Annotated in this window: 105 protein-coding genes, 1 tRNA gene and 1 other RNA gene (2 of these 107 running past the window's edge); 57 read left to right on the top strand and 50 right to left on the bottom strand. The window is 32.6% G+C overall.

Annotated elements, in window-relative coordinates; genetic code table 11:
- Window positions 1–2604, top strand: the 3' portion of a protein-coding gene (locus tag Anndu_RS16245) for a chloride channel protein (RefSeq protein ID WP_464102189.1). Its footprint begins 24 nt before the window's first position; 2604 of the gene's 2628 nt are visible here — the last part of the coding sequence; its start codon lies beyond the left edge, outside the window; the stop codon is at window positions 2602–2604.
- Window positions 2605–2716: 112 nt separating this feature from the next.
- Here Anndu_RS16245 and folB read toward each other — a convergent pair whose 3' ends face one another.
- Window positions 2717–3091: a dihydroneopterin aldolase gene (folB, locus tag Anndu_RS16240; RefSeq protein WP_464102188.1), complete on the bottom strand. Its 375-nt coding sequence runs from the start codon at window positions 3089–3091 to the stop codon at window positions 2717–2719.
- A 75-nt stretch (window positions 3092–3166) separates the two neighbouring features.
- Here folB and Anndu_RS16235 point away from each other — a divergent pair, with 75 nt between their 5' ends.
- From Anndu_RS16235 to Anndu_RS16220, 4 genes are all read left to right on the top strand, one after another.
- Window positions 3167–4165 carry an L-histidine N(alpha)-methyltransferase gene (locus Anndu_RS16235; protein ID WP_464102187.1) on the top strand — a complete coding sequence of 333 codons (999 nt, stop codon included), beginning with the start codon at window positions 3167–3169 and terminating at the stop codon, window positions 4163–4165.
- A 24-nt stretch (window positions 4166–4189) separates the two neighbouring features.
- Complete coding sequence (locus Anndu_RS16230; RefSeq protein WP_464102186.1) at window positions 4190–5152, top strand: NAD(P)/FAD-dependent oxidoreductase; 963 nt, start codon at window positions 4190–4192, stop codon at window positions 5150–5152.
- Between the two features lie 11 nt (window positions 5153–5163).
- Complete coding sequence (tmpR, locus tag Anndu_RS16225; protein ID WP_464102185.1) at window positions 5164–5883, top strand: bifunctional dihydropteridine reductase/dihydrofolate reductase TmpR; 720 nt, start codon at window positions 5164–5166, stop codon at window positions 5881–5883.
- A gap of 92 nt (window positions 5884–5975) precedes the next feature.
- Window positions 5976–6869: a dihydropteroate synthase gene (locus Anndu_RS16220; protein WP_464102184.1), complete on the top strand. Its 894-nt coding sequence runs from the start codon at window positions 5976–5978 to the stop codon at window positions 6867–6869.
- Between the two features lie 77 nt (window positions 6870–6946).
- Here the strand turns inward: Anndu_RS16220 and folK are convergent, their stop codons facing one another.
- Window positions 6947–7450, bottom strand: coding sequence for a 2-amino-4-hydroxy-6-hydroxymethyldihydropteridine diphosphokinase (gene folK / locus Anndu_RS16215; protein WP_464102183.1), 504 nt, complete (start codon window positions 7448–7450; stop codon window positions 6947–6949).
- A gap of 129 nt (window positions 7451–7579) precedes the next feature.
- On the opposite strand from folK, the gene ccmS reads away from it, so the two are divergent.
- The 3 genes from ccmS to ffs all read left to right on the top strand — a co-directional run bounded on the left by ccmS (window position 7580) and on the right by ffs (window position 10304).
- Window positions 7580–8017: a beta-carboxysome assembly chaperone CcmS gene (gene ccmS, locus Anndu_RS16210; RefSeq protein WP_464102182.1), complete on the top strand. Its 438-nt coding sequence runs from the start codon at window positions 7580–7582 to the stop codon at window positions 8015–8017.
- A 217-nt stretch (window positions 8018–8234) separates the two neighbouring features.
- Window positions 8235–10079, top strand: a complete 1845-nt coding sequence (ftsH3, locus tag Anndu_RS16205) for an ATP-dependent zinc metalloprotease FtsH3 (protein WP_464102181.1) — start codon at window positions 8235–8237, stop codon at window positions 10077–10079.
- Between the two features lie 128 nt (window positions 10080–10207).
- Window positions 10208–10304: signal recognition particle sRNA small type (gene ffs, locus Anndu_RS16200), an RNA gene on the top strand.
- A gap of 229 nt (window positions 10305–10533) precedes the next feature.
- On the opposite strand, the gene Anndu_RS16195 is transcribed toward ffs, so the two are convergent.
- Window positions 10534–10607, bottom strand: a tRNA-Arg gene (locus Anndu_RS16195).
- Between the two features lie 186 nt (window positions 10608–10793).
- On the opposite strand from Anndu_RS16195, the gene Anndu_RS16190 reads away from it, so the two are divergent.
- From Anndu_RS16190 to Anndu_RS16180, 3 genes are all read left to right on the top strand, one after another.
- Entirely contained in the window at window positions 10794–11045 is a 252-nt protein-coding gene (locus Anndu_RS16190) for a hypothetical protein (RefSeq protein ID WP_464102180.1), read from the top strand.
- The gene (locus Anndu_RS16185) at window positions 11038–11337 is read left to right on the top strand and encodes a DUF3181 family protein (protein ID WP_464102179.1); all 300 of its coding nucleotides are present in this window, start codon (window positions 11038–11040) and stop codon (window positions 11335–11337) included. The genes Anndu_RS16190 and Anndu_RS16185 overlap by 8 nt, the downstream gene beginning before the upstream one ends.
- Before the next feature lie 77 nt (window positions 11338–11414).
- Window positions 11415–11963 (top strand): peroxiredoxin, encoded by a 549-nt coding sequence (locus tag Anndu_RS16180; RefSeq protein WP_464102178.1) that lies wholly within the window; start codon window positions 11415–11417, stop codon window positions 11961–11963.
- 114 nt (window positions 11964–12077) lie between these two features.
- Here Anndu_RS16180 and Anndu_RS16175 read toward each other — a convergent pair whose 3' ends face one another.
- The 4 genes from Anndu_RS16175 to bioD form a co-directional block, all read right to left on the bottom strand.
- Window positions 12078–12368 (bottom strand): hypothetical protein, encoded by a 291-nt coding sequence (locus Anndu_RS16175; protein WP_464102177.1) that lies wholly within the window; start codon window positions 12366–12368, stop codon window positions 12078–12080.
- A 70-nt stretch (window positions 12369–12438) separates the two neighbouring features.
- Window positions 12439–14721, bottom strand: a complete 2283-nt coding sequence (locus Anndu_RS16170; RefSeq protein WP_464102176.1) for a hypothetical protein — start codon at window positions 14719–14721, stop codon at window positions 12439–12441.
- The gene (locus tag Anndu_RS16165) at window positions 14721–18152 is read right to left on the bottom strand and encodes a hypothetical protein (RefSeq protein ID WP_464102175.1); all 3432 of its coding nucleotides are present in this window, start codon (window positions 18150–18152) and stop codon (window positions 14721–14723) included. Before Anndu_RS16165 ends, Anndu_RS16170 begins: the two co-directional genes overlap by 1 nt.
- A gap of 176 nt (window positions 18153–18328) precedes the next feature.
- Window positions 18329–18997 carry a dethiobiotin synthase gene (bioD, locus tag Anndu_RS16160; RefSeq protein WP_464102174.1) on the bottom strand — a complete coding sequence of 223 codons (669 nt, stop codon included), beginning with the start codon at window positions 18995–18997 and terminating at the stop codon, window positions 18329–18331.
- A 177-nt stretch (window positions 18998–19174) separates the two neighbouring features.
- On the opposite strand from bioD, the gene Anndu_RS16155 reads away from it, so the two are divergent.
- From Anndu_RS16155 to Anndu_RS16145, 3 genes are all read left to right on the top strand, one after another.
- Window positions 19175–20173: a ribose-phosphate pyrophosphokinase gene (locus tag Anndu_RS16155; protein ID WP_464102173.1), complete on the top strand. Its 999-nt coding sequence runs from the start codon at window positions 19175–19177 to the stop codon at window positions 20171–20173.
- A gap of 145 nt (window positions 20174–20318) precedes the next feature.
- Window positions 20319–21197, top strand: a complete 879-nt coding sequence (locus Anndu_RS16150; protein WP_464102172.1) for a LysM peptidoglycan-binding domain-containing M23 family metallopeptidase — start codon at window positions 20319–20321, stop codon at window positions 21195–21197.
- 215 nt (window positions 21198–21412) lie between these two features.
- Window positions 21413–22414 (top strand): phosphoribulokinase, encoded by a 1002-nt coding sequence (locus Anndu_RS16145; protein ID WP_464102171.1) that lies wholly within the window; start codon window positions 21413–21415, stop codon window positions 22412–22414.
- A gap of 153 nt (window positions 22415–22567) precedes the next feature.
- On the opposite strand, the gene Anndu_RS16140 is transcribed toward Anndu_RS16145, so the two are convergent.
- Entirely contained in the window at window positions 22568–23389 is an 822-nt protein-coding gene (locus tag Anndu_RS16140; RefSeq protein WP_464102170.1) for an EI24 domain-containing protein, read from the bottom strand.
- Window positions 23390–23409: 20 nt separating this feature from the next.
- Between Anndu_RS16140 and Anndu_RS16135 the strand changes: the two genes are divergently transcribed.
- The gene (locus Anndu_RS16135) at window positions 23410–25221 is read left to right on the top strand and encodes a TolC family protein (RefSeq protein WP_464102169.1); all 1812 of its coding nucleotides are present in this window, start codon (window positions 23410–23412) and stop codon (window positions 25219–25221) included.
- Between the two features lie 27 nt (window positions 25222–25248).
- On the opposite strand, the gene Anndu_RS16130 is transcribed toward Anndu_RS16135, so the two are convergent.
- From Anndu_RS16130 to Anndu_RS16105, 6 genes are all read right to left on the bottom strand, one after another.
- Window positions 25249–26019, bottom strand: coding sequence for an ABC transporter permease (locus Anndu_RS16130; protein WP_464102168.1), 771 nt, complete (start codon window positions 26017–26019; stop codon window positions 25249–25251).
- Window positions 26020–26346: 327 nt separating this feature from the next.
- Entirely contained in the window at window positions 26347–27630 is a 1284-nt protein-coding gene (locus Anndu_RS16125) for a hypothetical protein (RefSeq protein ID WP_464102167.1), read from the bottom strand.
- Between the two features lie 68 nt (window positions 27631–27698).
- Complete coding sequence (locus tag Anndu_RS16120) at window positions 27699–28058, bottom strand: hypothetical protein (RefSeq protein WP_464102166.1); 360 nt, start codon at window positions 28056–28058, stop codon at window positions 27699–27701.
- A gap of 111 nt (window positions 28059–28169) precedes the next feature.
- On the bottom strand, window positions 28170–29576 hold the full coding sequence (locus tag Anndu_RS16115; protein WP_464102165.1) for a tetratricopeptide repeat protein: 1407 nt from the start codon (window positions 29574–29576) through the stop codon (window positions 28170–28172).
- A gap of 130 nt (window positions 29577–29706) precedes the next feature.
- The gene (locus Anndu_RS16110) at window positions 29707–30294 is read right to left on the bottom strand and encodes a hypothetical protein (protein WP_464102164.1); all 588 of its coding nucleotides are present in this window, start codon (window positions 30292–30294) and stop codon (window positions 29707–29709) included.
- Between the two features lie 20 nt (window positions 30295–30314).
- Window positions 30315–30857 carry a hypothetical protein gene (locus tag Anndu_RS16105; protein WP_464102163.1) on the bottom strand — a complete coding sequence of 181 codons (543 nt, stop codon included), beginning with the start codon at window positions 30855–30857 and terminating at the stop codon, window positions 30315–30317.
- A gap of 504 nt (window positions 30858–31361) precedes the next feature.
- Between Anndu_RS16105 and Anndu_RS16100 the strand changes: the two genes are divergently transcribed.
- Complete coding sequence (locus tag Anndu_RS16100) at window positions 31362–31598, top strand: hypothetical protein (RefSeq protein WP_464102162.1); 237 nt, start codon at window positions 31362–31364, stop codon at window positions 31596–31598.
- Window positions 31599–31636: 38 nt separating this feature from the next.
- On the top strand, window positions 31637–32056 hold the full coding sequence (locus tag Anndu_RS16095; protein ID WP_464102161.1) for a hypothetical protein: 420 nt from the start codon (window positions 31637–31639) through the stop codon (window positions 32054–32056).
- 116 nt (window positions 32057–32172) lie between these two features.
- Here Anndu_RS16095 and Anndu_RS16090 read toward each other — a convergent pair whose 3' ends face one another.
- Entirely contained in the window at window positions 32173–33402 is a 1230-nt protein-coding gene (locus Anndu_RS16090; protein ID WP_464102160.1) for a DUF3747 domain-containing protein, read from the bottom strand.
- Between the two features lie 254 nt (window positions 33403–33656).
- On the opposite strand from Anndu_RS16090, the gene Anndu_RS16085 reads away from it, so the two are divergent.
- Together Anndu_RS16085 and Anndu_RS16080 are read left to right on the top strand one after the other, a co-directional pair.
- Window positions 33657–34994, top strand: a complete 1338-nt coding sequence (locus tag Anndu_RS16085; RefSeq protein ID WP_464102159.1) for an acyltransferase — start codon at window positions 33657–33659, stop codon at window positions 34992–34994.
- A gap of 331 nt (window positions 34995–35325) precedes the next feature.
- Window positions 35326–36276, top strand: coding sequence for an isoaspartyl peptidase/L-asparaginase (locus Anndu_RS16080; RefSeq protein WP_464102158.1), 951 nt, complete (start codon window positions 35326–35328; stop codon window positions 36274–36276).
- A 70-nt stretch (window positions 36277–36346) separates the two neighbouring features.
- Here Anndu_RS16080 and Anndu_RS16075 read toward each other — a convergent pair whose 3' ends face one another.
- The 3 genes from Anndu_RS16075 to rpe form a co-directional block, all read right to left on the bottom strand.
- Entirely contained in the window at window positions 36347–37108 is a 762-nt protein-coding gene (locus Anndu_RS16075) for a hypothetical protein (protein ID WP_464102157.1), read from the bottom strand.
- Window positions 37095–37568 (bottom strand): pantetheine-phosphate adenylyltransferase, encoded by a 474-nt coding sequence (coaD, locus tag Anndu_RS16070; protein ID WP_464102156.1) that lies wholly within the window; start codon window positions 37566–37568, stop codon window positions 37095–37097. The genes Anndu_RS16075 and coaD overlap by 14 nt, the downstream gene beginning before the upstream one ends.
- A gap of 62 nt (window positions 37569–37630) precedes the next feature.
- Entirely contained in the window at window positions 37631–38311 is a 681-nt protein-coding gene (gene rpe, locus Anndu_RS16065; protein ID WP_464102155.1) for a ribulose-phosphate 3-epimerase, read from the bottom strand.
- A 214-nt stretch (window positions 38312–38525) separates the two neighbouring features.
- Between rpe and purL the strand changes: the two genes are divergently transcribed.
- Window positions 38526–42233: a phosphoribosylformylglycinamidine synthase subunit PurL gene (gene purL / locus Anndu_RS16060; protein WP_464102154.1), complete on the top strand. Its 3708-nt coding sequence runs from the start codon at window positions 38526–38528 to the stop codon at window positions 42231–42233.
- Window positions 42234–42257: 24 nt separating this feature from the next.
- On the opposite strand, the gene Anndu_RS16055 is transcribed toward purL, so the two are convergent.
- The 6 genes from Anndu_RS16055 to Anndu_RS16030 form a co-directional block, all read right to left on the bottom strand.
- Window positions 42258–42776: a TolB family protein gene (locus tag Anndu_RS16055; RefSeq protein WP_464102153.1), complete on the bottom strand. Its 519-nt coding sequence runs from the start codon at window positions 42774–42776 to the stop codon at window positions 42258–42260.
- Between the two features lie 23 nt (window positions 42777–42799).
- Entirely contained in the window at window positions 42800–43639 is an 840-nt protein-coding gene (locus Anndu_RS16050) for a Ycf66 family protein (protein ID WP_464102152.1), read from the bottom strand.
- A 119-nt stretch (window positions 43640–43758) separates the two neighbouring features.
- Complete coding sequence (locus Anndu_RS16045) at window positions 43759–43887, bottom strand: hypothetical protein (RefSeq protein WP_464102151.1); 129 nt, start codon at window positions 43885–43887, stop codon at window positions 43759–43761.
- A 250-nt stretch (window positions 43888–44137) separates the two neighbouring features.
- Window positions 44138–44839 carry a precorrin-2 C(20)-methyltransferase gene (gene cobI / locus Anndu_RS16040; protein WP_464102150.1) on the bottom strand — a complete coding sequence of 234 codons (702 nt, stop codon included), beginning with the start codon at window positions 44837–44839 and terminating at the stop codon, window positions 44138–44140.
- A complete protein-coding gene (locus Anndu_RS16035) occupies window positions 44836–45462 on the bottom strand; it encodes a precorrin-8X methylmutase (protein ID WP_464104132.1) in 627 nt (208 codons plus the stop codon). The genes cobI and Anndu_RS16035 overlap by 4 nt, the downstream gene beginning before the upstream one ends.
- 247 nt (window positions 45463–45709) lie before the next feature.
- Window positions 45710–47038, bottom strand: coding sequence for a tetratricopeptide repeat protein (locus tag Anndu_RS16030; RefSeq protein WP_464102149.1), 1329 nt, complete (start codon window positions 47036–47038; stop codon window positions 45710–45712).
- A 132-nt stretch (window positions 47039–47170) separates the two neighbouring features.
- Here Anndu_RS16030 and Anndu_RS16025 point away from each other — a divergent pair, with 132 nt between their 5' ends.
- Entirely contained in the window at window positions 47171–49252 is a 2082-nt protein-coding gene (locus tag Anndu_RS16025; RefSeq protein ID WP_464102148.1) for a DNA polymerase III subunit gamma/tau, read from the top strand.
- On the opposite strand, the gene Anndu_RS16020 is transcribed toward Anndu_RS16025, so the two are convergent.
- On the bottom strand, window positions 49249–49638 hold the full coding sequence (locus tag Anndu_RS16020) for a hypothetical protein (RefSeq protein ID WP_464102147.1): 390 nt from the start codon (window positions 49636–49638) through the stop codon (window positions 49249–49251). The two genes, Anndu_RS16025 and Anndu_RS16020, sit on opposite strands and share 4 nt — an antisense overlap.
- Window positions 49639–49770: 132 nt before the next feature.
- Between Anndu_RS16020 and Anndu_RS16015 the strand changes: the two genes are divergently transcribed.
- The 4 genes from Anndu_RS16015 to arsC all read left to right on the top strand — a co-directional run bounded on the left by Anndu_RS16015 (window position 49771) and on the right by arsC (window position 52445).
- The gene (locus tag Anndu_RS16015; RefSeq protein WP_464102146.1) at window positions 49771–50292 is read left to right on the top strand and encodes a tetratricopeptide repeat protein; all 522 of its coding nucleotides are present in this window, start codon (window positions 49771–49773) and stop codon (window positions 50290–50292) included.
- Between the two features lie 62 nt (window positions 50293–50354).
- Window positions 50355–50675 (top strand): ArsR/SmtB family transcription factor, encoded by a 321-nt coding sequence (locus tag Anndu_RS16010; protein ID WP_464102145.1) that lies wholly within the window; start codon window positions 50355–50357, stop codon window positions 50673–50675.
- 186 nt (window positions 50676–50861) lie between these two features.
- Window positions 50862–51998: an ACR3 family arsenite efflux transporter gene (gene arsB, locus Anndu_RS16005; protein ID WP_464102144.1), complete on the top strand. Its 1137-nt coding sequence runs from the start codon at window positions 50862–50864 to the stop codon at window positions 51996–51998.
- 42 nt (window positions 51999–52040) lie between these two features.
- The gene (arsC, locus tag Anndu_RS16000; protein WP_464102143.1) at window positions 52041–52445 is read left to right on the top strand and encodes an arsenate reductase, glutathione/glutaredoxin type; all 405 of its coding nucleotides are present in this window, start codon (window positions 52041–52043) and stop codon (window positions 52443–52445) included.
- A 124-nt stretch (window positions 52446–52569) separates the two neighbouring features.
- Here arsC and Anndu_RS15995 read toward each other — a convergent pair whose 3' ends face one another.
- Together Anndu_RS15995 and Anndu_RS15990 are read right to left on the bottom strand one after the other, a co-directional pair.
- Window positions 52570–53574: an ETX/MTX2 family pore-forming toxin gene (locus tag Anndu_RS15995; protein WP_464102142.1), complete on the bottom strand. Its 1005-nt coding sequence runs from the start codon at window positions 53572–53574 to the stop codon at window positions 52570–52572.
- Between the two features lie 167 nt (window positions 53575–53741).
- Window positions 53742–55289, bottom strand: coding sequence for a hydantoinase B/oxoprolinase family protein (locus Anndu_RS15990; RefSeq protein ID WP_464102141.1), 1548 nt, complete (start codon window positions 55287–55289; stop codon window positions 53742–53744).
- Window positions 55290–55418: 129 nt separating this feature from the next.
- Between Anndu_RS15990 and Anndu_RS15985 the strand changes: the two genes are divergently transcribed.
- The 4 genes from Anndu_RS15985 to Anndu_RS15970 all read left to right on the top strand — a co-directional run bounded on the left by Anndu_RS15985 (window position 55419) and on the right by Anndu_RS15970 (window position 60554).
- Window positions 55419–56117: a type IV pilin-like G/H family protein gene (locus Anndu_RS15985; RefSeq protein ID WP_464102140.1), complete on the top strand. Its 699-nt coding sequence runs from the start codon at window positions 55419–55421 to the stop codon at window positions 56115–56117.
- A 197-nt stretch (window positions 56118–56314) separates the two neighbouring features.
- Window positions 56315–57049, top strand: a complete 735-nt coding sequence (locus Anndu_RS15980) for a lipoate--protein ligase family protein (protein ID WP_464102139.1) — start codon at window positions 56315–56317, stop codon at window positions 57047–57049.
- Window positions 57050–57144: 95 nt separating this feature from the next.
- Entirely contained in the window at window positions 57145–58734 is a 1590-nt protein-coding gene (locus Anndu_RS15975; RefSeq protein ID WP_464102138.1) for a S8 family serine peptidase, read from the top strand.
- Window positions 58735–58943: 209 nt separating this feature from the next.
- Window positions 58944–60554, top strand: coding sequence for an AAA family ATPase (locus tag Anndu_RS15970; RefSeq protein WP_464102137.1), 1611 nt, complete (start codon window positions 58944–58946; stop codon window positions 60552–60554).
- A 100-nt stretch (window positions 60555–60654) separates the two neighbouring features.
- Here the strand turns inward: Anndu_RS15970 and Anndu_RS15965 are convergent, their stop codons facing one another.
- Both Anndu_RS15965 and Anndu_RS15960 read right to left on the bottom strand, forming a co-directional pair.
- A complete protein-coding gene (locus tag Anndu_RS15965; RefSeq protein WP_464102136.1) occupies window positions 60655–61104 on the bottom strand; it encodes a hypothetical protein in 450 nt (149 codons plus the stop codon).
- A gap of 59 nt (window positions 61105–61163) precedes the next feature.
- Entirely contained in the window at window positions 61164–61475 is a 312-nt protein-coding gene (locus tag Anndu_RS15960; protein ID WP_464102135.1) for a DUF2499 domain-containing protein, read from the bottom strand.
- Between the two features lie 236 nt (window positions 61476–61711).
- Between Anndu_RS15960 and cbiE the strand changes: the two genes are divergently transcribed.
- The gene (gene cbiE / locus Anndu_RS15955; RefSeq protein WP_464102134.1) at window positions 61712–62935 is read left to right on the top strand and encodes a precorrin-6y C5,15-methyltransferase (decarboxylating) subunit CbiE; all 1224 of its coding nucleotides are present in this window, start codon (window positions 61712–61714) and stop codon (window positions 62933–62935) included.
- Window positions 62936–63086: 151 nt separating this feature from the next.
- Here cbiE and Anndu_RS15950 read toward each other — a convergent pair whose 3' ends face one another.
- Window positions 63087–63881 carry an SDR family NAD(P)-dependent oxidoreductase gene (locus Anndu_RS15950; protein ID WP_464102133.1) on the bottom strand — a complete coding sequence of 265 codons (795 nt, stop codon included), beginning with the start codon at window positions 63879–63881 and terminating at the stop codon, window positions 63087–63089.
- Between the two features lie 551 nt (window positions 63882–64432).
- Here Anndu_RS15950 and Anndu_RS15945 point away from each other — a divergent pair.
- Window positions 64433–65914: a leucyl aminopeptidase gene (locus Anndu_RS15945; RefSeq protein ID WP_464102132.1), complete on the top strand. Its 1482-nt coding sequence runs from the start codon at window positions 64433–64435 to the stop codon at window positions 65912–65914.
- 97 nt (window positions 65915–66011) lie between these two features.
- On the opposite strand, the gene Anndu_RS15940 is transcribed toward Anndu_RS15945, so the two are convergent.
- A complete protein-coding gene (locus tag Anndu_RS15940) occupies window positions 66012–68141 on the bottom strand; it encodes a recombinase family protein (protein ID WP_464102131.1) in 2130 nt (709 codons plus the stop codon).
- Between the two features lie 356 nt (window positions 68142–68497).
- Here Anndu_RS15940 and Anndu_RS15935 point away from each other — a divergent pair, with 356 nt between their 5' ends.
- Window positions 68498–69241: a phytanoyl-CoA dioxygenase family protein gene (locus Anndu_RS15935; RefSeq protein WP_464102130.1), complete on the top strand. Its 744-nt coding sequence runs from the start codon at window positions 68498–68500 to the stop codon at window positions 69239–69241.
- Window positions 69242–69497: 256 nt separating this feature from the next.
- On the top strand, window positions 69498–70244 hold the full coding sequence (gene cysE, locus Anndu_RS15930) for a serine O-acetyltransferase (protein WP_464102129.1): 747 nt from the start codon (window positions 69498–69500) through the stop codon (window positions 70242–70244).
- 10 nt (window positions 70245–70254) lie between these two features.
- Here the strand turns inward: cysE and Anndu_RS15925 are convergent, their stop codons facing one another.
- A complete protein-coding gene (locus Anndu_RS15925; protein ID WP_464102128.1) occupies window positions 70255–70839 on the bottom strand; it encodes a hypothetical protein in 585 nt (194 codons plus the stop codon).
- 43 nt (window positions 70840–70882) lie between these two features.
- A complete protein-coding gene (rimI, locus tag Anndu_RS15920; protein WP_464102127.1) occupies window positions 70883–71446 on the bottom strand; it encodes a ribosomal protein S18-alanine N-acetyltransferase in 564 nt (187 codons plus the stop codon).
- 168 nt (window positions 71447–71614) lie between these two features.
- Between rimI and Anndu_RS15915 the strand changes: the two genes are divergently transcribed.
- The 4 genes from Anndu_RS15915 (at window position 71615) to Anndu_RS15900 (ending at window position 75203) form a co-directional block, all read left to right on the top strand.
- Entirely contained in the window at window positions 71615–72055 is a 441-nt protein-coding gene (locus Anndu_RS15915; RefSeq protein ID WP_464102126.1) for a hypothetical protein, read from the top strand.
- A 70-nt stretch (window positions 72056–72125) separates the two neighbouring features.
- Window positions 72126–73238 carry an ABC transporter ATP-binding protein gene (locus tag Anndu_RS15910; protein WP_464102125.1) on the top strand — a complete coding sequence of 371 codons (1113 nt, stop codon included), beginning with the start codon at window positions 72126–72128 and terminating at the stop codon, window positions 73236–73238.
- Window positions 73239–73362: 124 nt separating this feature from the next.
- A complete protein-coding gene (locus tag Anndu_RS15905; RefSeq protein WP_464104131.1) occupies window positions 73363–73572 on the top strand; it encodes a glycogen debranching protein in 210 nt (69 codons plus the stop codon).
- 35 nt (window positions 73573–73607) lie between these two features.
- Entirely contained in the window at window positions 73608–75203 is a 1596-nt protein-coding gene (locus Anndu_RS15900) for an alpha/beta hydrolase (protein WP_464102124.1), read from the top strand.
- Here Anndu_RS15900 and Anndu_RS15895 read toward each other — a convergent pair.
- Entirely contained in the window at window positions 75178–77079 is a 1902-nt protein-coding gene (locus tag Anndu_RS15895; protein WP_464102123.1) for a hypothetical protein, read from the bottom strand. The genes Anndu_RS15900 and Anndu_RS15895 overlap by 26 nt on opposite strands.
- 3 nt (window positions 77080–77082) lie before the next feature.
- A complete protein-coding gene (locus Anndu_RS15890) occupies window positions 77083–77502 on the bottom strand; it encodes a hypothetical protein (RefSeq protein WP_464102122.1) in 420 nt (139 codons plus the stop codon).
- 148 nt (window positions 77503–77650) lie between these two features.
- Here Anndu_RS15890 and Anndu_RS15885 point away from each other — a divergent pair, with 148 nt between their 5' ends.
- From Anndu_RS15885 to Anndu_RS15865, 5 genes are all read left to right on the top strand, one after another.
- Window positions 77651–78358: a pirin family protein gene (locus Anndu_RS15885; RefSeq protein ID WP_464102121.1), complete on the top strand. Its 708-nt coding sequence runs from the start codon at window positions 77651–77653 to the stop codon at window positions 78356–78358.
- A 275-nt stretch (window positions 78359–78633) separates the two neighbouring features.
- Window positions 78634–79455 carry a HEAT repeat domain-containing protein gene (locus Anndu_RS15880; RefSeq protein ID WP_464102120.1) on the top strand — a complete coding sequence of 274 codons (822 nt, stop codon included), beginning with the start codon at window positions 78634–78636 and terminating at the stop codon, window positions 79453–79455.
- Between the two features lie 49 nt (window positions 79456–79504).
- Window positions 79505–80149, top strand: a complete 645-nt coding sequence (locus Anndu_RS15875) for a HEAT repeat domain-containing protein (protein ID WP_464102119.1) — start codon at window positions 79505–79507, stop codon at window positions 80147–80149.
- Between the two features lie 72 nt (window positions 80150–80221).
- Complete coding sequence (locus tag Anndu_RS15870; RefSeq protein WP_464102118.1) at window positions 80222–80383, top strand: hypothetical protein; 162 nt, start codon at window positions 80222–80224, stop codon at window positions 80381–80383.
- A 114-nt stretch (window positions 80384–80497) separates the two neighbouring features.
- Window positions 80498–81097 carry a CpcT/CpeT family chromophore lyase gene (locus tag Anndu_RS15865; protein WP_464102117.1) on the top strand — a complete coding sequence of 200 codons (600 nt, stop codon included), beginning with the start codon at window positions 80498–80500 and terminating at the stop codon, window positions 81095–81097.
- Window positions 81098–81278: 181 nt separating this feature from the next.
- Here the strand turns inward: Anndu_RS15865 and argF are convergent, their stop codons facing one another.
- Window positions 81279–82199, bottom strand: a complete 921-nt coding sequence (gene argF / locus Anndu_RS15860) for an ornithine carbamoyltransferase (protein WP_464102116.1) — start codon at window positions 82197–82199, stop codon at window positions 81279–81281.
- A 135-nt stretch (window positions 82200–82334) separates the two neighbouring features.
- Between argF and Anndu_RS15855 the strand changes: the two genes are divergently transcribed.
- The 4 genes from Anndu_RS15855 to Anndu_RS15840 all read left to right on the top strand — a co-directional run bounded on the left by Anndu_RS15855 (window position 82335) and on the right by Anndu_RS15840 (window position 85541).
- The gene (locus Anndu_RS15855; RefSeq protein ID WP_464102115.1) at window positions 82335–83531 is read left to right on the top strand and encodes a histidine kinase; all 1197 of its coding nucleotides are present in this window, start codon (window positions 82335–82337) and stop codon (window positions 83529–83531) included.
- Window positions 83532–83686: 155 nt separating this feature from the next.
- Complete coding sequence (locus Anndu_RS15850; RefSeq protein ID WP_464104130.1) at window positions 83687–84313, top strand: flavin prenyltransferase UbiX; 627 nt, start codon at window positions 83687–83689, stop codon at window positions 84311–84313.
- A gap of 101 nt (window positions 84314–84414) precedes the next feature.
- Window positions 84415–85038 carry a LapA family protein gene (locus Anndu_RS15845; RefSeq protein ID WP_464102114.1) on the top strand — a complete coding sequence of 208 codons (624 nt, stop codon included), beginning with the start codon at window positions 84415–84417 and terminating at the stop codon, window positions 85036–85038.
- Between the two features lie 62 nt (window positions 85039–85100).
- Complete coding sequence (locus Anndu_RS15840; protein ID WP_464102113.1) at window positions 85101–85541, top strand: NADAR family protein; 441 nt, start codon at window positions 85101–85103, stop codon at window positions 85539–85541.
- Window positions 85542–85585: 44 nt separating this feature from the next.
- Here the strand turns inward: Anndu_RS15840 and Anndu_RS15835 are convergent, their stop codons facing one another.
- Complete coding sequence (locus Anndu_RS15835; protein WP_464102112.1) at window positions 85586–86134, bottom strand: hypothetical protein; 549 nt, start codon at window positions 86132–86134, stop codon at window positions 85586–85588.
- Window positions 86135–86192: 58 nt separating this feature from the next.
- The gene (locus tag Anndu_RS15830; RefSeq protein WP_464102111.1) at window positions 86193–86447 is read right to left on the bottom strand and encodes a hypothetical protein; all 255 of its coding nucleotides are present in this window, start codon (window positions 86445–86447) and stop codon (window positions 86193–86195) included.
- A gap of 168 nt (window positions 86448–86615) precedes the next feature.
- Between Anndu_RS15830 and Anndu_RS15825 the strand changes: the two genes are divergently transcribed.
- Window positions 86616–90689 (top strand): NACHT domain-containing protein, encoded by a 4074-nt coding sequence (locus Anndu_RS15825; RefSeq protein WP_464102110.1) that lies wholly within the window; start codon window positions 86616–86618, stop codon window positions 90687–90689.
- Window positions 90690–90805: 116 nt separating this feature from the next.
- On the opposite strand, the gene Anndu_RS15820 is transcribed toward Anndu_RS15825, so the two are convergent.
- From Anndu_RS15820 to msrA, 3 genes are all read right to left on the bottom strand, one after another.
- Window positions 90806–91915, bottom strand: a complete 1110-nt coding sequence (locus Anndu_RS15820; RefSeq protein WP_464102109.1) for a YfgM family protein — start codon at window positions 91913–91915, stop codon at window positions 90806–90808.
- A 19-nt stretch (window positions 91916–91934) separates the two neighbouring features.
- Window positions 91935–92414 (bottom strand): acyl-CoA thioesterase, encoded by a 480-nt coding sequence (locus Anndu_RS15815; RefSeq protein WP_464102108.1) that lies wholly within the window; start codon window positions 92412–92414, stop codon window positions 91935–91937.
- A 105-nt stretch (window positions 92415–92519) separates the two neighbouring features.
- Window positions 92520–93164, bottom strand: coding sequence for a peptide-methionine (S)-S-oxide reductase MsrA (gene msrA / locus Anndu_RS15810; RefSeq protein ID WP_464102107.1), 645 nt, complete (start codon window positions 93162–93164; stop codon window positions 92520–92522).
- Window positions 93165–93497: 333 nt separating this feature from the next.
- Between msrA and Anndu_RS15805 the strand changes: the two genes are divergently transcribed.
- From Anndu_RS15805 to Anndu_RS15785, 5 genes are all read left to right on the top strand, one after another.
- Window positions 93498–94463, top strand: a complete 966-nt coding sequence (locus tag Anndu_RS15805; RefSeq protein ID WP_464102106.1) for a glutathione S-transferase family protein — start codon at window positions 93498–93500, stop codon at window positions 94461–94463.
- A gap of 50 nt (window positions 94464–94513) precedes the next feature.
- Window positions 94514–95473 carry a hypothetical protein gene (locus Anndu_RS15800; protein WP_464102105.1) on the top strand — a complete coding sequence of 320 codons (960 nt, stop codon included), beginning with the start codon at window positions 94514–94516 and terminating at the stop codon, window positions 95471–95473.
- Window positions 95474–95587: 114 nt separating this feature from the next.
- On the top strand, window positions 95588–96142 hold the full coding sequence (locus Anndu_RS15795; protein WP_464102104.1) for a DUF4330 domain-containing protein: 555 nt from the start codon (window positions 95588–95590) through the stop codon (window positions 96140–96142).
- A gap of 62 nt (window positions 96143–96204) precedes the next feature.
- Window positions 96205–97329, top strand: a complete 1125-nt coding sequence (locus tag Anndu_RS15790) for a class I SAM-dependent methyltransferase (protein ID WP_464102103.1) — start codon at window positions 96205–96207, stop codon at window positions 97327–97329.
- 238 nt (window positions 97330–97567) lie between these two features.
- Complete coding sequence (locus Anndu_RS15785; RefSeq protein WP_464104129.1) at window positions 97568–99433, top strand: cation:proton antiporter; 1866 nt, start codon at window positions 97568–97570, stop codon at window positions 99431–99433.
- Window positions 99434–99493: 60 nt separating this feature from the next.
- Here the strand turns inward: Anndu_RS15785 and Anndu_RS15780 are convergent, their stop codons facing one another.
- From Anndu_RS15780 to dnaK, 3 genes are all read right to left on the bottom strand, one after another.
- Window positions 99494–99904 carry a hypothetical protein gene (locus Anndu_RS15780; RefSeq protein ID WP_464102102.1) on the bottom strand — a complete coding sequence of 137 codons (411 nt, stop codon included), beginning with the start codon at window positions 99902–99904 and terminating at the stop codon, window positions 99494–99496.
- Between the two features lie 84 nt (window positions 99905–99988).
- Window positions 99989–100951 carry a DnaJ C-terminal domain-containing protein gene (locus tag Anndu_RS15775; protein ID WP_464102101.1) on the bottom strand — a complete coding sequence of 321 codons (963 nt, stop codon included), beginning with the start codon at window positions 100949–100951 and terminating at the stop codon, window positions 99989–99991.
- Between the two features lie 113 nt (window positions 100952–101064).
- On the bottom strand, window positions 101065–103179 hold the full coding sequence (gene dnaK / locus Anndu_RS15770) for a molecular chaperone DnaK (RefSeq protein WP_464104128.1): 2115 nt from the start codon (window positions 103177–103179) through the stop codon (window positions 101065–101067).
- 535 nt (window positions 103180–103714) lie between these two features.
- Between dnaK and Anndu_RS15765 the strand changes: the two genes are divergently transcribed.
- The 3 genes from Anndu_RS15765 (at window position 103715) to Anndu_RS15755 (ending at window position 107376) form a co-directional block, all read left to right on the top strand.
- Window positions 103715–105463 (top strand): AAA family ATPase, encoded by a 1749-nt coding sequence (locus tag Anndu_RS15765; protein WP_464102100.1) that lies wholly within the window; start codon window positions 103715–103717, stop codon window positions 105461–105463.
- Between the two features lie 154 nt (window positions 105464–105617).
- Complete coding sequence (gene thrC / locus Anndu_RS15760) at window positions 105618–106925, top strand: threonine synthase (RefSeq protein ID WP_464102099.1); 1308 nt, start codon at window positions 105618–105620, stop codon at window positions 106923–106925.
- A 175-nt stretch (window positions 106926–107100) separates the two neighbouring features.
- Entirely contained in the window at window positions 107101–107376 is a 276-nt protein-coding gene (locus tag Anndu_RS15755) for a MoaD/ThiS family protein (protein ID WP_464102098.1), read from the top strand.
- A gap of 137 nt (window positions 107377–107513) precedes the next feature.
- Here the strand turns inward: Anndu_RS15755 and ndhN are convergent, their stop codons facing one another.
- From ndhN to Anndu_RS15730, 5 genes are all read right to left on the bottom strand, one after another.
- Complete coding sequence (ndhN, locus tag Anndu_RS15750) at window positions 107514–107990, bottom strand: NAD(P)H-quinone oxidoreductase subunit N (RefSeq protein WP_464102097.1); 477 nt, start codon at window positions 107988–107990, stop codon at window positions 107514–107516.
- A 130-nt stretch (window positions 107991–108120) separates the two neighbouring features.
- A complete protein-coding gene (locus Anndu_RS15745) occupies window positions 108121–108636 on the bottom strand; it encodes a L,D-transpeptidase (protein ID WP_464102096.1) in 516 nt (171 codons plus the stop codon).
- Between the two features lie 210 nt (window positions 108637–108846).
- The gene (locus Anndu_RS15740; RefSeq protein ID WP_464102095.1) at window positions 108847–109479 is read right to left on the bottom strand and encodes a bifunctional 4-hydroxy-2-oxoglutarate aldolase/2-dehydro-3-deoxy-phosphogluconate aldolase; all 633 of its coding nucleotides are present in this window, start codon (window positions 109477–109479) and stop codon (window positions 108847–108849) included.
- Between the two features lie 89 nt (window positions 109480–109568).
- On the bottom strand, window positions 109569–110930 hold the full coding sequence (locus Anndu_RS15735) for an FAD-dependent oxidoreductase (protein WP_464102094.1): 1362 nt from the start codon (window positions 110928–110930) through the stop codon (window positions 109569–109571).
- Window positions 110931–111037: 107 nt separating this feature from the next.
- A complete protein-coding gene (locus tag Anndu_RS15730) occupies window positions 111038–111334 on the bottom strand; it encodes a hypothetical protein (RefSeq protein WP_464102093.1) in 297 nt (98 codons plus the stop codon).
- A gap of 228 nt (window positions 111335–111562) precedes the next feature.
- Between Anndu_RS15730 and psbO the strand changes: the two genes are divergently transcribed.
- Together psbO and Anndu_RS15720 are read left to right on the top strand one after the other, a co-directional pair.
- Window positions 111563–112393 (top strand): photosystem II manganese-stabilizing polypeptide, encoded by an 831-nt coding sequence (gene psbO / locus Anndu_RS15725; protein WP_464102092.1) that lies wholly within the window; start codon window positions 111563–111565, stop codon window positions 112391–112393.
- 130 nt (window positions 112394–112523) lie between these two features.
- On the top strand, window positions 112524–114017 hold the full coding sequence (locus Anndu_RS15720) for a GAF domain-containing sensor histidine kinase (RefSeq protein ID WP_464102091.1): 1494 nt from the start codon (window positions 112524–112526) through the stop codon (window positions 114015–114017).
- 44 nt (window positions 114018–114061) lie between these two features.
- On the opposite strand, the gene Anndu_RS15715 is transcribed toward Anndu_RS15720, so the two are convergent.
- Window positions 114062–115343 carry the 3' portion of an NAD(P)H-hydrate dehydratase gene (locus tag Anndu_RS15715; RefSeq protein WP_464102090.1) on the bottom strand. The gene runs 263 nt beyond the window's last position, so 1282 of the gene's 1545 nt are visible here — the last part of the coding sequence; the start codon falls outside the window, past its right edge; its stop codon occupies window positions 114062–114064.

The raw sequence follows: 115343 nt of genomic DNA, 5'->3' as shown, positions 1-115343 counted from the left end.
TTTAATCACAAAAAAATAGGAAGTTCTGCCATTAATCCTCGTTATGCTCTGATTGAAGCCTGTGTGATCGGTTTGATCTCAGGCCTAGCCGCCCTTTTATTGAAAAATGGGATTAATTGGGTGGGAGGATTAAGAGTTCAATTAGCCTACCAATGGGGGGCAATTATAGCCCTACCTTTACTTGGTTTAACTTTAGGAGCTTTATCAGGGTGGATTACCGAAGAATTTGCCCCTCCGGCCGCAGGTAGCGGTATTCCCCAAGTTAAAGCCGCCTTAGCAAGATTTCCGATCCCTTTGTCCTTTAAAATCGCTCTAGTGAAGGCTATTTCCACAATTTTGGCCTTAGGGGCAGGTTTAACTTTAGGTCGTAGAGGACCCACCGTCCATATCGGAGCGGCCTTAGCGGCTCAACTGAGCGACATTTTACCCACTTCTCCCGCCCATCGCCGTCAAATGATTGCGGCCGGAGCGGCCGCAGGATTGGCGGCCGGCTTTAATACTCCGATCGCCGGAGTTTTGTTTGTGATAGAAGAATTGATGAGAGATGTTTCCGGCTTAACCCTTGAAACCGCCATTATCGCATCTTTTACCGGAGCAGTGGTCTCAAGGATTTTTGATCATAGTAATTTTTCAGTTTTTTCCGGTGTTTTGGAAACTTCTTTACCTTTAGTTGTTAATATTTCTAAAGAAATTAAAAGTAGTTTTTTAGCTATAGAAATCCCTTTTTATATTTTATTAGGAGGAATAGCAGGGGTTTTAGGTGGAATATTTAATGAAGGAATTTTAATCTGTTTAAAATTTAATAAGAGTTTAAGGCTATCTTTAAGTAGTAGAATCGGTTTAGGAGGATTAATTTCTGGAATTGTCATTGCCTGTTTACCTCCCCTATTCTGGGATAACACAGGCTTAAGACAGTTTTTAATGGAAGGAGAGGGTAACTGGCAGATCACCGCCCTGGCCTTAGTCGCTCATTTCAGCTTAACTTTAATCGCCTATAGTACGGGCGCTTCAGGGGGAATTTTTGCCCCAGCCTTAGTTTTAGGAGCTTCTTTAGGTTATTTAATTGGTAAAGGAGAAGGAGTTTTTTTAGATGTTTCATCTTTAAATACGTTTGTTTTTGCAGGAATGGGTGCATTTTTTACGGGAGTAATCAGAGTACCTATGACTGCAATTGTGATTATTGTAGAGATAACGGCCGATTTTAATTTGGTATTACCTCTGATGATTAGCTGTGCGATCGCCTATATTGTGGCAGAAAGTGTGTCAAAAGGCTCACTTTATCAACATTTATTAAAAGAAAGCGGTATTTTATTAACAGAAGATCAGGGTGATCGTAATTTTTTAACAGATTTAAAAGCCAAAGATGTTATGCAAAATCAAGTTGAAGTATTAGAAAGTAATTTAACTTTAGATCAAGTATTAAAAGCCATGTCAAATTCAAATCATCGTGGCTTTCCAGTGGTTGAAAATGGCATTTTAGTAGGCATAGTTACCCAAAAAGATTTAGAAAAAACTCACCAAAAAAAAGGAAATCAAATTTTAAAAGAATTTATGACAATTGAGCCAATTACTGTTTATCCAGAAGCATCTTTAAGTGATGTTTTATATATACTTAATCGTTATCAACTATCACGTTTACCAGTAATTGAAGGGGAAAAATTATTAGGAATTATTACCAGAACTGATATTATTAGAGTAGAAGTACAAGAATTAGCAGGTAAATCTTATCCCCAATCTTCTCTGACTATTCCATCCTATAGCACCTATCAAACACGCTCTCCAGCTATCGGAAAAGGCCGCATTTTATTATTAATATCACAAGGAGATGATTTAAAAGAAATTTTTAATATAGCCAGTATTATTACCGCCTATAATAGTTATGAATTAGACTGTTTATCAGTAATCGAAATCTCAAAACAAAAACGGCCAGAACATACAATAATTAATACTTTAAAAGTGAGAAAATTAATGGCACAATTAGAAAGAATGGCCAGACATAATCAAATTTTTATTAATACAGAAATTAAATTATCCCACGAACAAAGTCAGGGAATTTTAGAAACAATCCACGATAGACATATTAAATTAGTAATAGCTCAATGGTCTGATCACCCTACTATATTCACGGTTTTTAATAAAATAAGTTGTGATTTATTATTAATAAAACCCGGAATTAAAAAACATTTTAGTCAAAACAATTTAACCAAAGGACAATGGTTAATTGCCACGGCCGGCGGTGCAAATATTAATAAATTATTCGAGTTTTTACCAACCTTAAGTAAAATTTATCAACAACCTCAAAATTTAGTAATTTGGTTAGCTCAAGTTTATTTTATTGAAAATTCCCAACCAACTTATCAAGAATTATTAGGTCATATTGAAAACTTAAAACATAATTTAGATGCAACCGTTTTACCATTGCCATTACAATCTAATTCTGTGATTAGTGCTATTGTTAAATTTATTAATCGTAAAAAATGCGATGTTCTAATGTTAGGAGCATCGGAAGAAAGTTTTTTAAAACGGGCTATTTATGGCAATATTCCCTATCAAATAATTCAAGAAGTTGATTGTACAGTGCTTGTTTTTCGTAGTGCTAAATAGGTTAAAATATCACAAAATAGATCAATTTTAAAATTAGCACTAGCACTTTTTTCGCCTTAAAATACAACTGCTAATTCAATTTATGAAAAGGCAATGTATTGGTATTTTAAGATTAATTAAAATCCGCTCTTACTCTTTCAATTTCTATTCCCACAGAGTCAGCAAATTTTAAAGCAGTCGGCTTTTCGACTTTAATTTTAACTTTTTCTATGGGTAAAAATTGAGTAAAAATTAAACGAGTCAAGTCTATAATTAATTTTTCAATTAATTGATCTTCCGCCGTTTCAATATGGTTAACTACAAGATTACAAATCTTACTATAATCCACCGCATCATTAATATTATCAGAAATTGAAGCTTTATTTAAAAAATCCTTTTCAATATCTAAAGTAAGATTAACAATAATCGGTTGACGGTTAACTCTTTCATCAGGTAAAATACCTAAAATACCATAAGCTAGAATATTTTTAATAATAATTTTGTCCATAATTATTGATTTTTTTTCTTTTTGATGACATAATCAAGTATACTACTAAATGTTAAATCTTAAAACAATATTATTATGACAGTTGAACAAAACCAAAATTTTGAACAAGTTTACTTACATTCTAGTCAATTTCCTGATCAAGTTTATCAAGATTATTTAGCAGGGTTTAAACAACAAAACATTCCCCATAAATTTCATTATGATAGTGTTAAACAAAGTCAAAAATGGTTAAAAATTCATCAAGTTTTTTCCCCTTCTCGTAATAATCAAGATTGTGTAGTTTCCTATGAACAATCTTTTGCAAAAACAGCACAAATTCTTAATAATAATTCCCTAGTAGAATTAATTGGTTTAGGCTCAGGAGGTGGCACAAAAGATACTCTTTTATTATCTTCTTTAGTTACTACAAATAAAAAATTAATTTATTATCCCATTGATGTTAGTTTATCCTTAGCTGTTATTTCTGCACAAAAAGCTAGAAATAATTATCCTCAAGTTTTAGTTAAGCCTATCGTTTGTGATTTACTTTATGCTGATAATTTAATTCAACAACTTGATCAACAAAATAATAGTCAAAAAATTATTACTTTTTTTGGGATGATTCCTAATTTTACTCCCGATGAAATTTTGCCAATTTTAAATAATTTTCTTAATAAAGATGATCTTTTATTAATGAGCGCTAATCTTGCTCCTGGCAATGATTATTTAACAGGAATTAAGAAAATTATGCCCCAATATGACAATAATTTAACTAAAGATTGGTTAATAACTATTCTTAATGATGCGGGAATTATTGAAAGTAATGGTCAAATTAATTTTACCATTGAAAATGATCAAAAAATCTCAGATTTAAAACGCATTAATGCTCATTTTCTACTTAATGAATATGTAACATTACAGTTAGATGAAGAAACAATTAAATGGCACAAACATGATAAAATACAGTTATTTTTTTCCTATCGTTATACAACAGAAAAATTAAAAAATATTCTTCAAGAATATAATATTAATGTGGTAGAATATTGGGAAGCACCTAATCAAGAAGAAGGAATTTATCTTTGTCAAAAATTATAATAATTATTATTTTAATAAAAAATTATGACTCAAAATGTATTAATCATTGGTGGCGGTCCGGCTGGAATGTCAACGGCTCTCTGGTTAAAATATTTAGATTTTACTCCTATAATTTTGGAGAAAAATAATTATCTCGGAGGATTACAAAAATTAAGTAATTTTGAAAATGTTTGGTATTTAGGCATTCCTAAAAAAACAGGTTTAGAAATGGCAACTCATTTTGAAAATCATATTAAACAAGAAAATATTACTTATTTTTTGAATGAGCAAATTGTTGAGTTATCTAAATTAGATAATCAATTTTACCTTGTTACTAAACAGAGAACTATTATGGCAAAATTTATAGTTATTGCCACAGGACAAACAATAAAAAAACAAGAATCTATTAGAAATATTGAAGGTTCTGCATCTATTATTAATACTAATCAGGTCTGTTTTGATCCAGGTCAAACTCCTGTTTTAGTTAGTAATTTATCAGGAAAAAAAGTTGGGGTAATTGGTGGAGGTGATAATGGGTTAGTTACAGCTATTCGATTGGCAAATAATCATCAGATTCAAAAAGTTTATCTATTAGTTCGGTCTAATTTTTGTGGTTTTGGCATTAATCAAAAAAATATATTAGAATTAGTTAAAACAGGCAAAATTATTCTTTATCAACCTGCTAAAATTTGTCAATTTAAAATTAAGCAAGATCAAATTGTGATTGTACTTCCAGAAGTTGAATTAACAGTTGATTTTTTATGTTTTCGTCTTGGTTTTCAACCTAATATTAAAAGTATTAATGATTTATTAGAAAAAGCAAATTTTGGTACACTTGAATTGAGTGACAATGGTTATTTGAAAACTGATCAATTTTTGCGTACTTCTATTCCTAACATTTATGCTTGTGGTGATCTCGTTAATGATCGAGATCCTTGTGTTGCTACTGCTGTAGCTTCTGGAGCGATTGTTGCCAGAACTATCAATCAGGATTATTATTATCAATAGGTTAGATATTTATGCTAAAAAAAGCTCTGATCACTGGCTCTGCCGTAGGTATTGGTAAAGCGATCGCTCTTGATCTTGCCAGTAAAGGTTTTGATGTGGCTTTTCACTATCGTAATAGTTATGAACAAGCTCTTAATGCTCAAAATGAAGCTCTCAAATATGGAGTTAAAGCGATTACCCTACAAGGGGATGTTACTGATCCTCAACAGGCAAAATCCTTAGTAGAAAAGGCGGCTGAGGGATTAGGCGGTTTATCTGTTATTGTTAATAATGTGGGGGATTATTCTGAAAATTTACCTTCAGAAATTAGTTTTGAGACGTGGAAACACACATTAGACTCTAATTTAAACTCAACTTTTTATATAACTCAAACAGCAATTCCCTATTTAAAAGAGGCTAATGGGGGCAGAATTGTTAATTTTGCCTGTGCTAATTCTCACAATATTAAAGCTTGTAATCTGAATACGGCTTATATTGTGGCGAAAAGTGGGGTGATTATTTATACTAAATCCCTCGCTAAAGAATTAGCACCTCTGAAAATTACGGCCAATATTATTGCGCCGGGGATTGCGGAAAACTCTTTTGATATTGAGGAGATCGTGCCAAGATTGCCTTTAAAAAGGGCGGCCACCTTAAATGAAATGTGTCGGGCGGTATGGTTTTTTATTGATCCGTGTGCTGAGTATATCACCGGACAAGTTTTAGAGGTTTCAGGGGGTTGGAATTTATAAAAGTAAACAGTAATCAGTAATCAGTTAATATTAATTATATAATATTATAAACTTAACTAATTTATAACCATTAAAAAAGGAAAAATCAAATCATGTTAACCCTCGAATATTTACAGCAACTTAACGAAAAATATCAAGATTCTCTTAATATTAAAGTAGAGGAATTTTCCCTTGGTAATCAACAATTTAATTTTAACTCAAAACCCGCTATCATGGGGGTTGTCAATCTTTCTAGTGATTCTTGGTATCGGGAAAGTGTTTGCCTTAATGCACAAATGGCTATTCGTAGAGGAATTGTCTTAAATGCACAAGGTGCTAATATTATTGATATTGGTGCAGAATCAACTCTTGAACACGCTCAAAGAGTGGAAGATGTACAACAAAAATCTCAACTTTTACCCGTATTAAAAGCTTTGAATAATGAAGGTATTATTACATCAATTGAAACCTATTATCCCGAAGTAGCAAGGGAATGTTTAAAAGCCGGAGCAAATATTATTAATTTAACGGGAGTTTCTGATAGTAAACAAATTTATCAACAAGTAGCAGAATTTGACGCTGGTGTAATTATTTGTTATGTTCAAGGTGAAAATGTTAGGGAAGTTGGTGATTTTAATTTTGGCGATGATCCGATTAATTTAATGTATGATTATTTTGCCAAAGAGATAGAAATTGCCACCAAAGTAGGAGTTAAAAAAATATTTATAGATGCAGGTTTAGGTTTTTATTATAAAAATTTACAGGATAGTTCTTTAAGAATTAGTTTTCAAATGAGAACATTTTTAAATAGTTTTAGATTGAGAAAATTAGGCTTTCCCGTGTGTAATGCTTTACCCCATGCTTTTGAATGTTTTGGTGAGGAAGTAAGAAGTGCAGAGTCTTATTTTTGTGTATTAGCGGCACTAGGTAAAACCGATTTATTTCGGACTCATGAAGTACCAAAAATTAAAGCCGTTTTAGATACAATGATGTTATTTAAAGCCTAAAAATTAACCAGAAAAATCGGGGATTTTATGTTATAAAAAAATCCCCGACTTTTAATTTCAGCTTAACAAAGGGACTTTTACTTTATTAAATTAACTCCAGTTTGATCAACATTTGCTAATAATTGCTTAACCGTTAAACCTGATTTTGGTTCAATTAGATCTGATCCTATTTCTGCCAAGGGAACTAACACAAATGCTCTCTCACTCATTAACAAATGAGGAATAATTAAATCAGGTTCATTTAAGATTAAATCACCGTAAATAATAATATCTAAATCTAAAGTTCTTGCCCCCCATCTTTCTAGGCGAACTCTACCAAATTCATACTCAATTTTTTGTAAAGTTTCTAACAGTTGATAAGGGGTTAAAGTAGTTTCTAATAAAGCACAAGCATTTACATAATCAGGTTGTTCAGGGCCGATGGGAGCAGTTTGATAAAAACTTGAATATTTTTTAAGAGTAATTCCTTCAGTTTTAGCAATAGTTTCTAAAGCTAAATTTAATGTTTCTTGAGAATTACCTAAATTACTTCCTAAAGCGATCGCTGTCAAGATATAATCGGAATTTTGGCTATTTTTCATAATAATTTAATTTTGCTTAATCATAATTACCTTTTTCGGTTAATATACAATATAAAGGCTACATCTTACACAAATTAACAGCTAAATTGTAAATTTTTTTGATTAACAAATAACAAATAACTAATCATTATGTTTAACTTAAATCAAAATCTTCCTAATACAAAAGATAATCAATGGCGAATTGAATTAGATCAATTTGTGCAAAAATATGAAAAAGAATTATCCGCCTTAGCTTGGGGATTAACTCAAGAATGGCAAAATAAAACTGAAATATTGGGTATAGATTTAAAACCAAAACCTCATTTTGTTGCCTGTTCAAGAACAGCAATTGAACAATTAAATCAAAATGTAAATGGTAATTTACAGGAAATATTGGGAATTATTGATAATTATGATCCCCAAATAGAAATTGTGATCATTGCCATTGGTGAAGGTCAAGTTAAATTAATTAATTTTATGCCAAAAATTCCCCCTCAAAATTGTTTTAAAGAACTTAATCTTAATCTTGATCAATTAATTACAAAATTAGAACATCTAATGTTAGAAAAGTTTACATCTTTAGGATAAATTTTGAATAAATTTTGATCAATTATCAAGTAAATTGTCAATAAATTATATTTATTGATAAAACTTTCCGTTGAGGAAAAAGTCGAAACCCCCCGTGTCTAAAGAAGATCAGGTTATTCTGATAAATTGTGGATTATTAGATGAAAAACAGTTAACATAAGTTAATAGAGTTTAATTTATACCAAAATCTTAAAAATTCTCTGAGGAGATAGTCAGCGTGAACAAAAATAAAAAATGGCGTAATGCCGGATTATATGTACTCTTAGCCATTGTTGTTATAGCATTAGGAACAGCATTTTTAGACCAACAGCCTCCCACCCAAAACACTTGGAAGTATAGCCAAATGATCAACCAAGTGCAAAAAGGGGCGGTAGCCAAAGTGGAAATTAGTGCCGATCGCACCCAAGCATTGGCAACCAGTGAAGATGGTCAACGCTATTTAGTTAACCTACCCAATGATCCCCAATTAATTGATTTTTTAAGCGATAAAAAAGTTAATATCGAAATTGTACCCCTTAATACTGATAATCTCTGGTTTAGAGCTTTAAGTAGTTTATTTGTACCGATTTTATTGTTAGTGGGTTTAGTCTTTTTATTACGCCGCGCCCAAAATGGGCCAGGCTCTCAAGCCATGAACTTTGGCAAGTCCAAAGCACGGGTACAAATGGAGCCTCAAACTCAAGTTACTTTCGGTGATGTAGCCGGAATTGAACAGGCTAAATTAGAATTAACTGAAGTAGTAGACTTCCTTAAAAATGCCGATCGCTTTACCGCCATTGGTGCAAAAATTCCTAAAGGTGTTTTACTCGTAGGGCCTCCCGGAACTGGTAAAACCCTCTTAGCTAGAGCCGTTGCAGGAGAAGCTGGAGTTCCCTTCTTCAGTATTTCCGGTTCTGAGTTTGTGGAAATGTTCGTTGGGGTGGGTGCTTCCCGTGTGCGTGACTTATTTGAACAAGCAAAAGCTAACTCTCCCTGTATCGTCTTTATTGATGAGATCGATGCAGTGGGTCGTCAACGGGGCGCTGGCCTTGGTGGCGGTAACGATGAGCGCGAACAAACCCTAAACCAATTATTAACGGAAATGGACGGTTTTGAGGGCAATACAGGCATTATTATTATTGCCGCTACTAACCGCCCTGATGTATTAGATGCGGCCTTATTACGTCCCGGCCGTTTTGATCGCCAAGTAGTAGTTGATCGCCCTGACTACGCTGGCCGCAGTGAAATTTTAAATGTTCACGCGCGTGGAAAAACCCTTGCGAAAGATGTGGACTTAGAAAAAATTGCCCGTCGTACCCCCGGTTTTACAGGTGCAGACCTTTCTAACTTATTAAATGAGGCCGCTATTTTAGCCGCCCGTCGTAACTTAACCGAGATCTCAATGGATGAAGTTAATGACGCTATTGATCGAGTTTTAGCAGGGCCTGAAAAGAAAAACCGTGTCATGAGCGAAAAACGTAAGACTTTAGTAGCTTATCACGAAGCCGGACACGCCTTAGTAGGTGCATTAATGCCCGACTATGATCCCGTGCAGAAAATTAGTATTATTCCCCGTGGCCGTGCCGGAGGTTTAACATGGTTCACCCCTAGTGAAGACCGCATGGACTCAGGACTTTACTCCCGTGCCTATTTACAAAATCAAATGGCCGTGGCTTTAGGTGGTCGGATCGCTGAAGAAATTGTATTCGGTGAAGAAGAAGTTACCACAGGGGCTTCTAACGACTTACAACAAGTAGCCCGTGTTGCCCGTCAAATGATCACCCGCTTTGGGATGAGCGATCGCTTAGGCCCTGTGGCTTTAGGTCGTCAAAGTGGTAATATTTTCTTAGGCCGTGATATAGCCTCCGATCGAGATTTTTCCGATGAAACCGCCTCTACTATTGATGAAGAAGTCAGAAAATTAGTAGATCAAGCTTACACCAGAGCCAAAGATGTTTTAATTAATAACCGTCAAGTCTTAGATCGTCTAGCAGATATGTTAGTAGAAAAAGAAACCGTTGACTCTGAAGAATTACAAGATTTATTGATGAATAATGATGTTAAATTAGCTAGTTTAGTTTAATTATTATTCACTGATCTTTTGTTAGATCACTTCCCAAAAATCGGAGATTTTTTAATCTCCGATTTTTTTACTAAGTTTTTTATTTCAAGGCCTTGATTAATCTTTAATTTTATGTTATATTACTAAATGACTCGGACTCATGCGATGTCAACGCCCAAACCTTGTCAGGACCGGAAGGTAGCAGCAATACGGGATGCTTGTCATAGGCGTGTACTCCGGGTCTTTTCGTTTCAAGTTTTAAAGTCAATTATTAAATAATAAATACCAAATTATAGATCGGCGTTGCTGAATTAATATATGATAAGCAGGAGAAGGGTTTTTTCTCCTTGTATTGTTCTATTATAAGTTTTACCTATAATTAATCTACATTGCCTCTGTGAATTTCATAAAAATAAACAAAATGGCTACTACCATCAAAACAATAATTTGGTAATATCTAATATTAAATTTAAAACGGACGAGGAGGGATTCGAACCCCCGACACCGTGGTCCGTAGCCACGTGCTCTAGTCCACTGAGCTACACGTCCTTAACATTTATGAAATATAACACATTTTCTTGATTTACACAAGGGGTTTTGTTAACTTTTTTTTGATCAAATAGATAAAAAAGCTTGAAAGCCTTAATATATCTAGTTTCCAAGGTAATTAAATAAATAAAGAAGGTAATCAATCAATATAATATATATGTTAATTCATTTTTATGCTTAAAAATTATGCCTCCACGTTGGTCAAAACCACCTGATCGCAACGATCCTGAATACCGCCGTTTAGAAGATCGGATTAATTTTGCTGTGCATTTTGCCCTGTTTAGTGCCGTTAACTCTGGCCTGTGGTTTTTTCATATTTTTAAACACACCGCTTGGCCATGGTTAAATTTATTTACGGAAATTTGGCTAGGTCTGATTTTGTTAAATTTATTATATATTACAGCGATCGCAAAATACTTACCCAAAGAAAATGACTAATTTACCCTTAAAAATGGAAAAGCTGGCCGCCGAAATAGGCGAAAATATTTATCTTGATGTGGCTAAATGGCATTTATATTTAGCCGATGCTCATTTACACATTCCCTTAACTCAAAAAGTTTACCCTCTCTTAGAAGATGACTGTTTAAGTAAATCAAAAGTAATCGAAATTTTACAAGAAATTCCTGTTACTTTAGGTGGAGGAAAATTCACAGTAAAATTATTTGATTTAATACCGGAAACTGGGATTAATAATTTAATGAATTTACTGCAAGATTATCTTGATAGTTAACATTTACCTCTGGTACAGGCATCATGCCTGTATCTAATCTTAAATCAACAATAACTAATAATAAATAACAAAAAAATATGATAAATCTAAAATCTTTTCTTCGTCTCATTTTTTCACTTTTCTTAACAACTTTAATCTGGTTAAATTTTACCCCCCAAGCCTCAGCGATGGGCGGAAAATTACCTCCTTTAAATCAAAATGCCCCTAATTTCACCTTACCTAGTAATACAGGAGAAGGGGAAATTTCCCTATCTGATTTTAGAGGAAAATGGGTGGTTTTATACTTTTATCCCAAAGATTTTACCCCCGGATGTACCATTGAAGCCAGACGTTTTCAACAAGATTTACCTAAATATATTGCTAAAAATACTCAAATTATCGGAGTTAGTGCAGACGATTTAGAATCTCATACTGAGTTTTGTGACTCTGAAGGGTTAAAATTTCCCCTGTTAGCCGATCGCAAAGGGGAGGTAAGTAAAGCGTATGGCTCATGGATGGGCTTTATTTCCTCTCGTCACACCTTCTTAATTGATCCAGAGGGAATTTTAAGAGAAATTTTCTTAGATGTGCGCCCAGTGATCCATAGTCAGGAAGTTTTAACCCGTTTAGAAGAATTACAAACTTAATTATTTGACATCTATGGTAATCCTAAAATGTTTTTGTACTTAAAAAAAATTAAATTTGCTACAACTTCTTTAGGATTACTATAATTATTGTTTAATAATTGTTATTTTTATTTATTAAACATCCTCAATAATTCCTTTAATTAAAGTTTGGGCATGATCGGGTGCATAATACATTAAATCTAACAATTCTTCCCCACTAATTCCACAATGACGAGCATAAAATTCTACTTCTTTCATAATTCTAGCTTCACTGCTTCTTAAATACATAGATAAACAGTGACGTGCCTGACTAGAAATCTCTCTTTTTGTTCTAAAAAATGCCAAAGCATTCAATAATTGATCTTCATATAAATTAAGAGATTTTAAGGTAATTTCTTGAGGTAATCTTGTTTGATCTTGATTCATAATTATCTGTTATTTGTTGTTAGGTATTAATTGCCCCAAACCCTTACAGGCTTGGTTATCTAAACAAAGTCTATTGAGGCAGACTAGAATTTAGATTTTGATATTCTCGAATATATTTAAAAGGGAAAGGAATAACTGTACTTTGCCCTGTGCGCACAAAGTCAACATCCATAGTTTTTAATAATTCTTGAAAGATTAATTTTGATCCTTCTACCGCTACAATTTTACGGATATGACAAGCATCTTTAAAAGAAAAATGTTGTAAATTATCACTGCGATCACCTACAAAATAATAAGCGTCTGTTTCAGTTTCCCCAAAATATTTAATATTTAAAGAATTATCAAATAAATAATCTAAATTTTCTTTACTTTTAGAAAAAATCAATCTAATATGATATTCTTCTAATAAATATTTTCTTAATTGTTTAGCTTCATTACTATTTTTTCCCAAATTTTCAGTTAACAATTTGTTAAATTCTTCTTTTTTTAATTCACTATATCTTTTTTGTTCTAAAATTTTACAAAAATTATTTAATTTATCTTTATTCAAATCAGGATGTTGATAGATAAATTCTTTTATTAAATGTGATAATACTATTCCATTTCTTTTATCTTCAGGTAATGGACGATCTTTTTCTTTTAAATCATTTTTAATTTTTTCTAATTGAGGTAAGGTAATTTCATCGGAACGAAAAATTAAATTAATATCACCTGTATCAGCAAGAATAAAACCTTCAAATTTAAAAGATGATTTTGTTTTTTCTTCTTTAGTTATGGCTTCTTCAATATATTTTTGATAATCTTCATATTGATGATCATTAAAAAAGGTATCATTAGTATCTAAATTTTCAAATTCAAAACTTCCATCACTATGAATAGTCATAAAAGTTAAAATTTGTTTTTCTTGATCTTCATTATCTTGATCATTGTCTTCATCTCGATCGCCAAACATGGCAAAAATCCAATCTTTTTGATGATTTAATTGTTTATTAAAATTAGAATCAAAAAGATTTAATTGAGTAGTTAATTGATTAGTAGAATTATGGTTATTAGATTGTAAATTTAATCTTTTACTCCAATCAAAAAGGGAAATTTTTTGATTACTAAGATCCTGTTTAATAATTAATTCTTTAATCAAAGTTTTAACAATAGCGGAAGATGCAGTTTTTACCGATTCAATGGTAATATTTTGTCTTTGAATCAATTGATTAGATGCTAAATATTGATCTTCAATCTTATTTTTCTGATAATATTTTTCATCATGTATAATTCTCAAATTTAAAATACCTTCAATTTCTTGATCACTAACAGAAATTGATGATTGATTTTTAAAATATTTTTTAAGTTCTTTTTCAAGAGTCGTAACTAATTTTTCTGAATCTTCATTATTAACGAAATCAATAATATTAATTCTTTGCCCTTCTAATATAGAATGTAATTGTTTTGCTTCTTTTAACATAAAATATTGAGGATCAAATTCAAGAGCTTGATCTATTTCAATAAGTATAAACTCTAGTGTCAGATATTGTGATAAATGTTTTTTAATATCATTAATAACTTGATGTAAAATACCCGCTCTGCTAATATTAAAAGATTCTAAATCACTAAAATCAAGAAAATCTTGATGAGCTTTTTTTCCATTTTTTCCTGCTTTAATATACGTTTGTGTTGGGTTAGTTTCACTAGAATTAAGCCATCTTCTTAAGATATTTTTACCCGTATCAATAACATATTTAGGACGTTTTAAATATTTTTCTATTTGTTTTTTACGTTTTCCTGTAGCAGTATCAAATTCTTTTATAATATCAAATTTAAGGCGATAAGTTGCTATACTAACATTTAATAAAAATTCATTATTAGTATTATTAATATAATCAAAATTAATTTCACCTACTTGAATAGAATTATCAAATTTATCATGATCTAATTTAGGTAATTTTAATAAAGCACCTGTCAGATTAGAAAAATTGCGATCGCTAAATTTTGATCTTGATGAGCCTAAAGAATTTAATAGTAAACGTGCTAAAGCCTCTGCTGTGATGGAATTATCATCTTTTTTATTAATAGCTTCGGGATTAAGTTCTTTAGCAGAAACTTTGTTAAAATTCCTATCATTTTTTAATCTGTTTATTAATTCATAACCATTATTTTTTTGACGATCGAACATAGCATAAGCGTAATTTTGAGTATAACAAACAGACATCGCTTTATAATCATCACCAATTAGATAATCTAATTCTTTAGCACCCCACCATTTACCATTTTTTCCACGATCAAAACGTAAGAAAATAAAATCATTTTTAATATTTTCAATATTAAATGAAAGTTGAAACCGATTTGTTTTAATAGTCATTATTTTAACTCCTCTAATAAATATTTAATTGCTTGATCGCTAAGATTATTATTTTGACATAAAAAAGGAACTCTAATTATTGTACCATTATCAGAAGTAATAGGGATAAATTTTCGATCTTCTTTAGCTAAAATATTAATAATAAATACTTTTTGAGCATTTATTTCATTCATTTTAGCTCTAACTTTTTCTAATTCTTGCGTTTCATCTCGATCGAAAGTATCACTCCAAAATTTAAAATCAAAATAAATTCCATCTTCAGTTTTAAAATCAAATCTTTCATATTCATGATCATCAAGTTCTAATAATTTTAGCTTAAATTGTGTTTCTAAAATATGTTTACCACAAACTTCCCCTAAAGCCCCTTTATAAATATTATTAAAAATTGGCGGATTAATCATTAATTCAGATTGCTCAAAATTAGTAGCATAACCTGAATTTTCAAATAATTCTTTTAATAAATCAATTTTCATTAATTGTGTTAAACGAGATGTATTTTCACTTACTTCATAATCTCCTTCATCATCAGAAAAGAAAATTTCAACTTTACCAAAATCATCTTGCTGGTTAAATCTATAAGAATAATTAGGTGTTGGTAATTCTAAATAAATATTATCCCATTGTTTAGGACAATCTTGTTTATTAATAATAGTTGGTTGTATTAAAACTTGCTCTCTTAAAGATTGCCATTGTTTAATACCTTTAGCATCCCAAATACTATTTAATTGTCTGTTAATATATTTAAAAGCTTTATGACTTCTATTTTCTGCTTTAATTTGTGCTTCTTCAATCTCATCAGTTACTATCATAGTTTGTTTTGCTTCTGCAACTAATTGATCATATTCTTTAACGGGAATAATATCTTCAGGTAAAGGAACACGATTGAGATATTTTTTTATACCATGATCTGCTAAAATATGAATAGTTGGAGCTTTCATATTTGTTCGACAAATTCGCCCTAATGCTTGAATAATTACCTTATTTAAAAACTTAGTAAATGCCTCTGTTTGATAAAGATCAATTCTATCTTCATGTTTTCCACAATAAAAAGATTCTCCTATATATTTATGAAAGGCCTCATCTAATTTATTTTTAAATTGATTACGAGACATAATATAATTTTCATAAAGAAATTCTAACTGAAAAAGATGTTTAATAAAATCATTATCTTCAATTTTATTTTGATTGAGAGAAACAATTAAATTAGTTGGTTTTTCTAAATAAACTCCGTTAATATCCATTTGGGATCTGTTGTCAAAATCATTAATTTTAATAGGAGTAAAATCTTCAGGAATAGGATATTGTAAATTAACTCCAGCCCCTAAAGTTTGATAGGTAGAAATAATAAAAATTCTTTCTCCTTTTCCTAATCTTTCTTTTAATTTTTTCAAATCTTCATCAAAATTATTACTTTGTAAAATTACAACTTGATTTTTGATAGATTTAATATTTTCTTTAGTAGCAGAAAGATTATTTACATAACAAAAATATTTATATATTACATCAAGATTAAATGAAGAATCCCCCGACTTAGGAAATTTATTTAAGAAACAAATAAAAGCTTGACAATCATTATTATTAAAATAATACCATGTTTCTAATAATTTGACATAACGACAAAAATTATAATCTTTACTATCACCTTGACATTGATTAAATAAACTGTTAGCTGTTTCTTCATCATCTAACATTTCTTCAAGCATTTCTAAAGCATCATCTTTTGATTCTGTACCAATAAATTGAGGTTTAATTGTTATTTGATCATAGCCTTGAGTTAACTTGTTATAGTCATTTTTTAGCTGATCAATTTCAGATTGAGATAAATTTAAAAAATTATCTTTCAGACAGTTTTTTAAATAATTAAGATCATAATTACCAATATTACTATCCATACTAGCAGTGGCAGAAATTCCGATTACCATTGCATTTTCACAAACTTTAGCTAAAAATGATTCGGGAGTACGATTAAAGTTATAAAAGTAAATTTTTGAACTTAAATCATGTTCATCTTTATCTACAATATCATGATATTTAAAACCCACTTCATAAAAACTTTGTAATTGATTAATTGTTTGGTCAGTTTTTGATTGATTGGATTGAAAAGGGTTATAATTTTCGATAATATTCGAGGTTAAAAATGTAATTGTTTCCCTATCTATTTTAAAGCCATCAAGCACTGAACTAACGGCAAATTCAATAGAAAAAATCTCATTTCCTTGTTCTTTTTTAAGATTTTGATAATTTTGTGCTAAAAAGCTAACTCCTCTTTGAAAATAGCTTAAAAAACCTCCTATTTTGGCTATTAAAGATGAAAGTCTAGGATAGGATTTAAAATCCTCATTATTATTATAAACTGTTTTTAACCAGTTAGCTTTATCATCATTATTACTCTCAATTAAAATATGTTGATGACGATCTAAAACATGATGAGATTCATAATCATAAAATAAAAAATTTCTTGATTTTTTTGAATCTTCTTGATTAGATTTATAGGTATATTGTAAATTATATTCATTAAAAATTTGTTGAGAATCTCTTTTAAATTCTTCTATAATTTCCCGTAGAGATTTCCAATTTTTATTACCAGAATATTTTTGTCTTGCTTCTGATTCTTGTAATAAAAATTCAGGAAATTCAGTATTTTTAAGATGATTATGAATATTTAAAAAGAGATTAATTAAATCTATTTTATGTTTTTTACCTGAATTAATAATTTGATTTAAAATATTATCTTTAGTAGCATCAAATTCATCAATAAATATTAAGGCATTTTTAGCTAACTTTTGATAACAATAATAAGAAGGTTCAATAATTGTGGAATTTTTGAGAAAAAATTTATCCATACTCATGAATAAAATAGTTTTTTCATCAGTGAAGACTGTCGGATATAATTTCCCAATCCATTGATAATCACGATCATTTTTAATTAAGTCTAAACGCTTTTGTTTCTTTTTAGATTTTTCGTTTAATTTTGATTCAATACTTTTTCTAAAAGCGGGTTCATATTTATCTTTAATTTCAGCTTTAAGCCAATCTTGAAAATCTTTATCACTGTTTTTTGACTTAGCCAATTTTTCTAGTTGCTTTTTTAAATTTTGATAACTTTCAGTTTTAAATTGTTTAGGAATTTCTTGATCTAAATCAAGCAAATTTTTGATTACAAAATCTAAATTAGAATCTATAAATAAAACATTTTCTTGATATTCATTTTCTCTATCATGATCAGTAAAACGCTTTTCTAAATCTGAATAGGGTAAATTTTTCTTCAGATTAGTAATAAAGATAATTTTTCGGCTTTTTTCTTTAAAAACCTGATAATTTTCATAAATAAAATCTAACACATTATGGGTTTTCCCAAAACCTGTAGGCATACTTAAAAGTAATAATCCAGAATTTTCTTGGATGCAGTATTTTCCTAATATTGTTTTCATTTTTATTTCTTATTTTTGAATAAATTATAGCTGTTATTAATTATATCAATTCCATTACAAAAAGTCAGAGATTTTATTTAATATTTAAAGTTAAATATCTGACTCTTTTAGGCTGAAGTATTTGTAATATGGAAAACTGTGATTAAATTTCTAATTTAATCAATCAATTTTAATAGTTATTTACTTAGTAACATTTCTAAATCTAAATTAGATGCAACTTGGGTTAATTGATGTAAATCTTGACAATTTTTTAAATAGGGAATTACTCCTAAAATTGGCATATTTGTTAAATTTTCAATTAATCTTTTTGGGGCTAAATTTTCTAATTCTTCGGGGGTAATTTCTTGCACACAATTTAAAATAATTCCCTTTAATTTAATTTTAGCTTGACGAGCTAAAGCCACATTGGCCACAATTTGCGCGATCGCACCTAAACGCACATCCGCCACTAAAACCGTCTCTAAACGCCATTCCCCCGCTAGATCCGCCACCGTTAACTCCTCTGTCACAGGTGAGCCTAATCCTCCTAAAGCCTCAACTAAAAGAAAATCTTTTTGACTCTGTAAATTGACTAATTCTTGCCAAACTAATTTTAAATCAACCGTTTTCCCCTCTAACTGTGCCGCCACAGGGGGAGCAAGGGGAGCAGAAAACCTTAAAGGTACAACAATGGGTAAATTTAATTGGGAATAAAACTCATAATCACCTACTCCTGTTTGCATTAATTTAAGAATAGAAAAACTTTTTTGATGTTGATATTTTTGTAAATAGACACTTAAACAAGCAGTTAAAATAGTTTTACCCACATCGGTATTAGTTCCGACAATTAATAATGATTTGCTCATGAACACAATGGATAATTAATAATTGATAATTGATAATGAATAATCACCAATAAGCAATGACCAATGACTAAAATCTAAAAAAAAAAAGATCAAATTGAACTTATTTGAGTATTTTTTTATATAATCTAGTTAACCTAGATGATAACATTAACCTGAACTAGAGGTTAAAAAACTACCGTGAGCCTTTCTACAACATTAACACTGCAACAAACATCCTTTTTGCCGTCTCTTTCAGAAAATAACCGTTTGCGGCTATTTTCCGGTTCGTCCAATATTCCCCTTGCCCAAGAAGTCGCTCGGTATTTGGGCATGGATCTTGGGCCAATGATTCGCAAACAATTTGCTGATGGGGAATTATATGTTCAAATTCAGGAATCCATTAGGGGCTGTGATGTTTACCTAATTCAACCCTGTTGTTATCCGGTCAATGATCACCTCATGGAATTGTTGATCATGATTGATGCTTGTCGTAGAGCATCAGCTCGTCAAATTACCGCCGTTATTCCCTATTACGGCTATGCTAGAGCCGATCGCAAAACAGCAGGGAGAGAATCTATTACAGCTAAATTAGTAGCCAATTTAATCACAGAAGCAGGAGCTAACCGCATTTTAGCAATGGATTTACATTCTTCCCAGATCCAAGGCTATTTTGATATTCCTTTAGATCATGTTTATGGTTCTCCTGTTATTTTAGATTATCTCATTAGTAAGCAATTATCTGATTTAGTGGTAGTTTCTCCAGACGTGGGAGGTGTAGCCAGAGCCAGAGCTTTTGCTAAAAAATTAAATGATGCTCCCCTTGCCATCATTGATAAACGTCGTCAAGCCCATAATGTGGCTGAGGTGATGAATTTAATTGGTGATGTGAAGGGAAAAACCGCCGTTTTAGTTGATGATATGATTGATACGGCCGGAACGATCCTTGAAGGAGCAAAATTATTACGCAAAGAGGGAGCAAGACAAGTTTATGCCTGTGCTACCCATGCAGTCTTTTCTGGGCCGGCCATTGATCGTTTATCCGGTGGTGATTTTGAGGAAGTAATTGTTACTAATACAATTCCTGTCCCCAAAGATCAACATTTTGAACAATTAAAAGTTTTATCGGTGGCTAATTTACTTGGTGAAACCATTTGGCGGATCCATGAAGATAGTTCTGTTAGTATTATGTTCCGTTAAAATAACTTTCTAAAATTTGTTTGTAGTTCGGGCGAAGTATGCTTCGCCTTTTGTTTTATTTTTGAATAAAAAGTGGGAAATTTTAACAATCCCCGACTTTTGAAACCCAAGCTATCTATTTAGCTCTTTCCCATCGATCTGACTGATGAAAAAAATAAATTATTTTCCATTACTTTGTTCTTTAATTCCGAGTGTCTTAATTTTGCCCTTGAGCGGCGATCGCGCCATAGCTCAAACCGAACTTTGTCCCAACTCGATCTGGTCAAGAATGGAGGAATATACCATCCAATCTAATGATACCCTTGAGGCCATCGCAGATCGTTACAATCTGGTAACAGAAACCTTAATCAGAGTTAATCCTAATTTAAACACCCCACCCTTAACCGGAAAAAACATCAAAATTCCCCCTTTTAATGGCATGATTATTAATCCACCATCGGGTGCAACATGGCAGGATCTAGCCTCAAATTATGGAGTGCGCGCGGATGTTTTATTTGAATTAAATGGGTGTAACTCCGTTTCGACAAGAGTTTTTATTCCTGGGATTACTTGGACAAGTAATTATTCATTTTCCGAACCAAATCGGGAAATTAGGGAAAATAATCAGGCTACAATTTCATTTTATCCCCTTACTCAACCAGCACAAATCGGTTTAAATTACGGTTGGCTCATCAATCCAGAAAACGGCGAGAGTTTTTTTCATAGTGGGGTTGATCTTCTGGCTCAAGTCGCACAGCCAGTTCAAGCTACAGAAGATGGAATTGTGGCTTTTGCGGGGGTACAAGGCAATTATGGTAATTTAATTGTGATTAATCATCAAGATGGCAAACAAACTCGTTATGCCCATTTAGAACAGATTAAGGTGATGGTGGGAGAAACGATCGAAGGGGGTCAAATCATTGGTTTAGTAGGTACAACAGGCACAGGAGATATTGAGCTAACCCATTTACATTTTGAAGTGCGCTTATCATCGCCCCAAGGATGGGTAGCACAGGATCCTTTATTATATTTGAACAATAAATGATAAAATGCCTAAATTAACTGATGATCCCAAAATTATTGATTGAATAAATTTGACAATAATTTTGATCGGGGTAGTAGTCCGTTATTATGGTAAACTTTCTTTTAATTTTTAATGCTATTTCTACTTTGAGACTGAGAATTAACTTTCTAATCAAGGTGGACTGCTAAATATAAAATAAGATTAAATTTTACTTTTTCATTCATTAGAGGGTAATTATGACAAATCAGTGCGATCGTGTGGTTATTATTGGTGTGGCTGGAGATTCTGGCTGTGGTAAATCAACTTTTTTACGCCGTTTAACTGATTTATTTGGTGAAGAATTTATGACGGTGATCTGTTTAGACGACTATCATAGTTTAGATCGTAGAGGCAGAAAAGAAGCTGGTGTGACTGCACTTGATCCTAAAGCCAATAATTTTGATTTAATGGCCGAACAGATCAAAGCTTTAAAAAGTGGTCAAGCCATTGATAAACCTATTTATAACCATGAAACAGGAGAAATTGATCCTCCTGAGCGCATCGAACCGAATAAAGTTATTGTAATTGAAGGGCTACATCCCCTTTATGATGAGCGTGTGCGTTCTTTAGTTGATTTTAGCGTTTATTTAGATATTTCTGATGAGGTTAAAATCAAATGGAAAATTCAGCGTGATATGGCCGAACGTGGTCACACTTATGATGATATTCTTGCGTCTATTAATGCCAGAAAACCTGATTTTACTGCTTATATTGAGCCTCAAAGACAATACGCTGATGTGGTAATTCAAGTTTTACCCACTGAGTTAATTAAGGATGAAAAAGAGGGTAAAATCCTCAGAGTTCGTCTTGTTCAAAAAGAAGGAGTAGAAAATTTTGAGCCTGTTTATCTATTTGATGAGGGTTCAACTATTGACTGGAGACCTTGTGGCCGTAAGTTAACTTGTTCTTATCCGGGTATTAAATTATTCTATGGGCCTGATAACTATTTTGGCAATGAAGTCTCTGTGTTAGAGGTGGACGGTCAATTTGATAATCTTGAAGAAATGATCTATGTTGAGAGTCATTTAAGCAAGACTTCTACTAAATATTATGGTGAAATGACTGAACTTTTAACTAAACATAAGGATTATCCCGGCTCTAATAATGGTACTGGTTTATTCCAAGTTTTAGTTGGGTTAAAAATGCGCGAAACTTATGAGCGTTTAACTGCTGAGTCTAAAGTCCCAGCTACTGTTTAATTAATTTTGAACTTCATTTTTTCATATTATAAAAGCGATCGCTATAACCTTAAGCGATCGTTTTTTTATTCATTAATTTTGATTTTTTTTGAGATGGCACGGATCAAAACTAGGCTATTTTGATCGGTTAAATTTTAACCTAGTTTCTATTAATTAACCATTGAAAGATTCTGGTTTTTTGTCTTTTTTTATTAAACTTAAGTCACAAAAAAATAATGTGCCTGATGCTATACAAATAGGGATAGTTATTAAATTTAACAGGGGAATACTAATTAATAATAAACAAACCGCACTAAAGGTAGCACTAGCGGGTAAACTTTGAATAATAAATTGTAATTTTGAACGAAATTTTAATCGTCTTCTTTCTAAGGGTGAGTCAAAAAAGTCTAAACAAACAATTGTTCCACTTAAAATAAAACTCCCAATGGTTGAAATAATAGTGCCGATTAAGGGTAAAAAATTTATGATTAAAAGGGGGATGGTAACGCTAATAATTAAAATTAATTTTTTTAGTTCAAATAAAATTGCTCTGCCAATATCTTTAATAATTCCAACTTCTATATTTTCCACTGTTCCTGTATAATTTCTTTCTAATGCTTCGGAAAGTTTGCCATACCAAGGCGCACCTAAAATTACTCCTAGTTGTAAAAAGATTAAACCTGTGATCATCAATAGTACCAAAATTAAGATCACACGCAAAAGATTAGCTAAACTCAGTATAATTACAGTTAGAAATTCTAACCAACTTGGTAAATCTGCTGTTATTCTTTCTAGCCAAATGCTTAGAGAGGTGATTAAATCTCCCATTTCTTGCCATCCAAAAAAGGTAACAGCACTATAAAATATAGTTCCTATGATGAAATTTACCACAATGGGCATAATTAAATATGGCCATAGTTTGGGCGATCGCCAAAATAAAGCGATCACTCGAAAAGGGTAAGTTGCTCCTCTTAATAATCCAATTTTTTGTATCATTTTTCTTTGTGTATTTAGTGATGAATTATTTTTTTAATAAGTCTATTTTTTCTGTTTATAGTTTAACAAACATTAGCACTGGTCTTATTCTTAGTTTAATCCTTGGAGCTAAAGTGAGCGCCCAAGAAACTCCTCTTTTCCAGATTAATGACTCCCTCTTTGATTCTGTAACAGATCTAACTTCTAGTCAACATCTTACCCCTGATCACATCGGTAATGATCACATCGGGGTTAATCTTATTGAAGCCCTAAATTCTGATTTAAACACAGAAAATAATTCTAATCTTTCCACTAATTCTAGTAATAATTACCCTGAAAATATACACCAAGAAAATTTAATTTCCCCTGAAAATAATCCCTCTAATTCTGATATTAATTTAGCCCAAAATAATCAATCCAATTATGAGAATCTTTCTGCTTGTGTTCAACCTTTAGAATTGGATTTTTATGTGACTCAATTAAGCCCTGATGTTGATCCCGAACAACTTTTAAGTAAATTAGAGGATGTTGAGCCTAATGCTAATCCTCTGTTATTTCCTACCCAATCAGAGGAAGTTAGTACCAATCATATCAGGGCAATTACTTTACAACAGGCGATCGAGTTGGGACAACAAAATAATCAGGAATTGCAAGTTGCTCAACTAAATTTAGAACGCTCACAATGGGTGTTACAGGAGGCGATCGCCGGAAGGTATCCCACCGTTAGCTTTGAAAGTGCTTTTAATCGCAATGATTCATCTAGTCGGGAATTATCCATTAAAGCATCTCCCTTTGGTAACGGCGATGGGGATACCATCAGTACCACTCTTACCAGTCGAATCAATCTCAATTATAATCTTTATAATGCAGGAAGTACAGAGGCTCAAGTGAGAATTGCTGAGGCTCAAATCGAATTTAATAGATTAGAGTATGAAAAAGTTAAGGAAAAAGTAAGACTTGATGTGACAACGGACTATTATAAATTGCAAAGTGCCGATGCGGATGTGGGTATTCAAACTCAAGCGGTGGAAAATGCGATCACCAGTTTGCGCGATGCGAAATTATTGGAGGAAGCGGGTTTGGGGACGAAATTTGATGTTTTGCGCTCTAGGGTGGACTTAGCCGATGCTCAACAAAAATTAATTAGCGCGATCGCACAACAAAAAGTTGCCAGAAGACAATTGACTCAAAGATTGAGTTTAGCACAACAGGCGGAAGTATTTGCGGCCGATCAAATTTTAGTAACCAAACAATGGTCTTGTAGTTTAGAAGATAGTATTATTAAAGCTTATCGTAATCGTTCAGAATTAGAGCAATTTTTAACTCAAAGAACGATTGAAGAAAATCAACAAATTGTGGACGATTCTAACATTAAACCTGAAATAAATTTCTTTGCTAATTATGATCTTTTAGGTGTATTAGATGATGATTTACCTCCTACTGATGGCTTTCAATTAGGAGTTAATTTACAATGGACTTTATTTGATGGTGGAAAAGCAAAAGCGAGAGTGGAACAAAATGAAATTGATCAAGATCTGGCTGAAACTCAGTTCACAGATCAAAGAAATAAAATTCGTTTTGAAGTGGAAGAAGCTTATTATAATTTACAGGCTAATTTACAAAATATCCAAACTGCTAATGAGTCAGTTAATTTAGCACAAGAAAGTTTAGAATTAGCGCGTTTAAGATTTGGTGCAGGAGTGGGTACTCAAACAGATGTAATTAATTCTCAAACTGATTTAACTAGAGCTAGAGGTAATTTATTAAGGGCAATTGTTGATTATAATTTATCTCTAGCTACTCTCGAAAGGTCTGTTAGTAACTTACCTGATGAATATTTATTTAATCAATAAAAACAAAGCCTGTGCCGACAGGCTTTGTTAATTTTCAATTAATTGTAAGTCTTGATTAAAAAATTTACGATAAACTCCTGTTGTAATTAAAGAAGTCATAATTAAATTAGCAACTACAATCATAAATAAAATTAAAATTTGATAAGATGAGGCCTCAAGGGGGTTTGCACCTGCTAATATTTGACCTGTAAAAATGCCGGGTAAACTGACTAAACCCATCACCATCATATTATTTAAAGTCGGGATCAAACTAACTCTAATTGCCTGTTTTCTATAATTTTTAATTGCGTCTAAAGGAGTTGCCCCCAAACTCAAAAAAGTTTCAATTTCAAGACGATTATTTTTAATATTACTGGCTAATCTTTCTCCGGCTAAAGAAGCACTATTCATCGTATTTCCTAAGACTAAACCAGTTAAAGAAATTAAATATTGAGGTTCATACCATGTTTTAGGTTGAATAATTAAGATTAAAGTATAACTTAAAGTAAATAAACTACTAATAAAAATTGAGCCAAAAACAATGGGAAATAAACCTTTAATTTCCTTACTAATATTATTTTTAATTACTTGAGAGGCGATCGTTAACATAATCATTAAAATAATGACTACGGGTAAGGGTTGATTAATTGCAAAAATGAAATCTAAAAGATAACCTACTAATAATAATTGTAAGATCGATCGTCCACTCGCTATAATTAATTGATTTTCTAACTCTAATTTTTGCCAAATAGAAAGAGTTAAAGTTACAGCTAACATTCCCAATAAGGGTATTAAATCAATGAAATCTAATTTAATCATAATATAATAAAGATCAAAAAATGTTAATAATTTACTTTTGTATTTTTATTAAAATTATAATGCTAAAATTACCCATTGTTAACGCCAAATCATTCTTCAAAAATTGACAATTAACTCTATTTAAAAATTAAAGATGGAAATAAAGCACATTTTTCCTCTTTTTAGCCTTGGTAAACCGACTTAACCTATTAATTGTCAATTGTAAATTAAGATAAAGAGAAACTCATATTTTAATTAATTTTTCTAAAATTGTGGGGTGGGCATTTTCAGAAAATTAAATTTTAAAAAGTTAATTTATAGAAAAAATGCCCACTTTACAAAACTTAATTAATTTAAAATTTGAGCAATTTTCTCAGTACATTCTCCTGCTTTTTGCCAACTAGCATGAATAACAGATTCACCTTCTACATTATCAAAATGTGATCTTAGTATTTCCCATATTTGAGCATCATTAAATTCGCCAAAATAGTTGTTTTCTACTTTATTTTTGAAACCTTGAGCAGATAGTTGATAACATAATATTGTCTTTTTAATTAAATCACTTAAATATGGACAAACATTATAATCAGAAGATTTTTCAAATTTAGTTACAGCTAATTTTGCAGGTGCAATGACTTCACTAATTGTTACATAACTGACACCTATATCTAATCTAGCATTAACTTTCATAAATTCTTCTAAACATAAATTAGCTAAGTTTGTTTTAAAATTTTGACATTCATATATAGCTTTATCTTTATCGAGATTACTAGATAAATTTTCTAGTTTTAGATTAAATTCTTTGTTTAAATTATCAAAATTTTTGTCTAATTCTGTTTTCTGTTGTTGTAAATTAGAAATTATACTGTCTAGTTTCCTTTTTTGAGATATTTTAGGATTATTTGACAAATATATGATTTTTAAATAACCATAAATAATGATCATCAATATACCAACAATATATAAAAAATTTGAAGCAAGATCATTGGCGATCGAAAAAATAAATATTACTAAAATAAAAATAAATACCCCAAAAAAACCGGAATCAATAAAATTTAATACAGGGGGCATATTTTTTATATTTTTAATTGATATATTATTTTGCTCTATCTCTTTATTTATAGATTTAATAGTGTTTATAATTTTCTCTGATTCCTTATGATATTTTTCCATAATCAATCCTTTATCTTGTTCATATTTTTCTTCTAATTTCTGAATTATTAAATTATGATCTTCATTATTAGCATTTTCTAAGTTATTATTCTCATTTTGATCATTATTAGATGTCTGTATATTATCATCAATATCTATATCATCAAAACCAGAAACTAAACTAAATTCTTTTTGCCAACTAGGTGGATCTTCTGTTGTTAATTTACCACATACAACCACCGAACTAATACCACTAACATCTAATTTTACGAGATTACTTTCAATAAAACTAACTATTTTAGATTGAGTAGCACTATTAAAACTTTTATCAGATTCTAACACTAAAGTTAAACAATTATTGTTTAATTCGTGTTTAACAATAGTAATACCTTTAGCTGTTAAAGATTTATTTAATAACTGACTAATGGCTTGAGGATTACCAGATTTTGCTTGTTGTAAAATGTTTTCTTGATTAGACATAATAGAAACCTTAATAATTATAGAAATAACAAATATTAAAAAATAAAGAAATAATCATCTTAATTAATTCAGTCTTTTTTAAAGAAAGATTTACTTTTATTTGTAATAAATTTTCTGGTTTTTGATATTAATATTTGATTGTTTTCGGTTGATTCTAATTCGGAATCTTTGATAACGGTCATAATACAAATACTCATAATCAGTAATGTAAAAATTATGGTAATAATTCCAGTTATTTTTCCCCAAGTAATGAGCAAAAATAACTCAATTATTAATAGAAGAAAACCAGCAAAATGTCTCCCAGTATAACCATCATCAAATCCTTTCATGGCATTAGGATATTTAATCTCTAAAATACCGATTAGTATGATAATTAGAGATGGTATTATAATCAATAATAAAAGTTTAATTTTTTCTTTAATAATCATAGTTGTTTTTCCTTTTAAAATATTAAAAAAGTTTTTTACCCCACCAAGGAGTATTTTTTATTTCTTCTTGTATTTTTCTAATTTCTGCTTGTAAATTTTTAACCTGTTCTTTCATTCCTTCTTTTTGAAAAAACCAAGAGCTTTATGATAATTTTCAATTGCTTTTTTAAAGTCTTTTTTTTCATAATAAATAGAGCCTAAATAAACATAAACTTTCAGATTATTAGGTTCTAATTCTATAATTTTCTGACAATCTTTGATTGCTTTATGATATTGTTTAGTAATTGTGTAAGCATTGGCACGATAAAAATAAGGTTCAGTCTCATTAGGTTTAATTTCAATTGCTTTATTAAAATCTTCGATCGCCTTTTTATTTTCTGCTATTTCTAAATAACAATCACCTCGATATAAATAACCATTAATATTATTTTTATCTATAGCTATAACTTGAGTAAAATCATTAATTGCATTTTGAGATTTTTCTAAATCTATATATAGACAACCTCTGAGAAAATAAGCCTGTATATCATTTTTATCTTGACTAATAACATAACTAAAATTAGCGATCGCTTGATCATAATCTTCTAATTCAATAAATGCTAAAGCTTTTTTAAAGTAAACATCTAAATCATAATTAGGATTAATTTTAATAACTTGATCTAAATCATTAATTGCCTGATCATGTTCTTCTAATTCTAAAGATATACAACCTCTTAAATAAAAAGCATCTTCACAATTTGGGACAAGATTAATAACTATTGAAAAATCATCATAAGCTTGTTCAAATTCTTCTAATTCGAGATAAATTCGTCCTCGTCTATAGAAAATATCAGGATCAGTTGAATCTATTGAAATACTTTTATTATAATCAGAAAGTGCCTTTTTATATTCACCTTTAACCGCATAAATATGACCACGATTATCATAAGCCGCAGTAAAAGTTTCATCTAATTTAATAGTTTGAGAAAAGTCATAAATTGCGTCATTATATCGTTGTTGATCTGAATAAATACAACCTCTAAAAAAGTAAGCATTAGTTAAATTAGGATTAAGTTTAATTGCTTCAGTCAAATCACCAATTGCACCCGAAAAATCACCATTTTCTGATTTTTCTAAACCTCTTAAACAAAATTCTTCAGCACTTTTAAAAGAGTCTAAAAAATCTCCTACTGCTCCACTGATTCCTTTAGCAATATTACCAAAAAATGAAGAACTATTTTTAACCAAATTGTTGGTTTTATAATAGGTTGGTTTTACCGTATTTTTAACACGAAATGAATTTTTTTTATCATTTATTATACTATCGGAAGTTATTAAACCACCAATAGCACCTATAATAGCACCACCAGCCAAAACACTCATTGTAACTGGTGCTGTCCCTGATATAGCACCAGCAACAAGTAATCCAGTAACCCAAGTAGAGCCTTTAATAGCTCCTTTAATTGGTTTTGGCAATCCAGTTTCATCAGCCGCATCCGATATTAAGTTGATCGATGTTTCAGCGATTTCCTTTAACATAATAGCACCTCGATATATAAAGTAAAGTTAATAATTGTAGGGTGGGCATTTTCAGAAAATTAAATTATTAGAAGTTAATTTATGGGAAAAATTACCCCATTATAAATTAAGATAATATAATTATATTCTCTTAATCAAGTTTTAATTCATCTTTATCTTTATAATCATAAATAAATAGAATTATTAATAAAATAATACCACTTAATATATTTATGATAAAATTTGTTTTTCCGAGTAAAGAAAGTCCCATAATTAACATAATTGTCATTGGCAAACCATAAAATAATGTAACTTTTTTCCCACCAGATTCTAAGCAAAACAAAACTTTATGATTTCGATTAATTTCAATAATTTCTTTTGATAATAATGGAATATTTAAAGTTTTAAAATATTTTTCTTCAATTTCTTTTGATATTTTAACCGATCCTCTAAGAAGAATATGATAATAATAACGATCTAAAATATATAAAGATAACCAAGGTACACAAGCTATTAATAATATAATGCCAATAATAGGATATATTTTATTAATTTCACTATCTTGATTAAATCTAATTACTGCACCTGAAAAAACAAGAATAGAGCCAGTAAAAACAAAGGCTATATTACGAATGCGGAAAAGAAGATCATTGAAATTTTTTTGTTGTGATTGTGCTTCTTTCCAAATTTCCAGCATCAAAAAATTAGGATCACTGTATTTATTATTTTGATTACACATAATTATCTCCAAAAAGTATTTTAACGGTTTAATTCAGGACAAAAATATTTTTCGCCGACTTCATAAGATAGATTAAACATTGTTAGATCAACAACACTATTTCTCCACTTATCTGATATTAATTCATTAGTTGAACCTCCTAAAATTCTCGTTGAACAAATTATTTTTCCTAATTCAATATAAATATCAGCACCCACAATATTAAAATTGTCTACTAACATTTCCCTTATATTTTCATTTTCTTCTGCTAAAATTCTCGCTTGTAATTCTTGAGCAAATTGTTGATCGAATTGTGTATTATTTTTTACTTCTTCATTTCTTAATAGTTGCTGGTCATAAAAATCAATAATATCTTGCAGTCCTTGAAATTCAGAAGAAGTAGAGTTTTGTTGCAATAAATCTTCTTCTGTAATCCCACAAATGGACTCTGTCAAGTCAAGATAATTTCCTTGACTATCAACCATCCAACAACCGGAATATTCTTGAGCTTTAACAAAATTAAAATTACTAATAATTGTTAGCCCTATTGATACAAGTAAAATTTTGACGAAGGATTTTAACATAAAATTAGCTCCTATTAGCAAAAAACTAATCATAAATAATTATTATCTTTATTTTATTTATAACTTAAAAATGTATTTTTGAGTTATAAAATACCAATTAATTTGTGATCGAAAAAGTCAGAAAAAGTAAGATTTAGTCAGAAAAAGTAAGGAAAAGTAAGATTTGCATAAGAAAAACTTAATTATAGATAAAGTAAACAAATGTAAATTATATCTAATATAAGAATTAAAATTAAGATGATTGAGAGGCTCAAAGCTAGATATAATCATAACTTTAATATTTATAGTTATCTGTAACTATTGAGGGTAAGATCAAATTTGAGAGGGAAGTCAATAGATAAAAAATTTTAATCTTAACTATAATGCTATAATTTAATTACGCCATTTTGCTGAACGATGTGGTACACCTAATCAACCTGTATGACCAGTAACAATCTCAAATTTACGAGATTTTGTGTTATGATGTTAAAATAAACTTTATAATCTACATCAATATAAGTAGCTATGAATTTAACAACTGAAGTATCTCAATTTCAACATTTAATTGAAAGTGTAGAATCTTTATCTATAAATGATCAAGAAATGCTTTTAGATATATTAAATAAAAGGCTAAGAGAGCAAAAAAGAATTAATTTAATAGATGAAATTAATTTAGTTAGAAAACAATATCAAGAAGGGAATGTTAAATCGGGTTCAGTAGATGGTTTTTTATTAGAATTAGACGGAATAAGCAAAATTTAGTATAATTATATAAATGTAACTCATTGACTAATTTAACTATGAATATTCAAGAAATTACTGATTTAGCAGATCAACTTATTTTTAATAAAACGGGTAAACATTTAGATGATCTACAAATTCAGATTTTAAAAGAGGCTTTTGAGGGAAACAAATATGCGAAAATTGCTAAAAATTCTAATTGTAGTGAAGGTTATATTAAAACAGTGGCTTCTGAGTTATGGAAACTTTTATCTGATGAAATAGGGGAAACTATCAAAAAATCTAATTTTAAAAGTGCAATGGAAAGATTTTATATTTCTAATATTTCTGATAGTTTTAATATAGAAAATAGTAGTAATATTAATATTTGTAATAACGGTTATCACCATCAACCAGAATTAAATAAAATTCAAGAAGAATTACAAGCAAAAACCCTTCGTATTCAAGAATTAGAAAAGATTTTATCTATCAATAATTAATTATAATCATAATTTCATAAATACTCTTAGTTATTACTGATTACTTAACTTATGGAATAAGTCTAATATAGAGACGTAGGATCATACATCTCTATATTTAAGACTATATCCTCAGTTTAATTTCCTGCTTTAATACAATTTACCATTCTTAAAGTAGCGGCGGCCGCATAGTTGCGTAAAGATTGACTGTTAGGTTGAAAATTACTTCCCTGTTCATTAACCGCAGAAGCCACCCGACAATAACCTGACATTTGGGTAATTTGATTCGCTCCCCAATGGCCACCAATATCGCTAAAATTCAATAAAGCGTTAGGTTGTCCCAGTTCGGTAGTTAGACCTTTTTGAGTTCTCGCATACTCCGTAGCCTTTTTCAAAATCACGATTAACTCCGCACGGGTTACAGCTTGAGTTGGTCTGAAATTGCCATTAGGATAACCAGTGACAATATTTTTCTCTTTCGCCCATTTGATTTTGGCCGCACTCCAACGATTGCTTTCCACATCGGGATAGGGGCGCGTAGTGTTAGAGGTGGGAACGGTTACATTAGTACCGGGGATTTTACTTAAAGCTTCTATCACCATTGAAACGATTTGTTCACGGGTTACAGCTTGGAGAGGACGGAAAGTATTATCATCTTGAAATCCCGCAATAAAGCCTAATGTCACCGCCTGTTCAATTTCCGTTTTATAAATATCGTTGCTAATATCACGGAAACTAGCGGTTGCAGGGGGTGGAGTTACACCGGGGGTGATATTAGGAGGATTACCCATCGCCGTAGTATCACCTGTTAAATAGGTATGCCCTAACACATTTCCTTCAAAGGTTCGTTTGGTAAATCTCCAGCCCGGATCTAGGAAAATTTTTAAAAATTCCTGACCCGTAGCGCTTAAGCCCCTTGTGCGTCCGATCACGATTTCGGGTTGAGTGCGATCTTGACGATGTGCGCCCACTAAGACTAACTCACCTTGTCTTTGTACGATGCGTAATACATAATTTCCGTAGTCTTGTCCATCAATGCGGATGGAGTAGGAGTTCCCATCCGTTCCTCTACGACAATCTCTGGTAAAATCGTCATAGGTTAGTAATAAGGGATTAATAACCACAGGAGTATTGCCACTTTCAGACCAACAGGGTCGGCCTGAGGGGATTTGTTCTAAAACCAGTAAACTGTAACCTCGGCCGCCCGGACTAGCGATCGCAATAAAATTATTTTGAGTGACTTCTTGTTGTCCAAATAAAGCCTGTGCATTGACCGGATTCAAACTCAGAGGAGTTACAGTGGTTAACAAACCAATAGTTAAAGAAGCTAAAGATTTTGATAATGTTGATTTGAGTAGTTTCATCATTGATTTAACAAATTAGACGTGATTACATAATAACAAAATTCTTAGAATATAAAATCACCCATAAAGTTTCATAAATTTAACAAAACTTTCTAACCCTCTTTTGATTAAGGAGAGGAGACTTTTCTTGTGATTTTACAGTTATTAATCAATTGACAATTGATAATGGACAATTGACAATTGTTAAATAAAATAGAAAAACTTAATCTTACAATTTAATTATAATTACACATAAACCTAAATAATTCTTAATTAAGATGAAAACTTTTTTGGTTAAAGCGAATCAACATCAACCTCAAATAATTACTTGTAATATTACAGATCAATTAGTCAAAAATATTCCGATTTCTGTAATGTTTTTTTATCCCAAAAGTATAGATGAGCAAATATTAATTAATAGTTTAGAGAAAATTCTTGATGATTTTCCAATTTTTGCGGGAAGATTACAAAAAGATCAACAAGGTAATTTATTAATCAATTGTCAAAATCAAGGGGTGGCTTTTTCTATTCAAGAAATTTCCTATAATATGATCGAAATTCTCAATAATAGTCATCTGATCAAGCAACAAAAAATAATTAATTATATTAACAATCAAAAAGTCATTATCAATCAAAGTTCCCTGTTAACAATTCAAGTTAATTATTGTAATGATGGTAGCATGATTTTAGGGATTTCGTGGCATCATAGTATCGGTGATATGTGCAGTTTTATGTCTTTAATGAAAGCATGGTCAAAAGCAACTAATCAACAACAGTATGATCTACCTTTAATTGTTAAAAACAGAGACAAATATCTTGAGCAAAATTTACCAAAACAAAACAAATCAAGCCCTAAAGTAATTTATCTTACTTTAAAAAATATAGTCAATCTATTATTTTATTTTTTAATAAATGCCAAAAATAAAATGTTATTTCAAATTTATTTTTCAGATGATGAATTAAAAAATATGAAACAAGATTTTATCGTTAAAACTGGCCAAAATTTATCTACTAATGATGTTTTATGTGCTTATATTTTAACAATCATTGCTCAATTAGATCAAAAAAAACAATTTAAAAATTTATCTTTTGCCATTAATTATCGCTCTAAAATTAATTTACCTCCCAATATTATAGGTAATTTTGTGGACTTTTTATCCTTACCCTTATCCAAAGATGATAATTCTTATCAAATAGCCCAAAATATCAGAAACTATCTTAATAATTATTCTACATCTTTAGGGGATTTTCAAGTAACAAAAAAATATGTTGAAGATTACGGAGGTTTATCTAAAATTAATCGTTTTTTTGCAAAAACACTCTATCCACTTCAACAAAGATTTATGATTACTAATTGGTCTAAATTTGGAGTATATGACATTAATTTTTTAGGAATTAAGCCTATTTTTTTTACCCCTTTTGGAGAGCCACCTTTATCTTTTATTTCTGTAATTGTTGAAGGTTTTTCTAATCAAGGTTTACTTTATTCTCTAGTTTTACCAAAAAAATTAGGACAAAAATTGCACTCAAAAAATGTTCTTAAAATTCTTCATCAATATCGCTCAGAAAAAGATAATTTACCCGATTTAGTAACACAATTATCTTGGTTATTATAGATACAGCCCTTTACATTATAAAAAAAAAGCGGTTATAATCGGGTTTAATACCCAATTCCCAATCCCCAATCCCTATAAATGGGATCCCCCAAATCGAGGTTGTGTTAACACATTACCAGATTTAGGGGGTTTTTGCATTTTGGTGGCTTGGCGAAAGAATTGATTAAATTTGGTTTTTTGATTAATTTTTTGATTAATTTCGCAAAAATTTTATTATCACTTCTGAAGTGTAAAGCACTTGTACAGATAGAGAAATATTCCCAATCAATAATCAACAAAAATAAGTTAAAATAACTATCAAAATTAGTAAAATTTCAAACCCTTGATTGATATGACATCTCAAAACAATGTGCCAAAATTAATTATACATGGGGGAGCAGGTTCTTCTCTCAAAGGAAAAGGAGGACTTTTAGCCGTGCGTCAGTCTCTCCATCAAATAGTAGAAGAAGTTTATCATTTATTGTTAAACGGTGCTACGGCTAAAGAGGCGGTGATCAAGGGATGCCAACTCTTAGAAGATGAACCCCGTTTTAATGCCGGAACTGGTTCGGTGTTACAATCTGACGGTAATATCCGTATGAGTGCTTCTTTAATGGATGGTCTAAAACAGCGTTTTAGTGGTGTGATCAATGTTTCTAGGGTTAAAAATCCCATTGATCTGGCGACTTTTCTACAGAATGAAGATGATCGGGTCTTATCTGATCTTGGTGCGGCCGAACTATTGAGAGAATTAAATGTCCCCATCTATGATCCCTTAACTGATTTAAGATTAAACGAATGGATTGAGGAAAGAAAAACTAATTTTAGTCGTACCATGGCCGGGGTAATAGCGGAAGATGATCAGCCTTCCGAGGCTAGACGTGGCACCATCGGCGTGGTAGCTTTAGATCAACATGGTCATATTTGTGCGGGTACTTCTACGGGTGGTAAAGGCTTAGAACGGATCGGCCGTGTCAGTGACTCCGCCACTCCGGCCGGAAATTATGCCAATAGTAAGGCAGGTGTTAGTTGTACGGGTATTGGTGAGGATATTCTGGATGAATGTTTAGCGGCCAAAATTGTGATTCGAGTTGGTGATGGGTTATCTTTAGCTGATGCGATGTTAAAATCTATGGAGGAAGCTTCGGGGAATAAAAGGGATCTAGGTGCGATCTCGATCGATCATACAGGGGCGATCGCTTTTGGAAAAACCAGTGAAATTTTATTAGCGGCCTACCATAATGGCACTACCATTGGTGATACTTTAGAATGGACAACCACTGAGTTAAGCGCAGTCGTTTAAAAACCCACGATGGCGTTGCTGAAATAGGGGATGAGCCAATCGTTAATTCACCAACGCCTAAAACGTCCCGTTATTCATTAAAATTAGTTCGATGGGTAAAATCTTGACTTGTGCTATAATTCAAAGAGTCGTAGCTTGATAAATTGGATTCCGACTCAAAAGAAGAAGACGGTTTAGGTCTATTGGCCGAATCTTCCTTCAATTGATTGCGTCCATTGCGAATAATCCCTAACATTTGAGATAATTGACCCTCAATTTTATTGAGAACTGCATCAGCATATTCATCAGCCCCGTATTGAATATCATCACATTCAGCCAAAGTTAAACGGCGTAATTCTTCTAATTCCTGTTGAGCCGTGCGTCTAATCTGTTCCACTTCAGATAAAGTAGCCCTTTGTAACTGTTCAGATTCTAATTGTACCTGTTGAAGGATTTGAGCCGCCTCCCGTTCTGCCTGTTGAATAATACCTAACTCATTTAAAATTTCTGAAGCCCGTCTTTGTGCCGTTTCAATTAGATCCTGAGCATAATCTTCCGCCTCCATTAAAATTTCTTCTTTTTGACGCAGAACATCTAAAGCTTGGGCAAAAGCCTTGGGCAGATTGACCCGCACCAGATCCAATTGATCTAAAAATTCATCCTCATCCACCAGTCGCCAAGGAGACAGGATAATGCGAGGACTATCAATAATTAATTCTTCTAGTTGGTTGAGTTCCTGTTGAATATCAAAACTCACTCCCTGATTAGCTGTTCGAGAGTCTTTATCATTCATAACTTCAGGCTTAAGATCATTGTTAATAATGTCATTATTATATAGATTAGAACGTGGCATTGTTTAAATCTTGGGCAACATTGTGAGGAACAAGATGAGTAACAGAACCGCCAAATTTAGCAATTTCTTTGACGATACTACTACTTAAAAAACTATATTCATTAGAAGTCGCTAAAAAAACCGTTTCTATTCCTTCCCATAAAGTTTTATTGGTGTGAGCCATTTGTAATTCTCCTTCAAAGTCTGATAAAGCCCTCAAACCTCGGAGAATAACTTGTGCATTTTTTGATTGAGCATATTTGACTGTCAATCCTAAAAAAGTATCAATTTCAACATTTTCAATATGATTAGTACATTCAAGAATTTGTTGCATCCTCTTTTCTACTGAAAAAAGGGGTTTTTTATTAGGATTACAGGAAATAAGCACAATTACTTTTTCAAATAGTTTAGCACTTCGTTCAATAAGATCAAGATGGCCTAAGGTAATAGGATCAAAACTTCCCGGATAAAGTGCGATCATTTTAAATTTATTGGTTATTGGTCATTTGTCATTAGTCACTGTTCACTGTTCACTGGTCACTGTTAAGGGCGTTTGCTGTTGCGTACACCTTCGATCGCCGCCCCATAGTCAGGGGCATTAAAGACAGCAGAACCAGCCACGATCGCATTAGCACCGGCCTCTAAAACTTGCCATGTATTAGCAGGTTTTAAACCGCCATCAACCTCGATCCAAGGATCAAGACCTTTTTCATCACACATTTGACGTAATTTGCGGATTTTACCCACCATTTCAGGGATAAAACTTTGACCACCGAAACCGGGGTTAACACTCATGATTAACACTAAATCACAAAGTTCTAACACATATTCAATTAATTCTAAAGGACTAGAAGGATTTAAAACCACACCGGCCTGTTTACCTAATTCTTTAATTTGTCCTAAAGTACGGTGAAGATGGGGAGAAGCATTGTGTTCAGCATGAACGGAAATAATATCAGCACCCGCTTTAGCAAAGTCAGCCACATATTTTTCCGGCTCAACGATCATTAAATGAACATCTAAAGGCTTTTTGGTATAAGGACGAATAGCATCTACAATTAATGGCCCAATGGTGATATTAGGCACAAAACGACCATCCATTACATCCACATGGATCCAGTCTGCTCCGGCTTCATCTACCGCTTTAATTTCTTGACCTAAACGGCTAAAATCTGCCGATAAAATAGAAGGGGAAACGACAACGCTTTTCTTTGATTCGCTCATAATTTTTAATTTAATTTGAGAATAAGATTATTTTTATTGGTTTACTTATCTTAACAAAGTTGATCACTTTTTCTTTAATTAAATTAAAATTGTATTTCTTCTCTTTTCCTGAATAATTCAAGTTATGACTATCTACTTATAAAAAAAAATTAAACTTCACAAAGTAGCAATTTAGTGTAAAATGATCCTGAAAGTTAATTAAAATGGTTATCTTATGTCTACACCCTTTACCCCAGAAGAAATTGCCTCCGAAGGTATTACCCCCCAAGAATATGAAGAAATAGTTAAACGCTTAGGCAGACACCCCAACAAAGCCGAGTTAGGGATGTTTGGGGTAATGTGGTCAGAACATTGTTGTTATAAAAATTCTCGTCCTTTATTATCTCAGTTCCCCACCACCGGAGAAAGAATTTTAGTGGGGCCTGGAGAAAATGCGGGTATTGTGGATCTAGGCGATGGTATTCATTTGGCTTTTAAAGTGGAGTCTCATAACCATCCCAGCGCGATCGAGCCGTTTCAAGGGGCGGCCACAGGTGTGGGCGGTATTTTAAGAGATATTTTCACCATGGGAGCAAGACCGATCGCCCTGTTGAACTCCTTACGTTTCGGAAATTTAGATAACCCCCGCACTCGTCACATTTTTACGGGAGTTATTGAAGGAATATCACATTATGGTAACTGTTTAATAGCGCAAGAAACTTTAATTTGGCGTGATCAAAATGGAGTACATTTTGATACTATTGGCAATTTTGTTAATAGTCGTTTACCTGAAAATACAACTACTGTTGAATTAACAGAAAATATTGAAACTTTATCCCTTGATCAAGATAACCATGCCTGTTGGCAACCGATCAAACGTATTTTTAAACGTCAAACTGATCAATTAATTACCATCAAAACTGCTTTAGGTAGAAGTTTAACATTTACGCCTGATCATCAATGTGTAATTTTAACTGATGAAGGTTTAAAAACAGTTTCAGGATCACAATTAAAAGAAGGTGATACCATACCTTTATTAATTAATTTACCTATAGCTGAAAATAATACTAAAGAAATTGATCTCATTTCTTGTCTCAAAAATATAGATAATGTTTATATAGACTTACCCGAAAACTATCAATTTTCCGATGAGGCTAAAGCAAAATTAAAAACCATTGAGCCTAATAATCAAACCAGACATCGTTATCAAAGTAAAGGTTATTTACCCCTTAATTTATTCTTAGAAATTGAACCAGAATTAAAGCTCGAACGTCAAGAAATTCGTTTATATAAACGCAGTGGTAAAGCCAATTATGTAGAAGGGGTAATCAAATTTAATGATACCTTTGCCCGTTTATTAGGTTATTATCTTTCAGAAGGTTGTGTGTCTGAAAATGGCAATACTTACAAAATTATCTTTACATTTGCTCACCATGAAAAAGAGTATGTAGATGATGTAATTTTAGGTTTAAAAGAATTAAATCTTAACCCTTGTATCGAAAAACGTGAGTCAACAATAGTCGTTTATGCTACCTCATGGTTACTCGGTTATCTCTTAAAAGAAGTGTGGCAATGTGGCGATAAAGCTCATACTAAAGCCCTACCTCCTTTCATTTTTAACTGGGATCGCACCTTACAAAAAGAACTCTTAAAAGGTTTATTTCGAGGAGATGGATCTTTTAGCACAAAAACCAATGGTAGTCATGGTAAAATAACTTTTGCCACAGCTAGTCATAAACTTTTTGAACAAACCTTAATACTGTTACAAAGTCAAGGTGTTATTCCCTATATTTATTGTCGTCAAGGTGGCGAAGGTGAAATACAAGGAAGAAAAGTTAATCGTTTACCATTATGGCAGTTAGAAATTACTAATATTGATGGTTTAACAGCCCTAGTTGATCTATTTGGTAAAAAACAAAATCAAGAATTAACTAATGCCTTAGAAAATTATCAAGATCATAGTCATTCTTTCCCCCGTTATCAAGTATCTAACCAACTAGCATTTGTTAAGATTAAAAATCTTGAAACCTTATCAGTTGAAAATGAAAATGTCTATGATATTGAAGTAGAAAATACCCATCTATTTGTTACTACTTCCGGTATTGTCACCCATAACTGCGTGGGAGTGCCAACCGTAGGCGGTGAAGTCTATTTTGATCAGGCTTATACGGGCAACCCCCTTGTTAATGTCATGGCTTTAGGTTTAATGGAAACCCCTGAAATAGTTAAGGCGGGAGCTTCAGGGGTGGGCAACCCTGTGTTATATGTGGGATCAACTACCGGCCGTGATGGTATGGGAGGAGCGAGTTTTGCTAGTGCGGAGTTAACGGATCAGTCAATGGACGATCGCCCAGCCGTGCAGGTGGGTGATCCCTTTACGGAAAAATGCTTGATCGAAGCCTGTTTAGAGGCTTTTAAAACTGGTGCAGTGGTAGCGGCTCAAGATATGGGGGCGGCCGGTATCACCTGTTCAACTTCCGAAATGGCGGCCAAAGGCGGTTTAGGTATTGAGTTAGACTTGGATAAAATACCCGCAAGGGAAAAGGGCATGATCCCTTATGAATATCTACTCTCTGAGTCTCAAGAAAGAATGTTATTTGTGGCTCATAAAGGGCGTGAGCAGGAGTTAATTGATATTTTCCATCGTTGGGGTTTACAGGCTGTGGTAGCGGGAGAGGTATTACAAGAGCCGATCGTGCGGATCCTATTTCAAGGTGAAGTTGCCGCCGAAATACCTGCCACTGCTTTAGCTGATAATACCCCCATCTATCATCGAGAATTAATCTCAGAGCCTCCCCAATACGCTCAAGAGGCTTGGGCATGGAGTGAAAACAGTTTACCTCCTTGTGATATTAATGGGATTGAAATTAATGGTAATATCAAAAGTTATAATGAGATCTTACTAGACTTGTTAGATAGTCCTACGATCGCCTCGAAACAGTGGATCTATCGTCAATATGATCATCAAGTGCAAAATAATACCTATATTATGCCCGGTGGCTCGGATGCTTCTGTGGTGCGGATCCGCCCCCATAATAAGGGTGTGGCCGCCACAACGGACTGTAACCCCAAATATACCTATTTGAACCCCTACGAGGGGGCTAAATGTGCCGTAGCTGAAGCCGCCCGTAACTTAAGCTGTGTGGGGGCTTTACCCCTTGCCGTCACCGATAACCTTAATTTTGGTAGCCCTGAAAAGGCGATCGGTTATTGGCAGTTAGCTAATGCTTGTAAAGGTATATCGGAGGCTTGTAAGGCTCTTAATACTCCGGTAACTGGGGGTAATGTGTCCTTATATAATGAGACTTTAGATAGTGACGGCAAACCTCAACCCATTCACCCCGCCCCTGTGATCGGCATGGTGGGCTATTTAGAGGATGTAACTAAAGCTTGTGGTCAAGGTTTTCAAAATACGGGAGATTTGATTTATTTATTAGGTATAAATCAAAATAATTTACCTGTGTTTGGTGGTTCGGAATATTTAGATCAAATTTATCATTTATTAACAGGTCATCCCCCGATCGTTAATTTTGACTTAGAAAAACAAGTACAATTGACTTGTCGTGAAAGCATTAATAATAACTTAGTAAAATCTGCCCATGACTGTGCTGAAGGTGGCTTAACTGTAGCCTTAGCTGAATGTTGTATTAATGGGAATAAAGGTGCAAATATTAATCTTAATACCCAAGAAAATCAGCGTTTAGATAACCTTTTATTTGGGGAAGTGGCTAGTTATATTATTGTTACAATTGCCCCTGAAAATGTTAGTCAATTTGAGCAATTGTTAACAGAAAATTTAACACAAAGTTGGTTAAAAATTGGTCAAGTTTCTGACTTAGAAAACGGTTTACAAATTAATGTTAATAATTCTAATTTAATTAATGTTAAAATTGATCAAATTAAAGACAAATGGAGTAGCGCGATCGAAAGAAGATTAGCTTAACCGAAAAACTCAGATATTGCTCCTCTATTGAGGAGTATTTTCTACATCTAACTCAATATTCGGCCCTCGATCTAATACTTCAATATCCCACTGCCCACGACGGGCTGTTTCAAAGGTGATATAACGTCCATTGGGGCTAATCTGAGGATTTCTGAGCCAGTAGCGATACCCTTGACTAATGATCTCGTTACGTTGGGTAAGACGATCATAAAGTGCGATCGCAGGAGAACCGGTGCGACTGGTTAAATAGACTAAATAACGTCCCGTGCGGCTTAAACTGGGATGGGACGAAATTGCGTCAGATTGATTAACTCCTCTTAGACTCACAAAGCTCTTTTCTTGTAAATCATATAAAAAGATTTCACTGCTACCGTGACGACTAGAAACAAAGGCTAAATAACGGCCATTTCCGCTTAAAGATGGTTCTTCATCATTAAAATTACTATTTAAAGAAACGGGCAGGAGAGTATTATTTGCATTATTACAAGCAGTTAATACTCCCATCATTAAACTAAAACAGATAATTTTAATTAATTTAACCATCTAAATTTACGATTTGTTTTAGTTTAATAATCAAAATTAATTGGTTTACGGCGCTCATCTTCCCGATCCCAATCCTGATCTTGATTGTTTTCATCTTCATTTAATGGCTCATAATCAACATAATCCTCTGATTGACTAAAATCATCATCATCACTGTAGGGAGTGCCAATATCCATCGGCTTAGGGCGTGGTTTTCGGGGGGGTTGAGGGCGGTTGTTAAAATTGGAACGAGAACGGCTAGGAGTTTCGTTGTAATCTTGATCTTCCCAGTGATCGGGTATTTCTCGCCAGTCTTGTTCGGTTTGATTTTCAACGGCTGGACGGGTGGGTGGACGATTGGAGCGGTTACGTCTAGGGGGTGTATTTTCTGTATAATTAGAACGGGAACGACTGCGGGGGGGGGGATTTCCCTGATCTTCTCTTTCTGAGCGTCTATTAGTGCGAGGCTCTTGATAACCTCTTAAACGGGGATTATTATAATCTGGTTCGCCTTCATAATCGTAGGGTTCTAATTGATCTAATTCAGCCCGATAAACTCTGGTGGAGCTAACGGGGCGATCGTCATCTATAATTCTGGTATTGCGTCTGGCTTGTTCGGTGGCTACGCCCCTGAGTCTAATGCTTTCCACTGCAAAAAAGATCACGGATCCGGTTAACAAAAATTGACCAAATTGTAAAATTGGATCAAGTCGCCATCCTTGAAAGAGGAGAATAAAGCCACAGAGTAAGCCCACGGCCGCAAAAAAGATGTCATGATCCCTTGAGACTTCAGGGCGGATCGATCGCATAAAATATAAAGAAGCACCGGCCACGGCCAGAAAAATGCCGAGAATACTAGCGGAATTAAGTCCAAAATTAACCATAATAAAAGATATTTTTAAGCTTAAAGAATTAGATTAATTAATGATTTATGATAACAATTTCGATTTTTTCTTTAATCATTTTAATTATAACAATAAATTAAATATGATTGAGATCGGATTTAATCTTGATCTTTCGGCTTAGTCAAAATAACGCGCCAAAGTACAAATAATAACATAAATAAATAACCTGATACCGTTAGCCAATCTTGCCAACTACCTAATATATTTAAAGTTTGATGATTATTCATAATTGATGATTATAAACAATAAAGTCAAATTATTAGAAAATTGATCATTAATTGATCTAAATAATATTTGTTTCTACCTAACTTGATATGTAAAACTATTACAATTTATTGCCCCAAACCCTGAAGGGTAGGGCTATATAGATAAAGCCTGTCTGCACAGGCTATAATCAAGCCTACGCAGGTAGGCTTTGTTTGTGTAGTATAAGGCTTTAGCCTTCATGAAATCATTTTATCAACTGTCAATTATTCATTATAAAGGTTTAGTTTCACTGGGAATTAAAATTAATGACCAATAGGTAATTTCTGATAAATTAACTTCTTTAATTGGTACAATTCTTTGATTTTCCCATGTTGCCCTTTCAATATAACAGGCTCGATCTAATAAATTTAATTCTGCTAAAATTGATTTAACTTTAGGAAAATGTCGCCCTAATTTAATAATAGCGGCCGCATCACTTCTGGTTAAATTTTCTTTGATTATTTCTGCTTCTAAAGTGGCCGGAATAATGGTAAAAATATCATTACGATAGGTTAAAGGTACTCCTAACATGGCCGCACTGGCCATCACCGAAGAAATACCCGGAATAACTTGCACTTCAAAACGGGGGGATAAACGGTTAAAAATATACATAAATGTGCCGTAAAGCATGGGATCCCCCAAACATAATACGGCCACATCTTGCCCCTGTTCTAAATGGGTGGCGATTTTTTGCGCCCCTAAATCATAATAGGGTTGGGACGATCGATCCACACTAAAGGGTAAGGGCATGGCTATTTCTATTTGTTGGGGGCTGATGAAGTCGGCTACTAATGCCCTTGCTAAGACTTTACCATTTTCCATGGTAGGATAGGCGATCACCGGACAACTGGTTAGGATCCGATGGGCTTTAATGGTTAATAATTCTGGATCCCCCGGCCCAATACCGATCCCATATAAACATCCTTGTTTCAAATTTCACTCTCCTTAGCTAAAGCATTAACGGCGGCCACAGCGATCGCACTGCCTCCCCTTCTCCCGTGTAGGGTAATAAAGGGTACACCACGAGAATTATAAGCTAATTCGGCCTTTGATTCCATTGCACCCACAAAACCCACGGGAAAACCTAATATTAAGGCGGGTTTGGGAAAACCTTGATCTAATAATTCCAAGAGGTAAAATAAGGCCGTTGGGGCATTCCCAATGACTACCACTGAGTTAAGCAGATCATTTTCCCATAAATTAAGGGCGGCCGCCGATCTAGTATTATTAATCTTTTTGGCAAGATCTGGCACTTTAGGATCATTGAGGGTACAAATTATTTGATTATTAACGGGTAGTCTGCTTTTGGTGATGCCATGCGCTACCATTTGGGAATCACAAAGTATTTTCGCTCCCTGTTGCAGGGCTTGACGGCCTTTTTCCACAGCATCGGCCGAGGCTTCTAAGTCTTCAACAATATCAGTCATACCACAGGCGTGGATCAATCTGACGGCAACGTGAGCTAAATTAGGCTTTAAATGGTCTAATTTGGCTTCTTGACGAATCATAGCAAATGATTTGAGGTAAATTTCCTCTCCGTTACGAATATAATCAATCATTATTTAATCAGTGGGAAGTAGAAAGTGGGAAGTGGGAAGTGGGAAGTAACCCAAACCCTAAAGGGTTCGGCTACATAAACAAAGCCTGTCTTCACAGGCTTTATTCTAGTCTGCGTAGGCAGACTTTGTTTTTGTAGTATAAGGCTTTAGCCTTAATCACTTTAAATAACTACTTGATCCTAGTCTGCGTAGGCAGATTTTGTTTTTGTAGCATAAGGCTTTAGCCTTAATGACTTTAAATAACTTAACTGACTAATTTATTTTTACGGGCGATCGCCATTTCAAAATCAGGTTTTAAAGCGATCGCTTGATCATAACTTTGCACAGCCTCCTCAAAACGGGTTAAATGTTCTAAGGCACAACCACGACTATACCAAGCCTGAACAAAATCTGATTTCAGTGTGAGTGCTTGATCCCAACTCTCGATAGCCTTTTCCCATTGTTTAAGATTATAAAGGGCATTACCACGATCGTTCCATGCTTGAAAATCTTGAGGATTAATTTTTAAGGCTTGATCAAAAGAGGCGATCGCTTCTTCTAAACGGCCTAAATGTCCTAACGCACTGCCACGATTATGCCAGATCGCACTAAAATTAGGATTTAAACTTAAAGCCTGATCCCAATAGGCGATCGCCTCTAACATTTCACCTTGATCAGCCTTGGCCAAACCTTCATAAAATAAACTTTCAAACTCCGCAGGCCGATCCTTACCTTGCTCCTCGTTTGCCTGAGTTACTTCTTGATCAGTTTGATCACTAATATTATTATCATCTATTACTTGTGTAAATAAAGAATTAAGTTCTTCTGGGGGAATTTGCATTTGTTGCCCTAAAACAGTGATAATATCCCGAATATTATCACTATTTACTTGTAATTGAGAAGCCACTTGTGAACGAAGATTACTGTCATTTTTCAGCCTTTCAACTAATTCTTTTAAAGTTAAAGTTTCAACTCTAGTGGGTTGATTTTCCTCTGGCTCTGGGCTATCCTGCCAAGGATCCGGCACCGTTTTAACCTCAGTTTTAATCTCTGGAGGTTGGGCAGATAAAGATTGATCTTCAACTTGATTATTTTCTGTTTCAATAGTTGTTTGAATTTCTGTTGGAATAGGGGCGATAATCTCTTGCGCAAAAATTTGATCGGGCCCTTCATATTCCCAGATAATACTACCTGGTTGACGGGTCACTAATAAACGGCCAATTTGATAAGATTTTTCAGCAATATTTTTTAACAATAATTCATCTTGGGCTTTCTGGCCAAACTGTAACATTTTTTGGCCAAGTTGTTGATCAGCATAGGAAGAAGCCAATAATTTTTCCTCAAAACGGTTTAACCAAGATAGCCATAACTCCTCTTTTCCCCTCTCCCCTAAAATTTTAAAAAAATTAACCAATTTTTGAGAATGCCACCCGTGAGACACCCCTTCTAACAGTTGTAACCATAAAAATTCATAGTCTTGATCATTTAATTCAGGTACAATTTCCGTAGACAAGCCCTGCTTCTTCGTGGAAGGATGGCCTTTTCTTCCCTTAACAGTTGATTTACTTAAACTTTGCCAAATTTGTTTGAACATCCCCAAACTATTACTCCTTGATGAAAACAATCAATATTATATTATTTTACGTTATGATAACTATAGCTTAGTTATTCCTTATTTGTTAATCAGATTAATCACGCAAATTTTTGAATTTTAATTTTATTATCTATGTCTTATGTCCCTTTACATCATAAATATCGCCCTCAAACTTTTGGTCAATTAGTTGGACAAGAAGCGATCGCCACAACTTTAACTAATGCCATTGTTAACAGAAAAATCGCTCCGGCCTATCTTTTTACAGGGCCTAGAGGCACGGGAAAAACGTCTAGCGCCCGTATTTTAGCAAAATCTTTAAACTGTTTAAAAAGTGACGTTCCCACCCCCGATCCCTGTGGAGAGTGTGAAGTTTGTCGTATGATCGCTTTAGGATCGGCTTTAGATGTAATTGAAATAGATGCCGCTAGTAACACCGGTGTGGATAATATTCGAGAATTGATTGAAAAATCCCAATTTGCACCCGTTCAATGTCGTTATAAAGTATATGTAATAGATGAATGTCATATGTTATCACAGGCGGCTTTTAATGCTTTATTAAAAACCTTAGAAGAACCCCCAGAAAGGGTAGTTTTTGTCCTTGCAACAACGGATCCACAAAGGGTTTTATCTACTATTATTTCCCGTTGTCAACGCTTTGATTACCGCAGGATTCCATTAGAATCAATGGTCAATCATTTAATAAAAATTGCTCAAAATGAAACTATTGAAATTGAAAAAGATGCCATAACTTTAGTAGCCCAAATTGCCAATGGTGGCTTAAGAGATGCTCAAAGTTTATTGGATCAATTAAGTTTATTATCGGGTACAATTACTGTTGATAAAGTGTGGGATTTAGTAGGAGCAGTACCTGAAAAAGATCTATTACAATTAATCAAAGAAATTAGAAATAATAATAGTGAAGGTGTGATTAATCAATGTAGACATTTAATGAATCGGGGGCGAGAACCGATCATTGTTTTACAGAATTTAGCTAATTTTTATTTAAGTTTATTAATTGCCAAAACTGCACCGCAAAGATCTGATTTAGTGGCCGTTACTGCCCCCACTTGGGAACAATTATGTCAAGAGGGAAAAGAATGGGAAATATTTAATATTTTACAAGGTCAAAAATTATTAAAAGATAGTGAATTTCAATTAAAAAATACCACCCAACCCCGTTTATGGTTAGAGGTAACTTTATTAAGTTTATTACCTTCTGCCCAAGTTAAGACAGTGGTAGTAGAAACTAATAATCAAAATGTTAAAAATAATCCTTCAACTGTGGTTCAAAAACCTCAAAATATTAACACGAATATTAATCCAAATATTAACACAACTATTCAAGAAAAGCAACCAATTAATAATAGTAATATTCAGGAAAAACCGCCTATTCAAAAACAAGTAGAACCTGTAAATTCAGTTAGTCAACCCCAAGCAAATAATCAAGGTGAAAATAATCAAAATAGTGATAATTTATCAAATCAACAAATTTGGCAAAAATTTTTAGAAATTGTCCACCCACCCACCACAAAAGCTTTATTTCAACAACAATGTTATTTAATTAGTATTAGTGGAAATGTGATTTATATAGGGGTAAAAAATGAACCATTATTAAAGTTAGCACAGGGTAAAATTCCTAATGCTGAGGTGGCATTTCAACAAATTTTAAATCAAAAAGTACAAGTTAAAATTCAAGTAGAAAATGCTCAAACCCAAAAAAAAAATATAAATAATAAGGTAGATCGTCTAGCTCAAACTAATCATAATATTATTCAAAATAATATTCTTAGATCTTCTTTTTCTAAACCAAAAAAAATTGACAATCAACCCCATAATCAGCCCCCAGAAATTAAAGAAAAGCCTCAAGAAAAACCGCCAATTAATCCCCCCCCAGTTCCCGATAATGTCATTAAATTTGAACCTAAAAATAAGGTTGATCAAACAGAAATTTCTGAAACGGAATTTGATCATATTTCTTCCCAATTAGCTGAAGTTTTTAAAGGAGAAGTAATCGAAATTAGTGATTATTTTAACATTGATTATGATCAGGATTTAGAATCAGTAGAAGGAGAAAAAAATCATGATCATGATGATGAAGTTAATAAGATCACTCCTTCAGAAAAACCAATTTCTTCTGAAAAAAATCCACCTAATATTATTATTATTAATCGTCCTTCTATCAATTTTGATGATGAGGATGAAATTCCTTTTTAATGATCTATATTAAAATATATTTCTCCCGATGTATTATAATAAAAAGATGATCCATTATTTTGATAATAATAACCTCGATTATAGGGATAATTATTATTATGAATTATCCGATTTTGATAGGGGTTATTATTATTATTGATCGTACTATGTCCAGTATAGGGATTAACAGGAATAGGGGTAGGAATAGGGCTACCATAAATAAAATTAGCACTAGGATTTTGATTTTGATAATAGGGATAAGGTGCGTAAGGATAAGGGGAATAGGGATAGTTAAAAGATGGTTGATTAATAATAATAATTCGATCAGCTTTCGCCGGAAAAGAAACTAGCCCCCACAAGGTTAATCCTAGTCCTAAAGATGTTAAAATTTGTTTAAGGTTAAGCATAATTTTAGGAGGGAATAAATAACTAATTTTGTTAATGTTTTTTTCTTCGCAATTTAATGACGATCATGTTATTAAAAAAGTTCCTCAATCAACTAATAATAACTAATAAACAATAATTATTAACAAATAATCATGAATAATCAAGAAAAATTTAATGAATTTTATTTATTAGGAAAAGACGCTTTAGATAAAGGTTTTTATCGTCAAAGTTTAGACTATTTTAATCAAGCAAAAGAGTTGATTTCTGAAAATACCCGTCAAGGTGGGGATTTGCAAATTTGGTTGATCACGGCTTATCAGGCTTTAGGTAAGGAAGAAGAAGCGATCGCCCTGTGTCAAAAATTAACAATTCATCCTAATTTTATTATTAAAAAACAAGCGAAAGATTTATTATATATTTTACAAGCACCACGTTTACAACGCCCTAAAGAATGGATGACAGAAATACCTGATTTAACTAAAATTTCTGATCAAGATCGTAAGTCTAATTATGCCCCTATTCCCAAAGGTAAAACCACAAAATCTAAAGCAATTTCTTTAAATGAAAATAAACTTAATTTGGAAAATATTGAAAATGATAATAACTTTTTAGGTTTTGCTTTAGTTATTTTAGTCTTAACAATTTTAGTTATTTTTGGAGGTAATTTATCTTAATTTTTGGCAAAATGTACAATAAAGATCTTACTTATGAATAATCAATAATCAATCACAAATCAATGACAACTATGGCAAATTTAGAGGATATTTTAAACAGTTTTCAGGCACTTTCTGACTCGATCCGTTTGGAAATTTTAGAATTATTAAAAAGTCAAGAATTATGTGTATGTGAATTGTGCGAAAAATTGAAAATTAATCAATCAAAATTATCTTTTCATCTCAAAAATTTAAAAAATGCTAATTTAATTTTAGCCCGTCAAGAGGGAAAATGGATCTATTATCGTTTAAATTTAACTCAATTTATCTTATTAGAAGAATATTTGGCTCAATATCGCCGTTTTAGTTCTATTTTACCCGCTCGATCGTGTAAAGAATTGTAACTAAATATATCAATTTTTTTTGATATGATAAAATGTTGTTATATAGCCCTCACCCCCTAACCCAAGGGGCGAGGGGGAACTATTTAATAATTTTTGATTGAATATTAGAAAAAACATTCCCATCTCCTTGTGGGAAAGGAGGGAGGGAGTAGATGTAATCAAAAACACAAATCAAAAAAAATTGATATGAATAATCCAAAAATAAACCCTAAAGCTATTCAGGCGGGGGGAAAACTCAATTTATTTGAAAAATACCTTACAATTTGGGTATTTTTATGTATTATTGGCGGAATTTGTTTGGGTAAAATTTTCCCAGAAGTAGCGAAAAATTTGGACGCAATGAGTGTTTATAATGTGTCTATTCCTATTGCTATTTGTTTATTTTTCATGATGTATCCCATCATGGTTAAAATTGATTTTTCCCAAGCAGTAAAAGCGGCCAAAACACCTAAACCTGTTTTATTAACTTTAGTTGTAAATTGGTTAATTAAACCTTTTTCAATGGTGATTTTTACTCAATTTTTCTTAGGTTATTTATTTAAACCTTTACTAACAGCAACGGAAGTCATTAAAGGGCAAGAAATTACTTTAGCAAACTCCTATATTGCGGGTACAATTCTATTAGGAATTGCCCCTTGTACAGCGATGGTTTTAATGTGGGGTTATTTATCCTATAGTAATCAAGGTCATACTTTAATTATGGTAGCGGTAAATTCCTTAACTATGCTTTTTTTATATGCGCCTTTAGGAAAATGGTTACTATCAGCAAATAGTTTAATTGTACCTTGGGAAACTATCGTTTTATCTGTCTTAATTTATGTGGGTTTACCCCTATTAGCAGGAGTTTATAGCCGAGTTTGGATCTTAAGAAATAAGGGCAGAAAATGGTTTGAAAATGTGTTTTTACATTATCTTTCACCCATTGCCGTTATTGCATTATTAATCACTTTAATTTTATTATTTGCCTTTAAAGGTGAGTTAATTATTAATAATCCTTTGCATATTTTACTAATAGCAATTCCCTTATTTATTCAAACTAATTTTATCTTTTTTATTAGTTATTTTATCGCATGGAAATTAAATCTTTCTTATGAAGACTCAGCCCCGGCCGCTTTAATTGGTGCGAGTAATCATTTTGAAGTTGCGATCGCAACGGCCGTGATGTTATTCGGTTTAAATTCGGGGGCGGCCTTAGCCACAGTGGTGGGAGTTTTAATTGAAGTTCCGGTAATGTTAATGTTAGTTGAAATTTGTAAAAAAACTGCTTTTTGGTTTAAAAGAGAACCGGAAAAAGCAACTTTATTTGATCCCCGTTGTTTATAGTTAATAGCAATTTTTACATAAAAATAACTAATCATTAATAATATGAAAAAACTAATGTTTGTCTGTAAAAAAAATTCCTGCCGTTCCCAAATAGCGGAAGGTTTTGCGAAAGTCTTAGGCAAGGATCAAATAATAGTAAATAGTTGCGGTTTAGAAGCATCAAAAGTTCATCCCACCGCTATTAAAGTTATGGCTGAAATAGGCATTGATCTTAGGGATCAAAAGTCTCAAGCTTTAGCAGAATTTAACCCAGAAAATTATGATATAGTTATATCTTTATGTGGTTGTGGTGTTAATTTACCTCAAGCATGGGTATTAAGAGAAACCTTTGAAGACTGGGAATTAATTGATCCAGATGGTCAACCTATAGAAATATTTTATCAAGTCAGAAATGAAATTAAAAATAGAGTTCAAAAATTAATTAATCAAGTAATTTTTTTGTCTTAAATCAATACAGCATAAAGTTATCTCAATGGCAAAAAATTTGTGGAGACTTACGAAGGTGAGTCTCCACAAAAGATATTATCTAAACCTAATTTAGTCTAAATATATTCCTGCCATGATAAAGTCATTAAGGATAGGGTACAAAATCATAGGTTTGAACATCAACGTCATAGGCTTCCACATTTTCGTATACTCCTGTTTTAACGATGACATCCTCAGTTTTACCATTAAGATAAGTACGTCTTTCGGTATAACTAAAAGGAACAGAAATTAAAGCCTTTTTAACAATAACTTTAGCTTTCCCTTTAGAACGAGCAGGAACAACAACTTGAGTAGAAGAACTGATTTTCTTCTCAGTGGAAGTAGAACCACCCCATTCATGACTATAAGAAGCCTTCGTAGAAATTTCGATTTCGGTTTCTGCTAACAAAGGAATACCTGCTTTAAATGTGGCCGCTACCCCTATTTCTATACCTGCCGAATTGTTCCATGTACCTTCTACCGACTTAGTATATTCATAGGCCAGAGTTTGAGTTACATCAGCTGTACCATCATTTTTTACAGTTGTACGCAAAGCTACTTCAGGTGTAACCTCTGTTTTTTCAAAAGAATCTACATCATATTGAATATTAATAATTTCTTTTCTCAAGATGGGTTCACCAACTTCCATCAAAGAATATTTATTCAAGCTACGAATATTGGCGGCCACGTTGTTTCTCTTTCGACACCAATAAACACAAAGAAAATGCCAATCCCAATTATTTTGAATAAAATAATAGGGTAATAAAGCGATTTTATTTCCGTCACCAAGGATCACTTTAAATTTACACCAATCATCAATTTGATCTTTGGTAGCTTGGATTAAATAACCATCACCACCACAATTTATCGCACTCCAGTATTTGTTGTTATGCTTACTTCTGAAGGCAAATAAATCATCTGATAACTTTTCTACTGCAAATTGAGACTCGGGTTGTGACCCATCAAGATCAGTGCGAGTTTCTAAGTTAAGAACATTATTTTCTCGTCCTGTACCTCCAACTTGCACTCCATCTAGTTTAAGTGTGATGACTGGAGGAAAAACAATTGAATTTGAACCTGAGCCTGTGTTAAATATGCTTGTGTTTGCCATTTTGTTTACATGAATTTTATTTTTGATTGTTGGACATAGTATCATTATGTTCCTAGAAAAACAATAAGTTAAAATACCTAAAAATAGCCAATCAATTTATTTTTTATACTCTAAAATTACTTAAGTATATAGGTTTAAGTTTTTTCGTTTTAACTAACTATGAATAATCAATTATTAATTATTCCATAGCCTCCCCCCCCCGGAGTTTCGATAATAAAAGTATCACCAACATTCATTTTTACAGTGGCATTACTATCTAAAATTTCCATAGTTTGATCACTTCTTTTAAGATAATTTTTACCTTTTTTTCCATTTTCACCTCCTGCTAAACCAAAGGGAGAAATTACTCTTTTTTGTGATAAAATTCCCGCCGTCATTTCCTCTAAAAATTTAATTTTTCTAACCACACCATTCCCCCCATTATATAAACCTTTACCCCCACTATTTTCCCTGATGGAAAATTCCTCAATTAACACCGGAAAACGCATTTCTAAAACTTCAGGATCTGTTAATCTTGAATTAGTCATATTAGTTTGAACTGCCTCTGTACCATGATAATTAATACCTGCCCCTGAACCTCCGCAAATTGTCTCATAATATTGATATTTTTCATTACCAAAAGTAAAATTATTCATCGTACCTTGTGAACCTGCCTTAATACCTAAAGCCCCATATAAACTATCAGTAATTGCTTGGGATGTTTCCACATTTCCGGCCACTACGGCCGCCGGATCTTGAGGGTTTAACATTGAGCCTTCGGGGATAATTATTTCTAATGGTTTTAAACATCCAGCATTGAGGGGTATATTATCATTAACTAAAGTGCGAAACACATATAAAACAGCCGCTTTACAGATGGCAGAGGGAGCATTAAAATTATTTAATTGTTGGGGTGATGTGCCTGTAAAATCAATTTTGGCTTGACGTTTTTCCTGATCAATAGTAATAGTAACTTTAATTTTACTACCGTTGTCCATTTCATAGATAAAACTACCATTTTTTAAAACTTTAATCACTTTTTTTACAGATTCTTCCGCATGATCTTGAACAAACTGCATATAATTTTTGACGGTTTCTAAAGTATAATGATCAATCATTTTTAATAATTCTTGAACTCCTTTATAATTAGCCGCAATTTGAGCTTTTAAATCTGCTATATTTTGGGTAGGATTTCGAGCGGGATAGGGATTATTTAATAATAAATCTAATAATTCTTGTTCTCGAAAATTGTTATTTTCTACTAATAAAAAGTTATCAAATAAAATACCCTCTTGATCTAAACTGGTACTATGGGGAGGCATGGAGCCGGGGGTAATTCCTCCTAAATCGGCATGATGTCCCCTTGAAGCTACATAAAAAATAATTTCGCTTTTTTCCTGATTAAAAATAGGGGTAATTACGGTAATATCAGGTAAATGTGTACCGCCATTATAGGGATTATTAGAAATATAAACATCCCCGTATTTAATATGATTAAATTTAGCTTTAATTAAACTATGAATACTCTCACTCATTGAGCCTAAATGTACGGGAATATGGGGCGCATTAGCCACTAAATTACCCTGTTGATCAAAGATGGCACAACTAAAATCTAAACGCTCTTTAATATTAACAGAAGCGGCCGTATTTTGTAAGGTAATGCCCATTTGTTCAGCAATAAATTGAAAGAGATTGGTAAAAATTTCTAAACGAACTGGATCGGGTTTTGTTAACATAAATTAGACTTATAATTTCCTTTTTTAAAAATGATTAATAACTAATGACCAATAACAAATGACAAAAGTTTAACTTTAAGGTAGAATAACAATGATTACTTTTTATTAATATTATTAAAACTTTTTTCTATGAAAATTCGTTGTTTTTCTTCTTCAGTACGTTCTATGATTGTTCCCACCGTTGCGATGGCTTTGATGGGGCTTACTGCTTGTCAGTCTAAAACCAAATGGGCGGGTACATGGGAACTAAAAGAACCCGGCTCCGAAGCGAGTATTAAAGTTATTTTATCTGAAGATGGAAAACTTTACATGATTCCGCCAGAGTCTCCCCAATTTGGGCAACCGCCTAAAACTGCTTATGAATTACCTTTAAAAAGAGTTTCTGATGATACTAAAATACCTGAAGGTTATACCGTAACTAATTTAGAAGAAGAAGCAAAAAAACAAGCTGAATTAGCGAAAAAAGAAGAAGGAAAACAGTATGTAGGGGGCATTTTAAGGGCGCAACAAGCTTATCAATTAGAAAAAAATAAATTCGCTTCTACTTTTGAAGAATTGCAATTACCGATTAAAAATGAAACGGATAATTTTGTTTATAAAATGACTCCTTCATCTGATCTTAAAGCCAATGTAATTGTAACTGCATCGGCGAAAAACCCTGAATATAAAAGTTATTCTGGGGCTGTTTTTAAAGTAAAAGATGGAAAAGAAGACACTTCTAAAATTATTATTTGTGAAACTAACGAAAATTCAACCACTGCCCCGGCCGCCCCAATTTTAGAGGGTAAAGAATTAAAATGTTCAGAGGGTTCAACTATTTTACAATAAAATTTAATAAATATGATTGATTAAAATATAATTTTAGTTCAATGTATAGTGGAACGGCCATCCTTGCCCGTTACAGGCAAGATGCCTGTTTCACACAATTTTAAATGTAGCTAATGAATGGGGAAAATGCAATTTGATCAAGTAAATTTTAGACGATAAAAAATAACCAATAATCAATAATAAATAACAAAAAAATTATGAAAAAATGGCGTTTAATTCCTGCGATCGAAACAAATGGACGTTTACAAATGGCCATAGATCAGTGGTTATTAGATCAACATTTTAGAGGAAAAATATTACCAACCTTAAGATTTTATACATGGAAACCTGTGACAATTTCTTTAGGTTATCATCAAAAAAAATATCCTCAATTTTGGGATAATTTAACCTATCAAAATCAAAAAATTGAGCTAGTTCGTAGGCCTTCAGGTGGTAGGGGAGTTTTACATCAGGGAGATTTAACTTATTTAATTATTAGTTCAGATTTTCAAGGAAAAAGATTAGAAATTTATCAACAAATTTGTCAATTTTTAATTTTAGGTTGGCAAAAGTTAGGTTATAATTTAGCCTATGGAACAACGGGTAGAGGATATATTCATAATCCTAGTTGTTTTCATAGTGCAACGGGAGCAGATTTAATTTTAAATAATGGTTATAAATTAATCGGTAGCGCTCAATTTAAAAAAGGTAATACTATTTTACAACATGGTTCAATCAGATTATTTCCCGATGCTGATTTATTATTAACTATTTTTCCTGAAAGTGAAAAAATTAAGCCCATCTTTGAACAGATCGAAAATCAATTTTCCTTTCAAGAAAAAATTATTAATACTTTAATCGAATCGGCTCAAGAATGTTTTAAAATAGAATTGATGTTAGAGCCGTTTTCCCCACAAGAATGGACAGAAATTCTAAAATTAATTGATAATTAATAATTGATAATTAATAATTAATAGTTGATAATTAGCCAATAACCAATGACTGATTTATAATAAAAAAATCTTATTCTCAACAAAGATCAAAAAATATGAAAAAAAGATTAACCAGTTTAGTTTGTAGTTTAGCCACATTAGGCTTTATCTATCCCTGTTTAGCTTTTAATGAGTCTATTTCAGAAGAAGGGATCAATGCCAGTACCCTTCAGGAAGAACCCTATAATTTAACAGGCAAAAAAATTGGCATTGGTCAAGTAGAATTAGGTCGACCCGGAATGTTTGGCTTTGATAAAGTCATGGCATGGAATACCAATATTCGTTTTGCGGGTCTATTTTATCGGGATAGCTTGGCCGAATCTGATGTAGAATTGGATGATCATGCCATGATGGTGGCCTCATTAATGGTCAGTCGAGATAAAAAAGTTCGGGGAGTTGCCCCTGATGCTAGACTATTTTCCTCGGCCGTGGGAACATGGGAAACAGGAGGTCAAGCTGAAGATTGTTTTACGGGTCAATACGTTGCCCTACAAAATGGTGGGGATGTTCGGGCGATTAATTTTAGTTTTGGCTCTCCTTTATATGATGAGTCTCATTTTAATGCTAGACTTGATGGAAATTCCCTCTTAACTCAATGTGTGGACTGGTCAGCCAGAGTTCATGATACTTTATATGTAATTGCTGGAAATCAAGGTAGTGGGGGTATTCCCATCCCTACAGATAATTATAATGGCTTAAATACCGCTAATAGTAATCAAGTTGACGGTATTTTTCGCAAAGTAGATTTTTCTAATATTAGTGCGGTGCCAAATGGTGTGGGCAATAGTTTAATTGAACGTGAAATTAATCTTGATGGCCGCCGTTCTATTAATTTAATTGCACCTGGGAGCAATATTAATGTTTATGATCTTTATGGCACACAAATGGAAGTAGATGGCACCAGTTTTGCCGCTCCCCATGTGACGGCTTCAGTAGCTTTATTACAGGAATACGGCGATCGCCAGATTTTTAGTAATGCCCCCCATTGGAGTCTTAACTCCCGTAGACATGAGGTAACTAAAGCAGTTTTAATCAACTCAGCCGATAAAATTGAAGATCAAGGTGATGGTTTATTCTTAGGAATGGAGCGCACAACCCTTACCAAACATAATCAAACATGGTTAGATTCTGAGGCTTATAATAATGAGGAAATTCCTTTAGATATGGAAATGGGAGCAGGCCATTTAAACGTATTTCGAGCTTATCAACAGTTAAGCGCAGGTCAATGGAATTATGATCAACCTGTTGCTAATCGTGGTTGGAATTATGGTTCAATTGAAGCAAATCAAGAACAAGATTATGTGATTGAAAAATCATTAAAAGGCGGAAGTTTTGCCTCCATTACTTTAACATGGGATCGTTTAGTTGAATTAAATGATACTAATAATAATCAAGAATTTGACATCGGAGAAAACTTTACTGATCGAGGTTTAAATGATTTGAATATTTATTTAATGCCCGTAGATAGTAATAATAAAACTCAACATCTTTGTGCTTCTATTAGTAAGGTAGATAGCACTGAACATATTTTCTGTAAAATTCCTACCACTGGCCAATATAAAATTAAAGTTGAATATGCTAATCAAGTTAATGAATCAACTCAAAATTATGGTTTAGCATGGTGGACGGTAGACGGTGAACAATAAGCAGTAAGCAAGATTGCTCCTCCTCTGCTCCATCGAGAGAGGAGCTTTTATTAATTGTTAATTGATCAAATGATATTATTAAAATAATATCATTCTTACTAAATTAATAAAAAACCAAATTAAATCAATTTTTTAATGGTTTTAATCAATTGTTATTACTTTTACCTTTTATCTTGTTCTGTGCAAGAAGTCTAATCTAATCATAAATCATGAATTATCAAACTTTAATTCCCCATCATCATCAAGATTTAATTAATGAAATTAATTTAATGTTAAGGGCTAGATACCCTTTATTATATATTGTTTCGGCGGAAGAAGAACCAGTCGATCGAATTTTTAATATTATAGCTCAACAAATTGAACCCCAACGCACAATTTTAAGTTGGGATATTGTTAGGGGATGGCATGATAATGGCATGGCTAAAGGTTCACCCATGACAGCTTTAGAAAGAATTAAAAAAGAAGATAATCAACAAAATATGATCTATCTTTTAAAAGATTTACACCCTATTTTAAGACAACCAAATGATAAAAGTAATGCACCAATTATCAGAGAAATTAAAAATTTAACTAAAGATTTAAAACGTAGTAGTAATTGTTTAATTTTAACCAGTCATACTTTAGAAATACCGCCAGAATTTCAAGAAGAAGTAACAATTATTGATTTTCCTTTACCTAATATTGAGGAGATAGATTTTTTAATTAATCAGTTAGTTATTCCTGAAAAATTAAAGTTAGAAGGCTTAGGAAAAGAACAATTAATTAAGGCTTGTCAAGGCTTAAGTCGCGCCCGTATTCATCGCATTTTAGCAAAAGCTTTAGCGCAAAAACAGGAAGTTAATGAAACGGATATTGAAAAAGTATTAGATGAGAAAAAACAGGCCATTAGACAAACGGGAATTTTAGAATTTTATAGTAGTCATGAATCTTTAAAAAATGTGGGGGGCTTACAAAATTTAAAGCAATGGGTAAGAATGCGAAAAGATGCTTTTACGGAGGAAGCAAGACGCTACGGTATCCCCAATCCCAAGGGGGTATTACTAGCAGGAATACAAGGCACTGGTAAGTCTTTAAGTGCAAAAACTATCGCCTATGAATGGCGTTTACCACTGTTAAGATTAGATGCGGGTAGATTATTTGGAGGAATCGTGGGAGAGAGCGAAAATAAAGTCAGACAGATGATCAAATTAACAGAAGCTATCGCACCTTGTGTGTTATGGATGGATGAAATTGATAAGGCTTTTGGTAATATTTCAAGTAGTATTGATGGTGACTCTGGAACATCAAGAAGGGTTTTTGGTTCTCTGATTACTTGGATGCAGGAAAAAACCGCTCCTGTTTTTATTGTGGCGACTGCTAATAATGTTAATATTTTACCTGCTGAATTGTTAAGAAAAGGGCGTTTTGATGAGATATTTTTCCTGAATTTACCAACAGAAATTGAGCGAAAAGATATTTTTAAAGTACATTTACAACCCCTAAGGCCGGCACGTTTAAGAGAATTTAATTTAAACCTTTTAGCCAAAAAAACTAATAATTTTAGTGGCGCAGAAATTGAACAGGTTATTATTGATGCAATGCACCTTGCTTTTGCTACAATTGATAGTAATGGTAATCGCAGAGATTTTACCACCGAAGACATTTTACGGGCGATCGATCAAACCGTACCTTTAGCGGCGATCGCAAAGGAAAAAATCGAAGAATTAAAACAATGGGCGGCACAAGCAGGGGCGCGCACGGCTTCCGTTGATACCCAATTAACTTCTGAATTGAAAAAATACTCTTTAGATCAGGGAATTTCACCTTTAGAAGTTGATTAATTTTTGTTAGTAGTTAATAGTTATTTATTATGATCAATTAATTGGAGTTAATTAAAATTTTTAGTTTAAATTTCAAAAATAATTAATTATTAATTATTTATTAACTATCATTTTGAAAAGGATTTAACCATTGATAAAATAATCCTAAATCAAGGATAAAACGGCTAATTAAAAAGCAAAATATACTTTCAATAATTAGAATTAAATAGGGTATTACATCAAAAAAATTAATATGATTTAAACTTTCTAATAATACTAAACCCCTAGTTAAAGCAAAGGCCAAAACTGCCCCATCTTTGAGGTGAGAATTTTGATCCGTGCGGATGATATAACGATAGGTAACACCAAATAAAAACCCCGTAAAACCTGAAATTATAATCAATTTCCAGAAAAATTGATCGTCAATTTTGGTTAAGAAATTGGCTAAATTATTAAATTTTATGGTTAAAATTTTTTGATTAAATAATCTTACTATAAAATCAGCAATCAGAAAAGTAATACCTCCTAAAATTCCTGCTTTTACAGATTCAATTCTTTCAATTTTGATCATGTTATTTATTAGTTATTTGTTATTTGTACTATAGGCATCTTGCCCATAATAAATTAAAATTAATTATTACTTTTAAAATTAGAAGTTTGATACCAAATAAAACCGGCCGCAATACATAAAGTAATATTGCCTAAAACCGTTGTACTGGCTTGAATTGTTACTAACCATTCTAAAGATTTAAGATTATCAAAAAAGTGCCATGTACAAGCACACATCGCACTAATTAAAGCAGGTAACATGGCAAAAGATAAGCCCCACCAATAATATTTTTTAGTTAATTCTCCATAACTCCAAATTAACCAAATAGCGGCGATCCATTCAATCACACTTGAGATATGAATGATCCATGTTGGGATTGATAAAACGTGCATAAATTCAATGTTTAATTTACTAAAAAAATCAAAAAGGCAAATTAATTTAATTGTTTAAATTATTATGATACAATAGAAAATATCATAGGTGAGGCTATTTTTTCAAGTTAAAAATTAAAATTTTACAATTAATTACAATTAAAAATAATATGATTCAATCAAGTTTTTAGAATATTTTATTTATTGAGATTCTAAAAATTTGATCTATTATTTAATATTAATTATCATCATAAACTATGACTAATCAAAATAAATGGTTATCTATTGTTGGTATTGGTGAAGATGGTTTAAATGGCCTTTCTTTAGTGGCGCGATCGCTGATCGATCAAGCGGAAATTTTAGTAGGAGGTGAACGTCATTTAAAGATGTTACCAGATCATGATCCCCGTTTAAAAATTGTCTGGTCTTCACCTTTAGAAAATTCAATTAATACTATTCTTAACTATCGAGATCACAATAAAAAAGTTTGCGTTTTAGCCAGTGGCGATCCCTTATGTTACGGCATCGGAGTCACCCTCACTGCCCGTTTTCCTTTAAGGGAAATAACCATTATTCCAGCCCCTTCTAGCTTTAGTTTAGCCTGTTCTCGCCTCGGTTGGTCATTAACACAAGTGGAAACTTTAAGCCTTTGTGGTAGGGATCCGGCCTTATTACATCGTTTTTTATATCCAAACGCCCAAATTTTAATTTTAAGCGCCGATCGCCGCACCCCCTTAAAAGTTGCGGAAATTTTAAATCAACGGGGTTATGGGGCGACTAAAATCACAATCCTTGAACATTTAGGCGGTGATCGAGAAAGAATCATTGAAGGCATGGCCGCCGATTGGAATACAGATGATCTAGCGGATTTGAATTTGATCGCCCTCAACTGTGTGGCCGATCGTGAAACGGTGATTTTAAATCCCCATTTACCAGGCCTTGCCGATCAAGTGTATCACCACGATGGCCAATTAACCAAAAGGGAAATCAGGGCGATCACCCTCTCAACTTTAGCCCCCCTACCCCATCAACTATTATGGGATGTGGGGGCAGGATGTGGATCCATTGCGATCGAATGGATGCGCAGCGATCGCCGTTGTCATGCCATTGCGATCGAACAACACCCCCAAAGATTACAATATATTGCTGACAATGCCATCGCCCTTGGCACTCCCAACCTAGAAATTATCGCCGGATCCGCCCCTTCAGTTTTAAAAAACCTGCCCCAACCTAACACCATTTTTATTGGGGGGGGAGTCACAGCCCCCCAAATGTTGGAAACTTGTTGGAATGCCCTTCCCCAAGGCGGAAAACTGGTAGTAAATGCAGTCACCGTAGAAAGTGAACAAAAATTATACCAATGGCAACAAGAAAAAGGCGGAAATTTAACCCGAATAGCCATTCAAAGAGCCGAACCTGTGGGAAAATTTTTAGGGTGGAAAGCCTTATCTCCTATTACCCAATATTTAGTTTTAAAATAATTAGTAGATTTTTGACACAAGTTAGGGGAAAGGTAAAACTAATAATAATTCATTAAAACTGTTAAAGAATTGATTAAATTTAGTTTTTTATTAATTAACAATTATCGTAGGGATTAACGGCCATTAACCCCCACAATCCTTATATAATGACCTAAGTTTCTGAAGTCTCGGTTAAAGGATTAGTTATTAAGAGAATTTTCTCCAATAACCAAGGGGCAAACCTCTGACACCAAACGGCTAAATGACTTTGCCAACCCACTAAAATTTCTGATTTACCTTGATTTAAGCCGAAAATTAAAGCTTGAGCCACTTTTTGGGCAGTAACGGGCATTACACCCTTAAATAGTTTTAAACTGCGACTCATATCCGTATCTGTCAAAGTTGGCAATAAAGCCACTACTTTAATATTATAAGGGGCTAATTCTCCTCTCAAGGCTTGGGTAAAGCCTAAGATCGCAAATTTAGTCGCCGAATAGGTTGACATGGTAGGCGCGGCCACTTTACCCATTAAACTAGAAACATTAACAATTGTACCCTGTTTAAGATTGGCCATCCGTCTTGCCATTAAGCGGGTGATGGTGTACATCCCCATGAAATTTAATGACATTTCTTCACGCACTTGGGCAAAGCGAGATTTTAAAAAGGGCGTTTGATGGGCAACTCCGGCACAGTTAATTAAAATGTCTATGGGGGCATGATCCCGCCATGTTTGGGCGATGGCAATATTAACGGCAATGGGTTGAGTCAAGTCTAAGGGTAAAATAACCGTTTCAACATGGGGATCAATTTTGTTAATTTCCGTTGCCAGATCGGTTAAACGGCGAGAGTCTCTGGCAACTAAAATTAATTTTTTGATTTGATGATGAGCTAATTCTAAAGCGATCGCTTTACCGATCCCACGGGATGCTCCCGTCACTAAAGCTGTTTTTCCTTGAATTTTGGTCATAAAAACCTCCCTCCCTGATCAGTGAACAGTCATCAGTAATCAGTTAACATTAGGATTTAATTCTGATTTCCTCAGATTAAATTGATCACAATTTTGTTATTCTCATTACATTAAAATCTGTTAAATCTCCTGATTTCAGGGATAATCTTATTTTAAATTTGTAAAAAAATCTTGTTTCTTAACTTGGGGATAACCTTGCAACTTGATTATTTATGGTTCGGCCTTCAACTGACTTAAGTTGCATCACTTGACCGTTATCACCCTTGATCTTCTAGCGGAAAATCAATTCACCTGTACTGTTAATTGTTGATTCATAATGTAGAGCATTTTTTTCGTCTCCTATGAGTATAAATACATGATTTGCTCTCGCCTATACACACATTAACAAAAAAATCAAGCCTTTGCAACAATTTGTTACAGTAAAAAAAGTGTACACAGGAAACCTTAAACAGTGAAAGCTCAACAATAGATTAAAAAGCATTTTCGCAATTGGATTTGATCTAAAGTATAATAAAAGCTTACTGTAATTATCTTTAGGTCTATCATAAACAATGCAAATTTACGGCAAACAAATATCCCTTTTAGATTGGAGTGGAGATGCTTTAGCTCTAGGCTTTTTTGAAAGTGAAGAAATTGTTACCCTTAGCCCTGAAATGGCTGAACTTGATGCTAAACTTTCCAATCCCATCAGTGAATTAATCCATGAAAAAGAATGTAAAGGTAAAGCCGGATGTGTCTGTTTTACCCGTGTTGGGAGTAATTCCCCTATTCGTAAAATTATCATTGTTGGTTTAGGTAAATCTGATCAATTTTCTCTTGATACTCTACGCAAAACGGGCGCGGCCATCGCTCGATTAGCTAAAAAAGAAAAAATTAAAACTCTTGGCCTTCAACTGCCTTTTGTCAATCAAGATCAAGAGGCTTCCGCCAGTGCGATCACCGAGGGGATCATCCTTGCCCTTCATCAAGATAACCGTTTTAAATCAGAAGTCAAAGATCAGGAAATAAAACTGGAAACCGTTGATTTAATTGGTTTTAGTCAGCTTAAAAATGGGATCACTCGCTCCGAGCAAATCTGTTCAGGGGTAATTTTAGCCAAAGAATTAGTTAACGCTCCGGCCAATTTTGTTAATCCCATCACGATGGCGGAAACTGCTCAAGAATTAGCTCACAATTATGGGTTAAAATTAGAGATTTTAGAGCAGGAAGATTGTGAAAAATTAGGCATGGGATCATTTTTAGGAGTAGCCAAAGCCTCAGATTTGCCTCCTAAATTTATTCACCTGATTTATGAGCCTTCCGGTAAGCCTCGCCGTAAACTGGCGATCGTGGGTAAAGGTTTAACCTTTGACTCCGGCGGTTTAAACTTAAAGATCAGTGGTAGCGGGATCGAAAGTATGAAAATGGACATGGGGGGAGCGGCCGCCACTTTAGGCGCGGCCAAGGCGATCGCCCAACTTAAGCCCGATGTGGAAGTGCATTTTATTACGGCGGTAACGGAAAATATGATCAGTGGACGGGCTTTGCGGCCGGGGGACATTTTAACCGCTTCTAATGGCAAAACCATTGAGGTTAATAACACCGATGCTGAAGGGCGTTTAACCCTTGCTGATGCCCTCGTTTATGCGGAAAAATTAGAATTAGATGCGATCGTAGATTTAGCTACTTTAACAGGTGCTTGTGTGGTAGCGTTAGGAGATGATATAGCCGGCCTGTGGTCAACGGATCAAAAGTTAACGGAAGAATTAAAAATAGCCTCAGAAAAAGCGGGTGAACCCATTTGGGAAATGCCTCTGAAAGAGGAGTATTTTGAGTTAATGAAATCCCCGATCGCCGATATGAAAAATACAGGTAGTCGCAGTGGGGGATCGATCACGGCCGCTTTATTTTTAAAGCAGTTTATCGAAAAAACCCCTTGGGCGCATTTAGATATTGCTGGGCCGGTTTGGGCTGACAAGGAAAGCGGAATTAATAATCAAGGGGCAACTGGTTATCCTGTGCGCACTTTGGTTAACTGGGTTTGTGATAGTTAAATTTTTTGAGTTCACCCTCAACCCCCCCTTGAAAGGCAGGGGGTGAGGGTTTTTCTTACTTTGAAAACACCCTACTCGCTGATAGCTAACTGGTATATTAACTAAAATTAACCATATTTGAACCATGAACTAACATTAATAATGCTCCATTTTGTTCTGTTCCAGTAACACTTAAATCACTATGACATAGATAAACTTTTTGTTCAACTCTGGCTAATAAATCTTTTAAAATATGTTGTAAACGTGCTTGATTATTGTTTTCTTCTTCTTGAGTTGTGATCGGTTTTCCTAATCTATTTTTTAAAAATAATTGATAACCAAATAAATCAGAAGCCCCTCCCTGAGTCCAAAAACTTGACCCCGTATCTAACCAAAATTGATATTGATGAAATGAACGTAAAGAGCGATATTGAAAGATGTTGGCTAAGGTGATAACGGGTTTTTTCTCTCCAAAAAAGTTAACTGGTAAAGGATTAGCTGTAATTGTACCACGTCTTAATAAATAAATAAATTGGGCGATCGTTGAAGTTTGATAATTTAATATTGATTCATTTTTTCTGATTCTATGATCTACTTGCCAAAAATGTTGCGCCGTTTCCATTAATTCCCTAACGGCCGCTAATTGTTCAAATGGTAAAATATTTCCATTGACAAAAAAATAGGCGATTGCTTCATTTAATATCATAATTGGACGATCATATTTTTCTTTTTTAACTAAACTTTTTACATTTTCAATCCAATGATAAATTCGATCATAAGCTCTTGTGGTTTCATAGCCTAAACGATCCCAACGATTATATTTTTCATAGGGCAATAAATGGGGATTTTCTTCTTCTAAATAATAACAATATTCCGCTAATAATCCCGCTCTGACGGGATCAATTTCTGGTTGTAAACGGCGATTTTTTCCTTCTATTTCTATTGGTTTTTGACTTAAAATAACTAACATTTCAGCGATGGCATCTCGATCAGTTAATCTTCCTAAAAAGGGATAAATTAAGCATAAAAGAGTTAATAAAGCCCTAATTAAAGCGCTGCTAATCAGAGGACGTTGTTCATTTAACGGCTCGATCGGGATTTGATGGGCGCTCAATATTTCGATCAAGGTATAACGGGCGATCTCATCTAGGCCAGGGGCAATTAGGGCAATTTCTGAGGGTTTAACCTGTTCTTTTTTGACTAAATGAATAATTAAATCTGTAGTTTGACGTAATAACTCAGCCCTAGATACAGTTTGAATAGATTGAATTGAATCAGGTAATCTCGGAATGACAGTATTATTTTTTAAACTAGAGGTTATTAACTCAATTAAATTACTACTTAAATTGTCTGGGTTTTCTAAAGTTTCAATTTGACATCTTTGCGCTATAGTAAACAAATAGTCGGGATCAGCGTTTAAACCTTTACGAATCTTGCCATCAGGATTATAAGTAAAAATGCCGTCAAAGCCTTGATCTAAGAGCAAATCAAATAAATCCTTAGTAATGGCCGGATAATCGTCAAGATTATCCGCAAAAATCGCCTGATAACGGCGGAATAAATGTTTTTGATAAGTTAAATTTTTCAATAAAAATTGCCAATAAAGCTCATAAATAATACCATAGGTTAACAAACCTCTTTCTAAACAATAATCACGCCATTGTAATAATAAATTACCAATTTTGTGAGGTAAATTTAACTCATTTGGTTGATTTAAAAATATTTTTCCTTGAGTTAAAATATCACTAATTTTTTCACAGGGAATACCACTCGCACCTGCTAACTGTAAGAGATCCAAGGTGCGGCGCACAAAATTATATTCATTGCCAAAAACGGAGATCTCACTGGGATCAAGCTGATCCCGCCAAAGTCGAGTTGCCAGATCCTGTTCAGTTTCGGGGCGTAATCTGAGGGGAAACTGAGCTTTAATTTTTAACTGTTCAACAATTAAAGGAAAAAATAGTATGACTTCATCGGAAAAAAAGCCTAAAGGGGTTTTACAAATCACCGGATAACTACCTTTAACTGCTTGAGAAAGTTGATCTGCTAATTGTTTTTTATTTTCATTATTTCCTGCTAAAATTAAACTAGAGGGAGTCACAGGATTAAGTAAATTATGGGATAATTCTTGATTTTTTAAATGTTGATTGACCCATTGTTTAAATAAGTAGATTAAACGGTTAGTTTTACCTGTGCGACTTGTTCCCTGTATCCAGATTAATTGTTGATTTTTGTGATGATTTTTCATCTTTTTATTATTAGTTATAGTTGTCAAATTTTGAATTTTTCTGTTTTTTATTATAGCATTTTTAAAAATTAATAATTACTTGTAGTAAGATGTTTTGATCATAATGGGTTTTACAGTCAATTTTGTGCTTACCCCCTAGCAACCTCTCCCAGTTATCTCTTAAAATATTGATACTCCCTTGAAGTTAAGTTAAAGGCTAATAACAATCGTTCAATAAATTGAACTAATTTTTGTTATAAATTATCCAGTTTTTTTTATTTTTGATTTGTTATGATCAAAAACAAGCTAAAAATTGATTACAAAAAGATCACGGCGATATAAAGAATAATAAATTGAGAATTGCTAGAATTAAATTTATGAATGATCTAAAAAATTTACAATTAACTTTACAACAAAAAGGCGTTATTGTTGTCAAAAATATATTTCAACCTGAACAATTGTTACAGTTAAAATTAATGGCTGATCAGTGTTTTTTTGAGATAGAAACATTAATTAAAGCTAAAGGAATCAATCACATTAAATCATATTTACCTGAACATTATCAATTTTTACCCCATGTTACTTCTTTAAACATTTTGGCTTTAAATGATTATGATAGTTCAATTATACCAAATATTTTAAATTTAGTCAAAAATTCTTTAATTCAATCAATTTTAATTGAATCAATGGGAGAAAAACTTAAAGTAAATTTAACTCAATCTTGGTTAAGAAAACAATATGCTCCTTGTCGTTCTCCACGTTGGCATCATAGCCATAGTTGGCATCAAGATGGTTGTTTATGGCTCAATTTTCCTACTACTTCTGAAGCAAAATATTTAGATTTAGACTTGACTAATTTAATTACTTTATGGCTACCTTTAACTAATTGTGGAAAAGATGCTCCCTGCTTACAATTTATTACGAAAAAGTTAACTAAACCTTTACATTTTAATTATTTACAAACGGCAATTTTACAAAAAATTTTTGAAGAAAAAGATTTTTATACTCCTCAATTAACTTTAGGAGATGGAGTTATTTTTCTGAAGGGAACTTTACATCAAACTTATGTTAATTCTCAAATGATCAATGATCGTATTAGTGTAGAATTTCGCTTTTTTTAAATAGAAAATAAAGATAAAAGTGATAATTTATTTTTATAAAAAAGATGGTTAAAGTCTTGTTTCAAATAATAAAAAAGTAACAAAAAAAGCAACTTCAATCAATTATTTAATAGTTTTGATGAATTTTTATTCCTTTTTCCTTTTTTCCTGACTTGTGCAAGAACTCTAAAGATCAAGTCAGGAAATCTTTACTCCCAAAATTTCCATTCAAGGCTAAAATAATAAGTGTCCAATGTAACAAAATAGAAACGAAAATATGTTTTCAACTATTATTGCTGATTTTCGTATTATCTTTGAACGGGATCCCGCCGCTAGAAACTGGTTAGAAGTTTTATTGTGTTATCCGGGGCTACAGGTGTTAGTCTTTCATCGCTTTTCCCATTGGCTTTATAACTTGGGTTTACCCGTTATTCCTCGCATATTATCCCATTTTGCTCGTTTTTTAACGGGAATTGAAATTCATCCGGGGGCAACCATTGGTAAGGGTGTATTTATTGATCATGGAATGGGCGTGGTGATAGGCGAAACGGCAATTTTAGGGAATTATTGTTTGATCTATCAGGGCGTTACTTTAGGCGGAACGGGCAAGGAAAGCGGAAAACGTCACCCCACCTTGGGGGAAAATGTAGTAGTTGGCACGGGAGCAAAAGTTTTAGGTAATATTTTAATTGGTAATAATGTACGCATTGGAGCGGGTTCGGTAGTGTTAAGAGATGTGCCTTCAGATGCTACCGTAGTGGGCATTCCGGGGCGTGTGGTTTATCGTGGGGGGGCGAAAGTTGATCCCTTAGAACATGGTAAACTGCCCGACTCTGAAGCCAATGTGATCAGGGCGTTAGTAGATCGAATTGAAGCTTTAGAAGAACAACTTGAACAGTTACAAACACAAAAAATTCATAATAATATTTTAGTGGGAAATTTATCTAATAATCAACAAAATGGAGCAAATTGTAAGTTAAAAAATAAAGAAATTCTTGAATTTTTAGATGGTTCAGGTATTTAATTATTATTAATTATCTACGGGGATAAATTGGTGCTTCCTGTGCCATACTTAAGGCCATATAAAGTAAACTTTGTGTTTCTGTAGCCGGAAAACTAATAGTATAAATCATATAATCTTGTTGCCACATAATATTGGAAAAAGGTAGGGGGGGATTTTGTTTAGTTCCATCTAATAAATATCCCCTAATAAAATAACCTTGATAGTCGGGATTTAAAATAATTGATTCTCCTTTTCTGCTATATTCAACTAATTCATTAAATCTTTCTATTGAGTCGGCCCTTTCTACGGAAAAACTAGCTAATAAACAACTATACATCCCTTCTTGACAAGTAAAAACACTTAAGTTATATTTCAAAGGAAAATTAGAATAAAATCTATTAATAATTAGCTGATTTGGGTTAATATCTGAATGTTCAAAAACCTCAAAATAAGAAGGTAATCTGAAAGTTAATCCCGTAGGTAATTCATTAGCAATACTCTCAAGATAGGGTTGAAAAATAGGAGAGGGATCGGCTAATATTTTTTGATTATTGCTGAAAATACTAATCAAAATTCCACTAAATAATAAGCATTTTTTTAGGTAAGAATAAATCATTTTTTTACTCCCTTTTCAAACAAATTACAGTTTTAACGAATAACTAATAATTAATGACTAATGATAATTGATTTTGTTTCAGGCGATCGCTGATTTTTTGTTCCCATTGAATTAAATTATTTTGAAATTCAGGGTAAGCCAATTTTCCTAACCATAAAATTAAAGCATCTTCTCCCGTATCTTGATAATAATTTTTACGTTTTCCTGCTATTTGAAAGCCAAAACTTTGATATAAAGATAAAGCAATGTGATTAGTTGCTTTTACTTCTAAAGTAGCCCTTTCTAAATTAAATTTAACTGCATCTTTTAACAAATGAAATAACAAAAGTTTACCTAAACCTTGCCCTTGAAAATCAGGATGAATCCCCAAAATTATAATATGAGCTTCTTCTAAAATCCGCCAAAAACAACCGATCCCGATTATTTTTTCCACATCATAATTACAGGGCAAAATAGATAAACAAAAAATGCTACTATCAGAATGTTCTATTTCCCATTGATAATTATCTAAAGTCCATAAACCCCCTAAACATTGTTGATCTAATTCAACAACTTCTTGTAAATTTTTTTCAGTTAAAGGTTTAAGATAAAGATTAGTTAATGACATCTTAATTAATTACAATAAATAGGTTAATTTATATTTTAATCCTTAAAATTTACTTTCTTATGTTAAAATAAAAAAATAATCTAAAATTTAGATTGTTTAATTAATATTTAATTATAATGATTTTTGACAACTTAACTTAACTTGAATATGAAAAATTTTCAACAGATAATGTCAATTCTATTTCTGACAATTACTAGCTTGAGTTTTTCCTCTCCAGTCAAAGCCCAAAACTACTTAAATATTCAACTGCGTGATGCCCTCTGTCGTCAAAATTGGGCGGCGGCGATCGCTGTGATCGATCGAATGAAACAAGTAGCACCTAGCTATCGGCCTCAACTCAACGCCTATCGTGCTACTTTAGTCAATTTGAGAAACTCAAGGGCTATATTAGCCGGATGGCCTTCCGCCGCCTATTGTGCCGGAAATATGACTGAAACTCCCAATCCTCAGAATAACAATCCAACCAATCCTCCTATTAATCCCACCCCCAACAATCAAAATAATTTACCTACTCAGATTATTCCCAATCCTCTTAATCAGCCTTCAGTTAATCCTCAGAATAATCAAAATAGAACTGTTCCTACTTTTAACCAAGGAAATATCGGTTGATGGGAAATAAAAGATTATGATAATTGAAACAATTTTTAAAGAATAAACTCTCTTAATTATCATTATTATTATGAATAATATAAAAAATGCAGTTGAATTAGTCGGTGTATCTAAATCCTTTGTCAGTTCCCGCAACAAGGACATTCTGGCAGTAGATTATCTCAATTTACAAATTAAAGAAGGAGAGTTTTTTTCGTTATTAGGGCCTTCAGGCTGTGGCAAAACCACGATTTTGCGCATGATTGCCGGATTTGACAATCCCACCAGTGGCGAAATTTATATTAATGGAGAGTTAATGAATAATTTGCCTCCCTTTCAACGCCCAGTAAACACCGTTTTTCAGAGTTATGCTCTTTTTCCTCACTTAACAGTAGTAAAAAATATCGCTTTTGGGTTAGAAATGGAGCGATTACCCTCTTTAGAAATTGAATCTAAAGTTAAAGAAATAATTGATTTAGTTAAATTAAAAGGATTGGAAAATCGTTACCCCTATCAACTTTCAGGAGGGCAACAACAAAGGGTGGCCTTAGCTCGATCGCTGATCAAACGTCCAAAAGTTTTATTATTTGATGAGCCTTTAGGAGCATTAGACTTAAAATTAAAAAAAGAAATGCAATTAGAATTAAAACACACTCAGCAAAAAATCGGAATTACCTTTGTTTATGTCACCCATGATCAAGAAGAAGCCCTTACCATGTCCGATCGCATGGCCGTGATGAATGAAGGAAAAATTTTACAAATTGGAACACCGATCGAGATTTATGAAGAACCTAAAAATCATTTTATTGCTGAGTTTATCGGAGAAAGTAACTTATTAATAGCCAGAATTATTGAGAAAGACAAAAATAAAATAGTAGTATTAATAGATGATAAAATACCTTTACATATTAATTATGAAGATGATACTCTTAATTTAGGACAAATAGTAACTATTTTAATTCGTCCAGAAAAAGCCGTATTATATCCGGCCGATTATAAATTACCCGCTTCTTTAATGGGAATAGTAGAAGATGTGGTTTATATTGGCACAGATACTCGTTATTTAGTCAGAATAAATAATAATAATCGCTTAGTTATTCGGAAACAAAATCTTAATCGCTCAGTTTTAAGACAATTTTCCTGCGGTGAAAATGTCAAAATTCAAATTGCACCGGAGAGTATTCGGATCTTAACGGAAGTGTAAAAAAATGTTCTTGATTATTTGTTGAAGGAGTCTTTTTTTTTTATATTAAATCAAAAATATCATATTTAGATTATAATAAATTATCATCAAAAAAATAAAAAATTGTAATATAAAAAAGAAAAAAATTATGATTTGGATTAATGAACAAATAGACCCATCAGGAATCATTTATTCTTGTATTGCTTATAGCAATGAAAATTCGGCAAAAGACTGTTATCAAAGTTGGCTTAATGAGCTAACAGAAGACCAAAAAAAAAGCGGTTGGCAAGTTAATTTAAGAACAGTTGAATCATGGGATGATGTTCCTGTTAATGCTTTAAAATTAAGTTATTAAATGATTTTTTCCCTGTATTAATTAAGGGATTATTTATGTTTAATTTTGGAAAATTCTTGAGTAAATTCCTAAAAATTTTCAGCTTATCTTTTGCCTTAATTTTGTTTCCAAAAATAGGATTAAGTGCAGAAAATATTGCTTTTAATTATGGAATTTTAGAATTTTCCGTTTCTATTCAATCTTTAGAAAAATATGCAAATACGGGACAAATTGAATCAGATTTAAGCTTATTAGCTAATATTTTAACAGAAAACCAGTTAACTAATTTACGCAATCTTTTAACAATAAAAGCCGATTTAACCCCCGTTGCAATTGCTCAATTTTTTTACTCTCCTCAAGGTGAAATCATTTTAGAAAGATTAGGGCAAATTATCCAAACTCGCCACAATCAACATGGTTTTTATGCCATTAGATCAGCCTTAATTTTAGCCTCAGCCGATCAGGAAGGTTTAACACTTTTAAATATTATTAAAAAATTTCCTTTACCCCTCATCAAAATTAATTCAACCATTGGTTTTGATTTTATGGATCAACTGGGAAATTTGATTGAAGATACGGAAAAATCATTAACCATTATTAAACAACAATTTCAACAAAATATTAATCAAGAATCACCAATTGATTTTAAATTATTGCCAGATTTGAGACAAACAGGAGGCTTTACTTTTGAGAAAGAAACTATTAAATTAAAAAATTTTTCTTTTAATGAAAATATTTTAGTTGATCTATATTTTCCCCAATTAGAAGAACCTAAACCTTTGCCTTTAATTATTATTTCCCATGGCTTGGGATCCGATCGTCAAACCTTTGCTTATTTAGCACAACATTTTGCATCTTATGGCTGGATTGTTGCTATACCAGAACATCCGGGCAGTAATTCCCAACAGTTACAAGACCTATTAATGGGAGCTAATCATGATTTAATTTCCACTGGAGAATTAATTGAAAGACCATTAACAATTAAGGCTTTATTAAATCAATTAGAGCAGGATTATCAATCAAAAATTAATTGGGATCAAGTGGGATTTTTAGGTCAATCTTTAGGTGCTTATACGGGTTTAAATTTAGTTGGAGCTTCTCTTAATTTTAATCTTTTAAAAGAAAAATGTCCAGAGGGTAATCATCTCTTAAATTTATCTTTATTATTACAATGTCGTTTGTTAGAATCTCCCAGAATTACGATTAATTTTCAAGATTCAAGAATTAAAGCAATTGTGGCAATTAATCCCCTCACAAGCTTAATTTTTGGTGAACAAAATCTGCAAAAAATAACAATTCCCACCATGTTTATAGCGGGAACATCTGATCCGATCACCCCCGCTTTTCCCGAACAAATTATTCCTTTTACTTGGCTAGGAAGCACTGAAAAATATTTAATGATTTTAGAAAAAGGAACACATTTTTCCACTTTAGCGCAAGTGGAAGGAAATGTTAATTTTCCTCAACAAACCGTAGGCCCTGATCCAGCGATCGCCCATGAATATTTAAAAGTAATAAGTTTAGCTTTTTTTAATAGTTATCTGCGAAATAAACCCCAATATAAATATTATTTAACTAGCCGTTATGCCCAATATATTAATCAAGATTTAATGCCTTTATTATTACTTAAAAATTATCAATTATCGTGGTAGTTGGTTTATTTTGATCATTAATTTTGATCATGTGATCAGGGGTGAGATCTTGCCATTTAACACAGTCTTTAATTTGTGAAGTAAAATCTTGTTTAACTATATTTAATTCCTCTTTTGTAGCCGTTGCTTTTAAAGCAATAATTAAATCATGAATATGATCTACACAAGGAAGTTGATTAATTTGTTGTGTTAATAAATTAAGATTTTCTACTATTAATTCTAATTGATCCGATGTGACAAATAAATCAATACTTGTTTCGATCGCCCTAATTAAATTTTTAATAATAGCCATATATTCTAAATTAAATTGTTCTAGTTCAAATTGATTATTATTAAAATCAATTTGACTTAAAACTCTAATTAAACCATGAATTTGATCGTTAGAAGGTAGATTTTTAAATGATTCATTTAAAACCGTAATTTGTGATTGTAAATCTTGCAAATGTTGATTAATTAAATTATAATCATCACTCAGTAAAGGATTATTTATTTTATTATTATTTTCCTCAGATTGCAGAGCTAAAATATGATTAACTTGATTAGTTAAAAAAGTAATTTGTTTTTCAATATTTTTCCCTGATATACTATTAATATTTTGGGAATTAACCTCAATCAAACTAGGATAAATTGATTTAATTTCTTCAAGATTAAGGCTTTCAAGGTCTAAAAATTGAGGAGTTTGATCTAATTTATTTTCTTCAAGAGGTGAATTATTGGCCTGATTCTCTCCAAAATTATTTGAAAAATTATGATCAATAATTGGCTCTAATTTTTCTTGTAATTTTTGAATCAAAATAATTTCAGGACGATGATTAAATTTATGTTGAAGAACTTGGAATTGCTCTTGTAAATATTCTAAATCTTCCTGTTTAACCAAGCGATTTAAAATAGTTTTTATTTTGCTTAAAACACTTAAATTTTCATTTTTATTAAACTTTTCTGAAAGTTCATTGATTTGATTTTTTAAATCTTCAATATCATCTTTTGATAAAAAATCATCCATAATTTCTGACAAAGTATCTATGGTAACAAAATTATCAATAGAAAGTTGTAAACGGGCTAAATCAGATTCTAATTCTTCCATCATTTTTTGAGTAGCCAAATTTTGATTTTTTTTAGCAACTAAAGATAAAATTTGATCATGATATTCTTTAAATTCTTGATTAGTTAGATAACTATTAAATTGTTGAATTAATTTAGCTTCAACTTGTTTTAATTCATCACTTTTGACAAAATCTATAAACAGCAAATCCGATTCTGTAATAAAATCTTTTTCTAATTCTTTCGAGATTACATCAACTTGATTTTTTAAATTATTAATAGATTGAGTTAAATTCATTAATTCTTCTTTAAAAGTTGAATCTGTCACATATTTGAGAAACTTATTGTAAATATTAGCAATAACTTCCTTGATTTTTTGTAAATCTTGAATTTCAGATCGGTTTTGAAAATTATCATCTATTTCATCTATTTTTTGCCCTAATTCAGTCATTAATTGCCAATTTTCTCGAAAGTCTTTTTGGAGGGTATTAATCAACTCTTGATTGCCTTTTTGTTGGGATTGTAACTGACTAATTAAAGGAGCAAGACGTTCGGTATAATAACTAATCATATTATTAGGTAAGGATTGTAATGACTCCTCAACCTGATCAACATTTTTGTTAAATTTTTGTTCTAAAAAAGAAAGATCCTCTTGTATTTTTTCAATTTGATCTTGTGTTTTTTCCTTTTGTAAACGACTTAAATAAATAGCAATGGCCATGGTTGGCAAGGCTAAATATAAAGCTTGTTGATATAAAAATCCTAACAATCCGCCCACTCCAGAAATAAATAGACAAGAATTTGCAATTAATTTATTTTCAGTTTTTTTAATCATAATTTAAACAAAAGTTTTGCCCGTTTTTTGCTCAATAAAATTTAAAAGTTTATGATAAGTATTTTCATCACTTTCTTTAGTTATAACAATAGGATTAGACTGGCCACATACCCAGAAAGAGATTTTTTCCTGTTTAGCATAACAGAAAGTTGCAATGCGATTAAGATCAATAATATATTCTTTTCTTTCATAAGGAAATTTTAACCAATGACCCATTAAAGAATGATTTGAAATTTGATTAAGATAACTAAAAATTTCGTAATAATCATCAGGACGATTATAATAATTAACAACAATCATCACGGATGTATAAGGTAAATAAAAATCAATTTTCCCTTGAGGATGACAAATAAAAGTGCTAATCGAATCTAAATCTACCAAATACTCATTACGTTCAAATTCTATTTTAATCCAATATGCCACTTCAGACCTCCATTTATTAGCTCTTGTTTTGAAATTTTCTCATAATTTGGCCATCAATTTAACGATTAGCTACCCTTTTATTTTAAATGATTAATAGCAGATCTACTATAATATTAAATAATAACAAAAGATTAAACAAGCTTAATTTATGATTAAGATTCGCCCTAGTAACGAAAGAGGAAGTATTAACTACGGTTGGCTTGAGACAAAACATACTTTTTCTTTTGGACAATACCATAACCCCCTGCACATGAGATTTTCTCATTTACGAGTAGTTAATGAGGATAAAATTATTCCTACCGAGGGATTTATGACCCATACCCATCGTAATATAGAAATTATTACTTATATTATCAATGGACAATTAGAGCATAAAGATAGTTTGAGGAATAATTCTACTATTGCTCAGGGTGAAATTCAAAGAATAACCGCAGGAACGGGAATTAATCATAGTGAGTATAATCCTTCTAAAACAGATAATGTTCATTTTTTACAAATTTGGATTTTACCTGATCGCCAAGGGTTAACTCCTAGTTATGAACAAAAGTATTTTTCCCCCGAAAGTAAGCAGGGCAAATTAACTTTAATTGGGTCATCTGATGGGCGAGAAAATTCCATTCTAATTCATCAGGATGTTAAGTTATATGCGAGTATTCTTGATCAAAATCAAATGATTGAATATGTAATTGCCCCCCATCGCAATTTATGGTTACAGTTAATTAAAGGTAGTTTAAAAGTTAATGATCAAAATTTAGTTTCTGGGGATGGTTGTGGTATTATTTTAGAGGAAAAAATAAAGATTACAGCCCTAAGTGATCAAACTGAATTTTTATTATTTGATCTGGCTGAAATTTAACTTTTTTGATCCCCCTAAATCCCCCTTATTAATTGGGGATAGGGAGGATCAATAGCTTAATCAAAAAATAATACCATTTGCATAAAGTAACTTCAGACTGAGGCTTAATAGAATAGGTTATTTACAAAGATTTCAGGGATTTAACAATGTAGCTACTAAATGTAAATGGTATAAGGTAGGCAACGCCTTTAAATAATTTTAAATAATAATTGTTAATTTGAGGCATTGCCCACCCTACAATTATTAATCAAATTTTTAATTTTAAAATAAAATTTATGGAACAAGATCAAATCAATTTCGCCCAAAGTTGGACAAAAGAACAGGCGATCGCCAATTTAAAACAAACAGAAGACCCCAGTTTAAGATATTATGCCGCTTGGTGGATGGGAAAATTTCGCATTCAAGATCAAGAGGTGATCGAGGCTTTAGTAGAAGCCTTAGAAGATAACACCGATCGCTCTCCAGATGGGGGTTATCCCCTCAGAAGAAATGCGGCCAAAGCTTTAGGCAAGGTGGGAATTAATACAGTTGTACCCGCTTTGATCGTCTGTTTAGAATGTGAGGATTATTATGTGAGGGAATCAGCCGCTCAAGCATTAGGCTCGATCGGCGATCGATCTGCCATTTCACCCTTAATGAGTTTTTTAGAGGGAGGAATAGCCAAAGCCCAACCAATGGCCGGAAAACCCTATTTAATCGAGCCTTATGAAGCGATTTTAGAGGCTTTAGGCAGTTTAGGGGCTACAGAAGCCATTAGCCTAATTGAACCGTTTTTAGAGCATTTTACCCCTAAAGTCAAATATGCGGCCACAAGGGCGATGTATCAATTAAGCGATGATTCTTTTTATGGGGAAAAATTGGTAGAAGCCTTAAAAGGAGAGGATCTACAGTTAAGACGGGCGGCCTTAATGGATATTGGGGCGATGGGCTATGTGGAAGGGGCGCAAGCGATCGCGCAAACCTTGGCCGAAAATAGTTTAAAATTAGTATCATTAAAAGGCTTATTAGAAACTCAATTAAATAGGGATCATAATGATTTAAAATCCCTATCAAATGAGAGTATTAAAGTTATGGAAATCATGGATAATTTATTATAAAAAAAGCCTTTTTTTGAAACATTTTTTTGACAAAATTATTTATTAATAAATGACACAATTAACAGTAGAACAATTAATCAAAAATATTGAAACAGCCGACTCTAAAAATAAAGTTTGGTTGGGAGTAAAAGCCCTTGCCGAGTTACAGGATCCCGAAGCGATCCCCTTTTTAATTAAAGCATTAGGCTTAAATAATCCGGGGGCGGCCGTGGCGGCCGTAGATGGTTTAATTAAGATGGGTGAAATCGTGATTGAGCCATTATTAACCAATTTGGATTATTATAATTATACCGCCAGAGCGTGGGCGATTCGGGTTTTTGCGGGAATAGGGGATCCGAGGGGCTTAGAATTATTATTAAAAGCGGCCAGCAGTGATTTTTCCTTAAGTGTGAGAAGGGCGGCCGCCGTAGGTTTAGGTAAAATTAACTGGTTAAAATTGCCTGAAACGGAAATTTTACAAGCACAAAAACAGGCTCTTGATACTTTATTATTAGTGTGTGATGATGGAGAATGGATTGTGCGTTATAGTGCCATTGTTGGTTTAGAATTTTTAGGTAAAACTTTCACCGAAAATCAACAAGATTGGTTAAATTTAATTAAAGAAAAGTTAACTAAAATCTTAGAAAATGATCAAGAATTAGGCGTAAAAGCGAGGGCAAAATTAACCTGTGATCGTTTAAATTTTAATATCTAGCTATCAGCAATTAGCTATCAGCTATCAGTTTTTTTCATGTTTTAATTATCTCATTCTTTGCTCTATTTAATTATGAATAAAAATTTACAAATATTTATAGAAAAACTAGAAGATTATCTTGATTTACAAGAAGCAAAAAAAATTTTAGAGGAAGCTAAATTAAATCAGGAAATACCTATGACTTGGCAAGATTTTGAAAAAGAATTAGAAACAAATAAAATATTAAATAAATAAATTTATAAATAATTATTAAACAAGATCAAAAAAGATGATTTAATCATTACTATAAAAAAATTACACTTTAAGCTATAATAATTCAATCAAATAATTTATTTAGTAACAAAAATTATGACCTGTTCCACCGATATTAAAACCTTAGCCCAATGGATGGCCGCCGATTTTAGTAATCAATTACAAGCCTTTGAAAATCCACCTTTATGGGCGCATATTCGAGTTTGTATGCGTCCTTTACCCTATAATTTATTTAATAAAGTTAGCTTTTTTTTAGAACAAGCTTATGATTATGATTTAAAAAGACCCTATCGTTTAAGAGTTTTTACTTTGAATATTGTAGATAATCATATTGAAATTATACATTATAAATTAAAAGAACCTGAACCCTTTTTTAATGCTTCCCGTAACCCTGAAAAATTAAAAGAATTAACCTTAGAACATTTAATAGAAATGCCGGGTTGTGATATGAATGTAGAATGGACAGGTTACAGTTTTAAAGGTACAATTAAACCCGGAAAAGCTTGTATTGTAGAAAGAAAAGGTAGAGTAACTTATTTAGATAATAGTTTTGAAATTAATGGAGATAAATTAATTAGTTTTGATATAGGTAGGGATCCACAAACAGATGAATTAGTTTGGGGATCTTTAGCCGGCCCTTTTCAATTTGTCAGATGGCATAATTTTAAAGATGAAGTTATTATTAATTATGTTTAAATAAATTGATGATTAATTTTTGATTAATTAATATTTGATTTTTTTGTTCAGGAATAATTCAGGTTAGGTTACAAAGCAATAGGGAATAGGCAATAGGGAATAGTGATAATAATTAATTTTCTTTATCAATTATTATTAATTTTGTAAAAGATCTAATTTTTAAAAGCCTATTCCCTATGGCCTAACTAAAACCTAATAAACTGGCAACCAGTGCTTTTTGAACGTGCATTCTATTTTCAGCTTGATCCCAAACTTTAGAATGTTTACCTTCCATCACTTCATCAGTTATTTCTTCTCCTCGGTGGGCTGGTAAACAATGTAAAACGATCGCTTCGGGATCCGCATGGCTTAAGAGTTGGCCATTAACTTGATAGGGTTGGAAAATGGGGATCCGACTTTCGGCCGAGTCTTCCTGCCCCATACTCGCCCAAACATCAGTATAAATAACTTGTGTATTTTGGACGGCGGCGATCGCATCATTAGTCACAAAAATATCATCTTCATTTTGAGCTAAACTTTTAGCCCGATCCACCACTTCTTGACTGAGTTCATAGCCCACAGGAGTGGCGATTTTCACTTTCATGCCCATTAAAGCCCCACCTAAAAGCAGAGAATAAGCCACATTATTGCCATCTCCCACATAACTGACGCTCATTCGTGATAATTGACCAAAACATTCTTGAATGGTTAATAAATCCGCTAAAATTTGACAAGGATGCTCTAAATCTGTTAAAGCGTTAATAATAGGAATATCACAATAATCGGCGAAAGTTTGCACATCATCTTGATTAAAAGTCCGAATTGCTAGAATATCTATATAACGATCTAAAACTCTGGCTGTATCTATTAAAGGCTCACCCCTTCCCACTTGGGTGCGCTCGGGATTAAGATCAATAACTTGACCCCCAAGTTGATACATGGCCGAAGTAAAAGACACACGGGTACGGGTAGAAGCCTTATAAAAAAGAAGCCCTAAAATTTTAGGACAGTGAATGGAGATTTTACCACTTTTTAAATCCGTTGCTAAAGTCAGTAAGGCTTGAATGTCCTCACCCTTAAGATCGGCAATACTTAATAAATCTCTACCTTTTAAGTTTTCCATATATTATCTAGTCAGATTGATGATAAATGAAGTAAATTTTTATTATATCGGTTTTGAACAAGTACAGTAGAAAGTACCATGACAGAGCCAAAATACTGTATCTTTTTTTAGTAACAACTTTAATGGATTTCGATTGTGGAACAATTGCCGAATCATTCAAAATGTTATTTATCTACAGGATCAAGTTCTGGGGCGTTTCGTTTTTTGCTGTTTGTAGATCAGCGCTCCTATCCCAAAGACATTATTCAAGAGGTGACAATTTATATTGAACAGATTAAACAAGATTATTTTTGTGAATTGGAAATTGTTGATTTGAAGGATCAACCTCATTTGGTTGAGCATTATAAATTAATTGTTACTCCTGCTTTAGTTAAAATTTATCCTTTACCTGAACAAATTTTAATGGGCAGTAATCTTAAAGATCAGTTAGAAAAATGGTTTCCCCATTGGAAAAACGCTTTAGAGGGGGATCAACAAAAATGTTTACATTTTGAACAAACTACTGATTATGTGACGATTACTCATCCTTGTGATCAGATTTCCGTAGTAGGCTCAAGTGAATTATTACGTTTATCTGATGAAATTTTTTTGCTCAAACAGGAAAAGGAATCTCTGTTAGAACAAATTAAATTTAAAGATCAAATGTTAGCGATGATCGCCCATGATCTGCGCAATCCTTTAACGGCGGTTTCGATGGCTTTTGATACTTTAGTTCATGCCGATGCTTTACAACATTTTACTGATAATCAAAAGGCTGATTTTAAAACCCGTATTTATCAACAAGCTAAATTTCAAATAAAATTAATTAATCAGATGATTGGGGATTTATTAGATGCTACTCGTAATCTTCAAGGGAAGTTAAATATCAATCCTCAAGCTTTAGATTTAAAAGTTTTGGCTTCAGAAATTATTGAACAGTTTACCTCCAAATTAACCATTAAAAATCAAGCTTTAACAATAGATATTCCTCAAGATTTACCTTTAGTTTATGTCGATCAAGAATTGATCCGTCAAGTTATTTTAAACTTATTAGATAATGCGGTAAAATATACACCAAAAGAAGGAAAAATTACCTTTGCAATTTTACATCGTACCAGTCAAAAAGTCCAAATTACGGTAACAGATACGGGCTTAGGTATTCCCCCAGAAAAAAAGGAGGAAATTTTTGAAAGAAATGTAAGATTAGAAAGGGATTTAAGTCAGGAGGGATATGGTTTAGGTTTATCTTTATGTCGTAAAATTATACAAGCCCATTATGGCCAAATTTGGGTTGATAGTGTTCCCCATCAAGGTAGTAGTTTTCATTTTACTTTACCAATTTATTATAAATAGTCATTAGATCTAAAACCCAAACCCTAAAGGGTTAGGCTATAGAAACAAAGCCTGCCTGCGCAGGCTTTGTCTTAGTCTGCGTAGGCAGACTTCGTTTTTGTAGCATAAGGCTTTAGCCTTAATGAAATCATCAAATAACCAATAACCAATAACAAATAAAATTTATGAAAAAACCTTTAATTTTAGGCATTACTGGCGCATCAGGGTTAATCTATGCGGTTAGAGCGATCAAATATTTACTAGAAGCAGATTTTACGATAGAATTAGTAGCATCTAAAGGTAGTTATATGGTCTGGCAAAGTGAAAATCAAATTAAGATGCCACCTGAGCCAGAACAACAGGAACATTTTTGGCGACAACAAGCCGGAGTTGATCACTCAGGAAAATTGACTTGTCATCGTTTCTCCGATCTCGGCGCGGCGATCGCCAGTGGCTCTTTCCGCACTTTAGGTATGATTGTAATACCCTGTAGTATGAGTACGGTGGCCAAAATTGCCACAGGTTTAAGTACAGATTTACTAGAAAGGGCGGCGGATGTGCAAATTAAAGAAGGTAGACCTTTGATCATTGTACCGAGGGAAACACCCTTTAGTTTAATCCATCTTAGGAATTTAACCAGTTTAGCAGAGGCAGGAGTTAAAATTGTTCCGGCCATCCCCGCATGGTATCATCAACCTCAAACTATTAATGATTTAGTTGATTTTGTAGTAGCTAGGGCTTTCGATCAATTGGATCTTGATATAATACCCTTTCAACGCTGGAAAGAAAACAGTGATCAGTAAGTAGTACAGGTATTTTGCCTGTTACTGATAATCAATGATAGGCGAGATGCCTGTACTATCAATAACCAATAACTAATAACAAATAACTAAAATATTGAATTGTGGGACGTAGTTTAAAATCATTATTATTATTATTAAGTTTAATCGCAATTACGATTTTTGTGATTCAAAATCGTCAATTAATTACTATTATCATTTTAAATCGTCCTTTAACTTTTTCCTTACCTTTAGGAATTTGGGTATTAATATTTATGATTGCAGGAATGATCACCAGTTTAATTATAAAATTAATTAATCCCGTTGAAATTATACCAGTTGCTGATACCTATTCCCCTAAAAATTATCAAAAAAATCAAGCAAATCAATTTAAAAATGAAGAAATAGAAGAAGATGAAGATGAATGGAATATTGAAGAACCACCCATCGAACCAACCAGAATAAAACCACCGATCAAAGATAAAGTTAGACCTGAAAATTTCGATCAAGAAGAAATAGAAAAACAAAGGGAAAGGGAATTTCAATTTAAAGAAAATCAGGCAAAACAAACATCACAAAAAGAAGAAAATGTTAATAATTTTGAACAAGAAAAACCCCCTATTCGCCCATCTCGTAAACCGAAATCAAATCAAGTTTATGACGCTAACTATCGAGTAATTACCCCTCCCTATCGTCAAAATGAAGATCAATCACCACAACAGTGGAATGATGAAGATTTTGATTTTTAGTTATTGCTTATTTGATAGCAGTATCTTGCCCATATTAATTATTACTTATTACTTAAATTAAAATGACTATTTATTTTTATAGTACCCGTGAAAAATACGGTTGTTTTTCCAATTTTTCCCGTCATGGTTTTGAGTTAGATGGTTATTGGTGGATCACCAGTGAACATTATTTTCAAGCTTCAAAATTTGTGGAAACTGATCCCCAATGGTTTGAAAAAATTAGAACAGTAAAAACACCAAAAGAGGCCGCCCAAATGGGTAGAGATCGCCGACATCCCTTAAGACAAGATTGGGAAAAAGTTAAAGATGAAATTATGAAAAAAGCGGTTTTAGCAAAATTTCAAAATCATCAAGAAATTAGAGAAATTTTATTAGCTACAGGTGAAAAAATATTAATCGAAAATGCTCCAAATGATTATTATTGGGGATGTGGAAAAGATGGCACAGGACAAAATAAATTAGGACAAATTTTAATGGAAGTTAGAACAATTTTAAAATCATAAATTATCAATATCTGACTATAATTAATAGCATCTATCATTAGAAATTAAAACAAACTAAATTGTAAAGGAATACGCCATTGTGTTAGACTTCTGGCTTGTGTTAAAGGAATAATAATTCCCATTCTTTGATCAATCATTCTTCTTTGTAATTGTTCTTGTTGTTGTAAAATAAATTGACGAAATTTACAAGGCTCAATAAATAAAATTTCTTGATTAGGAATAACATATACAAAGAAATCCGCTTTTGATTTTAATGCCCAACTAGGAGCATTTCCTCTTTCTATTTCAAAAAAGAGATTATTAGTATCTAAACATTTATAATCTGTTTTAATTTCTAACCAAATTTCTCGATCTTCTGATTCATAAAGAATGCGATCTATACCCATTTTTTGATATTTCTGTATTTCTGAAACATCAACTAATAATTTATCAATATTTTGCTGTTGATAATTGGTAATTTCTGTTAAATTGATATTAGTATATCCATAGAAATTAACTAATAATTGATCAATAATCATTTCGCCTTTTTTTCCTTTTGCTAATCTTTGCTGAAAAGTTAAATTTTGATTTGATTTAGTATTAAGATGTAACATAATTTAAAACCTCTCTATAGTAAATTTGAGGGTGAGCAATGCCCACCACATTAATAACTTAACGATGATAAGAAACTGTCCAAAAAAGAGATTTTTTTCCTTTTTTACCTGCAAAAGTTGCGATCCATGCCCCTTTTTGATAGGGTAATTTTCCTTTTTTCTTAGCATTAGTTAAGGTAGAAGTTGAGACTTCTAATAAAGTTGATGCTCGTTTAGTGGAGCATTGCAATTCAATAACTGTTAATGCCGGAGGATGAATGCGAGGGCTAAAGGTTTTTGTTTCAGTTTCGGGAAATAAACTTAGTTGTTTCATTATTTTTAATTGAACTCTACACTTTCAGAGTATTTGAGGAGCAAAGTTTTTTCCAGAGAGAATAAGTGCAGTTAAGTTAATTTTCTTAACCGCACTTAACCGCATTCTAAAATTATTGATCAATCTACTAAAATATAAATTGATTATTCAACATGAAAGGTTAAATAAATGGAAAAACAAAAAAGAATAAGAGGATTTTTGGCGAGTAGAGAAGGCTTAAAAGTCTTAGAAAACAAAAGACTTGAACTTAAATTAACTTATGAAGATATTGTTTCTCAAGCAGGATTAAATAGTGATGATCGAGTTAAAAGATTATTTAATCCTCATTGGGGGATAGGAATTCAAAGAGATGGAATAGAAAAAATTGCTTCTGTTTTAAATCTTAATCCTGCCGATTTTATTGAAGGTTGGTATCCAAAGACAAAAAATAAACAACAAAAAATGAACATTAAAAACTTAGATTGGCCAGAAGTTATTAAAATAAGCTTGAAACAACAACAGCAAAAACAACAATTAAGACGTAGAGCCACTGAAAAAGGTTTTGAGGTTAATGTATTTGTGCCATTAGGATTAGTGGAAAGAAAAGAGCAACAACGCCGTAGCGGTGCTATTGAAAAAGATCAAATCAATCAATTAAAAGAGGAAGTTATTATTAAAAATTATACTCATGATGAATTTTTAATTGATGTTATTAAAGGTCAAAATAATAACAATAATCAACATTTAGCAATTATTGGTGAAGCAGGAGCAGGAAAAACAACTTATTTAGATAAAATAGCCTCTTTTATTCATCAGGAAACGGAAGATTTAGCTATTTTTATTCCTTTGGCAAGTTTACAAGGGAGAAATATTAAAGATTATTTAATTAATGAATGGCTACCCGAAGCTTTTTATTTAGTTTATCCTGATTTAGAGATAGAAGAAAAACAGGAAAAAGATTTTCAAAAATGGTTAAGAAAATCAAATATTTGGCTATTATTAGATGGTTTAGATGAAATGGGCATCGGCACAAAAAGTATTGAGGAAATCAGTCAACAATTAACAAATTGGTTAGCTAATGTGAGAGTTATTATTAGTTGTCGCCCGAATGTTTGGGATGCAAAAGTTAACCATAGTTTAAATAATTTTAGCATTTATAAAACACAAGAATTTAATCAAAATGATATTCATAGATTTATTGATGATTGGTTTATTCAAGCTAATAAAATTGATCAAGGAAATCAATTAAAACATAAATTAGAACAATCTCAACATCAGCAAATATATCAATTAATTACTAATCCTTTACGGTTATCTTTATTATGTCAAATTTTCTATCAAAATCCAAATTTTGAATTACCAGAAACCAGAGCAGAGTTATATCAACAATTTGTTAATTATTTTTATGAATGGAAACCCAATCAAGTTGAAATAGACTGGACAACACAGCCAAACTTACAAAATGATTTACATTTAGCATTAGGTAAATTATCAATTGCAGGGTTAGAAAGTGAAACTTTATTTCGTCTTCCTTTAAGTTTAATTAAGGAAAAAATGAGTGACGATTTATTTAAAATAGCATGGGAAATTGGCTGGTTAAATTTAGTTGATCGAGATGAAAAAACTAATGAACCCGTTTATGCTTTCTTTCATCCTAGTTTTCAAGAATATTTTGCGGCTTTAGCAGTGGGAGATGATTATAAATTTTTCTTAAATTATATTCCCGAAAATCCATTAGATGAAAAAGCTAGTTATCGAGTTTTTGATAAAAAATGGAAAGAAATTTATTTAATATGGATGGGAATAAACAATAGTGATATTTTATTACAAAATAGCAAATTTAATTTACTAAAATCTATTATTTCATTTTATGAGGCTGATCAAATAAATTGTTATTATTATCATTTTTGTCATTGTTTGATAGTAGATGCTTTATCTCAATATCAAGATAAAGTTGATGAATTTTATTTATCTTTAGAATTAGTTGTTAAATGGGCTATTGGGTCTTTTGACAAAAATCAACAAAAATGGTTTCAATACTTAAAACCGATTAGAAGTTTGGCAAAAAAAACAATTGAAAGTAATATTAATCAAAAGTTAGTTGATATTATAGAAAAATTAAACTCAAAAGAAAATCATTTAACATCATCTTATGTAAATAACCTAGTTTCAAATTTCAAAAAAAGATTTGAGAAAACACAACTAAAAGAAAAATCTCCAAGATTCATTCCATCATCAGAATTAGATGCTAAAACTATGATCAAAGAACTTCTTGAACTTGAAGGATATTGTGTTCCAATACCACAATTTGATCCTGAACTTGAAACGAATATAGATAAAGCCTTTAATTATGTTAAAAATTATTTTGAATTATATCATTATCCAAACGATGACAAATATATTTATGATAAATGTTTAACAATTTTACAAAAAAACTTAAAAAATAATCAAGAATTAGCTATTAAACTTGAATCATTGATAGAACCTTATTGTTATGCTAATTTAAGATTAGATATTACTAAAATTTTACTAGAGGAAAATTATCATAGCAAAAAAATAAATGAAACATTAATAGATATTTTATTTATTTTTGTTAATAAACAAAATATAAAAGTTGCAATTGACAATTCCTATGATATGTCTGACGAAATATTTATATTATCATCTCAGTCTCAAACTTTAATTGAAAAATATGCAATTAATAATCAGGAATTCATTAAATTAATAATTCTTCGTTTATATAATCAAGACTCTTGGACATGGAGAACTCCAAATTTATTAAAAACAATTGTTGTTAATAAAAAGGAATTTATTAAATGTTTAACAAAAATTGCTAATCAACTAAAATCTAGCCCAGAAGCTTTATTATATATTGCAGAATCAATTTTAGAATTAGATAGTAATAATCAATTTGCAATTGATTGTTTATATGAAATTATAGATAATAATACTAATACAGAAGAACAAAATCAAATTTGTTGGAATGCTACTGAAATTTTATGGCAAAAAGTTTTTTTTAATGAAAAGCTCTTACAAACATCACTTGAAATAATAAAAAATTTAGTAGAATTTGAACGAGATAAAATTGAGTTATTATTTAATAATATATTTTCTAATACAAGTAATTTAAATAATTATGTAAGATTGTTAGAAGAATATTTATCTAATAATATGAATAATGAATATAACCGCTTATTTTTTATAGATAAAATAATTTCAAATAAAAATTTTTCAACATTAATTTCTAAAGACGAAATTGCAAAGAAAATTTTACAAATAATGTATGATCATACAAACAATATATCAGTTAGAAGATGGTCAAGTAAATTATTGAATCAGATTAATGATGATAATTATATTCAAGAATACCTTGACTTTTTAATAAATTTATTATCTATTAATGATCAGTCTGATGAAGATTTTTATTATACATCGTCTACTATCTTATCTATTGATCCAGAAAATTTAGAAGCAATTAAAATACTTATTAATCTTTTTTTTAATAGTAAATCATTTCTTGATTATGGTGAAGATTATGGCGAACTTGTACCAATTAGTAATGAAGCCGCTAGACATTTAAAAGAAATTAAAAATTTAGAGCAAATGAAACTAATTATTCACCATTTCAAGAATTGGATGAAATACTATTCAAAAAAGGATAATTCAGAACGTGAAATATTATTATATTTTGCTCAAAATATTCCTTTTCCTGAATTTTATCAAGCATGGCATAGTAATAATGAAAATATACACCCAGAAATGAAAGAAATTACTCCTGTTGGTGAAACAGAAATAGCTAAACAATTCAATCAACAGTTAAAAAAAGATATTTATACTGACTTAAAAACGAATCTTAAACCCACTGCTCAAACCTATCCAATTGTGATTGATTTATCAATTTTAGCACAAACAACAGATATTCAAATAATATCAAATGAATTTTGTTATCAAATCTATCAAACTACTTTACCTAATGCCGAAATTCCTGAAGTTAATAATAGTAATCAATTGAAAAGATTGATTAAAAATGTTGTAGAAAAAACCTTAAATGTTGAAAAAATAGTGTTAGTTTTAACCAATGGTGATCCCTATCCAGAATTAGAAACTTTTTGTCAACAAATGATTAATTCTGTTTATCTTGGTTGGGTAACAAATAAAATTTTAAATTCAAATTTATTAAACAATAATCATTTTCGCAGTTTTACACCTGATCAAACTAATTTAACTGATATAATCCAGAATTGGATTGATGGAATTAAATAATTAAATTTTAAATTACTGTGTAGGGTGGGCAACTATCAAAATTTAATTATCAAAAATAAAATTAATTTGAGTTGCCCACTCTAAAATTATTTGATATTTAATCATAATATTGATCATTAATCTTTAAGAAAAACTAAACAACTATATAAATGAAAAGCCTGATCCCAAAGGGTTATATATTGACGAAATATATTAATATGTGGCTCAATTTCTGAGAGAAATTCGGAAAATTCTAAGGCTGTTTCTCCAAAAAAAGTAAATTCTGAATAAACGGGAATATTCGGTAATTCTTGCTCAATTAATTTTAAAAGATTTTGCCAATTTTTTCTTAAAGTTGCTTCTTTTTCTTCTAAATGATGGGATTTATCGGAATTAACTAAATTAATTAAGTTAATACTCTTTTTAAAATCATAATTTTGATCACATATTCTTAATATCATCTGTCTATCAGGTAAATATAAGTCACAGAATTGAGCATAATCTAAAATTTCTTTTTGATGATAAATCTGCCAATTTTTATCAAATTTAAAAGAGTTTTCAAAAATAGGGATTAAACCTGTGACTCTTTTGGTAATTTCTATCCAATTAACTCTTATTTTTTCTAGTTGATTTTCTTGATTTTCACAAATAACTGTTATTTGTGAATTAACTTGATTATTAATAGTTTCAATATATCTAACTTGATAAACTGATAATTTTTTAATTTGCTCGATCGCCAAACAAAAACAAGGAACATTAACTTGGTTTAAACACTTAACATAATAGGATAATTCTCCCATTTTTCCAACACGATATAAACGCCACGAACGGCTAGGTATTTGGAGTCTAGCAGTATAGGGATCAATTTCCATTATTTTAGCGAAATTTTGAGCGGCAATTTTTTTATCATCTTTTGGTAATGATTCTAATACAAATACTCCTATTTCTTCTGCTCCAACTTTAGTTTTTGCCTGATTAAGTTCCTGTTCTTTTGTTTGTTTTTCTCGTTGATTAATTCTTTCAATTCCTTGACGAATTTGACTGATTAATTTAGGATTAATTGTATGTTTTAAAAGTTCAATATAACTATTTTTAGCTTTGTCTAGTTGATCATTTAATTCAAATAAACGGGCTGTATAAAAATCTAACCAAGGGTTTTCTGGATCTTCTTGACGTAATTTTTGAATTAAGTGATTAGCTGTATCATAATCTTTATTTTTAAGGGCTTTTGCTATGTTTTCAAACATAATTTTTAATTTGATTATTTTATTTTTTCCTAATAATAGCATCCGTAACATTAGAAGGTAATTGACGCATTATTTTCCCTTTTTTGGCATCAATTCCCACTAATGTAACTTGTGCTGTAACAAATAATTCTTGACCATCTAAAGAGACTATTTGATAATCCCAATTTAAGCGCACTCCATCCATTTTTAATTGGGTTTTGACGATCACTTCATGGTGATCTAAACGCACCGCCCGATGATAACGAAGGGATAACTCTACTACGGGCATTTCACAGCCCAAGTTAACCAGATCAGCATAATTAACCCCGATCGAGCGAAAATACTCAATTCTAGCCTCTTCTAACCATGTTAAATAACTACCATGCCAAACGATATTAGCGTGATCGGTATGGTGGGGATAAATTTTCACCGGATATTCAAACCATGTTTCTGTTTTGGCATTGAAAGTCTCATCTGTTGTAATGGCTGTTGTTGGTAATTGATCGGAAAAATTAGACATAATTTGCTATTTTTTATTTATTTTTTGTTATTGGTAAATTGTCATTAGTCATTGATCATTTATAAGTCATTTGTAAACTGTTAATTATTAATTCTTAATTATCCATTATTCATTACATTTAACACCTGTGCCACCTAGACCACAATAGCCCCCTGGGTTTTTAGCTAAATATTGTTGATGATATTCTTCAGCATAATAAAATTCAGGAGCATCTAAAATTTCTGTGGTAATTTTACCATAACCGGCCTCAATTAATTTCTGTTCATAATGATTTTTAGAAGCTAAAGCTAAGGCTTTTTGCTCCTCAGAATAAACATAAATTCCTGAACGATATTGAGTTCCCCGATCATTACCTTGACGCATTCCTTGAGTGGGATTATGACTTTCCCAAAATACATTTAATAAATCTTGATAGCTAATCATATTGGGATCATAGACCACTAATACTACTTCATTATGACCAGTTAAACCAGTACAAACTTCTTGATAAGTAGGATTAGGAGTTAAACCTGCACTATAACCAACGGCCGTAGAAAAAACGCCTTTTTGTTGCCAAAAACGTCTTTCCGCCCCCCAAAAACAGCCTAAACCAAACATCGCTGTTTCCATTTGGGCAGGAAAAGGAGCTTTAAGAGGGTTGCCATTAACAAAATGTTGAGCCGGAACAGCCATAGCAGTAGATCTTCCGGGTAAAGCTTCCGAGGCAGTGGGCAAAGTTTCTTTTTTGCCAAATAATCCAAAAAAACCCATTGTTTTAATTCCTAATTTTCTTTAATTAATTGTTTTGAGATTTGATCTGATTAACTTTTAGATTATAACAAAACTTTAATTAATAGCAAACAATTATGATTAAATAATAATATAGCAGTCATAAATTAGTCTTGTCAAATAAAGTTAACCTTTAAAATTAATAGACTAGACATAAAATTAAATTTTAGATATAATTATCACAATCAAATTAGTTAAATAAATGTTGTCAGTTGAGAGTTGATAATTAACAATTACTGAACATTTAGATCGGTTTAATAAAATCATAGCTTTTTTTATCACTATTTAACAATTAATTAGCCCTCAAAACTCAAAGTGAAAAAACAATCTTTACCTCCTAAAACTATTATCAAATTAGGCAAATATGTTTGGACAACTTTCTGGCATTTAATGATGTCAAATCTTGCCCCATCTAATCAAATAGGTGCTTATCAACGCCCAAAAAGTCAATTTAAAAATTGGATTAATTCCGATTCAACTAATCTTTATTTACCGGAAAAAAATAGATATATTTTATATGTTGGAATGGGGTGTCCTTGGGCGCATCGAACTTTAATTGTAAGAGCTTTAAAAGGATTAGAAAAAGTGATTTCTCTTGTCATAGTTAAAGCCGATCCTATTGCTGGAGGTTGGATTATTCCAGAGGAAAATAATCGCCCTTTAGCTAATCTTTATCAAGAGGTAAAACCTAATTATTCAGGCCGTTTTACCGTGCCTGTTTTATATGATAAAAAAACAAAAACTATTGTTAATAATGAAAGTTCAGAAATTATGATTATGTTGAATGATCAATTTAATCATTTAGCAGAAAATCCTAACCTAAATTTATATCCCGAAAATTTAAAAAAACAAATTGATCAATGGAATAAAAAAATTTATCATTCTGTTAATAATGGTGTTTATTGTTGTGGTTTTGCCCAAACTCAAATAGCCTATAATCAAGCTTGTAATCAATTATTTGAAACTTTAGATGAAATAGAAGAAAATTTAAAAATTAATACCTATTTATGTGGAGATAATTTAACTTTAGCGGATGTGGGTTTATTTACAACTTTAATCAGATTTGATCTAGTATATTATAGCTTGTTTAAATGTAGTCGTCAAAGGATTCAAGATTATCAATATTTAGGAAATTATGTTAAAAATTTATATCAATTAAAACCCATTAATCAAACTTGTGATTTAAAACTAATACATGAAGATTATTATGGTAATTTATTTCCTTTAAATCCAGGAGGAATTATTCCTTGTTTTCCAAAATTAGACTTCTTAACCAACTAAAATAATAAGTAACAAGTATTATTAATTAAATTATCTCTTATTAATCATCTATGAATATTTTTCCATCATCTTCATCATCAATTAAGCGTTTTTCCCTTTCCTCTTTTTTATTTCGTTTTGGCCTAATTCTGTTATTATTAATGATAATTATTACAACGATCGCTCTCAAAGGATTATTTGAGCCAAATTTACTTAATCCTAATATTATTAACCCATCAGCACCCCATCAAATATTAACACCTTCCCCCCTTCCCGCACCTCAAATTACTACCCCAATCCCCGATCATTTATCCCATTTTTCTTTCCCATCTAATCATTTTCCCCTATTAATTTTTGTGGCTATTTTTGTTAGTAGTGCCATCGTTTCATTATTCGTCACAGCTTGGTTAAAATATTTATCTTTACCTTCAAAACAAAAACAGATTGTTAATAAATATCTAAGTTTGATCCTCAAAAAAATCTTATTTCCGATTTTATGGATGCGTCTATTTATTATTGATAGTTTTCAAACAATATCTAGTTTTTTAAAACCATTAGCTCAAAAATTACAACAAAAAAAACCAAAAATTAAAAAGAAAACAAAAATCAAAACTACTCCCAAAACCGTTAATAATTGGCCTCAAAATTATCAAAATCAAGGCCATCAACTAACAAATTTAAGAGATAATTATAATCAACCATTTAATGGGTTTATGTTATCCTATCAAGACCAAAGCGATCAATATTTAGAAAATAATTATCCTTTAGAAAAATTTAATCAAAATCAACCTATAAAACCAAAGAAAAAACCTCAATCTCCTCACCCAAAAAGCAAAAAATTACAACCAAAAAATAAAAAAACAAAAACAACTTATTTGCCCAATAAAAACCGCAATTATGATCAACCAGAAGTCACTATTTTAACCCCCGATGAACAAACCCCTTTAGATCAAAAACCACCAACTTTAGCACAATTAATGGATCTACGCCGCCATCAATCTCTATCATCTTTATTTGATAAAAGGTATTAATAAACAATTGATAATTGATAATTGATAATAAAAAAATTATTGTCAAATTTTGATCTATAATAATAATTGTCTTATTTATTATTTTAATTGTTACAACCTAAAAATAGAAAAACTATGAAAATAATTGATTCTAAAGGGCGCATTTTTGGTTTAATCAATGTCTTTGATCTTGGTGCGGCCTTAGTCATTCTCGGAGTGATTATTGGCATCTTTTTTATTCCCGGAACTACCGGAGGATCAGTTGCGCAAATAGGAGATACAACGCAAATTGAAGTAGACTTATTAGTGAGGGGATTAACTGTTAAAAATCCCGAAACTTTATTGAAAGATATGAAGGAAAATAAAAAAACTTCTATTATTATTCGTAATCAGCCCTATAGTCAAGTAAAAATTAAAGAAGTAGTCCAATTACCTCGTACTACAAACGTACCTCAACCCGATGGTTCAGTTATTGCTAAAAACGATCCAAGGCCTGAATTAAATTTTATTCAAGATATGTTAATAACTTTAGAAGGTGATGCACAAATTACAGAGGAAGGTGCAGTTTTTGCCCAACAAAAAGTTAAAGTGGGTACGGTATTAGAATTAGACGGAACTACCTACAATTTCAAGGGAAGCGTGGTTGATGTTAGAATTAATCAAACGGCAAAACAAGAACCTAAAAAATAAAATTTAGTTATTAATTATTGGTTATTAGTTATTAGTTATAACCTAAATTATTCCCTAAGTCAATGAATAGTAACCTTTTAAAAAAAATTATCACAAAAATAAAAAATAATCCTCAACAAAGAATAACCTTTGCTGAATATATGAATGATCTATTATACGATCCACAACTAGGTTATTATCATTCAGAAAAAATTAAAATTGGTCAAAAAGGTGATTTTTTTACATCTTCCTCCCTTGGCTCAGATTTTGGAGAATTGGTAGCACAACAAATTAAACAATTTTGGGAAAAATTAAACTCTCCTCAAACTTTTACTTTGGTAGAAATGGGGGCAGGTACGGGAATTTTTGCTTCTGATATTTTAACTTATTTACAACAGAATGATCCTGATTTTTTTGAAGTTCTAAACTATATTATTATAGAAAGTTCTCCCAATTTAATTAATCTACAAAAAGATAATTTAAAAAATATTATTAATCATAATTCATCAAAAATTAGCTGGAAAAATTGGGATGAAATAGAAAATAATTCTTTGATCGGTTGTTTTTTTAGTAATGAATTAATAGATGCTTTTCCCGTGCATCAGGTTATTTATAATAAAGGAAAATTAAAAGAAATTTATGTTAGTTTATCACAACAAGGTGAATTAACAGAAATTTATGATGATTTATCTACCCCAGAAATTAATGATTATTTTGATTTAAATCAGATTATTTTTAGTGATGATCACTATCCCCATAATTATCGCACCGAAGTTAATTTATTAGCTAAAGATTGGTTAAAAACTATTAATAATAAACTAAAAAAAGGTTATCTAATTACAATTGATTACGGTTATTCTAGTCAAAAATATTATCATCCCCAACGCTATCAAGGCACTTTAAAATGTTATTATCAACACCATCACCATGATAATCCTTATGTTAATTTAGGGTTACAAGATGTGACTGCTCATGTCAATTTTACCGCTTTAGAATTGTGGGGAAATCAATTAGGTTTAAACAATATTTCTTTAACAAAACAAGCTTTATGGTTAATGTCGTTAGGTTTAGGGGATCGCCTTAGTCAATTATCAACAAATCAATTTAACCTTCAAGAATTATTTAAACGTAGAGAAGCATTACATCAATTAATTGATCCCCAAGGTTTAGGTGGTTTTCAAGTCTTAATTCAAAGTAAAAATATCTAGGTATCATAATTTTAAATAACGGTACTTTAGACAAAAAAAAATTAACATGACTCCTAGACAAGAACAAATTATAACTTACTTTATTTTTCTTTTTTGTCTAAATCTCCCTAGTCAACAAAAGCCCTACTTTAGAGGTAGTTAGGGCAAAGAATTTTAAGCCAATTTTGAAAAGATCCTATAGAAAAAGTAGGTGTTTTCAAAGTCAGGTTAAAATGAAATTTTCACAAGTCAGTCTTAAATCATGGAAGCATTTGACCTAACATTACAAATAGTGATTACTGTTGTCGCAGGAATTACTGCACAAGTTATCGCCGAATTTTTGAAAGTGCCAAGTATTGTTTTTTTACTCTTATTTGGTGTTTTGTTGGGATCAGATCTACTCAAAATTTTACATCCCCATGACTTAGGGATCGGCTTGGAAGTTATTGTGGCTTTATCCGTTGCGATTATTTTATTTGAAGGTGGCTTAAATTTACAATTAAGGGAGTTAGGACGGGTTTCCGGTAGTTTGCGTAATTTAGTGACGATCGGGGCTTTTATTAGCTTTTTAGGGGGGGGAATGGCCGCCCACTGGTTGGGGGAGTTTCCTTGGGCTTTGGCGTTTTTATATGCTTCTTTAGTGGTGGTAACTGGCCCTACGGTGATCAGCCCTTTATTAAAACAGGTGGAAGTCGATCGCCCCGTTGCGACTATTTTAGAAGGGGAAGGGGTTTTAATTGATCCCGTTGGTGCGATCCTTGCCGTAGTTGTTTTAGATACGATCATTAATGCTAATGCCACGGCCACGGAAATAGTTAGTGGTTTATTCTTACGTTTGGGCAGTGGTTTGATCATCGGCGCGATCGGCGGTTTTATTTTAAGTTTTTTCCTCAAAAGTAGTAAATTTTTATCAGAAGAATTAAAAAATTTAGTGGTATTAGCGGGAGTTTGGGGTTTATTTGGCCTATCTCAATGGCAAGTAAGGGAGTCGGGCTTAATGGCTATGGTGACGGCCGGCATTATTTTAAGGGCTTCTTCTTTACCCGAAGAAAGAATGTTAAGGCGTTTTAAAGGGCAGTTAACGGTGTTATGTGTGTCGGTTTTATTCATATTATTAGCGGCGGATCTGTCCATTGCCAGTATCTTTGCGTTAGGTTGGGGTAGTGTTTTTACCGTCTTAATTTTAATGTTAATTGTGCGCCCTTTAAGCGTATTTTGTTGCACTTTTAATAGTAGTTTAAATTGGCGACAAAAATTATTTATTGCATGGATCGGGCCTAAAGGCATTGTTTCGGCTTCCGTTGCCTCTTTATTTGCCATTTTATTAACCCAGTCTGGGATCAATGGAGGAGATGCCATCAAAGCTTTAGTTTTTCTAACCATTATGATGACGGTTTTTGTGCAAGGTTTAACGGCCAAATGGGTGGCCAAATTATTAAAAATTACCTCCTCAGAAGCAACAGGAGCGGTTATCATTGGTTGTAATCCTTTAAGTAGAACGATCGCCCGTTTATTACAGAGTGAAGGGGAGTCAGTAGTGTTAATAGATACGGATGAAAAAGCCTGTGAAGAAGCCAGAAAAGACAATTTAGAGGTATTTCAAAGTAGTGGTTTAGATGCGGAAATATTAGAGGAAGCAGGTATTAATTCAATGGGAACATTTGTGGCTTTAACCAATAATGGAGAGGTAAATTTAGTATTAGCTCAACACGCCATAGATGAATTTAAACCGCCAAGAGTTTTGGCAATTTTTCCCCATCAAACTAATAATAATAAAAATACTAATCCTAAAATTAATCCAGCTTTAATGACCCAAGTTTCTATTAAAAAATGGAATACTTATCTGGAAGATAAACAGATTAAAATTGGTAAAACTATCTTAAGTGAAGCTAATTTAACTAATGAACAAAAACAGTTAGATAGTTTAATTAATAAGGGGGAATTATTACCTTTATTAGTTAAAAGAGATGATAAATTACAAATAGTAAAAGCTTCTGAACAATGGAGAGGAAATGATGAAATTATTTATTTATTATATGATCCCCGTCCCCAATTATTAAAATTATTATCAGGTACTACTCAAGTTTCCCGTTTAAGTGTGGAAAAATTGCCTAATTTAAAATAATATTTAGCTTAATTCTTATCATCAACTTTAGATTAAATATATTATTTATAATTAAGTTAATTATTGATTTTGTTTGTTTGGCGTGGGTTGGGGTTGGCTATTTGCTTTACGATCTTGCTCGATCGCCTTCATTACTTCTTGAAAAGAAGGCTCATCTGGATAAAGTTTAATTAAGCGTTCTATTTGAGCTTGTAAACCATCAAGATCATTCATTTCTACACGAGTTTTGATTAAACCATCTAAAGCAAATTGATTTTTTGGCTCTTTTTCTAAAACTTTTTCATAACCCATCGCCTGTTGTTCTAAAACTTGATTTTTGCCGTTTTGCTGTGATATTGGAGCTTGATTAGTTTGCTGATCATTATTAAACATTCCCAATAAACCCGAACCAGTAGAAACTAAGAAAAAACCACCAGAAGCTAAAATTAATATTTTTTGAAAAAGTGACATTCCTGTTTTTTGATTAGCCATAATATTAAAATAAATAAATTTTTAATGATTAAAAGTTTTTTCTGTTATGATAATTAATCATGATTGATTATTCATTGATAATTGTCAATTATCAATTGTTGAGGGTTTTCTTTGCCAATTGAGATCTTGACGGGGTTTAAATTGTTCTAAACTTCTAATTTGTTCATAAAGTTCTTTTTCTTGAGGTGTAATATTTTTAGGAATAACTACTAATATTTCTACTAATTGATCACCTCTTTTTCCGATTTCATTCGGATAACCCTTATTAGCTAATCTTAATCTTTGGCCGGAATTAACACCACTAGGCACGGTCATTTTCACCAAACCATCTAAAGTTGGCACTTCGATCGCACCGCCTAAAATCGCCTCACAGGGAGTAATAGGCACTTGACAAAATAAATCAAAACCCTGTAACTCAAAAAAAGGATGTTTTGCAACGGTAATAATTAAATAGAGGTCTCCCCCTTCCACCCCCTGCTCTTTGAGGCGAATTTTTTGACCGTTAACCATAGCCGGAGGCATTTCCACTTCCAGCGATCGCCCATCTTCAAGGCGTATTCTTTCCCGACCCCCCACATAAGCCTTTTCTAAGGGTAAACTTAATCTAGCCTCAATATCACGTTTGAAAGAGCGCGCAGGGCGAACTACTTTTTCTCGGCGAGTTGTTCCCTCACGATAGGCTTGGGCGTAGTCAGTGGGAATACGGGTACGCTCTTGAGTCGTGGTGCGGCCATTATTTCTGATTTGATCGACAAATTTATTAAATTCCCCAACTTGGGTAAAATCAGCAGTAGAGCCTTTTCTTTTACTACCGCCTTGTTGTTGCCATAAACGGCTAAATTGATCATATTGCGATCGCTTGTTCAAATCAGAAAGAACCTCATAAGCCTCATTAATATTTTTAAATTTTTCCTCAGCGATTTTATCCCCCGGATTAACATCGGGATGATAACGCCTTGCGAGACGGCGAAATGCCTTTTTAATTTCTTCAGGGGAGGCATTTTTTTGCACTCCTAAAATTTCATAATAATTTTGAACATTTGACATATTATTGGTTCTTAGTTATTGGTTCTTAGTTATTGGTCACTGGTCACTGTTCACTGGTCACTGGTCACTGGTCACTGGTTACTGCTCACTGGTCACTGTTCACTGGTAACGGTTTAAAACCAATCGTCATCCTCATCCCAATCATTTTCAGGGGGAATATTACGATAATTTTGAGAAGTTGAACGGCGGGGCGGGACTTCTGAATAAGAACGAGTTGATGGACGATTAGTAGGTTTTTCCCTGTTATAACTATTATTAGATAAATCTTGACGATAATTGTTATCAGAACGATAATTATTATTGCGAGAATAATTATTATTACGAGGATTATAACGATCGAAATCTTCTTCATCCTCATCGCCTAAAAAGGTTTTCTTAATAGTTTCTAAAAACCCTTCTTCTTTTTGCTCATCATATTGTAAACGCACCTCTCGATTTAATTCATATAAAATATCTTGCAGATCCGCTTCAGTGCGATCGATTGCTCTTTCATCATTGCGCTCCAAACTATCTAATAATTCTTGACATAAAACATCAATGCGCCTACGGTAATAACTGGTAAACTGTGAACCAAAATCAAGGGTAACTTCTTTTAAACGTCTTTGGGCTTGATCCGTTAAAGCCTTGGCTTTATTGCGTTTTTCTACCCTTTCCCTGCGTTGACGATCATCTTGGGCAAATAGATCCGCATCGTTGATCATGCGTTTAATTTCATTTTCGCTTAAAGTAGAAGTACCTTGAACCGTTATTCTTTGTTCCCTACCCGTAGTTTTATCTAAAGCCGATACCTGTAAAATACCATTAGCATCAATATCAAAAGACACTTGGATCTGGGGGATGCCTCTGGGAGCAGGGGGAATACCCGTTAACTTGAAACGGCCTAAAGACTTGTTATCACTAGCCATTTCCCTTTCCCCTTGTACCACATGGATCTCCACTAAAGTTTGATTATTGTCAGAAGTGGAGAAAATATCCGATCTTCTGACGGGAATGGTAGTATTACGGGGAATTAATTTTTTAGTCACACCGCCGATGGTCTCTAAACCAAGGGAAAGGGGCGTAACATCTAATAATAAAATATCCTTAATTTCTCCCCCTAAGACTGCGGCCTGAATAGCCGCACCCACCGCCACCACTTCATCAGGGTTAACATTTTGATTAGGTTGTTTATCAATAAAACTGCGCACCAACCCCTGTACCATTGGGATGCGACTTGATCCCCCTACTAAAACCACCTCATCTATTTGGACTGGACTTAAACCAGCATCTTGTAAAGCCCTTTTAATGGGGCGGCGTAAACGACTGACCAGATCACCGCATAACTTTTCAAAAGTAGCGCGATCTAACTGTGTTTCAATATGTTTAGGCCCTTCATCGGTAGCGGTGATAAAAGGTAAATTAATTTCCGTCACCGTCACCCCAGAAAGCTCAATTTTTGCCTTTTCCGCCGCTTCCATTAACCTTTGTAACGACTGGCGATCTTGACGTAGATCGATCCCTTCCGCCTCTAAAAACTTTTCTGCTAACCAGTCTACAATTCTTTTATCAAAATCAACCCCCCCTAACTGGGTGTCACCACTGGTAGACTTAACCTCAAATACTCCATCTCCCACTTCTAACACCGATACATCAAAAGTACCCCCTCCAAGGTCAAAAACTAAAATCGTTTGACTGTATTTTTGTTCTAAACCATAAGCCAAAGAAGCGGCAGTGGGTTCATTAATGATGCGTAAAACTTCTAAACCTGCGATTCTTCCTGCGTCTCTGGTGGCCTGTCTTTGGGTATCATTAAAATAGGCCGGCACCGTGATCACCGCGCCCGTTACTTCTTCACCTAAATAGCGTTCCGCTTCTTCAGCTAACTTTCTTAAAATAAAAGCCGATACTTCTTCAGGGGAAAATTCCTTTTTTAAACGGGGACAACGAATTTTAATATTACCAATATCATCACGCCGAATTGTATAAGCCACCCGCTTTGACTCTGGCTGTAACTCCCCATATTTACGCCCCATAAATCTTTTAATCCCATAAAAAGTATTTTGGGGGTTTAAAACCGTTTGTCGTCTTGCCATTTGACCGACTAATAATTCACCATCTTTATTAAAGCCTACCACAGAGGGAGTGGTTCTAGTGCCTTCTGCATTGGCAATAACCACTGGTTTTCCGCCTTCCATAATAGCCACAACGGAATTAGTTGTACCGAGATCAATTCCTACTACTCTACCCATTCGTCTAACTTTTAGCACTGAAATATAATTTAATGAATTTCTATTGTAACCAATAAGGTCTCAAATTTCAAAAAAATTGACAATTGACAATGATCTCTAGTTAAAAGTAGAGGCTTGAAAATAACAAAAAAATTTTTTTAGTTTTGCCCATTTTGCCGTTTTTAAAACTAATTAACTAATGGTTAATTATCTGATCAAAATAAATTATAATATTGATCATTTAAGCACTTTAGTTAAAGAGAAACTCCCTCTTTTCTTTAATTTTATTTGCTAATTTTCCACCAGTTTAAAGTTAATATACCAATCCTAAATCCCTTGGAGCAGATCAATTATTAGAAAATCAATTATTAGAAAAAAGACTGTTAAAGTCTTGTTACCAATAACAAAAGCAGAGATGACTTTATTTTATTGACGGCTTAAGCCAAAATCTTGACATCTTTTTTGATTTTTGCTTATCATAACTACCATACCACACAAAAATTGCATGATTGTTTTTCCCCCAACTAACAACATTTATATTTTTAAATCATAATTTATGCTTGAAAAAATCCCCGCCCACCGTAGACAAATTACTGACGATCTCAATAAATTATTGGAAATCTTACCTATTTCTATCAAAAATAATATTGAAAATCATCCGAAAAAAGACCAATTAATTGAAGTAATTTTAGATTTAGGTAGATTACCAGAAGCCCGTTTCCCCGATGAAGTTAGCTATTTAAGTGAAAATCCCGTAACCAAAGAAGAAATTAAGCAATGTGTTGAACAAGTCGGCACGTTTAGCGGAGATAATCGGGGTGGGATCGAGCGCACTTTACACCGCATCAGTGCCATCCGTAATCGCAGTGGAGAGATTATCGGTCTAACTTGTCGCATCGGCCGTGCCGTTTTTGGTACAATTACCATGATTCGTGATTTGGTGGAAACAGGTCAATCTATCCTCTTGTTAGGTCGTCCGGGGGTGGGTAAAACTACCGCTTTACGGGAGATTGCAAGGGTTTTAGCCGATGATCTCAAAAAACGAGTCGTGATTATTGATACTTCTAACGAAATCGCCGGAGATGGGGATATTCCCCACCCGGCCATTGGCAGGGCAAGAAGGATGCAAGTGGCACGGCCTGAGTTACAACATCAGGTGATGATCGAGGCGGTGGAAAATCATACTCCAGAGGTGATCGTGATTGATGAAATCGGCACTGAGTTAGAGGCACAGGCGGCCAGAACTATTGCCGAGAGAGGGGTTCAGCTTGTGGGAACGGCTCACGGTAATCAATTGGCTAATTTAATTAAAAATCCTACCCTTGCGGATCTGATCGGCGGTATTCAAGCGGTAACTTTGGGGGATGATGAGGCCAGAAGACGAGGCTCACAAAAGACTGTTTTAGAGCGCAAAGCACCCCCTACTTTTGCGATCGCCGTGGAAATGTTAGAGCGTCAAAAATGGGTAGTTCATGAGCAGGTGGCTCAAACGGTGGATCAACTGTTGCGCAATCATCAGCCACCGTTACAGGTGCGCACCATTAGCGATGAAGGGGTGGTGAAAATTACCACGGAAAATCCCGTCAATGTGGCTCAAAATTATCAAGATGAAAGTCCCATCATCTCCACTCCCATGTATCAAGGGGGATGGTCTAATAAGGGCAAGATGCTACCTTTAGCCCCCATTTCCCCTAAATCAGCCCAATCCCCTAAACATCAAGATTTTGAGCGTTTATTGACCCAATCTTGGCATACTCAAGATTTAATGGATCAGGATTTTGAATGGCACAATAATGGAGAATTCCCTCTTAAATTATATGCCTATGGAGTTAGTCGTCCTCAGTTACAAGAGGTAATTGAAATTTTAAATTTTCCGATTATTTTAACTAATGAAGTTAAAAGTGCGGATGCGGTGATTGCTTTGCGATCGCAGATCAAAAAAGATGCTAAGTTAAGACAAATCGTGAAAGTCCATCAATTGCCCGTTTACGGCATTAAGTCTAATAGTATTCCCCAGATCACAAGGGCTTTGAGAAGGTTATTAAAAATTGATGATCCCATCGTACCGGATCAAAAAGAACTCAGTTTATTAACTCGTAATCGTAACAATGACGAATTAGAGGCTTTAGAGGAAGCTCGGTTGGCGGTGGAACAGGTTGTATTACCTACGGGTCAACCCGTTGAATTATTGCCCCGCTCAGAAAAAGTCAGAAGAATGCAATATGAGTTAATTGAGCATTACCGTTTACAATGTGATACTTTTGGAGAAGAACCTAACTGCCGTTTAAGAATTTATCCGGCTTAAATTCTGCTTATCTCCATCAATTAGGGGTGAACAATCGTTGCCCCTTCAACGATTTCTAATCCCGACAAAAAAAGTCGGGTATTGTTGACAACAAAAATCAGCGATGTTAGTATCAATTGCAACGATAAAGATTAAACAAGAGGTAACAAATTTTATGACACAGGCATTAACTACTCAACTTTCCACTGGCAAGGCTTACACCTTCGATAAATTAGTTTGTAAAGAATGTGAAGCCGAATACGCCCCCGGCGCAACTCATGTATGTGAATTTTGTTTCGGGCCTTTAGAAGTTAGTTATAACTATGATGAGATCCGGCGGCGTGTTACTCGCCAAACCATTGAAGCTGGCCCTAACTCGATCTGGCGTTATCGTGAATTTTTACCTGTGGAAACGGAAAACCCCATTGATGTGGGTACTGGGATGACTCCTCTTGTTAAGTCTAATCGTTTAGCCCGTCGTTTAGGTCTCAAAAATCTTTACATTAAAAACGATGCGGTTAATATGCCCACTTTAAGTTTTAAAGATCGAGTGGTGTCTGTGGCTTTAACTCGTGCCAAAGAGTTAGGTTTTACTACCGTTTCCTGTGCTAGTACAGGCAACCTAGCTAATTCTACCGCAGCGATCGCCGCCCATGCGGGGCTTGACTGTTGTGTTTTCATTCCCTCTGACTTAGAAGCGGGTAAGGTTTTAGGTACTTTAATCTATGATCCCACTTTAATGGCGGTGGAAGGCAACTACGATCAAGTTAACCGTTTATGTTGTGAAGTGGCAAATACTCACGGTTGGGGCTTTGTGAATATTAATTTACGTCCCTACTATTCTGAAGGTTCTAAAACCCTTGGTTATGAAGTGATCGAGCAGTTAGGTTGGGAATTACCCGATCATATTGTGGCACCTTTAGCGTCTGGTTCACTTTATACTAAGATTTACAAAGGTTTTGAAGAATTTGTCAAAGTTGGCTTAGTGGAAGGTAAAAAAGTCCGTTTCAGTGGAGCACAAGCTGAGGGCTGTTCCCCCATCGCTAAAGCTTTCCAAGAAGAAAGAGATTTTGTGACACCTGTTAAGCCTAACACGATCGCCAAGTCTATTGCGATCGGTAATCCGGCCGATGGTATTTATGCACTAGAAACCGCTAAGAAAACAGGCGGAAATATTGAGTCTGTAAGCGATGCGGAAATTGTTGAAGGGATTAAACTGTTAGCGGAAACTGAAGGTATTTTCACCGAAACCGCCGGAGGTACAACCATCGCTGTGCTGAAAAAATTAGTTGAAGCAGGTAAAATTGATCCCGAAGAAAAAACCGTTGTTTATATCACCGGAAACGGCTTAAAAACTCAAGAAGCTGTACAAGGTTATGTGGGTGAACCCCTAACCATTGAAGCTAACTTAGCAAGTTTTACTCAAGCCTTAGAACGTGCTAAAACTTTAGAAAGATTAGAATGGAAACAAGTTTTAGTTTGAAAGTAAACTTTAAAAGTGTAACTTTAAAACTTGCTTGTCTATAGGGTTTAAATTGAACCAGTTTAAACCCTTAACCATCAAATCAAAAAAACAAAATGTTTGTTTAAATAAAAATAAACAATCGAAAGTTTTTTTGTCTAAATTTGTCCTTTATTTTGATTATTGTTATAAAAAAATGGCTGTTAAAGTATTAATTCCTACACCCTTACAAAAATATACTAATAACCTTGCGACAGTTGAATGTCAAGCTAGTAATATCAAAGAATTATTAGATTCTTTAGAAGAAAATTTTAAGGGAATCAAAGAGCGTCTCTGTGATGAAAATGGCAATCCTCGCCGCTTTTTAAATATTTATGTTAATAGCGAAGACATCCGCTTTTTAGAAGGTGTTGAGACTGTTCTTGAGGATAATTTTGAAGTTAGTATTGTTCCGGCCGTTGCTGGAGGCTAAAATTCAGTTTGTAGAGACGTAATATATTACGTCTCTACTTAAAACCTCTATTTTATCGTAATTTAAAAAACCAAGTTTTTGTGTGATCTTAAACTTGGTTTTTTTGTCAACGGATAACTGTCAATTGTTAAAATCATTTAAGCCGCAATTAAAGTTTTACTTAATGACTGCCAAGTAAAAGTGCGATCGCCGCCTAATTCTAAAACGACTTTTAAACGTGGTTCTTGTTGTGTTAAATTAACTAAATATTCCCTTTCTTGAAGGTCTAAAACATAACCTTCAATGATCCATAATACCAAACCCTTAGATTTAGTGGGTAAATTTTCCAATTGATAACCTGCGATCGGCGGAACAAAATGAACTTGACCCACCATTGCTTCTTGACCAATATTTTTTTTCCCTAAGTGGGGAGGGCGTACCCCGTGAATACCCATTAAATAAGCACTTAAATCACCTAAACCCCGTGCAGTTAAACTAAAAGTAGTATAACCGGCCGCGCGTAAACGGCGTTGATAACGCCCCTCATAACCGCCTTCTAAGGGACAGTAAACCCCTAAAGCACCAGAAGACTCAAGTTCACGAATAAATTTTTTACCTGTTGTGATTAAAGCCATATTTTGTTTTTTGCGATATTTACAAACTTAATTATAACAAATATGACTATTTTGTATGATATTGTTTGAGTCAATTTTTTTACTTAATAATTGACTATTTATTACTTATTACTTAACTTAGGTCAAAAGTCTAATAATGGATGACCACAGGAGTGCCAATACTTGCCCAATTAAATAACCATTCGGCATGATCAACGGCTACATTTGTACAACCATGACTCATTTGTGTGCCAAAATTGTGATGCCAATAAGCTCCATGTATGGCATAACCAGAATGATAATACATCACAAAAGGCACATCCGGCACATCATAATCCTCTCCAACCATCCGATCGACTGGTCTTTTTTGTTGAATGGTAAAAACGCCCGGAAAGGTTGGCGTTTCGTCTCTTCCGGTGGATACTAAAATTCCATAGACGGATCTATTACCTTCCCATGCGATTAATCTTTGAGTGGTCAGATTAATTTCAATCCAACGCTGTTGAGCTTGTCTTAATTCTGTCATTCTTTGTTCCATCACATTGGTATTCATCGCTGTTATTTGATCGGCCATAACAGGGGTGGCAAGATGATTGAAAGTTATACCTGTAATGATTAATGATAGACTGGTTAACACTTTTCCTATGTTTTGATAATGATATTTCATAAGTGATCAACCTCACAGAGTTTGAAGGATTTTTACAAAACTTTTGTTCAAAATTTTTGTTTTTCTTTGATACCTAGATCAGACGAAAATTACAACAATTTGTTTTATTTTAGTAAGATGCAATTCCCTGTTGATTAATATGTAGGGTTTGAATTGATCATATTTCTTATTATTATACACACATCTTGATTTTGACAAATTATGATTTTTTTATTGCAAAGATTCTTTAAGTTTTGTTGCAATTTTTGTAATTGCTTCCCAATTTTTTTCTTGAATTAATGTTTTTGGAAATAAGTTTCCTCCTAAGCCAACTGCGATCGCACCGGCCTTGATCAATTCTGGGGCATTCTCTACCGTTACGCCTCCCGTGGGGATCAGGGGCAGATCACCAAGGGGTGATCTTAAATTTTTGAGATAGTTTGCCCCCCCCACCGAGGCGATCGGGAATATTTTAACGGCTGTTACGCCCATTTGCCAAGCGTTGATGATTTCTGTGGGAGTTAAAGCCCCCGGAATGATGGGAATTTGATAGTGATGAGCTTTTTTGATTAAATTAAGATTAAGATGGGGAGTAAAAATAAATTTTACGGATGAATTAATTGCATTAGTTAAATCGTTTTCTGTTAAAATTGTTCCTGTTCCAATCAAGCATTTAGGTAATTTAAAAGTTAATTGTTTGATTATTTCAGAGGGATTATGACTATTCCAAGTTATTTCAATTAAATTAATTCCACCTTGAGCCACTGCGATGGCCATTTGTAAAGCCAGATCAACATCATTGGCTCTGATCACGGCAATAACTTTTTCTTGTTTAAGAATTTGTAAAAATTGATCATTAGTCATTAGATTATTTCATTAAGGCTAAAGCCTTATGCTATAAAAATGAAGCCTGTCTGCGAAGGCAGACTTTGTATAGGGCAAAAATTTCTTTATCAAAATGGTATCATAAATAACTTAGATAAAAAATAAAAAATAGATATGATAAAAACTAGAAAAATTAATAATAATTGTTGATCCTGTTTTTTCTGCAAAATGCCAAGATCTTTAAAATTAATTTCAGGATTATTAATCATCATTAAAGCAGGTTTTTTAAAGATAAAAGGTAGTAGTTTATTTAAGAAAGAAAGCAGGATCATTTTAAAAATAAATAAAGTATTACTCGCCCTTTTATTGTTACTAAAACCAATTTCTGAAAGTCTAGCAATCTCATCAGTTTGAGGTTTTCTAATTTTAGTATATTCAGGTAAAGCTTTTGTTATATCTTGATTATGTTGATCTAAAATATCAGCAAAAACCCCACAACTTTCTAAAGCAGTATTACAGCCCTGCCCTAAAGAAGCCCAGATCGAATGGCCAGCATCACCTATTAAAACGGCACAATTTTTAACATCAAATTGACTGCAAATAGTGGTAAAACCTCCATAGGATGTTTTTTGATCTAAAATATATTTACTAAACTCTAAAGGGATAGTTTTATTACTAAAAATATCGGGAAAAGTTGACTTAAATAAATGTTCAATATCTTCATGAGTTTTGAGATTATTAAAAGTTTTTTCCCCTTTTTCTGGCATAATTAAAACGGCCGTTAATGTGCCATCGGGATCGGGGGGAGCGGCGATAGTTAAAGGATGGGTTTGATACCAAACATGAAAACATTTTCCCCAACTTTCTTGCCCATTAATTAAATTTTTTGCTTCTCCTAACTGACAAATTTTAAACATCATATTATCACAATTTTGTTGATAGGAAAAACCGCTTATTTTTTCCTTCATAATTGCTCTAACTTTACTAAAAACACCATCCGCACCTATTAATAAATCAAAAGGGGTGCTTATTTCTTGATCGAGATTTTGTAGAGTGGCAATTTTTTGATCAAAATCAATATTAATTAATTCGTGGGAAAAATAATGCTCAATTTCTTGAGCATATTTAGTTTGGGCTTCGGTGTATAAAGATTGGGCTAAAATATTACGTTTAATGGAAACATTTTTGGTAAAAGCTTTGCTTTTTTTGACGGTTTTTAAACCATGTCTAACATTACCTTCTAAAATGACAATTTGTGACTCAGAAAGTTTAACTTGAGCCTTTTCTAAAGCTTTTAAGCCTCTAGGGGAAAGGATAATATTATAACTTTTTCTAGTTAAAGATGATTGAAAAAATTGATAATTTTCTCTTTTTTCATAAACCTTAACTTGCCAACCCCTTTGAGCCAATAAAATGGCCATTAAATTACCTGTAGGCCCTGCTCCAATAATAATAGCTGTTTGTTTTGTTTGTGGTAAATTATTATTCATTATTGGTTATTTGTGATTAACAAATAAGTTTTTTAGATTCCATTTTATAAATCAAGATAAGATCAATAAGTGTTAAACTATTCCCACAAATGACCAATGACAAAAACTTATTCTTCCATTTTTTCATAATTAATAAAAAATTCTTGTAACCTCATGCGGGGAATATAAGGCCAGCCTCCAGACTCATCAATTTCTTTTAATAATTGATACAGTTTTTGACGGTTATTAGGCAAAGAAGGCTCAAAAAGTTCTTCTCTTATGTCTCGGTGTATTTCCTCGAGCGATCGCAGGATCAATAATATTTGCCATAGATCATCATCACAGCCATTGGCCAAAGCCAAAAACTGTTGTTTAAGCTCATTTAAAGAGGTTTGTAGTAAATTTTGATTTTCGTTGATTGACATAATTTGATATAAATATTCTAAAGTTATACGATGATTCTTAAGTTAAGGACGTTGTATTAGATAATAAACAAAATAACCGATCACCTAAAGTTGTATTTTAACTAAATATGAACTTTTGTTGAGACTTTGAGTGGTTAGAGAGACTGTGATCCCTGATTACAGTATATTGTTAACTATTGTTAACAAAAAAACTATCAGTTAAATATAATAAACCCAATCAGATCAATCATGAGATATCGTGCCTTAATTGTTACTTTTTTCGCCTTCTGTTTAGCTGTGTTAACGGCTTGTAGCACTCCTGCTAACAGTTTAAGTAGAGATCAACTAACCTACGATCAGATCGTTAATACTGGTTTAGCCAATGTTTGCCCTCAACTAGCTGATACAGTGCGTGGAACTATTCAACTAGAAGCGGAGAAAGAATATCGCTTAAGTAACTTGTGTGTACAACCACAAGAATATTTTGTTAAAGAGGAGTCTGCCAATAAACGCAAAGCCGCAGAATATATCCCCGGAAAAGTTGTCACCAGAGAAACATCTTCTCTTGATCAAGTTGCCGGAACTATTAGCGTTGCTTCTGATGGTAGTCTTAAATTTACAGAAGAAGATGGAATTGATTTCCAAGCTATCACTATTCAACTCCCCGGCGGTGAACAAGTACCTTTCTTATTCACGATGAAACAGTTAGTGGCTACTACTAAGCCCGGCCCTTTAGAAATTAATTCTTCTACTGATTTTACTGGTAAATTTAAAGTTCCTTCCTATCGTGGTGCGGTATTTTTAGATCCTAAAGCCAGAGGGACGGCTAGTGGTTATGATAATGCGGTAGCCCTTCCTGCTGGATCAGATGCTAACGAGTTAACCCGTGCTAATGTTAAACAATTAGTCACTGGCGTTGGTGAAATGTCTTTAAAGATCACTAAAGTTGATCAAGAAACAGGTGAGATCGCAGGAGTATTTGAAAGTGAACAACCTTCTGCTACTGACTTAGGCGCTGAAGATCCTGAAGAAGTAAAAGTCAGAGGCATTTTCTATGGTCGTATTGCGCCTAAAGCTTAATTTTTAGAAGCTTTATTGAATCTTTATTTTTTTGATTCCGTTTATCTCCAATTTATGTAAAATAAAAGGTATTAGCTAAAACTAATACCTTTTTTGATCAGTTTATAACTTTTTACTTAAATGATCACCTATGGAATTATCTAATCTAAGTTATGAGCAGTTATTAAAAGTTGCCACTGAACAACAAAAAGTAATTGAAAGTCAACAAATTTTAACAAATATCGTTGATAAGATTTGTAGTTCTTTAAATTTAGATTTGATTTTTCGCACAACTACGGAAACAATTAAAAATTGGTTTAAAGTTGATCGGGTAGTAATTTATCGTTTTAATGAAGATTGGAGTGGGGAATATTTGTTTGAATCTGTTAATGATCAACATAATTATTTTCAAGTTTTAGCTCAACAATGGTCACAATTAGAATTAAAAGATAATATTAGTGAATGTAGTTTAAAAAGGTTAACTTACCTGACTATTGATGATACATATTTACAAGAAACTCAAGGCGGAAATTTTACAAAAGGCCAAACTTTTCGAGTTTGTCATAATATTAATCAAGCCGGATTTTCTGATTGTTATTTGCAAATTTTAAATAAATTACAAGCTCAATCTTATGTGATTTGTGGCATTTATCAAGAACAAAAAATCTGGGGTTTATTAGCGGTTTATCAAAATAGTTATGCTCGTCACTGGCAAAATTTTGAGGTTGATTTATTAACAAGAATTGCTAACGAGTTAGGAGTAGCTTTATATCAAGCTGAATTGTTAATTAAAAACCAAAAACAAGCCCAAGAATTGAAAGAAGCTTTAGAGAAAATTCAACAAACACAAACCTATTTAATTCAAACGGAAAAAATGGCAGATTTAGGCCAATTAGTGGCCGGAGTAGCTCATGAAATTAATAATCCGATTAATTTTATTTATGGTAATATTGATCATTTAAAAAACTATAGTCAAGATTTATTACAATTATTAGAATTATATAATAATTCTTATCCTCAACCTCAGCAAGAAATTATAGATTTTAAGGATGATATTGATCTGGAATATCTAACAGAAGATTTACCAAAAGTTCTCAATTCTGTTGAAATTGGAGCGCAAAGAATTAAGGAAATTGTGTTATCTTTATGTTCTTTTTCCCGTTTAGATGAAGCTGAAAAGAAAGCGGTTGATCTTCATGAAGGCATAGATAATACGTTATTAATTTTACAACATCGTTTAAAAGCGAAAGATACTCACCCGACAATTTCTATTATTAAAAAATATGGTGATTTGCCTTTAATTAAATGTTATGGAACTCAATTAAATCAAGTATTTATGAACATTATTAGTAATGGAATTGATGTATTAGAAGAACATAAAATTCAAGAGCCAACCTTAATTATTGAAACAAAATTAATTAATAAAAATGTTAAAATCACAATTACTGATAATGCCAATGGCATGACTCAAGAAGTAGTAAAAAAAATTTTTGAACCATTTTTTACCACTAAACCTATTGGTAAGGGAACAGGTTTAGGTTTACCGATTAGTTATCAAATAATAGTAGAAAAACATAATGGAAGTTTAACTTGTTCTTCCCAATTAGGTCAAGGTACTACTTTTTCTATTTCTATTCCCCTCTAAATCTAAAACTATATTTTAATTGGAAAAGATTTAGATTAATTAACTCAATTGAGGCCTAAACTTTGGCCTATATATTTAATTAAAGTTAGCCCGTCAACTCCTAATTCAGTAACATTTTGAGCCGCTAAAATTGCTCCTTGAGAATGAAAATAAGCCCCCGTTGCGATGGAATAAATTAAGGATAAATCAGGTTTAAATTTTAAATTTTGGGTTAATAAACCCGCTATTAATCCTGTTAAAATATCCCCACTCCCTCCCCTTGCTAAAGCAGGTGTACTTTCAGGTATAATTAAAACGCAATTATGATCAGCAATTAAAGTTCTTGCTCCTTTAAAAAGGATGATACTATCTGTTAGTTTAACCCCTTGTTTGATCGCTTTAATTCTATCTTTTTCAGGTTGATTAATTTGGGGAAATAATCTTCTAAATTCTCCTAAATGGGGGGTTAAAATAGTGGGAAATTGACGATTTTTTAAAGTGGAAATTGGATCAATTTGGGCTAAAATATTTAAACCATCCGCATCTAAAATTAACGGACAATTAACTTTTAATAAGTCTTTAATAACATTAATTGGCTCTAATGTTAAGCCCATGCCACAGGCAATTACATCATATTTATTAAGATTAGAAATAGCGTTCAAATTTTTAATTGTACCCGTTTCTGTTTCTTCACAAGGAATAATTAAAGCTTCCGGTAATTGACTATTTAATAATAATTTTAAAGATTTGGGTACGGCAATTGTGAGCATTCCTACCCCTGAAGCTCTAGCTCCTAATCCGGCTAAAATAGCCGCTCCCACATAACGACTTGAGCCACAGATTAATAATAAATTGCCCTGTTGATATTTATGAGTTAAAAGAGGACGAGGCAAGGGTAAAACAGTTTGAGCAAATTCTGTTGTTAATAAACGAATTGACTGATTATTTTGAAAAATAGATGTAGTTAGTTGAGAGGGAATACCAAAATTAAGTAGATGAATTTTTCCTAAATATGGTAAAGCTTGATCTTGAAATAAGCCCTGTTTCCACAGGCCTAAACAAAGGGTATGGGTCGCTTTTACCGCCGTTCCTAAAATTTCTCCTGTGTCAGTATGAATACCAGAGGGCAGATCAACGCTAACTACGGGAATAGACCAAGTATTAAGAGCATTAAGATCATTAGCCAGATTTCCCTCTATTTTTCTTTCTAAGCCAAACCCAAATAAACCATCAATAATTAAGTCACAATTGCTTAAATCATTAATATTTTCAACAAAATTAATATTTAAAAATTTAGCATATTGACGATGAAAAGCGGTTAAATCTTTTAATTTAGGTAAAGGTTGA

The organism is Annamia dubia NIES-4383, from assembly GCF_055394725.1.
The sequence above is the reverse complement of the archived record's forward strand: the minus strand, read 5'-3'. Positions and strand labels throughout refer to the sequence as shown.

Coding starts and splice junctions, on each gene's coding strand:
- Anndu_RS15990 (WP_464102141.1), bottom strand. CDS start 55,289: ATGTTAACAAAACCCGATCCAGTTCGTTTAGAAATTTTTACCAATCTC.
- Anndu_RS15830 (WP_464102111.1), bottom strand. CDS start 86,447: ATGAAACAACTAAGTTTATTTCCCGAAACTGAAACAAAAACCTTTAGC.
- coaD (WP_464102156.1), bottom strand. CDS start 37,568: ATGATCGCACTTTATCCGGGAAGTTTTGATCCTATTACCTTAGGCCAT.
- purL (WP_464102154.1), top strand. CDS start 38,526: ATGTCTACACCCTTTACCCCAGAAGAAATTGCCTCCGAAGGTATTACC.
- Anndu_RS15780 (WP_464102102.1), bottom strand. CDS start 99,904: ATGGCTAATCAAAAAACAGGAATGTCACTTTTTCAAAAAATATTAATT.
- dnaK (WP_464104128.1), bottom strand. CDS start 103,179: ATGGGTAGAGTAGTAGGAATTGATCTCGGTACAACTAATTCCGTTGTG.
- Anndu_RS16105 (WP_464102163.1), bottom strand. CDS start 30,857: ATGTTAAAATCCTTCGTCAAAATTTTACTTGTATCAATAGGGCTAACA.
- Anndu_RS16045 (WP_464102151.1), bottom strand. CDS start 43,887: ATGAATAATCATCAAACTTTAAATATATTAGGTAGTTGGCAAGATTGG.
- Anndu_RS15745 (WP_464102096.1), bottom strand. CDS start 108,636: ATGAAATATCATTATCAAAACATAGGAAAAGTGTTAACCAGTCTATCA.
- Anndu_RS16080 (WP_464102158.1), top strand. CDS start 35,326: ATGACATCTCAAAACAATGTGCCAAAATTAATTATACATGGGGGAGCA.
- Anndu_RS15795 (WP_464102104.1), top strand. CDS start 95,588: ATGAAAATAATTGATTCTAAAGGGCGCATTTTTGGTTTAATCAATGTC.
- argF (WP_464102116.1), bottom strand. CDS start 82,199: ATGGAAAACTTAAAAGGTAGAGATTTATTAAGTATTGCCGATCTTAAG.
- Anndu_RS16095 (WP_464102161.1), top strand. CDS start 31,637: ATGAATATTCAAGAAATTACTGATTTAGCAGATCAACTTATTTTTAAT.
- Anndu_RS15800 (WP_464102105.1), top strand. CDS start 94,514: ATGAATATTTTTCCATCATCTTCATCATCAATTAAGCGTTTTTCCCTT.
- arsC (WP_464102143.1), top strand. CDS start 52,041: ATGAAAAAACTAATGTTTGTCTGTAAAAAAAATTCCTGCCGTTCCCAA.
- Anndu_RS15945 (WP_464102132.1), top strand. CDS start 64,433: ATGCAAATTTACGGCAAACAAATATCCCTTTTAGATTGGAGTGGAGAT.
- Anndu_RS16085 (WP_464102159.1), top strand. CDS start 33,657: ATGAAAACTTTTTTGGTTAAAGCGAATCAACATCAACCTCAAATAATT.
- Anndu_RS15815 (WP_464102108.1), bottom strand. CDS start 92,414: ATGTCTAATTTTTCCGATCAATTACCAACAACAGCCATTACAACAGAT.
- ndhN (WP_464102097.1), bottom strand. CDS start 107,990: ATGGCTTTAATCACAACAGGTAAAAAATTTATTCGTGAACTTGAGTCT.
- Anndu_RS16230 (WP_464102186.1), top strand. CDS start 4,190: ATGACTCAAAATGTATTAATCATTGGTGGCGGTCCGGCTGGAATGTCA.
- Anndu_RS16010 (WP_464102145.1), top strand. CDS start 50,355: ATGACAACTATGGCAAATTTAGAGGATATTTTAAACAGTTTTCAGGCA.
- Anndu_RS15825 (WP_464102110.1), top strand. CDS start 86,616: ATGGAAAAACAAAAAAGAATAAGAGGATTTTTGGCGAGTAGAGAAGGC.
- Anndu_RS15900 (WP_464102124.1), top strand. CDS start 73,608: ATGTTTAATTTTGGAAAATTCTTGAGTAAATTCCTAAAAATTTTCAGC.
- Anndu_RS16075 (WP_464102157.1), bottom strand. CDS start 37,108: ATGCCACGTTCTAATCTATATAATAATGACATTATTAACAATGATCTT.
- msrA (WP_464102107.1), bottom strand. CDS start 93,164: ATGGGTTTTTTTGGATTATTTGGCAAAAAAGAAACTTTGCCCACTGCC.
- Anndu_RS16135 (WP_464102169.1), top strand. CDS start 23,410: ATGAATTATTTTTTTAATAAGTCTATTTTTTCTGTTTATAGTTTAACA.
- Anndu_RS16055 (WP_464102153.1), bottom strand. CDS start 42,776: ATGGTTAAATTAATTAAAATTATCTGTTTTAGTTTAATGATGGGAGTA.
- Anndu_RS15875 (WP_464102119.1), top strand. CDS start 79,505: ATGACACAATTAACAGTAGAACAATTAATCAAAAATATTGAAACAGCC.
- rimI (WP_464102127.1), bottom strand. CDS start 71,446: ATGTCATTAACTAATCTTTATCTTAAACCTTTAACTGAAAAAAATTTA.
- Anndu_RS15820 (WP_464102109.1), bottom strand. CDS start 91,915: ATGTTTGAAAACATAGCAAAAGCCCTTAAAAATAAAGATTATGATACA.
- tmpR (WP_464102185.1), top strand. CDS start 5,164: ATGCTAAAAAAAGCTCTGATCACTGGCTCTGCCGTAGGTATTGGTAAA.
- Anndu_RS15720 (WP_464102091.1), top strand. CDS start 112,524: ATGGAATTATCTAATCTAAGTTATGAGCAGTTATTAAAAGTTGCCACT.
- folB (WP_464102188.1), bottom strand. CDS start 3,091: ATGGACAAAATTATTATTAAAAATATTCTAGCTTATGGTATTTTAGGT.
- Anndu_RS15910 (WP_464102125.1), top strand. CDS start 72,126: ATGAATAATATAAAAAATGCAGTTGAATTAGTCGGTGTATCTAAATCC.
- Anndu_RS15940 (WP_464102131.1), bottom strand. CDS start 68,141: ATGAAAAATCATCACAAAAATCAACAATTAATCTGGATACAGGGAACA.
- ccmS (WP_464102182.1), top strand. CDS start 7,580: ATGTTTAACTTAAATCAAAATCTTCCTAATACAAAAGATAATCAATGG.
- arsB (WP_464102144.1), top strand. CDS start 50,862: ATGAATAATCCAAAAATAAACCCTAAAGCTATTCAGGCGGGGGGAAAA.
- Anndu_RS16180 (WP_464102178.1), top strand. CDS start 11,415: ATGATAAATCTAAAATCTTTTCTTCGTCTCATTTTTTCACTTTTCTTA.
- Anndu_RS16220 (WP_464102184.1), top strand. CDS start 5,976: ATGTTAACCCTCGAATATTTACAGCAACTTAACGAAAAATATCAAGAT.
- Anndu_RS15865 (WP_464102117.1), top strand. CDS start 80,498: ATGACCTGTTCCACCGATATTAAAACCTTAGCCCAATGGATGGCCGCC.
- Anndu_RS15730 (WP_464102093.1), bottom strand. CDS start 111,334: ATGTCAATCAACGAAAATCAAAATTTACTACAAACCTCTTTAAATGAG.
- Anndu_RS15765 (WP_464102100.1), top strand. CDS start 103,715: ATGCTTGAAAAAATCCCCGCCCACCGTAGACAAATTACTGACGATCTC.
- Anndu_RS15880 (WP_464102120.1), top strand. CDS start 78,634: ATGGAACAAGATCAAATCAATTTCGCCCAAAGTTGGACAAAAGAACAG.
- Anndu_RS15925 (WP_464102128.1), bottom strand. CDS start 70,839: ATGATTTATTCTTACCTAAAAAAATGCTTATTATTTAGTGGAATTTTG.
- Anndu_RS16115 (WP_464102165.1), bottom strand. CDS start 29,576: ATGTTAAAGGAAATCGCTGAAACATCGATCAACTTAATATCGGATGCG.
- Anndu_RS16175 (WP_464102177.1), bottom strand. CDS start 12,368: ATGAATCAAGATCAAACAAGATTACCTCAAGAAATTACCTTAAAATCT.
- Anndu_RS16050 (WP_464102152.1), bottom strand. CDS start 43,639: ATGGTTAATTTTGGACTTAATTCCGCTAGTATTCTCGGCATTTTTCTG.
- Anndu_RS15975 (WP_464102138.1), top strand. CDS start 57,145: ATGAAAAAAAGATTAACCAGTTTAGTTTGTAGTTTAGCCACATTAGGC.
- Anndu_RS15790 (WP_464102103.1), top strand. CDS start 96,205: ATGAATAGTAACCTTTTAAAAAAAATTATCACAAAAATAAAAAATAAT.
- Anndu_RS15885 (WP_464102121.1), top strand. CDS start 77,651: ATGATTAAGATTCGCCCTAGTAACGAAAGAGGAAGTATTAACTACGGT.
- Anndu_RS15970 (WP_464102137.1), top strand. CDS start 58,944: ATGAATTATCAAACTTTAATTCCCCATCATCATCAAGATTTAATTAAT.
- Anndu_RS16110 (WP_464102164.1), bottom strand. CDS start 30,294: ATGTGTAATCAAAATAATAAATACAGTGATCCTAATTTTTTGATGCTG.
- Anndu_RS16100 (WP_464102162.1), top strand. CDS start 31,362: ATGAATTTAACAACTGAAGTATCTCAATTTCAACATTTAATTGAAAGT.
- Anndu_RS16020 (WP_464102147.1), bottom strand. CDS start 49,638: ATGCTTAACCTTAAACAAATTTTAACATCTTTAGGACTAGGATTAACC.
- Anndu_RS15915 (WP_464102126.1), top strand. CDS start 71,615: ATGTCAATTCTATTTCTGACAATTACTAGCTTGAGTTTTTCCTCTCCA.
- Anndu_RS15835 (WP_464102112.1), bottom strand. CDS start 86,134: ATGTTACATCTTAATACTAAATCAAATCAAAATTTAACTTTTCAGCAA.
- Anndu_RS16130 (WP_464102168.1), bottom strand. CDS start 26,019: ATGATTAAATTAGATTTCATTGATTTAATACCCTTATTGGGAATGTTA.
- Anndu_RS15965 (WP_464102136.1), bottom strand. CDS start 61,104: ATGATCAAAATTGAAAGAATTGAATCTGTAAAAGCAGGAATTTTAGGA.
- rpe (WP_464102155.1), bottom strand. CDS start 38,311: ATGAGCGAATCAAAGAAAAGCGTTGTCGTTTCCCCTTCTATTTTATCG.
- cysE (WP_464102129.1), top strand. CDS start 69,498: ATGTTTTCAACTATTATTGCTGATTTTCGTATTATCTTTGAACGGGAT.
- Anndu_RS16185 (WP_464102179.1), top strand. CDS start 11,038: ATGACTAATTTACCCTTAAAAATGGAAAAGCTGGCCGCCGAAATAGGC.
- Anndu_RS15985 (WP_464102140.1), top strand. CDS start 55,419: ATGAAAATTCGTTGTTTTTCTTCTTCAGTACGTTCTATGATTGTTCCC.
- Anndu_RS16125 (WP_464102167.1), bottom strand. CDS start 27,630: ATGTCTAATCAAGAAAACATTTTACAACAAGCAAAATCTGGTAATCCT.
- Anndu_RS15755 (WP_464102098.1), top strand. CDS start 107,101: ATGGCTGTTAAAGTATTAATTCCTACACCCTTACAAAAATATACTAAT.
- Anndu_RS16140 (WP_464102170.1), bottom strand. CDS start 23,389: ATGATACAAAAAATTGGATTATTAAGAGGAGCAACTTACCCTTTTCGA.
- Anndu_RS16235 (WP_464102187.1), top strand. CDS start 3,167: ATGACAGTTGAACAAAACCAAAATTTTGAACAAGTTTACTTACATTCT.
- Anndu_RS15870 (WP_464102118.1), top strand. CDS start 80,222: ATGAATAAAAATTTACAAATATTTATAGAAAAACTAGAAGATTATCTT.
- Anndu_RS16165 (WP_464102175.1), bottom strand. CDS start 18,152: ATGAAAACAATATTAGGAAAATACTGCATCCAAGAAAATTCTGGATTA.
- psbO (WP_464102092.1), top strand. CDS start 111,563: ATGAGATATCGTGCCTTAATTGTTACTTTTTTCGCCTTCTGTTTAGCT.
- Anndu_RS15740 (WP_464102095.1), bottom strand. CDS start 109,479: ATGACTAATGATCAATTTTTACAAATTCTTAAACAAGAAAAAGTTATT.
- folK (WP_464102183.1), bottom strand. CDS start 7,450: ATGAAAAATAGCCAAAATTCCGATTATATCTTGACAGCGATCGCTTTA.
- Anndu_RS16090 (WP_464102160.1), bottom strand. CDS start 33,402: ATGATGAAACTACTCAAATCAACATTATCAAAATCTTTAGCTTCTTTA.
- Anndu_RS16150 (WP_464102172.1), top strand. CDS start 20,319: ATGAAAAAAATAAATTATTTTCCATTACTTTGTTCTTTAATTCCGAGT.
- Anndu_RS15895 (WP_464102123.1), bottom strand. CDS start 77,079: ATGATTAAAAAAACTGAAAATAAATTAATTGCAAATTCTTGTCTATTT.
- Anndu_RS15950 (WP_464102133.1), bottom strand. CDS start 63,881: ATGACCAAAATTCAAGGAAAAACAGCTTTAGTGACGGGAGCATCCCGT.
- thrC (WP_464102099.1), top strand. CDS start 105,618: ATGACACAGGCATTAACTACTCAACTTTCCACTGGCAAGGCTTACACC.
- Anndu_RS15840 (WP_464102113.1), top strand. CDS start 85,101: ATGACTATTTATTTTTATAGTACCCGTGAAAAATACGGTTGTTTTTCC.
- Anndu_RS16190 (WP_464102180.1), top strand. CDS start 10,794: ATGCCTCCACGTTGGTCAAAACCACCTGATCGCAACGATCCTGAATAC.
- Anndu_RS15775 (WP_464102101.1), bottom strand. CDS start 100,951: ATGTCAAATGTTCAAAATTATTATGAAATTTTAGGAGTGCAAAAAAAT.
- Anndu_RS16120 (WP_464102166.1), bottom strand. CDS start 28,058: ATGATTATTAAAGAAAAAATTAAACTTTTATTATTGATTATAATACCA.
- Anndu_RS16025 (WP_464102148.1), top strand. CDS start 47,171: ATGTCTTATGTCCCTTTACATCATAAATATCGCCCTCAAACTTTTGGT.
- Anndu_RS16015 (WP_464102146.1), top strand. CDS start 49,771: ATGAATAATCAAGAAAAATTTAATGAATTTTATTTATTAGGAAAAGAC.
- Anndu_RS16030 (WP_464102149.1), bottom strand. CDS start 47,038: ATGTTCAAACAAATTTGGCAAAGTTTAAGTAAATCAACTGTTAAGGGA.
- Anndu_RS15735 (WP_464102094.1), bottom strand. CDS start 110,930: ATGAATAATAATTTACCACAAACAAAACAAACAGCTATTATTATTGGA.
- Anndu_RS15980 (WP_464102139.1), top strand. CDS start 56,315: ATGAAAAAATGGCGTTTAATTCCTGCGATCGAAACAAATGGACGTTTA.
- Anndu_RS16145 (WP_464102171.1), top strand. CDS start 21,413: ATGACAAATCAGTGCGATCGTGTGGTTATTATTGGTGTGGCTGGAGAT.
- cbiE (WP_464102134.1), top strand. CDS start 61,712: ATGACTAATCAAAATAAATGGTTATCTATTGTTGGTATTGGTGAAGAT.
- Anndu_RS16170 (WP_464102176.1), bottom strand. CDS start 14,721: ATGACTATTAAAACAAATCGGTTTCAACTTTCATTTAATATTGAAAAT.
- Anndu_RS15935 (WP_464102130.1), top strand. CDS start 68,498: ATGAATGATCTAAAAAATTTACAATTAACTTTACAACAAAAAGGCGTT.
- bioD (WP_464102174.1), bottom strand. CDS start 18,997: ATGAGCAAATCATTATTAATTGTCGGAACTAATACCGATGTGGGTAAA.
- Anndu_RS15995 (WP_464102142.1), bottom strand. CDS start 53,574: ATGGCAAACACAAGCATATTTAACACAGGCTCAGGTTCAAATTCAATT.
- Anndu_RS15960 (WP_464102135.1), bottom strand. CDS start 61,475: ATGCACGTTTTATCAATCCCAACATGGATCATTCATATCTCAAGTGTG.